Source organism: Mesorhizobium sp. W050 (genome assembly GCF_054719535.1).
The window spans coordinates 2536417-2648783 of record NZ_JBTTIH010000001.1; the positions used below are offsets into that span (position 1 = coordinate 2536417).

A 112367-nucleotide genomic window follows, 5' to 3' on the forward strand; every position below is an offset into this window, starting at 1 on the left:
GAAACCGGCGGCAGTTCGCGCGGATAGAAATAGCGCCCGCTCCAGACGCCCGTCAGATTCTGGCTAACCCCTTCAGCCCTTCCGGCCATATGCTTGCTCGCAAGTCCTTGCTGGCTTGCCCCGGCGGCGGCAACCACCCGGGCAATCCCTGTCAGTCCTTCGGGGATCTTGCACACTCGCAGATGACAGTGAAGGCGGTATCGACATCGGCCGCGGTTGTCTCGAACTGGCCTGCCTGGAAGCGGATGGCGACCCGCCCATCGACACGCGTCTGCGTCAGGTAGATACGGCCGTCATTGTTGATGGCGTCGACCAGACGCAGATTGTGCTCGTCGCAGTCAGCGCCGGATGCGGCGCGATGCCGGAACGAGAACAGCGACAGCATCGGCTGGCTGGCGAGCTCGAAATCCTCCTCCTCGGCCAGGCGCGCTGCTATGCCTTCGCTCCAGGCGACGTGATTGCGGATCATGGTGCGCAGCGCCTCGAGGCCATGGGCGCGCAGCAGGAACCACAGCTTCAGCGCCCGGAAGCGACGGCCGAGAGGCACCGACCATTCGGAGTAGTTGATGATGCCGTCATGGCCGCGAGTTTTCAGATAGTCCGGCTTGATCGCCAGCGTGCGCACGAGATCCTCCGGCTGGCGGACGAACTGGATCGAGCAGTCGAATTGCGCGCCCAGCCATTTGTGCGGGTTGAAGACGATCGAGTCCGCGCCCTCGACACCGGTCCAGAAATGCCGGTATTCCGGACAGATCATCGCCGATCCGGCCCAGGCGGCGTCGATATGCAGATAGAGCCCCTGGCGTTTGGCCACCGCGGCCACTTCAGCGATGTCGTCGGTGCCGCCGGTGCTGGTGCCGCCGACGCACGCGATGATGCCGGCCGGCAATAGGCCGGCCGCGCGGTCGGCAACAATCGCCGCTTCCAAAGCCGCGGTATCCATGGCGCGGTAGGTGCCGGCGACGGGAATGCGGACGAGGTTTTCCTCGCCAATGCCGGCGACCCAGATGGCGCGGTCGATCGAGGTGTGCACCTGGTCGGAGGAATAGACGCGCAGCCTGCCCTGCGCGGAAAGACCCTTCTTGTTGCCCTGCCAGTCGAGCGTGCGCTCGCGCATGGTCAGTACGGCGGCCAGCGTCGCCGATGATGCGGAGTCCTGGATGACGCCGGAAAAGCCTTCGGGCAGGCCGAGCGCCTGGCGCATCCAGTCGACGATGCGCGTCTCAAGCTCTGTCGCCGCCGGCGAAGTCTGCCACAGCATGCACTGCGCGGCCATCGCAGAGACCAGATATTCGGCAACCACGGAGACGGGTGCTGCATTGGCCGGGAAATAAGCAAAGAAACGCGGATGCTGCCAATGCGTCATTCCGGGCACGATCTTGGCTTCGAAATCGGCGAAGATCGTCTCCATCGATTCCGCCGCCTCCGGCGGAGAAGTTTCGATGCTCCTGAAGATCTCGCCCGGCGCTATGGCAGGTCGCACCGGCCGATCGCGAAGGCCGGCGCGGTAATCAGCGCCCCAGTCGGCGGCGCGCCTCGACCAGTCGCGGAATTGCTCGTTGTCCATGGATCCTCCCGACGCGCCGATCTGCCCAGCGGTTTGAATTTTGATTAACATGTTAAATAGAGACAGGCAACCGCGACGAAGGTCCCTGCGCTACCCCGGAAAATCAGGCAGGCTGGCAAAGGCTGTCTTCAACGCGTTCGACCAGCCTTCGGAAATAGCACGATAATATCGATCATCCTGGCCGATGCGCTTTTTCAAACCCACCTTGAACGTGTCCTCCTCCAGGAACAGCAGGTCGAGAGGCAGGCCGACGGACAGGTTCGATTTCAGCGTCGAATCGAACGACACCAGCAAGAGCTTGACCGTTTCAGCCAGGCTCATCGTCCTTTCATAGGCACGGATGATGATCGGCTTGCCGTATTTGGTCTCGCCGATCTGGAAGAACGGCGTGTCGTCGGTGGATTCGATGAAATTGCCCTCGGGATAGATCATGAACAGCCGTGGCGGGCTGCCCTTGATCTGGCCGCCGAGGATGAAGGAGGCGTTGAAATAGGAATCCGCCTTTTCGCCGGCAGGCGACGAGCTGGCGATGACTTCCTTGACGGTGTCGCCGACCAGCCGCACCGTCTGGTACATGGATGGGGTTTCGAGCAGCGTCGCGTGGCGTTCGGCCACCGCCTTGGTGCGCTCGTCGAGCAGGCTGACCACGGCCTGCGTCGTCGCCAGATTGCCGGCCGACATCAGCACGATGACGCGCTCGCCTGGCTCTTCCCAGACATGCATCTTCTTGAAAGTGGAGATCGAATCCATCCCGGCATTGGTGCGCGTGTCCGACATGAACACGAGCCCACGATCGATCTTGAGGCCGACGCAATAAGTCATGGAATCTCTTCAGGCAGCAATCTTGGCGGAGACTACTGCTCTACCGTGACGGTGACTGCAAGCTGTTCCTCCGCCTGTCCCAGTCGAATTCCCGATACCGGCGAGGCGTCGCGATAATCACGGCCAGTGGCTACCCTGACATAGCGTTCATCGGGGGAAATGCCGTTGGCGGCGTCGAAGGCGACCCAGCCGAGACCCTGAACATGGGCTTCGGCCCAGGCATGGCTCGCCGCCTGCTCGATGGCCGCATCCATCATCAGATAGCCACTGACATAGCGAGCCGGAAAACCCATGACGCGGGCTGCGGTGACAAAGATGTGGCTGTGATCCTGGCAAACGCCGGTCTTCAGCGCCAATGCCTCTTCCGCCGGGGTCGTCACGCTGGTGGTGCCCGGCGTGTAAGCGACGCGCTCGACGATCAGCGCCATCAGCCGATGCAGCCTTTCGATGTCGGTACCTTTGCCGACGGCCGCGGCAAGCTCGCTTATGCCCTCGCCGGGGATGGTCAAAGCTGTCTCCTGGCTGAACAGCCACAGCGGCGCAAAGCCGTGATGCGGACCCGAGACGCCTGCTGTGTCGCGCGTGACAACCTCGCCGGAGGCCTCGACGGTGATGAAGTCACGCTCGCCATCGACGCTCAACAACCTGTTATCGTTGCCGAAATGGTCGTTGAAGCGGACTTCCTCGCGCGCGCCCTCGATCTTCAGCGCCCAGGACAGCACGGTCTGCGTCGGGCCACTGACCGGTAACAGGCGTAGCCGCTGCAACAGATAGTGCACCGGCGCGTCGTAGCGGTATTCGGTCCGATGGGTGATTTTCAATCGCATGTCAATTGAACCGGTAATCTTGTGCAATCTCTTCGCCAAGCTTGGTATTGTCCTGAATGAACCTGGCAAGGAATTCGTGCAGGCCGGCGTCGAATATGTCCTTGATCGACCCTGCCTGCAGCATCGCCTGTGTCCTGTCGACGGTGGCGTGGCAGGCATGACGGTCGCCATAGTCGTCGCCGAGGAACTTCAGATGCTCGGCGAGAAAACGATAGCAGAAGGTCAGCGAACGCGGCATGCGCACATTGAGGATCAGATAGTCGGCAATGTTGGTGGGTTTGTAGTCGGCCTCATAGACCCAGCGATAGGAACGGTGCGCCGACACCGAGCGCAGGATCGATTCCCATTGGTAGTTGTCGAGGCTCGAGCCGACCCAGGAGATCGACGGCAGCAGCACGTAGTATTTCACGTCGAGGATGCGTGCCGTGTTGTCGGCCCGCTCGACATAGGTGCCGAGCTGCGAGAAGTCGAAGATCTCGTTGCGCAGCATGGTGCCGTAAAACGAGCCCCGGATCAGCGCCGTCTCGCGCTTGATGGCGTCGAGCACACTCGGCAGGTCGCGCTCGTCGATCGGCTTTGCCAGCATGCGCTTCAGCGCCATCCAGGCTTCGTTGATGCTCTCCCAGGTCTCGCGCGTCAGCGCGGTGCGCACCATGCGGGCATTGTTGCGAGCGGTCTCGATCGCCGACATCGTGCTCGACGGGTTCGAGGTATCGCGCAGCAGGAAGTCGGCGACGTTGGCGGCGGTGTAGTCCTTGTATTTCTGCGTGAAGGTGACGTCGGAGCCGGCGCTGAGAAGCACCGAATTCCACTCTTCCGACGCGCTCTGGGTGCGGGTCAGCGCCATGCGAAGGCCGGCATCGACCAGACGCGCCATGTTTTCCGCCCGCTCGATATAGCGGTTCATCCAGTAGAGCCCGTTGGCGGTGCGGCCGAGAAGCATGGCAAGACCCTTCGGGCTAGTGAGTAGGGAATAGTGAGTAGGGATTAGTAAGCATTTGAATCTCTGTGGAATATGACATTTCTTGTCCCTCTACTGCCTACTGCCTACTGCCTACTGCCTACCTAATCGTCCAACACCCACGTATCCTTCGTCCCGCCGCCTTGCGAGGAATTCACGACCAACGACCCCTCCTTCAGCGCCACCCGCGTCAAGCCGCCGGGCACGATCTGGATTCGGTCGGAGACCAGAACATAGGGTCGCAAGTCGACATGGCGCGGCGACAGGCCTTTTTCTGTCAGGATCGGGCAGGTCGACAGCGCCAGCGTCGGCTGGGCGATGTAGTTGGAAGGCTTCGCCTGCAGCTTCTTGGCGAAATCCTGGCATTCCTTCTTGGTCGCAGCCGGCCCCACCAGCATGCCGTAGCCGCCGGAGCCGTGCACTTCCTTGATGACCAACTCATGGATGTGTTCGAGCACGTATTTCAGGCTGTCGGGCTCCGAGCAGCGCCAGGTCGGGATGTTGCCGAGGATGGCCTTGCGGCCGGTGTAGAACTCGACGATGTCGGGCATGTAGGAATAAATCGCCTTGTCGTCGGCGATGCCGGTTCCCGGCGCGTTGGCGATGGTGATGTTGCCGGCGCGGTAGACGTCCATGATGCCGGGCACGCCAAGGGCCGAGTCCGGCCGGAAGGTCAGCGGATCGAGGAAGGCATCGTCGACGCGCCGGTAAAGCACGTCGATCTGCTTGTAGCCTTCGGTCGTGCGCATGGCGACGTGGCCGTCTACAACGCGCAGATCCTGGCCTTCGACCAGTTGCACGCCCATTTGGTCGGCGAGGAAGGCATGTTCGAAATAGGCGGAGTTGAAGCTGCCCGGCGTCAGCACGGCAATGGTCGGTGCGCCCTTGGTGCTTTGCGGCCGCACTGCCGCCAGCGACTGGCGCAGCAATTGCGGATAATTCTCCACCGGCCGCACCTTGATCTGCTGGAACAGCTCGGGAAAGAGCTGCATCATCGTCTCGCGGTTCTCCAGCATGTAGGAGACCCCCGACGGCGTGCGCGCATTGTCCTCCAGCACGTAGAACTCGTTCTCCGAGATGCGGACGATATCGACGCCGATAATGTGGGTGTAGACGCCGGCCGGTGGCCGCACTCCGATCATTTCCGGCAGGAACGCCTCGTTCCTGGCGATCAGCTCCCTCGGCACGCGGCCGGCGCGCAGGATTTCCTGGCGGTGGTAAATGTCGTCGAGGAAAGCGTTCAGCGCCTGCACGCGCTGCTCGATGCCTTGCGTCAGCCTTCGCCATTCATTGCCGGAGATGATGCGCGGCACGATGTCGAAGGGGATCAGCCGCTCGGAGGCTTCCTGCTCGCCATAGACGGCGAAGGTAATGCCGGTCTTGCGGAAGACGCGCTCGGCGTCCTGCATCTTTTCGGTAAGCCTGGCCGGGTCCTGCTCCTTCAGCCAGCGGTCGTAAGCCGTATACGGTTGTCTAAGCCCGGAAACTTCCGGAAGCATTTCATCGAACGCTGCCAATCGCATACTCCCCTGTGACGCCATTTCACTGGCGTCGCGGGAGAAAATCAAGCGCAATCGGTGATTTGGAGGATATCGGCGATCAGTATGTTCCGACTGCCCAAAATTCGGGCAGTCGGAACAGGACCTTAATCAGGCTCTGCCTTGTCGCCGGGCAAGTGCCTGATGCGGCTCTAGCAGTTCACCGGGCAAGTGCCTGATGCGGCCATGGCAGTTCACCGTTTCATGGAAACGGCGACCTGCCATGGCTTTTTGCTTCGACGCAATTCCGGACGGAAAACCGCTTCACACTTTTCCTGGAATTGCTTTAGAAAGCGCGGAAAGTGACGACCGTGAAGGTGTCCTTGATTCCGGGAATAATCTGCACCTTCTCGTTGACGAAGTGGCCGACATCTTCCTCGTCGTCGACATAGAATTTGGCAAGCAGGTCGTAATCGCCGGCGGTCGAGTAGATTTCCGAGGCGATTTCGGCATCGGCGAGCGCGCTGGCGACCTCGTAGGACTTGCCCAGATCGCACTTTATCTGCATGAAAAACGTCTTCATTGCCGGTCCCGATCAAGCTTCAGCACTCAAGCGGCCCTTGTGGCAGACTGCCGCCCGGCTTTCAAGCATCAGGCGGAGCGGGCCTTGGCGACGGCTTGTCTCAGTTCGGACACGGGCATGCCGCGCCGGTACAGGTTGCCGCCGATGACCAGGGCTGGCGTGCCGCGCAGCTTGAAAGCCGTCGCCTGGGCTTCGGTGCGGACAAGGGCAGCGTCGATGTCGGGTTCACGGATGGCGAGGTCGGCACGCACCATCGCCACATCGACACCGACGGAAGAAAGGATGTCGTTGGTGCGGCGTTCCGAAAGGCCGCGCTGGTTGGTCATCAGCGCATCGACCGCCGCGCCATAGTGTTCGCCGCTCAGCAGCGTCACCCGCGCCGCGTCGCGCGACACGTCGCCGAAGATCGGCCAGTCCTTCATCACAAGCCGGACGCCGTTGTCCTCTTCCATCAACTTCTTCAGTTCGACGAAGACGAGCTTGCAGATCGGGCATTGATAGTCGACGAATTCGGCGATGGTGACGTCGCCATCGGGGTTGCCGAGCGCTGGAATGGCGGGATCGAAGGCGACTTCCGTGACAGTCGGCCCGGTGCTTGCCCAGGCGGGCAAGGGAGCCAAAACTGCGAGGCTTGCCGCGCCCTTCAGCAAAAGGCGCCGGTCGATCGGCTGCTTGAACATGGTCGTCCCCTGGTTGCGCGAACGGGTCCCCACCCGTCCCTACGATGCGCGCCCCGCGTTAAAGGAGGCTTAAGCATGATCATGTGGCACTTGCGTGGCGAATATTGCGGTTGCTGAAACCGTGAGGCTCCGCAAACCGTATGGTATGATGCGTCCCGGGACAGGTTTTGTTGGGGGACAATGGAGACAGGCCATGCGCCGCATCGCATTCGCAGTCGTTTCATTGCTGTTCGCGTTGTTCGTCTCGGCAGCCCTTGCCGGTGATGCGGAAGTCAAGGCCGGCCAGGCCGTCATCGATGGTCAGTTGAAGGCACTCATCGCCAATGATGGCGCCAAGGCGTACAGTTTCGCCGCTCCGAATGTGAAGCGCATCTTTCCGACCGTCGACACCTTCATGAACATGGTGACCAACGGCTATCCGCCGGTGCGCCAGCCGCAGAGCTATTCCTTCGGCAAGGTCGAGCAGATGGGGCCAACTTCGCTAATCCAGCAAGTGCTGATCGTCGGACCCGACGGCAAGGACTATGAGGCGGTCTACACGCTGGAACAGCAGCCCGACGGCAGCTTTCAGATCACCGGCTGCAGCTTGCGCGCAGCGAATTCGCTCAGTACCTGAGGCCCGGCTACAGCACCGGACTATCACCCCTCGCCCATGCCTCGGAAATCTCAGCCGTGCGCGCCTCAAAGGCCCGGGCCTCGATCGCGGCGCGAATGTCCTGCATCAGCTTCTGATAGTAGGACAGGTTGTTCCAGGTCAGAAGCATCGCCCCCAGCGCCTCTTGCGAGCGCACGAGATGGTGCAGATAGGCGCGTGAGTAGTCGCGCGCGGCCGGGCAGTCGCTCTCCTCATCCAGCGGCCGCGGATCGTCCGCGTGGCGGGCATTCCTGAGATTGACCTTGCCGCGCCTGGTATAGGCCAGGCCATGGCGGCCGGCGCGGGTCGGCATCACGCAGTCGAACATGTCGATGCCGCGCGCCACCGATTTCACGATGTCGTCCGGCGTGCCGACGCCCATGAGATATCGAGGCTTGTTGTCAGGCAATTCCGGACAGGTGATCTCCAGCATATCCAGCATCACCGCTTGCGGTTCGCCGACGGCCAGGCCGCCGACCGCATAGCCCTTCAGCTCCATCGCGCTCAGCGCCTGCGCCGAACGCACCCTGAGAGCTGCGTTGTCGCCACCCTGGACGATGCCGAACATCGCCTTGCCGGGCTGATCGCCGAACGCTGTCTTGCAGCGCTCGGCCCAGCGCAGCGACAGCTCCATCGCGCGCTCGATCTGCTTGAGGTCGGCCGGCAGCGCTGTGCATTCGTCGAGCTGCATCTGGATGTCGGAATCGAGCAGGCCCTGGATCTCGATCGAGCGCTCCGGCGACATCTCGTAGGCAGCGCCGTCAATGTGCGAGCGAAAGGTGACGCCCTTCTCGGTCAATTTTCTGAGCTTCGACAGCGACATGACCTGAAAACCGCCACTGTCGGTCAGGATCGGCTGCGGCCAGCGGGCGAATTCATGCAACCCACCAAGCCGCGCCACGCGCTCGGCGCCGGGGCGCAGCATCAGATGATAGGTATTGCCCAGGATGATGTCGGCGCCGACGCCGCGCACCTGGTCCATATACATGGCCTTGACCGTGCCGCCGGTGCCGACCGGCATGAAGGCCGGCGTGCGGATTTCGCCGCGCGGCATGGTGATGGAACCGCGCCGCGCCTTGCCGTCGGTGGCGAGGATCTTGAAGGTGAATGTCTCAGCCATTGAATTCCTTGTCATGGACAGGCGCGCCTGGCGCCTGCCTGTCGAGCGACTGGCGGTATTGGATGCAGCCGCGCATGAATTTCGGCCATGGCGGCACGGCAATCGATGGATCGGTCTTTTCCGGCAGCAGGTCCCACAGGTTGGGATGATGCCAGCATAAATCATGGCCGGTAGAATCTCGATGCTGGCGTATGCCGGCACGGAGTTTCTTCACTTCGGCGATCAGGCTCTCGCGATCAAAGGCTTGCAGATCATCGTCCATCGCTCATCTCCGCTCGATAAAGCAGGCTTGCATCTCCGTAGGAATAGAACCTGTAATTGTTCCCGATGGCATGAGCATAGGCCGCACGCATCGTATCTAGGCCGCTGAAGGCCGAAACCAGCATGAACAGCGTCGAACGCGGCAGATGGAAATTGGTCATCAGCAGATCGGCGGTGCGGAAGCGATAGCCCGGCGTGATGAAGATGTCGGTCGGGCCGGACCAGGCGGTCAGCGAGCCATCAGGCCGTGCCGCGCTCTCCAGCAGGCGCAGCGAGGTCGTGCCGACAGCGATGATGCGCCCGCCCCGCGCCTTGGCGCCATTCAGAGCGTCGGCTGTTGCTTCGCTGACCGAGCCGGTCTCGGCATGCATCTTGTGGTCAGCGGTGTCGTCCGCCTTGACCGGCAGGAAGGTGCCGGCGCCGACATGCAAGGTGACGAAGCGGCGTTCGATGCCTTTTGCATCCAGCGCGGCAAACAGCTCCGGCGTAAAATGCAGGCCTGCGGTGGGGGCAGCGACTGCGCCCTCCTCCTTGGCATAGATTGTCTGGTAATCCGTCAGGTCGCGTGCGTCGTCGTCGCGCTTGGAGGCGATATAGGGGGGCAGCGGGATGTGGCCGACGGCGCGCAGCGCTTCGTCGAGAAATGGGCCGGAGAGGTCGAAGCCGAGCAACGCCTCGCCGGCGTCGCCCTTCTCGATGACCGTGGCGTCGAGTTGGCCGAGAAAACAGGAATTGCCGTCATGGCCGAAATGGATGCGGTCGCCGGCGGCGATGCGCTTGCCCGGCCGCATGAAGGCCAGCCAGCGGTCCGGCGCCATGCGCATATGCAGCGTGGCGTCGACCTGCGCCTGCGCTTCGCCGCGCCGCCTGATGCCTCTCAACTGGGCAGGAATGACCTTGGTGTCGTTGAAGACCAGCACGTCGCCCGTTCTGAGCAAGGACGGAAGGTCGCGCACCGCGCGGTCCGCAAAGTCTTCGCCTGGCCTGACCACCAGCATTCTGGCGCTGTCGCGCGGCTCGGCCGGGCGCAGCGCGATGCGCTCCTCCGGCAGGTCGAAGTCGAAGAGATCGACGCGCATCAGTAGAGCCGGACGAGCAGCGCTCCGGCCAACAGCAGCACCGCGCCGGCGATGCGGCCGAGCGAAATCTCGCGCACCGCCACGCCGAGAAAGCCGACGCGATCGATCAGCATGCCGGCCAGCAACTGGCCGGCAACCAGGAACGCCATCAACGCGGCTGCACCAATGCGCGGCGTAAGAATGGTTGACAGGGTAACATAGAAACCGCCGAGCATGCCGCCGGCGATGAACAGCCAAGGCGCCGGCGCCTTCCAGTCGAGCGAGATGTCCTGCAGCCGCACAACGGCAATGGAGATGATACCAAGCACGATCGCGCCCGACAGGAACGAAAACGCAGCAGCCGCGACCGGGAGCCCCAGGCCGCGCGCCAGCTGCGAGTTGATCGGCGCCTGGACGGCGATGAAGGCGCCTGACAGGATGCCGAGCAGCGACCAGACCAAGCCCATCATCTTCGTTTGTCCTTACCTGACGTCGGCCGCGACCTTCAGCGACACGATCTTGTCGGGATCGACCACCGGCTCGCCGCGCTTGATCTTGTCGACATTGTCCATGCCTTCGATGACCTGGCCCCAGACCGTGTACTGGCGGTTGAGGAAAGCGGCATCGTCGAAGCAGATGAAGAACTGCGAATTGGCCGAGTTCGGGTTCTGCGAACGGGCCATCGAGCAGGTGCCGCGACCATGGTTGGCGTTGGAGAACTCAGCCTTCAGGTCCGGCTTTTCCGAGCCGCCCATGCCCGCGCGGGAGGGGGCAAAAGTGGGCTTGGTCGAATTGCCGAACTTGACGTCACCGGTCTGCGCCATGAAGCCTTCGATGACGCGGTGGAAAACCACGCCGTCATAGGCGCCTTCGCGGGCCAGTTCCTTGATCCGGGCGACGTGGCCCGGGGCCAGGTCGGGGAACAGTTCAATGACGACCTTGCCCTTGGTCGTTTCCAGGATGAGCGCGTTTTCGCGGTCCTTGATCTCAGCCATGTCGGATATCCTTTATCTCAGAAAACAGAATGATTTGATAGGTTTACTTGTCGGCGGCGATGCGTACCTTGATCATGCGGTCGGGCTCACTGACCGTGCCGTTGTCCGCCTCGTTGCCCTTCTTGATGTTGTCCACCAGCTCTATGCCGCTGACGACATTGCCGACGATGGTGTACTGGCCATCGAGGTTCGGCGCCGGCGCGAACATGATGAAGAACTGCGAATTGGCGGAGTTCGGGTCCTGCGAACGGGCCATACCGAGCGTGCCGCGCTTAAAATGTTCGCTCTGCGAGAATTCCGCCGGCAGGTCGGGCAGGTCTGAACCGCCGGTGCCGACGGCCTCGGGGCTGAACCCCTTCTTCATGTTGCCGAACTTGACGTCGCCGGTCTGCGCCATAAAGCCGTTGATGACGCGGTGGAATGCGACATCGTTATAAGCGCCTTCGCGCACCAGCTTCTTGATCTGGGCGACATGCTTGGGTGCCAGGTCGGGGCGTAGCGCGACGGTGACGTCGCCGTTCTTCAAGGTGATGACCATGGTGTTTTCCGGTTCGGCGGCGAAGGCCGAAACGGATGCGGTCACGAGACCGGCAAGCACGACGAGGAACGAGGCGAGCTTTTTCAGCTGCATAAGGGATCTCCGAAGGTCTTTGTTAGGGTGCATGTCGTTGCCCCAAAACCGGCATCCACTTTTGGGCGACATGCACTATTTCGCGAATTTGGCGGTGAGCGCGCCGGCAACGGCGGCCGGTACGAAGGGACGGATGTCTCCGCCCATCGAGGCTATCTGGCGCACAAGTGTGGCGGTAATGGTGCGTACCGATGGACTGGCGGGCAGAAAAACCGTCTGCAGTTCCGGCGCCATGGTCTCGTTCATGCCGGCCATCTGCATCTCGTAATCGAGATCGGTGCCGTCGCGCAGGCCGCGGATCATGATCGAGGCGCCATGCTTGCGGGCCGCGTCGATGACCAGCCCGTCAAAGGCGACGACCTTGATCCGGGCTCCGTCGCGGCCGAATTCGGCGTTCGTCGCGGCCTCGATCAGCTTCACCCGTTCGTCGAAGGAAAACAGCGGCGTCTTGCCGGGATGGGTGCCGATCGCCGCATATACCGTGTCGGCGACAGCCAGCGATGCCTTCAGCACATCGAGATGGCCGTTGGTCAGCGGGTCGAAGGAGCCGGCATAAAGGGCGATGCGATCGGTCATGGGAGGTGCTTCTAGCGGGGCATTGGGCGGAAGGCAAATGCGATTGGGAACATCTGCGTGAACCTTTTCGCAGACATGAACGACAGATGAATGCCTTGATCACGAAGACTTCACGCCGCGTTCGCTAGTTTGCACTTCGGAAGATGAAACCAAAACCCGATCTAACCGTTGGATAGGCGCAGGAGAACACGCACATGCTGATCTACATGCTCGCCACCGCAATGACCGTCGCCATGCTGATCGCCACCGCATTCGGATTGCATAGCGAGGCAGAGCGCGTCCGTGTCCGCACAAAGCGGTTCGAAGGTTTCGGCGCTCGCTGGCCCCACCATCGCCCCTGATTTATTGCTAGTTTCTTGTTTGCGCCGGCCCATCGGGCCGGCGTTGTTGCTCAAACCTATTCGGTGCTGTCCGGTACGGCATCTCCGGCGCCGGCCTCAATGACACCCTCTTCGACATCCTCGTCGGCCTGCGGCTCCGAAATCCGTTCGACCGAAACCACCTTCTCGCCTTCGGCGGTGTTGAAGATGGTCACGCCCTTGGTCGCGCGGCTGGCGAAACGGATACCGTTGACCGGCACCCGGATGACCGTGCCGCCATCCGAAACCAGCATGATCTGGTCGTCATTGCCGACCGGGAAAGTCGCCACCAGCTGGCCGATCTCGGCCACCTTCGACACGTCGGTGGCGCGGATGCCTTTGCCGCCGCGTCCGGTCAGGCGGAAATCGTAGGATGACGAGCGCTTGCCGTAGCCATATTCGGTCACCGTCAGCACATACTGCTCATGCGCCTTGAGCTCTTCGTAACGGCTGTCGGAAAGCTCAGTCTCCTCGCCAATCTCCTCATTGGTGAGTGCAATCTCTTCTTCCTCGCCGGTCACCTCGGCGGCAAGCCGCCGCTCCAGTGCTGCCCGCTTGAGGTAGGCGGAGCGTTCCGCCGGTGAAGCATCGACATGCTCGATGACCGACATGGAGATGATGCGGTCGGTCTCGGCCATGCTTATGCCGCGCACGCCGACCGAATTGCGGCTCTGGAAGACGCGCACATCGCCAACGCGGAAGCGGATGCACTGGCCGGAGCTGGCGGTCAAAAGCACATCGTCATTGTCTGTGCAGGTCTCGACGCCGAGAATCTCGTCGCCCTCCTCCTCCAGCTTCATGGCGATCTTGCCATTGCGGTTGACCTGGACGAATTCGGACAGCTTGTTGCGGCGCACGGTGCCGCGCGTGGTGGCGAACATGACGTCGAGTTCGCCCCAGCTGGTCTCGTCCTCGGGCAGCGGCATGATGGTGGTGATGCGCTCGCCCTGCTCCAGCGGCAGCATGTTGATCAGCGCCTTGCCGCGCGACTGCGGATTGCCGATTGGCAGCCGCCAGACCTTTTCCTTGTAGACGATGCCGCGCGAGGAGAAGAACAGCACCGGCGTATGCGTGTTGGCCACAAACAGCCGGGTGACGAAATCCTCTTCCTTGGTCGACATACCGGAGCGGCCCTTGCCGCCGCGGCGTTGCGCCCGGTAGAGCGACAGCGGCACGCGCTTGATGTAGCCGGAATGGCTGACGGTGACGACCATGTCCTCGCGCTGGATCAGGTCCTCGTCTTCCATGTCGGCGCCGCCGTCGGTGAGCTCGGTGCGGCGCGGCGTGCCGAACTCGTCGCGCACGGCGGCAAGCTCGTCCTTGACGATCTGCTGGATGCGGGCGCGGGACGACAGAATGTCGAGGTAATCCTTGATCTCGTCGCCGATCGTGTTCAGCTCGTCGGCGATTTCGTCACGGCCGAGCGCGGTCAGGCGCTGCAGGCGCAGTTCGAGGATTGCGCGCGCCTGTTCCTCGGAGAGGTTGTAGGTGCCATCCTCATTGATGCGATGGCGCGGATCGTCGATAAGCAGAATCAATGACTCCACGTCCCCGGAGGGCCAGCGCCGCTCCATCAACTGCTCGCGCGCCGTCTGCGGATCGGGCGCGGTGCGGATCAGCTTGATCACTTCGTCGATGTTGGCGACGGCGATGGCGAGGCCGACCAGCACGTGGGCGCGGTCGCGCGCCTTGCGCAGCAGGAATTTCGTGCGCCGGCTAATCACCTCTTCGCGGAAGCTGACAAACGCCTTCAGCATGTCGGTCAGGTTCATCACTTCCGGCTTGCCGCCGTTCAGCGCCACCATATTGGCGCCGAAGGAGGTTTGCAGCGGCGTGAAGCGGTAAAGCTGGTTGAGAATGACGTCGGCGACAGCGTCGCGCTTCAGCTCGATGACGACGCGGTAGCCCTGGCGGTCGCTTTCGTCGCGAATGTCGGAAATGCCTTCGATGCGCTTGTCGCGCACCAGCTCGGCCATTTTCTCGATCATCGAGGCCTTGTTCACCTGGTACGGGACTTCCGTGATGATGATCGATTCACGGTCGTTGCCGCGCTGCTCGACATTGACCTTGCCGCGCATGACGATGGAGCCACGACCCGTCGCATAGGCGCTGTAGATGCCGGAACGGCCGAGCACGATGCCGCCGGTCGGGAAATCGGGACCCGGAATGATCTCCATCAGCGCCGGCAAATCGATCGCCGGATTGTCGATGATGGCGATGGCGCCGTTGCAGATCTCGGCCAGATTATGCGGCGGAATATTGGTGGCCATGCCGACGGCAATGCCGCCGGAACCGTTGACCAGAAGGTTGGGGAAGCGAGCCGGCAGCACCTTCGGCTCGGTGTCGGAGGCGTCATAAGTCTCCTGGAAATCGACGGTTTCCTTGTCGATGTCCTCCAGCAGCTCATGTGCGACCTTGGTCAGCCGCGATTCGGTGTAGCGCATCGCCGCCGGCGGATCGCCGTCGATGGAGCCGAAATTACCCTGCCCGTCGATCAGCGGAACGCGCAGCGACCAGTCCTGCGCCATGCGCACTAAGGCGTCGTAGATCGAGGCGTCGCCATGCGGATGGTATTTACCCATCACGTCGGCGACCGGGCGGGCCGACTTCACATATTTGCGGTTCCAGTGATAGCCGCTCTCATGCGCCGCATAGAGAATGCGGCGGTGCACCGGCTTCAGGCCGTCGCGCACATCGGGCAGCGCACGGCTGACGATCACGCTCATGGCATAAGAGAGGTAGGAGCTCTGCATCTCCTCGATGATGGAGATGGGCTCGATGCCGGTGGGGCCGCCGTCGGCGCCGCGCGGGGGTTTTTGGTCGGTCAAATCGGATCACAATCTAATCAGGAATCATTGACCGCTTATATAGGAAGCACGGCCGAAACTCCAATATTCGTGGTGCTTTTCCAATGACGATTTCAGCGGTAAATTCAAATGGATACCTCTGATTGCGACGATTTGGCCATAACGCATTCGCCGCCGCCAGGGGCAAAAGCCTGCGAAGGACAGTTTTCCAAGCCAGAACGTATCAGGAGGCAGGCGGACGCATTAGCGGGTAGCCATCCGCCGGGCGCGATAGTCGCCGGGCGTTTCGCCCATGACGCGCCGGAAACGGCGGTTGAACGTCGACAAATCGTTGAAACCGGCCTCGAAGGCGATTGCCGAGATGGCATCGCCTGACATGCGCAGCCGCACCGCCGCGCGGTGCAGCCGGGTTCTCAGCAGAAACTGATAGGGCGTCATGCCGGCGACCTGCCGGAAGGTGCGCAGGAAATGATACGGGCTGGTCGCCGTCGCGCAGGCAAGCTCGGAAAGCGAGACCGGCCTGTCGGCATTGAGCTCGATCTGCCGCACCGCCTCGGCAACCCGTTTCTGGTCGCGGCGGCTCGGCGGTCGAACGCCAGGCACCGCATCGCTGGCGACGGGCAGTGCTGCGCCGGCAACTGCCAGTGCTGCACCGGCAATTCGCAGGCCAAGCTCTTCAAAGGCGTCGATGTCGACCATCTCGCGCGCCGCTTCCGCCTCGGCCAGCAGCGATGCGAGCGCCGGCAAAGGCGGCATATGCGGCACGCCGAAGGCGAGCTTGCTCGCGCCGGGCACGTCGCTGGCGATGCGGTCGAGATAGGCCGGAGCGAAGTGGAAGGACAGGCAACGGTCGCCGGCGCCATGCTCATGCCCGCATTCATAGCAGGCGCCGACATTGCCTAGCAGGATTGCGCCCGGCGCCAGCATGGCGGCGCCTTGCCTGGTGCGGTAGCGGAAGGTGCCGCTGGTGACAGCGGCAACGCAGAAGGTGTCGTGCGCCTCCTCGAACGGGCGGTCGCCGGCGCCGGCCGTGCACAGCACGTCGGACACATGCCAGCCCTGCCCCGATGCCAGGTTTTGTTCGCTCGTCGTCATGGCTTGAAAGATAGCAATTTTTCCCAAGCGCGACACCCTGCCGGGGCCTATCGCTTGCAGCCTCCTGACACAACGAAGGCAGCAAGTATGATCGGTACATCCTCCTTTGCCGAAGCGCTCCACAGCGACGGCCCCAACCCCGGTCTGGCTGACAAGCTTGATCTCTACGGCCGCTTCGTCGGCGCCTGGACATTCGATGCCACGCGCCATCTCGAGGACGGCACGGTTCTCACCGGACGCGGCGAGGTGCATTTCGGCTGGGTCCTGGAAGGCAGGGCGATCCAGGATGTATGGATCCTGCCCGCGCGGGATGCCGGCCCCTCGCCTTCTCTCGGCAAATGGACTTTCTATGGCACAACGCTGCGGGCCTATGATCCCGGCTCGGATGCCTGGCACATCTTCTGGAGCGACCCGCGCAACCAATACTACAGCCGCCAGCTTGGTCGCGCCGAAGGCGACACGATTGTGCAGGTCGGCGCCGACGGCACTGGTTCCTCGGTCCGCTGGAGCTTTTCGCGCATCACGAAAGACAGCTTCCGCTGGCTCGGCGAGCGTTCGCACGACGATGGCAAGACATGGCGTCTCGAAGTCGAGTTCCTGGCGCGCCGCGTCGCCCACGACTGATGACGCAACATATTGCAAAAAGGTGACCAAAAGCATGCTTGACCATGTCTCGATCGGCGTCCGCGACACCAACGTTTCGAAGCCCTTCTACGATGCCGCGCTAAAGCCGCTCGGTTATTCCTGCCTCAGCCAGTCGCCAGGCTCACTGGGTTATGGTGCGCAAGCCGTCGCGCTGTGGGTGAACGACGCGGAGCGGCCAGTGCCATCGGACGAGAAGTCCGGTCTGCATTTCTGCTTTGCCGCGCCGACGAGGCAGAGTGTCGTCGCCTTCCATGCCGCCGCCTTGCGTGCAGGCGGCAGCGACAATGGCGCGCCGGGCCTGCGCGCCGAATATGGCGAGAACTATTACGCTGCCTTCGTCGTCGATCCCGACGGCTATCGCCGGGAGGCCTATTGCAACGCTGCCGCCTAACACTGATGCCGTCTCCGGTATCGCCATGTCAGACGGTTCCCACCGGTCGGGCTTTGCTCTACCACTATGGTGGCGCAGGGGTCCGGCCCGGCGGGAGGGGTCAGCGATGCCGAGTTTCGACAGCCTGTTCAACGCCTTCGTCACCATTCTGGTGACCATCGACCCGCCAGGTCTCGCGCCGCTCTTCCTCGCGGTGACACGCGGCATGAACCGCGAGGAACGTCAGCAGGTTTCGGTGCGCGCCTCGATCATCGGCTTCCTCGTGATGGCGTTGTTTGCGGTGGCCGGGGCGTCCATCCTGTCGGTGTTCGGCATCACGCTGCCGGCTTTCCGTGTCGCCGGCGGGTTTTTGCTGTTCTTCATCGCTTTCGAAATGGTGTTTGAGCGCCGCCAGGACCGCAAGGAGAAGATCGGCGACGTCGCCATCACCAAGGACATGATCCACAACATCGCGGCCTTCCCGCTGGCGATCCCGCTGATCGCCGGCCCCGGTGCGATTTCGGCGACTGTGCTACTGTCGGGCTCGTTTCAGGGTTTTGCAGCACAAGCGGCGCTGGTCGGCATCATCTTCGTCTGCCTTGCCATCACCTATCTGGTGTTCGTGCTGTCGGAGCGCATCGACCGCATCCTCGGCCAGACCGGCCGCTCGATCCTCACCCGCCTGCTCGGCGTCATCCTGGCCGCGCTTGCGGTTCAGTTCGTCGCGGATGGCATCAAGGCGCTGATGGCGGGGTAAGCGGCAGCCCCTACTCCACCGCCGTATCGACGACCTCGAAATCGTGAGTGATGACAGCCGTCTTGGCCAGCATGGCCGAGGCCGAGCAGTATTTCTCGATCGACAGGTTGATGGCGCGCTGGACCTTGTCGCGCGACAGCGCGTGGCCCGTGACGATGAAATGCATATGGATGCGGGTGAAGACTTTGGGGTCGGTTTCGGCCCGGTCGGCGTCGAGTTCTACAACACAGTCCTCGATCGCCTCGCGGCCTTTTTCGAGGATGTGGACGACATCATAGGCCGAGCAGCCGCCGGTGCCGATCAGCACCAGCTCCATCGGGCTCGGACCTGGCGTCTTGCCTTCCGGCCCGGGGGCGGTCCCCAGCACCAGTTTGTGGCCGCTGCCGGACTCGCCGACGAAGGTGCGCTCCTCGACCCATTTAATCCGTGCTTTCACGGCAATCTTCCTTTCAGAAAGCGTCACTGGCCGAAGACGACCGTGTGCATGATCCGCCCCGGCAGCAGCGTGAACACGCCGGCGCCGATCAGGGCGAAAACATACAGCGATATCATCACCCTGCGATGTTTGGCGACCCGATGCATATGCGCGTGCCAGACCGCAAGCGGCACGGCGATCAACACTAAAATCGACAAGAGATGGATCGGGCTGAACGGACCGACGAGGCGTATCTGCTGGATCCAGAAACTGGAGATGGCGACGACCATCATCAGCGCCGCCCAGGCATAGCCGACGACACGATGACGCGTCGTGCCTTTCGGCAGCGCCAGTTGCGTAGCGCCAACGGCCAGCGCGGCAAGGGCCGCGAAGGCGTGCCATGGAATGGGAGGGCGCGCCGATAGAAGCGGTCCGAGCGACATCGCACCCTCTCCTCAGATATCGCTGACTATCGTCAGCTCAGAACGGGATTTCGTCGTCCAGTTCGCGCGACGAGCCGCCGCCACCGCCGCCCTTGGAACCGCCGCCACCGCTATTGCCGCCGCGGTTGAAGCTCTCATTGGGGCCAGACTGGCCGAAATCCGAGCCACGGCTCGCGCCGCCGCCGGCATAGTTGCCGACCTGACCGCCGCCCTCGCCGCGAGAATCGAGCATCTGCAGCTCGCCGCGGAATTTCTGCAGCACGACCTCGGTCGTGTACTTGTCGGCGCCGGTCTGGTCTTGCCATTTGCGTGTCTGCAGCTGGCCTTCGACGTAAACCTTCATGCCCTTCTTCAGGTACTGCTCGGCGACCTTGGCGATCTGGTCATTGAAAATGACCACGTTGTGCCATTCGGTCTTTTCCTTGCGCTCGCCGGAGTTCTTGTCGCGCCAGCTTTCCGACGTGGCGATGCGGATGTTGACGACCGGATCACCGGAATTCAGGCGGCGGATTTCAGGGTCCGCGCCGAGGTTACCGACCAGAATGACCTTGTTGACGCTACCCGCCATGACACTTCTCCGTGCTCATCCGAAACAAATTTCAAGTCGTTCACCTTACAGGCCGCGCACAATCCTGGCTTGCCGCGGCTGGCTTTTCCCACAAGGTTTTTGTTCCCTTTTCGTTCCTATACTGTTAACCACGGATTGTCAAGGAATGGCAGCAATCGCCGACGCGGGCGCGTGGATTTAGCTGACACGCAGGGGCGAGAAGCGGTGTCGTCAGCGCCGTTTTTTAGCTGGTGGCAACGGACCGGAAAAGCCGCTCCACTCCATGCCCATGCATGGGCGCGCTGTGCGATCACGGTTGGCGCCGACATCAGCCCGACTGCAGGTTCAGATTTCAGAGCCGGGTCATTCAGCAATTTCCCGATCGCGCGCCCGTGCCACCACACCTGAGCGACGAGCGCCGCTACCACCGCGATCAGGCCCCAGGTCCCCAATCCTTCGCCGAAGATGTAAATCCCGTATGGCGGGGATAGCGCCGTACCCAGCTTGGCCAACAAGATCACGGCCACGAAACCGATGACGGCGATCGCTCCTATACCGAGTACGAGGCGGCGATAGAGCCTCAGAGCCTCGTTGAGGTTCTCGGCGGACGAAAGATCGACGTTGGAATTCATAAATACTACTCCTGCCTCGCGATGATCGGCCCATCTTGTTCCCCACGGCTTAGAGGCCCGGCAGGATCCAATCAATACGCGGCATTCAAAACACCCCTTGCCAAATCGATAAGTATCGACTTATGCTTTTGCCATGATCGAAGCAGAGATTTTTCGCGCCCTGGCCGACCCGACGCGACGCGCCGTCTACGAGCGGCTGACTTCCGGCGAGATGAGCGTGTCGGAGTTGCGCACCGGCATGAGCGTGTCGCAGCCGGCGGTGTCGCAGCACCTTGCCGTGCTGCGCGGCGCAGGCCTGGTCAGCGAAAGACGCGCCGGCCGCAACGCCTACTATCGCGCCGATCCGCAAGGGCTCGAGCCGCTGCTCGGCTGGATCGAACGCTACCGCGCATTCTGGCCGGAGCGCATCGAAAGACTGAAGGCCGTTTTGAAGGACATGGACCAATGACCGACGAAAAGCAGACGCAGACCGCCAAGGATGCCCTCGCCTTCGAATGCGATCTGCCGGACGCACCGGAAAAAGTGTGGCGGGCACTGACCGTGCCGGACCTCTTGGCGGAATGGATGATGCCGAACGACATCAATCCGGAAACCGGCAGCCGCTTTGCCTTTGCCGGGCCTGAGAAGCCGATCGAGTGCGAAGTGCTCGATGCCGAACCGGGGCGCCTGCTGCGCTATTCCTGGCGCGAGCGTTCCGGCGACGCCAACCGCGAGGAGCTGGAGAGCATCGTCACCTTCACACTCGCCCGCACCGTTTCCGGCGGCACGCATCTGCGCATCGTCCATGACGGGTTTGTCCTGACGCCTGCGGTTGCGATGGCCGGCGCCGGCTGCCGGCTCTCGCTGCGCGCATACAAGCCCAAACCGCCTGTCGCCGCCAACGCGCCACGCCTGTTGCTGTGCGCTGCCTGAACCGGAAAAATCAAAACGGAGACAATGAGATGAGCGGCTTTGCCAATCTGGTGCCGATGGTGATCGAGCAATCGAGCCGCGGCGAACGCGCCTTCGACATTTTCTCGCGGCTGCTGCGCGAGCGCATCATCTTCGTCAATGGCGAGATCAATGACGGCATGTCGGCGCTGGTCTGCGCCCAGCTCCTGTCGCTGGAATCCGAAAACCCCGACAAGGAGATCTCGCTTTACATCAACTCGCCGGGCGGCGTGGTGACCAGCGGCTTCGCCATCTACGACACGATGCAATTTGTCAGTTGCCCGGTATCGACGGTGTGCATGGGCTTTGCCGCCTCGATGGCCTCGTTCCTGCTGATGGCGGGAACGCCGGGCCGGCGCATCGCGCTCCCCAACGCCAGCATCGTGCTGCACCAGCCTCTGGGCGGCTTCCAGGGCCAGGCCTCCGACATCCAGCGCCATGCCGAAGGCATTTTGCGCACCAAACGGCACATGACGGAACTGTATGCGCAGCATTGCGGCCGCACCTATGAAGAGGTCGAACGCACGCTCGACCGCGATTTCTTCATGACCGCCAAGGAGGCCAAGGAGTGGGGCCTCGTCGACCATGTGTTCGACACCCGCAAAAAGGCGGCGGCCTGATCGGCGGATTGAATGCAGGCCGGTGTTCCCTCAATTTCAACGCCGCTGGTCTGGCCTCGCCTTGAGCGCGGCACTATAGTCTTGCCATGCGCTACCACCTGAACAGACTGACCATAGCCATTGCCATCACGGCGGCGACGTCGAGCATGGCCTTTGCCGGGGGCAGCACCAGCACGTCGCGGAAAGGCGCCCTGCCCGGCGTGACCGGCGACTACCGCATCGCCAAGCCCGCGCCGCAGCCGGAGCCGGACGACGCGCTGCCTGCCGGCGAGAACGGCACGTTCAAGATCGGCGACACCGATGTCAGGATTTCCGGCAGCATCACTGTCGATGTCGGCACGGGTGGGATCAAGCCGCCGCGCCGGTAGCCCCTTTTCCAATTACTATACGGGAGAGAAAGCCTGCGCCGACGACTTCCTCACAAAAGAACAGCCCCGCCGTTGCTTCCGCTAACGGTCGGGGCTTTTTTTGGATTCCAAATCCAAACTGCCGGTAGTGTTATACCGACTTTGATTTCGGATGCTTCGCGGCATTCAGCCGACGATCCGACTAGCCGTCTCTGATTTTTGTGGGATTCGGCAGGTCACGGTTTGTCTGGTGGTTTGTTGGACTGACGCGATGCGTTCGTTTGGACGCATACACTCCAATGCCTTGAAACTACCTGGCACTTATGCCCGCCGCGGCTCCACTAGCAGGTGGAGCCTCAAGGGACTATCCGGTGGCGTCATGCTCCGCTCCTATGTCCGTTGCGACTGGTGTCAATCCGAAGCACAAATCGCAAAAACCTGCGGCGTCTCGCAGGCCGCTATGGGCGGCGAGGCCATCAAAGACGGCCGGCTCCGTTGACTCCGGCAGAGTGCGCCCCTGATTTGACGGCGTCAACCTTGAATAGCCGGTTACGGAAAATGTGATCGTCGGGAGCTTACGTCAGGGTCAGTTTCTGAAACACCCTTGTCAGTTTCTGCACAGCTTTGTCAGGAGCGTGTTCGGTCTTTGTTCTTTCCGCTTGCCCGTTCGCGCGAAAGACGGTTAAACGGCTTTGGTCGAGAAGTGTGGCGTCTCTCGACGTGGCGGCAAAAATACCTACATAGGGAATGGCCGGGAAAACCCGCCGATCCCACTGACACCAGACCTGAGGCGGCGACCGGCGATGGCCGACCATAAATACCTTTCCATTCGCGGGGCACGCGAACACAACCTAAAGAATGTCGATCTCGACCTGCCGCGTGACAGCCTGATCGTCATGACCGGCCTGTCGGGCTCCGGCAAATCGTCGCTTGCTTTCGACACCATCTATGCCGAGGGCCAGCGCCGTTACGTCGAGAGCCTGTCGGCTTATGCGCGCCAGTTCCTCGAAATGATGCAGAAGCCGGATGTCGACCAGATCGACGGCCTGTCGCCGGCCATCTCGATCGAGCAGAAGACCACGTCGAAGAACCCGCGTTCGACGGTCGGCACCGTCACTGAGATCTACGACTACATGCGCTTGCTGTTCGCGCGCGTCGGCATCCCCTATTCGCCGGCGACCGGCCTGCCGATCGAGAGCCAGACGGTTTCACAGATGGTCGACCGGGTGCTGGCGGTCGAGGAAGGCACGCGCCTTTTCCTGCTGGCGCCGATCGTGCGCGGCCGCAAGGGTGAGTATCGCAAGGAACTGCTGGAGCTGCAGAAGAAGGGCTTTCAGCGCGTCAAGGTCGACGGCGTCTTCTATGAGATCGCCGATGTGCCGGCGTTGGACAAGAAGTACAAGCACGACATCGATGTCGTCGTCGACCGCATCGTCGTGCGCGGCGACCTGGCGACACGGCTTGCCGATTCCATCGAAACGGCGCTCAAGCTGGCGGAAGGGCTGGCGGTGGCCGAGTTCGCCGACCGGCCGCTCGACGCCAGCCAGACCGGCGAGGACTCGGTCAACAAATCGAAGAACGAGACGCATGAGCGCATCCTGTTCTCGGAAAAATTCGCCTGCCCGGTTTCCGGCTTCACCATTCCGGAGATCGAGCCCAGGCTGTTCTCGTTCAACAACCCGTTCGGCGCCTGCCCGACCTGCGACGGCCTCGGCAACCAGCGCGCCATCGACGCCAGCCTGATCGTGCCGGACGAAAACGTCTCGCTGCGCGACGGCGCCGTCAGCCCGTGGGCGAAGTCGACCTCACCCTATTACGCCCAGACGCTGGAAGCGCTGGGCAAAGCCTATGGCTTCAAGCTCGGCGACAAGTTCAAAGACCTGACCGAAGAGGCAAAGGATGCCGTCCTGCGTGGCACCGGCGAGCGCGAGGTCACCTTCCAATATGATGACGGCCTGCGCTCCTACAAGACCACCAAGACGTTCGAGGGCGTCATTCCCAATCTCGAACGGCGGTGGAAGGAAACCGAATCCGCCTGGATGCGCGAGGAGATCGAGCGCTTCATGTCGGCGACGCCCTGCCCGGTCTGCAAGGGATACCGGCTGAAGCCGGAAGCGCTGGCGGTGAAGATCGCCGGCAAGCATATCGGCGAAGTCACAGAGCTGTCGATCCGCAAGGCCGACCAGTGGTTCACCGAACTGCCGCCACATCTCAACGACCAGCAGAACGAGATCGCGGTGCGCGTTCTCAAGGAAATCCGTGACCGCCTGCGCTTCCTCAACGATGTCGGCCTCGACTATCTGACGCTGTCGCGCAATTCCGGCACGCTGTCGGGCGGCGAGAGCCAGCGCATTCGTCTGGCGTCGCAGATCGGCTCCGGCCTCACTGGCGTGCTCTATGTGCTGGATGAGCCGTCGATCGGCCTGCACCAGCGCGATAATGCCCGCCTGCTCGACACGCTCAAGCATCTGCGCGACATCGGCAACACGGTGATCGTCGTCGAGCATGACGAGGACGCCATCCTGCATGCCGATTATGTCGTCGACATGGGTCCGGCCGCCGGCATTCATGGCGGCGAGATCATCGCCCAGGGCACGCCGCAGCAGGTGATGGCCAATCCCAACTCGATCACCGGTAAATATCTGTCGGGCGCGCTCGAAGTCGCCACGCCCGGTGTCAGGCGCGAGGCCAAGAAAAACCGCCGGCTGAAGATCGTCGGCGCGCGCGGCAACAATCTCAAGAACGTCACTGCCGAAATCCCGCTCGGCACCTTCACCGCCGTCACCGGCGTGTCTGGCGGCGGCAAATCGACCTTCCTGATCGAGACGCTGTTCAAGGCGGCGTCGCGCCGCATCATGGGCTCGCGCGAGCATCCGGCCGATCACGACCGCATCGAGGGCCTCGAATTCCTCGACAAGGTCATCGACATCGACCAGTCGCCGATCGGCCGCACACCGCGTTCGAACCCGGCCACCTACACCGGCGCCTTCACACCGATCCGCGACTGGTTTGCCGGGTTGCCCGAGGCCAAGGCCCGCGGCTATCAGCCGGGCCGCTTCTCCTTCAACGTGAAGGGCGGCCGCTGCGAGGCCTGCCAGGGCGACGGCGTCATCAAGATCGAGATGCACTTCCTGCCCGACGTCTACGTCACGTGCGACGTCTGCCACGGCAAGCGCTACAACCGCGAGACGCTCGACGTCCTGTTCAAGGGCAAGTCGATCGCCGACGTCCTGGACATGACGGTCGAGGAAGGCGTCGATTTCTTTGCCGCCGTGCCCGGGGTGCGCGACAAGTTGGAGACGCTGAAGCAGGTCGGCCTCGGCTACATCCATATCGGCCAGCAGGCGACGACGCTGTCGGGCGGCGAGGCGCAGCGCATCAAGCTCGCCAAGGAATTGTCGCGCAAGGCGACCGGCAAGACGCTCTACATCCTCGACGAGCCGACCACCGGCCTGCACTTTCACGACGTCGCCAAATTGCTGGAAGTGCTGCACGAGCTGGTCGACCAGGGCAACACGGTGGTGGTCATCGAGCATAATCTCGAAGTCATCAAGACCGCCGACTGGGTGCTCGACCTCGGCCCCGAAGGCGGCGATGGCGGCGGCGAACTGGTTGCACAGGGCACACCGGAAGCCATCGTGCGCGAAAAGCGCAGCTACACCGGCCACTTCCTGAAGGAGCTTTTGGAGCGGCGGCCCGGAGGCAAGCGCGAAGCGGCGGAGTGACTGGCAGACCGGCCGGGCGCCTGGAGAGCTTTGAATGACAGTCCGACAGGCGCTTGCCGGTGATCTCGACGGAGTCGTTTCGCTGACGGAAGCCGCCTATGGGCATTACACCGCCTTGTTCGGCGCGCCGCCGATCCCAGTCACCGAGGGCTATGCGCCACGCATCGAGCGAGGCGAGGTCTGGCTGCTGGAGAGCGACGCTGAGCTCGCCGGGCTGATCGTTATTGAGCGCCACCCCGATCATGCGATGATCTTCAGCGTCGCGGTCTCCCCCGCTTTTCAGGGGAGGAAACTCGGTACCGCGCTGCTCGACTTCGCCCAGGAACAGGCGCGGCTATGGGGTGTGCCGGAGGTGCGGCTCTACACCAATTCGCGCATGGAGCGGAACATCGAGATCTATACGGCCTATGGCTTCCACGAAACGGGCCGCCGAGCCAATCCCCACCGTCCCGGATGGACCGTGGTCGACATGATCAAACCGGTTGGAAAAATAGCCTGACCGCATTTTTAGAACTGGGAGGAAGACGATGATCAGCCAAGGAACAATCCGCGCCGGGATGGGCGGCTGGACTTTCGAACCCTGGGATACGTCTTTCTACCCGGACAAGCTTTCCAAGGCCAAGCAGCTGAGTTACGCCACCCGCCAGGTACCGAGCATCGAGGTCAACGGCACCTACTATTCCAGCTTCAAGGAGCCGACCTTCGTCAAATGGGCGAGCGAGGCGCCGGACGGTTTCGTCTATTCGCTGAAGGGCAATCGCTTCGTCACCAACCGGCGCGTGCTTGGCGAAGCCGGCGAGTCCATGACGCGCTTCCTCGGCTCCGGCATTGCCGCGCTGGGCGACAAGCTGGGCCCGATCCTGTGGCAGTTCGCGCCGACGAAAAAGTTCGACGCCAATGATTTCGAGGCCTTCCTGAAGCTGCTGCCGGAAAAGCAGGATGGCGTGGCGCTGCGCCATGCGCTGGAAGTGCGCAACGACAGTTTCAGCGTGCCGGAATTTGTGAGCCTGGCGCGCAAATACAAGGCGGCGATCGTCTATGCCGACCATGCCAAATATCCTGGTATCGCCGACATCACCGGCGATTTTATCTATGCGCGGCTGCAGACCGGCAGCGACGACAATCCGGATTGCTATACGCCGAAGGGCCTGAACGAATGGGCAGCGCGGGTGAAGACCTGGGCGCAAGGCAAGCGGCCGGCCGATCTGCGGCGCGCCGATCCGACTTTCGACGCGCCGGTGAAACCGCGCGATGTGTTCGTCTACTTCATCACCGAGGGCAAGGTGCGCGCGCCGTTCGGCGCCATGGCGCTGATGAAGAGGGTGAGCTGATCGGTTAAAGCGCGTCGCGCTGAAACGGATTCATACGACGCGATTTAAGTCTTTGTCTTGATGCATGCCGTTGTCCCAGAACCGCGGCACACTTCTGGGCGACATGCATTAGGAGCAATTCCAGGAAAAGTGTGGACCGGTTTTCCCGGAAAAGCGGTCAGCGCTTTCCCTTGAAAAGGGTTTCAACCCAGAATTGCTACGATCAACCGAAGCGTGATAGCTTATGCGCTCGTAACCTTATCGATACCTCCTTCCTGCATAAATCCGGTGCGGGTCTTTCTAGAGGCCGGCCGCCGCGCGCAAGGACGAGGGCATGTCGCTCGACTACAGTTCTCTTCTGTTGGCTGTCGGGTTTTCCGCCGCTTGCCTCGGCCTGACGCTGTTCGGCATCTGGCTTACCGCGCGTTCGGAAAAATTCCTGCTGACATGGGCGGTCAGCGTGCTTCTGATCGTTGCCGACGTCTTCGCCTACCAAGCCTATATCGACGCGCCCGGACGCCTGCTCGGCCTGGCCAGCTTCACGTTCCTGCTGCTCGGCTTCGCGACCATGCTGGGCGCTGCCTATCAGTTCACGACAGGGAGGTCACCGCTGCCCCGCATTGCTGTCGGCGCCGGCGTCTCGCTGGCAGTCGCCTTGCCGCCGATGGCGCTTGGCTGTGACGGGCTGGGCTTCATGCTGGAGAATGCCTTCGCCGCGCTGCTTTTGTTTGCGACGGCCTATGAATACTGGAAGGGCCGCACCGAATTCCCTGCCCCGATCCTCGGCATTGCCGGGCTCTACACAGCCACCGGAATTTCCTTCGTGCTGTGCTCCGGTGCACTTGTCTGGGATGGCAGGCTGGTGCTTGGCCATGCGCCGAGCAACTGGGCCGAGGATTTCAGCCTCATCGTCGTCATCGCCTGCATGACCGGCATCGGCGCGCTCTCGCTGGCGCTCAACCAGGGACGCCTGGCGCAGCATCATCGCCGCGAAGCGCTGACCGATCCGCTGACCGGACTGCTCAACCGGCGCGCTTTGTTCGACCTGCACGGCAAAACACCGGTCCGGTCCTTCACCGCCGTGATCGTGTTCGATCTCGACGGCTTCAAGGCCATAAATGACGAGTTCGGCCATGCCACCGGCGACGAGGTGCTGAAACTATTCGCCAAGGATTTGACCGCCAATCTCCAGCCAGGCGATGTCGCCGCGCGCATGGGCGGAGAGGAATTTGCATTGGTGCTCGATCGCACCTTGCCTGAAAAGGTGGAATTCATAGCCGAGCGCATCCGGGCCAGTTTTGCCATGCGCCGGATCGATACCGAGACCCGCCTGCTCTCCTGCACGGTCAGCGCCGGCTACGCCTTCGGCAGCGAGGGCGGCACCAAATTCGACAAGGTGCTCAGCGCCGCCGACAAGGCGCTTTACGGCGCCAAGCGGGGCGGCCGCAATCGTGTGCTCGCCTTCCGGCGCGCCGGGTAGGCTGGCTGATATTCAGCGGGCCTGAACCTCACCACACGTAAAACAACAACCTAAAGCGCGTCGCATGAGGCCGTTCAGGCGCGAGGCGTTTTTAGGCCGCTATGACGATCTCGTTGTAAGTGTCGAGGTCGACGTAGAAAACCTTGGTGATTTCGCCGATCAGCTCATCCTGCTGGTAGCCTTGCGAGCGCAGAATGTTGATGGCGGTAATGATGTCGACACGCTCTGTCAGCCGTCGTTTCTGGTGGTCCTCGACGAACCGTTCCATAGCCCTATTCTCCTGGCAAGATTATCTGAACGCATTGACCGACAATCAGAACTGCGAGGGAAGCTAGGGTGGCTTGCTTGCGTGGAACTTGCAGGCTGAGCCAGCATATTCCCTCGATCTGCTACAGAACCAGACTGATACGGAAGCGGCCGACTCACCGAGGCCTAGGAAAGACTAGCATGCAGTATTCGGCGTGCCAGAGTGTGGCGGCCTCGGACGAAAGTCCGACGCAACGGGTGCGGACCTTCACGACTTCATCATCCTTGGGCGTAGCGACGCGAAGCGGAGCGAAGACCCAGGGATCCATGCCGGGATGAAGAAGCGTCATTAACGGTGCAGAATGTGGAATGCCAATGTGCCGCAGAAGCGATCTTGTTCTGCATCGCGGCACTCTTTGGCTGATGTCGCGGCATGGATTCTAGGGTCTGCGCGCGTCGCTCCGCTCCTTGCTCCGCCCTAGAATGACGAAGTGATTGTGGGCATTTCAGCCAATCTTCGACGTGTACGATCCGTGCAGCCGTCGACCTGCGTTAAACCGTCAGAAACTTCCTGACGTCCGCCCGGTCGAGATCTTCGACCGGGCCGGTGTGGACGATCTGGCCGCGGTCCATGATGTTGACCTCGTCGGCGAGCTCGCGGCAGAAATCGAGATATTGCTCGACCAGAAGCACCGCAATGCCGGCCTGATCGCGCAAATAGTGGATGGCGCGGCCGATGTCCTTGATGATCGAGGGCTGGATGCCTTCGGTCGGCTCGTCGAGCACCAGCAGTTTCGGCCGCATGACGAGCGCCCGGCCGATGGCGAGCTGCTGCTGCTGGCCGCCTGAGAGATCGCCGCCGCGCCGCCCCAGCATCTGCTTCAGCACCGGAAACAGTTCGAAGACATGCGCCGGCACGTTGCGGTCGGCGCGCTTCAACGGCGCAAAGCCGGACTCCAGGTTTTCGCGCACCGTCAGCAGCGGAAAGATCTCCCTGCCCTGCGGTACGAATGCGATGCCCGACCGGGCGCGATCATACGCCGCGCTCCGGTCGAGCGCCTTCCCCTCGAAGGCAACGCTTCCGCTCGTCAGCCGGTGGTGGCCGACGATCGATCTCATCAAACTGGTCTTGCCGACGCCGTTGCGGCCGAGCACGCAGGTGATCTTGCCGGCACCCGCCGTCAGCGACACACCGCGCAGCGCCTGAGCAGCGCCGTAATGGAGCGTGGCGTTGGAAACTTCGAGCATGTCAGCGCCTTCTCCAGAAGCGGAGGAACGAAAAGTCGAAGCGATGGAATTGCACCCGCCAGACCATGCTCATCTCCCGAGATAAACTTCGACGACCCGCTCGTCGGCCGAGACGAAATCGAGCGAGCCTTCCGACAGCACCGAGCCCTCATGCAGGCAGGTGACCTTGACGCCGAGTTCGCGCACGAAATGCATGTCGTGCTCGACGACGATGACCGAATGCTCGCGCGCTATGTCCTTGAGCAGCCGCGCGGTTTCCTCGGTCTCGGCATCGGTCATCCCTGCGACCGGCTCGTCAACCAAAAGCAGCTTCGGGTCCTGCGCCAGCAGCATGCCGATCTCCAGCCACTGTTTCTGGCCATGGCTGAGATTGGCTGCCAGATCGTGGCGCTTGTCGCCCAGCCGGATGATGCCGAGGATGTCGTCGATCTGTCTGGCTTCGGCGGCCGAGCGGCGATGGAACAGCGCCGGAAAGATCGAGCGCGGGCCCTTCAGCGCCAGCATCAGATTGTCTTCGACGCTATGGCTTTCGAAGACGGTCGGCTTCTGGAATTTGCGGCCGATGCCCATCATGGCGATCTCCGCCTCGTCGTGCCGGGTCAGATCGACCTGGCCGTCGAAGAACACTTCGCCCTCGTCGGGCCGGGTCTTGCCGGTGACGATGTCCATCATCGTCGTCTTGCCGGCGCCGTTGGGACCGATGATGGCGCGCATCTCGCCCTTGTCGAGCACCAGCGACAGATTGTTGATGGCGCGGAAACCGTCGAAGGAGACCGAGACGCCGTCGAGATAGAGGATGGTGTTGGACTTCGACATCGCTCTATTCCGCCGGCTGCGGTTCAGGCCCGGACGCGGACCAGGCACCGGGCGTTGTTGCTGCGCTGCGCACGATCTTCGATGGCGGCGGGGCATCAGGGTCTGTGCCCGCTTCCTCTGCAATCGCTGCAGCCCGCATCGCCCGAGCGTTACCGCGCCAGGAATCCCACATGCCGACGATGCCCTTGGGCAGGAACAGGGTTACGGCGACGAAGAGGCCGCCGAGCGCAAACAGCCAGAACTCCGGCAGCAGGCCGGTGAACCAGGATTTGCCGGCATTGACCAGCAGCGCGCCGACGATCGGGCCGACAATGGTGCCGCGCCCACCGACGGCTGCCCAGATCACGACTTCGATGGAATTGGACGGCTCGAATTCGCCGGGATTGATGATGCCGACCTGCGGCACATAGAGCGCGCCGGCGATGCCGGCCATCACCGCCGAGACGGTGAAGGCAAACAGCTTCACGTTCTCCGCCCGCCAGCCGAGAAAGCGGGTGCGGCTCTCGGCATCGCGCACGGCCATCAGCAGCTTGCCGTATTTGGAGCCGACGATTGCCCAGGTGATGAATACGGCCAGCGCGAGTATGATGGCGCTGGCGGCAAACAGGGCCGAGCGGGTGGCGTCGGCCTGCACGTTGAAGCCCAGAATATCCTTGAAATCGGTCAAGCCGTTGTTGCCGCCGAAACCCATGTCGTTGCGGAAGAAGGCAAGCAGCAGCGCGTAGGTCATCGCCTGGGTGATGATGGAGAGATAGACGCCGGTGACGCGGCTGCGGAAGGCGAACCAGCCGAAGACGAAGGCAAGCAGGCCGGGCACCGCCAGCACCATGATGGCGGCGAACCAGAAATGGTCGAAACCGGTCCAGAACCAGGGCAATTCCTTGTAGTTCAGGAACACCATGAAATCGGGCAGGATCGGATTGCCATAGACGCCGCGCGAGCCGATCTGGCGCATGAGGTACATGCCCATCGCATAGCCGCCGATGGCAAAGAAGGCGCCATGGCCGAGCGAGAGGATGCCGCAATAACCCCAGACGAGATCGAGCGCCAAGGCAAGCAACGCATAGCAGAGGTACTTGCCCGTCAACGCGACGATGTAGGACGGAATATAGAATGCGCTTTGCGGCGACACTGCGAGGTTGAGCAGCGGCACGATAAGGGCGGCCGCCAGCAGGATGAAAATGGTGATGGCGATGCGACGGTCGGCACCCGCGGCGAAGAAGCGTCCGGTGATCATGTTTCCACCGCCCTGCCCTTGAGCGCGAACAGGCCGCGCGGGCGCTTCTGGATGAACAGGATGATCAGCACCAGCACGACGATCTTGCCGAGCACGGCGCCGGCATAGGGTTCGAGAACCTTGTTGACGATGCCGAGCGAGAAGGCGCCGACCAGCGTGCCCCAGAGATTGCCGACGCCGCCGAAGACCACGACCATGAAACTGTCGATGATGTAGCCGCGGCCGAGATTGGGCGAGACATTGTCGATCTGGCTGAGCGCGACGCCGGCAATGCCGGCAATGCCGGAGCCGAGCGCAAAGGTCAGCGCATCGACCCAAGGCGTCCTGATGCCCATCGAGGCGGCCATGCGGCGGTTGGCGGTGACGGCGCGCATCTGCAGGCCCCAGGGCGTGCGCTTCATAACAAAGAGCAGCACGCCGAAGACGGTGAGCGCGAAGACCAGGATCCAGAGGCGGTTCCAGGTGACGGCGAGTTGGCCGACATCGAACGATCCCGACATCCAGGAGGGGTTGCCGACCTCCTGGTTGGTCGGTCCGAAGATCGAGCGCACCGCCTGCTGCAGGACAAGCGAGACGCCCCAGGTTGCGAGCAGCGTTTCCAGCGGCCGGCCGTAGAGGAAACGGATGACGCCGCGCTCGATGATCAGGCCGACGGAAGCGGCAACCAGGAAGGCGAACGGCAGCGCGATCACCAGCGACCAGTCGAACAGGCCGGGGAATGAGGTTCGGATCACCTGCTGGACGACGAAGGTGGTGTAGGCGCCGAGCATCACCATCTCGCCATGCGCCATGTTGATGACGCCCATGACGCCGAAGGTGATGGCGAGGCCGATGGCGGCCAGCAGCAGCACCGAGCCAAGCGAGATGCCGTACCATATGTTCTGGCCGGCATCCCACAGCGCCAGGCTCGAATTGATGCTGGCGATTGCCGCCGTCGCGGCATCCTTGACCGCGCCTTGCGCATTGGCCTCGACCGCGGTGAGCAGCGAGACCGCGTCGCGGTCGCCGCGCGCGCCGATCAGGGCAATGGCGGCAAGCTTGTCGGCCTCCGGCTTATCGGAGACCAGCACCGATGCCGCGCGCGCCTGTTCGAACAATGCCTTGACCTTGGCGTCGGTCTCGGCGGCGATGGCTGCATCGAGCGGCTCGATATTGGCGGCATCGGGGGTCTTGAACATGGTGTCGGCGGCGGCGATGCGGACAGAAGGATCTTTCGCGCGCAACGTCAGCGTTCCCAGCGCATCGCGGATGACGCGGCGCAGCGTGTTGTTGACCTTGATCTTCGTGATGTCGGCCTTGGCGGCGTCGCCGGCTTTCCCGCCACTCAGCGGGTCGAGCAGCGTGACGCTGTCGGCGGCCTCACTGCCGACGAAGACGGCTGAATCGGCTTTACGGATGTAAAGGTTGCCTTCGGCGAGCGCTGCAAGCGGGCGCTCGACCAGCGGATCGCCGGTGGCGGCAAGCTCGCGCACGACGGCCTCCGTGGCGGAAAAGCCGGTGCCCGTGGCGAATTTGGCGACGATGGCGCGCAGATCGGCTTCGGCTGCGTTCGACGGCAACAGGCTTGCCACCAGGAACACCAGCATGAGGCCGAGAGTGCGCAACAGGATCATCCGTTCAGATACTCTTCTGTGGGGAAATTCCGCGTCCGGGCGGGCTGAAGCGCCCGGACGCTTGGCGGTACCGATCGTGGACGCGTCCACGATCGGTCAGTCCCGGGAGGGATCAGTTCGTGCCCTTGCCGCCGCATTTGCCGGTGGCAACGTTGAAGTTGCCGCAGGACAGAGGCGCGCGCCAATCCGAAATCAGGTCCTTGGAATCGGGCAGATAGTCGGACCATTCGTCGCCCATCACGAGGCCGGGCGTCTGCGACACGGTCTCGAACTGGCCGTCGGCCTGGATCTCGCCGATCAGCACCGGCTTGGTGATGTGATGGTTCGGCATCATGGTCGAATAGCCGCCGGTGAGGTTCGGCACGGACACGCCGACCATGGCGTCGATGACCTTGTCGGGATCGGTGGTGCCAGCCTTTTCGACCGCCTTCACCCACATGTTGAAGCCGATATAGTGAGCTTCCATCGGGTCGTTGGTGGTGCGCTTGTCATTCTTGATGAACTTGTGCCAGTCGGCGATGAACTTCTTGTTTTCGGGTGTGTCGACGCTCTCGAAATAGTTCCAGGCAGCGAGATGGCCGACCAGCGGCGCGGTATCGAGACCGGCCAGTTCTTCCTCACCGACCGAAAAGGCCATGACCGGGATGTCCTCGGCCTTGATGCCCTGGTTGCCGAGTTCCTTGTAGAACGGAACGTTGGCGTCGCCATTGACGGTCGAGACGACGGCGGTCTTCTTGCCGGCCGAGCCGAATTTCTTGATTGCGGAGACTTCGGTCTGCCAGTCGGAGAAGCCGAACGGCGTGTAGTTGACCATGATGTCTTCGGCGGCGACGCCCTTGGCCTTCAGATAGGCCTCGAGGATTTTGTTGGTGGTTCGGGGATAGACGTAGTCGGTGCCTTCCAGCACCCAGCGCTTCACCGAGCCACCGTCCTCGCTCATGAGATAATCGACGGCAGGAATCGCCTGCTGGTTCGGGGCGGCGCCGGTGTAGAACACGTTGCGCTCGCTTTCCTCGCCCTCATACTGGACGGGGTAGAACAGGATGTTGTCGAGTTCCGAGAACACCGGCAACACCGATTTGCGCGACACCGAGGTCCAGCAGCCGAACACGGCGGCGACCTTGTCCTTCGAGATCAGCTCGCGCGCCTTTTCGGCAAAGAGCGGCCAGTTGGAGGCCGGATCGACAACGACCGCCTCGAGCTTCTTGCCGAGCAGACCGCCCTTGGCATTCTGCTCTTCGATGAGCATCAGCATGGCGTCTTTCAGCGTCGTCTCCGAAATCGCCATGGTCCCCGATAGCGAATGCAGAATGCCGACCTTGATCGTGTCTTCGGCGGCCTTGGCCGGAGACGACATCGACAGGCCGGCGGCGATCACGCCCGCCGAAAACATTTTTGTTATTGTGGAGAAATTACCCCTCATACCGAAGACTCCCAAGCTGTTTGATTGCACCGCGACAATGCAAAGCAACTGCCGTGCCAAACGCGAAGGCGCCGCTCACAAAGATGGAATAGCCGAGCGTTATCAGCCGGTTGGTATATTAGCCTGGAGAAACAAAAAGGCAGCCGGTAAAAATTGATTGAGGCAAATTTGCGCAGCGCACACCACTTTTGCCTAATTTTCGCCCAATTGAGACAAATGCCTAGTTTTTGATCTCCGGCCGTGGGTTCCGGGCGAACAATGTTGCGGCACCGCGCAAAAATAGGGCAAGCTCGCCCTTCAAAAGAGAGACGTCATGACATCTCGCATCTCACGCATTTCCTGCATCCTGCTGCTGATGGCAACGAGCGGCGCCGCGCGCGCCGATTTCAGCGAGGGCAAACTTCCTGACGGCACCTATCATTGCGAGGTCTATTTGCTCGGCGCCTTCCTCAACCTCGGCGACATCACTATCAAGGGCAATGTCTATACCGGCCCGGTGACGTTCGGAACGGCGCTGCAAGGCTACAACTATCAGATGAACGCCAATGGCGAGATCACCTGGCTCGGGCCGCTGGGCGGCTATACCACCGGTGGCAACTCCGTCTCCATGACACAGGCAACACTGGACGGCGAGACCGCCCCGTCATTCGACATCATTCTGAAGCAGCCCGACGGCGCCTTCACCGCCTCGACCTGCACCAAGGGCTGAGCGATGCGTAGTGCCGCGCCCAGTTGCGGCAAAACCTTCCTCTTATGTCATGTGAATGTTGCCTAAGCAGACTAGGGGCAACGGTGCGCCGTAACATCCACCCTGAGAGGCAGACACCATGGCCAATACACCGTCTTCATCCTCCCCCGTCATCCGCGAAATCATTGCCGAGCGCGTCTCGCGCCGGTCTCTTTTGAAAGGCAGCCTCGCCTCCGGCGCGCTGATTGCCGGCGGCAGCTTTGTCGGCTCCTTGTTTGCCGGCGAAACGCATGCCGCCGCAACGCAGTCGACGCTCGGCTTTCCCGAGCTGAAGCGGGTCTACGACAAGACCCATGCCGCCGCCGAAGGCTATGAGACGACCATCGTCGCGCGCTGGGGCGATCCGCTTGCAGCTGGCCTCGCCGAATTCGACGGCAACAAGGTCGCGGCGGAGGAACAGGAAAAGCGCTTCGGCTACAATTGCGACTACATCGCCTTCATGCCGCTGCCGAAGGGCACGGTGAATTCTGATCATGGCCTGCTCTGCGTCAACAACGAATACATCTCGCCCAATGTGATGTTTCCGGGGATGACCGAGGGCGATGCCGGCAAGACGATGACCAGGGAACAGGTCGATCTCGGCATGGCCGCGATGGGCCATTCGATCGTCGAGGTGCAATTGAAGGACGGCAAGTGGGAAACCGTAGCCGACAGTCCGCTGAACCGCCGCATCACCGCCAACACCGAAATGACCGTTTCCGGACCGGTTGCCGGCCATGCGCTGATGAAGACCTCGGCCGACGCGACTGGCACCAAAGTGCTCGGCACCAGCTACAACTGCAGCGGCGGTTTCACCCCCTGGGGTACGGTGCTGACCTGCGAGGAAGGCGTGTCCGACATTTTCGGCGGCGACCCGAAAAGGGCGCCGACCGCCGACCTGCTTGACCGTTACGGCTTCGACGGCTCCGATATCTATGGCCGCGGCCGCTTCCATGACCGCTTCAACCTCGACAAGGAACCGAACGAGGCCAACCGCTTCGACTGGGTGGTCGAGATCGACCCTTACGATCCTCAGTCCAGGCCGGTGAAGCGCACGGCACTTGGCCGCATGTCGCATGAGGCCTCGACCGTGGTCCTCAACAAGGACGGCCGCGTTGTCGTCTATATGGGTGATGACGACTATTTCGAATACATGTACCGCTTCGTCTCGGCCAAGGCCTATGATAGGGCCAATCCGGCCTCCGGCGCCGATCTGCTCGACGATGGCGTGCTGTCGGTCGCCCGCTTCGATGCCGATGGCTCGATGACGTGGCTGCCGCTGGTGCACGGCCAGGGCAAGCTTACCGCCGAGAACGGTTTTGCCGACCAGGCCGAGGTGCTGTTGAAGACGCGGTTTGCGGCAGATGCGCTCGGCGCCACGCCGATGGACCGGCCAGAGGACATCGAGACCAATCCGGTGACCGGCCGCGTCTATGCGGTGATGACCAAGAACAAGAAGCGCGACCAGTCGAAGGTCAATCCGGCCAACACGCGGCCGGAAAATCTCTGGGGCCATATTGTCGAACTGATCCCGCCTGGCGGCCGCGGCGCGGACGCCGACCACAGGGCCGAAAACTATGCCTGGGACCTGTTCGTGCTCTGCGGCAACCCGAAAGATGCCAAGGTCGGCGCCACTTTTCATCCGGATACGTCGGACAATGGCTGGTTCGTCTGCCCCGACAACATCACCTTCGACCCGGCGGGGCGGCTGTGGGTGGCGACGGACGGCGCCAATGATTTCGACCTGCCGGACGGCGTCTATGGCGTCGACACCGAAGGTGCGGCGCGCGGCCTGCCGAAGCTGCTGTTCACCTGCCCGCATGGCGCCGAAGCGACCGGCCCATGCTTCACGCCGGACGGCACGACTTTGTTCCTGTCGGTGCAGCACCCTGCGGAAGATGCAGAGACGCTCGACAAGGCGCAGACGCTGTGGCCCGACTTCAGGGATGGCCAGCTGCCGCGACCGTCCGTCGTCGCCATCCGCCGCAAGGACGGACAGCCGGTCGGCGCATAGTGAGTCCTAGGAAAAAAGGGCGGAACGCGCCATGCGCGTTCCGCGTAGCGATCCCGGAGGACGGCTCAGATCGTCTTGGCCGACATTTGCGAAGCGATGTATTCGGCCTGGCGGATAGCCAGCGACACGATCGTCAGCGTCGGATTTTCAGCCGCACCGGTGGTGAACTGGCTGCCGTCCGACACGAACAGGTTTTTGATGTCGTGCGCTTGGCCGTGCTTGTTGACGACGCCGTCTTCCGCCTTTTCGCTCATCCGGTTTGTGCCGAGATTGTGGGTTGAGGGATAGGGCGGCGTCGGGAAGGAGCGCGTCGCGCCGACCGCATCGTAAAGCGCTGTGGCCTGCTTGTAGGCATGGTTGCGCATCGCCGTGTCGTTGGGATGATCATCGAAATGCACGTCCGCGATCGGCATACCGTGCGCGTCCTTCTCGTCCTTGTGCAGCGTGACGCGGTTTTCCGCGCGCGGCATGTCCTCGCCGACGATCCACAGGCCAGCCATGTGATCATAGTGGTCGAGCGCGGTGGTGAATGAACGGCCCCAGCTGCCGGGATTGAGGAAGGCGGCCATGAAGGGCAAGCCGAGCGACAGCGTCTCGAATTCATAGCCGCCGACAAAGCCGCGTGAGGGATCGTGCCGCGCCTCGTCGCGGATAATGCCGGCCATGGTGGTGCCGCGATACATATGCACCGGTTGGTCGAAAATGGCGTAGAACGAACCGGTGGTGTGGCGCATGTAGTTCTTGCCGACCTGCCCCGACGAATTGGCAAGCCCTTGCGGAAACTTCGCTGACTCGGAGTTTAGCAGCAGGCGCGGGCTTTCGATCGAGTTGCCGGCGACGGCGACAATGCGGGCCTTCTGTTCCTGCAGCTTGCCGTCCTTGTCGGCATAGACGACGCCGGTCACCTTGCCTGAGGCGTCGTGGTTGATCTTGATCGCCATGGCATTCGGCCGGACTTCGAGATGGCCGGTGGCCTCGCCCTTGGGGATCTCGGTATAGAGCGTCGACCATTTGGCGCCCCATTTGCAGCCCTGGAAGCAGAAGCCGGTCTGTTGGCAGGAGTTGCGGTCGTCCCGCTCGACCGAATTGATTGCCATGTTGCCGGTATGACATTCCTTATAGCCGAGCTTGTCGGCGCCGGCCTTGAGCACCTTGAAATTGTTGTTGCCGGGCAGGCGCGGCCAGCCATTGGTGCCGGTGACGCCCATCTTGGCTTCCGCCTTGGCGTAGTACGGCTCCATCTCGGCCAATGTGACCGGCCAGTCCAGCAGGTTGGCGCCTTCCAGCTTGCCGTAGGTCGAGAGCGTCCTGAACTCATGCTCCTGGAAGCGCAGCGAGGCGCCGGCCCAGTGCGTGGTCGAGCCGCCGACCGATTTGACGATCCAGGCCGGCAAACTGGGGAAATCCTTCGACACCCGCCAGTCGCCTGAGGTTGTGCGCTTGTCCGTCCAGGCGAGCTGGCTGAAGGAACCCCACTCGTCGTTGATGAAATCCTCGTATTCGTGGCGCGCGCCGGCCTCGAGGATGACGACATCGACGCCTTTCTGGGCGAGTTCGTTGCCGAGCGTGCCGCCGCCGGCGCCGGAGCCGATGATCACGACCACGCCGTCGTTGTTGAGATCAAATGAAGCTGCCATGGTTTCCTCCCATGAATTCCTGTTTGCGGGGTTTCAGAACGACGGAAGGGCTCAGAGCCACTCTATGTCGTCGAAACCGCGCGCGATGTAGCCGCCCTTGGAGTAGGATTCGCCCTCGTAGCCGAAAATCGGCCACACCTCCTGCTGGTTGTAGAGGCTGACGACGAGGCCGCCGCGGATGGACTGGAAGAACGGCGTCGCCTCGATCTGCTGCAGCACGGCAACGCGCTGCTCCTCCCAGCCGAGGCCGCGATAGCCGCCCTCGCCCGACTTCTTGTCGAGGTTGGCGATGCCGTCTTCGATCATCGTCTTGTAGGCAGCGTCCTTGCCGGCCTGCTCATCATGCCCTTTTACGGCGATGGCGTAGTATTTGTCGGGCACCTGATCGTGCGGATAGATGTCGCGCGCCATCTGGATCAGCGTTGCCATGGTTTCGGGCTTGAGCGCCGATGTCTCGAGCCCCCAGGCATTTTCAGGGCTGATGACGGCGCTGCCGGAAATGACGAGCAACGCGCCGATGCCGCCGCGTTTGAGAAGTTCACGACGTGAGAGCCTCGCGTCATAGATCGTGACCATTTGTTCCTCCCTGCTTGCTGTTTGCGCCCTTGAACAGCGCCGCGCGGCTGAATGCGGCTGATAATCCCCTACTGGAAGCGCCCTCCACGCTGCAGAACCTCGATCTTGTAGCCGTCGGGGTCCTCGATGAAGAAAAAGCGGGCGATCAGCGATCCGTCGCGGTTGAATTCGACGATCTTCTTGGGGTTGAGGCCGAGCGCGCCGATCCGGTCGTGTTCGCTGTCGAGATCGGACACCGAGACCGCCAGATGGCCGTAACCGTCGCCAAGCCCATAAGGCTCGGTGCGGCCCTTGTTCACGGTGAGTTCGAGCTCGAACCCCGTTTCGGCGTTGGCAAGGTAAATCAGCGTGAATGTCTCGAAATCCAGCCTGTCGGCGACATCGAGCCCGAAAGCGTTTCTGTAGAAATCGACGGATCTGGCCTCTTGGAGAACCCGGATCATGGAATGGATTGCCTTCGCCAAATCAGTCTCCGCCGCTGCATGTTGGAGGCGATTATGGGCGGCACGCGCGAAAGGTGGTGGCAGCCGGTTACCACGGCTAAATTTGCAATCGCTGCTATGCCTGCGCCTAAAGACGAAAGTCCGATTGCCGATTCGGCCCACAAGGCCGAACATGCAGGGACAACCACAACTTGAAGGCGCGACACGCTGCGCCCAAAACCAACAATATCGGGAGGTAAGGATGTGCAGGGTTTTTGCCGGGCAGGATCCGGAAGGCTATCGACAGATCAACCGGTCGATCCGCATCGATGGTCACTCTACGAGTATCCAGCTTGAAGGAACGTTCTGGGCGCTGATTGACGAAATTGCCGACAGCCAGGGCCTGACGACGCCGAAGTTCATCTCAAAACTCTATGACGAGGCGATCGAGATCAACGGCGCCATTCCCAACTTCGCGTCGATGCTGCGTACCACCTGCGCGCTCTATCTGCGCGGTCACCGGCCAGACATGGATGAGCTGACGCCGAAGCGCGAAGCGGCCTGAGGAAGCTAGCCTTCCGCCGCAACGTCGAGCCCGAGCCGCGCCATATCGGTGAACAGCGCCTGACGTTCGGAATAGGCAGTCTGTTCGCCGGTCACGATGTTGTCGACGACGGTCAGCAGCGACAGCGCGCGGGCGCCGAAATGCGCCGCGATTCGGTAGAGTGCGCTGGTTTCCATATCGACAGCGAGAGCGCCAAGCGCCTGCGCTTCGGCAAAGCGGTCGCGCCCTTCAGGGTGGTAGAAGACATCGCTGCAGATGGTCAGCCCGGCCTGGTGGTCGATGCCGAGCTGGGCGGCGCAGGCCAAAGCGTGGGCGAACAGGCCGGGATCGGGCCCGGCAGCATCGTAGAGGCCGAAGACCTGGCCGCTTTGGTCGCTTTCGGCGCGCACCGACTGCGAGATCACCAAGGAGCGCAGCGGCACGCGGGGTGTCAGGCCGCCGCAGGTACCTGTGCGGATCAGCGTTTTGACGCCGTGAACATCCAGGAGTTCATGCACATAGACCAGGAAGGACGGGCCACCGATGCCGGTGGCCTGGATGCTGATGGGACGGCCGCGATAGAGACCAGTGAAGCCGAGTGCGCCCCGGCGGCGGTTGACGCAGCGCGGTGCCTCAAGAAATGTCTTTGCCATCCACTCGGCGCGTTGCGGATCGCCCGGTAACAGCACCGTTGCGGCATAGTCGCCCCTGGCAGCCTCGTTGTGCGGCGTCACGACATGCTCCCCAATACCCGCCGCCCGTTTCGCCTGCAATCATGGCAGCGTCACGTCATTGCGCAAGCTTTGAATTAGGGCGCCCTAAGACTCCAACACATCCTTGACCACGGTGGCCAGCTGCTTGAGGGAGAACGGCTTCGGCAGGAAGCCGAATTGCGCGTCCGGCGGCAGGTTTCTGGCGAAAGCGTCTTCCGCATAGCCGGACACGAAGACGAACTTGATGTCGGGCTGGCGCTTGCGCAGTTCGCCGAGCAGCGTCGGTCCGTCCATTTCCGGCATCACCACGTCGGACACGACGATATCGACTTTGCCGCCGAGCGCCTCGAAGACTTCCAGCGCCTCGACGCCCGAGGAGGCCTCATGGACGGTATAGCCGCGCGAGGTCAGCGCCCGCGAGCCGCCCATGCGCACGGCGTCTTCGTCCTCGACGAGGAGCACAGTGGCCGAGCCCGACAGGTCCTTGGCGCTGTCGGCGGCTTTCACCGGCGCAGCCGGCGCCTCGCTGACGTAGCCGGGCTTCTTCGCCTCCACGATATGGCGCGGCAGGAAGATGCGGAAGGTCGAACCCTTGCCGACTTCGGAATCGCAGAAGATGAAACCGCCGGTCTGCTTGATGATGCCATAGACCATCGACAGGCCAAGGCCGGTGCCTTTGCCGACTTCCTTGGTGGTGAAGAACGGCTCAAAGATCTTCTTCAGCACGTCCGGGGCAATGCCCGAGCCGCTATCCTCGACCTCGACCACGACATAGTCGGCAGGCGTGAGCTCGCGGTAGGAGAAGCTCTTGCATTGTTCGGCGGTGACGTTGCGGGTGCGCACGGTGAGGTCGCCGCCGGCCGGCATCGCGTCGCGCGCGTTGACGGCCAGGTTGACCACCACCTGCTCGAACTGGCCGATATCGACCTTGACCGGCCACAAATCGCGGCCGTGGTCGACCTTCAGCTTGATCTCGTTGCCAACGAGGCGGGCAAGCAGCATCCGGAGATCGGCAAGCACGTCGGTCAGGTTCAGCACTTCCGGCCGCAATGTCTGCTTGCGCGAGAAGGCGAGCAACTGCCGCACCAGCGAGGCCGCCCGGTTGGCATTCTGCTTGATGTTCATGATGTCGGGGAAGGATGGGTCCGACGGCCGGTGATTGGTCAGCAAAAGATCCGACGCCATGATGATGGCGGTCAGCACATTGTTGAAGTCGTGGGCGATGCCGCCGGCGAGCTGTCCGACCGCCTGCATCTTCTGGCTCTGCGCCATCTGGCCCTCGAGCGCCTTCTGCTCGGTGGTCTCGACGGCATAGACGATGGCCGATTCCTCGGCGCCCTCGCCGGTGCCGTCGGCGACGGCGTTGACGTAGAAGCGGATGTGACGCTCCTCATTGCCGGGCAGCAGCGTGTCGATCGGCTCGATGTCGGCCTGCCTCAGCCGCGCCTTTTCGAACGCGGCGGCAAAGGCCGGCCGGTCGCGCTCGTGGATCACGGTGTCCAGCCGCACGCGGCGGTCGACCGCGTCGCCGTCGACGACGGAGGAAAACAGCGACAGGAACGGCGCATTGGTGCGCAGGATGCGGCCGCCATTGTCGACGGCGGCAATGGCCATCGGCGTCGAATTGAAGAAGCGAGTGAAGCGTACCTCCGAAGCCCGAAGATCGGCCGATGCGTCCTCGCCCTGGGTGCGGTTGAGCACGATGGTGCGGGTGGGACCGTTGGTCCCCTCGCGGCTGGCCGAGACCCGATGCATGAAGCGCACCGGCAGCGCCTCGCCGGTCGTCGTCGTAAGATCGAGATCGATGACGGCGTTGCGGGTGGTGCCGGGATCGGCCTTGACCGAGCGCACCAGCGCCATGCCGTCGCCGGCGACGATTTCCGGGAGTGTCACGGCGCCAGGGGTGAAGCTCGCCAGATCGATGCCCAGCCATTCGGCGAGCGTGGCGTTGATGTAGGTGACACGGCCTTCCTGGTCGGCCGAGAAGAAACCGGCCGGCGCATGGTCGAGATGGTCGATGGCCTTCTGCAAGTCGAGGAAGAAACGCTCCTGCTCGGCCCGTTCCTGCGAGATGTCGGCGAGTTGCCAGGCAAGCATCGGCAGGCGCTGACCGGGAACGCTGAAAGTACGGGCTCGCGCCCGGTACCAGCGCGCGCCGGGTTCGGCGCCCGGCCGGATCGACTGTGCCAGCCGGAACTCACCGTCGCCGGCCTGGCCATCGCGCAAGCCCGAGGCCAGCCGGTATATGGTCACCGAAGCTTCGGGGACATCGGAAAGCAGGCCTTCGACCGTCTTCAGATCGGCGGCCGACGCAGCCCCGGTCATCTCGGCATAGGCCCGGTTGGCGTAGACCACGCGGCCCTTCGTGTCGGTGACGATCAGGCCCTGCGACATGGAATCGACGAAGGCCTTCGACAGTTCATCCCCGGTCGAACGCGGCGCGATCTGCACGAAGCCGATGGCCGTGGCGAACAGGAAGCCGACGCCGATCATGGCAAGCACGCCCAGCATGCCGAGCAGGAACGGATCGCCAAGACGCTCGCGGAAAATGCCGAAAACGATCGCGGCCCCGGTCAGGACGATGATGAACACGATGAGCCGGGTAACCGCGCCTGGCCGCGTGTTCTGATCGACGATCGGTACCGGATAGAAATCGCCGCGCGTTTCCCTGGCCATATGCCCCCTGCTCGTGAGTTGTCCGACACCGCCCCCGGCCGGTTGAATCACATTCTCCTAATCCGGAAAAGGCCCTGGCGGCAAATGTCGGATAAAAATGACGCGTCGGTGTTTTCAAGCTGTTCACGAAGCGTGAAGGCAACTTGCGGTGGCTGGCCGCAACGGTCTAGTGTCCCTCCACTTCAAAAGCCGATTGGGGGCACCGATGCAGTGGCTGGATAATGTGGCGGGTCCCGGATATGCCGCAGCGCTGCTGTGGACGTTTGCTGCCCTTGTCCTGCTGGTCATCGTGCTCATCATCATCAGGCTGGTCCGCAACCTGACCTTCGGCACCTTCGTTGCCGGCGGCAGGAACCGCAAGACACGGCTGGCGGTCATGGACGCGACGGCGGTCGACAGCCACCGCCGGCTGGTGCTCATCCGTCGCGACGACATCGAACACCTGCTTTTGATCGGCGGCCCGACCGACGTTGTCGTCGAGCGCGATATCAGACTTGCAGCGCCACGCCGTCCGGCATTGACCGGCGATGGCGGTGTTGGCCAGCAGCAACAGGCGCCGCGGCCGCGCGCAGCACAACCCGCTCCCACCGCGCCCGCAAGGCAGGCGCCACCGCCGCAACCGGTAAGGGCTGCTCCAGCCGCCGTTCCGCCGCGCCAGGCCGCGCCGGCGCCGAAACCGGCTCAAATCTACCAGGCGAGCAATGTGACACCGCTGCCGGCCTATGGCTCCGCCGCCAATACTGCCCGGCAGGCCCCGCCACCGAAGCATGAGTCCATCGACGATACCCTGATGCGGGAGCTCGAGGTCTCGCTCGACGATTCGCACCCCAAACCGGCAAGCAAGCCGGCTGCGAAGGCACCGCAGTCTCTCGACGACGAGATGACCAAGCTGCTCGGCGAACTCGCCAGCCAGAAACGGTAAAGCCCGGCGAACCGTCACATCTTGCCGATTCCCGATCGAACGCCGCTTAAGCGTGTCGTCCGTTTCAGCGCGACGCGCTTTAACTTGGGGGCGGACTAAACCCTTCGGCCAAAAACAGAAATGGCCGGGAAACCCGGCCATTTCTGATGAAACAGTCCTGCCTGACGGCAGCGGCTCAATCGTCGCGATAGACCTTCTCGCGGCGTTCGTGGCGCTCCTGCGCTTCGATCGACAAGGTCGCGATCGGACGCGCATCCAGCCGCTTCAGCGCGATCGGCTCGCCGGTTTCCTCGCAATAGCCGTATGTGCCTTCATCGATGCGCTGCAGCGCCGAATCGATCTTTGAAATGAGCTTGCGCTGGCGGTCGCGGGCCCGAAGCTCGATGGCGCGGTCGGTTTCCGAGGAAGCGCGATCGGCGAGATCGGGATGGTTGGCGTTTTCCTGCTGCAGGATTTCGAGGGTTTCGCGCGCTTCGCGCAGTATGTCGGTCTTCCAGGTGACGAGCTTCAGGCGAAAGTAGGATTTCTGCCGTTCGTTCATGAACGGCTCGTCTTCGGAGGGTACGTAATTGGCTGTAACGATATCGTTCATTCGACTCACCCAACAACCCCAAATTTGGCGCCTATATATTCGCGCAGAGAAGGCTGCACAAGCGTAATCCGCGCGCGTTTCACGCAATTGTTAATGCCCGCGCGGGCGATCCGTAGCAAAGCCTTCCATAGCAAGGGCGCGGGCGAATTCGCACATGATTCGTTGCGCTTGGGCGGCGCGGCCCATTGTGCCTCAGGCCTTTCTCGTGGCTAATCCAGTTGTGTCATTGGTGGGCAGCACACCATTGGGGGTCCGGTGAGCAGACTGTATCTGTTGAGGCATGCGAAGGCTGGCTGGGCCCTGCCCGGCGTGCGCGACTTCGATCGCCCGCTCGACGCATCCGGCATTGCCGATGCCGAAATGATGGGGACGGCGATGCGTGCCCGCAACTACATCCCCGATATCACGCTATGCTCCAACGCCAAGCGGGCGCGCCAGACGCTGGAAGGCATCGCCGCCCACACCGATACCGGCCGGGTGCTGTTCTTCGACACGCTCTACACCGAGGATGCCGCCGGCTACCTCGCCATCATCCGCAGCAATGGCGGGCCGGGCTCGCTGCTCGTCATCGGCCACAATCCGATGACGGAAGACCTTGCCATGGCGGTCTCGGGCGACGGCGACGAGGCTGCTCGGGCCATCATGAACCATGGTTTCCCGACCTCCGGCCTTGCGGTCGTGCGCTTCAGCGGCAACCTTGCGGAAGCCTCGCAAGGCGCCGGCTACCTCGAAGCCTTCCTGACGCCCGTCGATCTCTGAGCCGAGCCGGCCGAGACCGGGCGCCATTTCAAACTTGAACCGCAAAGCCTATATCGGGCGCAGGAGCACGCCTGAGAGAACAGATTTTGGCATCATCGCTGACCACTTTCACCGACGAAGCGAGAATTGCCCTGGATACGCTGTCGGGGCGTGCGAGCGGGCTTTTTTCGCCGTCGCTTCGGCTGGGCGTCACCGGCCTGTCCCGGGCCGGCAAGACGGTGTTCATCTCGGCTCTCGTCCACAATCTCATCCATGGCGGGCGCCTGCCGCTGTTCGAGGCGCAGAAGTCGGGACGGATCGCTCGCGCCTTCCTCGAGGAACAGCCGGACGATGCCGTGCCGCGTTTTCAGTACGAGGACCATATCTCCGCCCTGGTCAACGACCGCATCTGGCCGGACTCGACGCGCGCCATTTCGGAACTCAGGCTCACCATCGAATATGAGTTTGCCTCCGGTTGGAACCGGATGTTTTCCAGCGGCCGATTGTCGGTCGACATCGTCGACTACCCCGGCGAATGGCTGCTCGACCTGCCGCTGCTCGGCAAATCCTTCGCCGATTTTTCGCGCGAGGCGTTCGAGATGGCGATGCTGCCGGTGCGGGCCGACGTGTCGCAGGACTGGCGGACGCTGTCGGCGACCATCGACCCCAATGCCGATGCCGACGAGATGACGGCGCGACGCCTCGCCGAGAGCTTTGCCGCCTACCTCAAGGCCTGCAAGCTCGACCAGCGGGCGCTTTCGACCTTGCCGCCCGGCCGTTTCCTGATGCCTGGCGACCTCGAGGGATCGCCGGCGCTGACCTTCGCGCCCTTGCTGCTCAAGGGTGAGAAACGGCCGCGCTCCGGCTCGCTGCAAGCGATGATGGAGCGCCGCTACGAGGCCTACAAGACGCATGTGGTGAAACCGTTCTTCCGCGAACACATCACCCGCCTCGACCGCCAGATCGTGGTGATCGACGCCATGCAGGCGCTGAACGCCGGCCCTGGCGCGATGGCCGACCTGGAACGCGCGGTGACCGAAATCCTCTCCTGTTTCCGTCCTGGCCGAGGCAATTTCCTCACCGACCTGTTTTCACGCCGCATCGACCGCATCCTGGTTGCCGCGACCAAGGCCGACCATTTGCATCACGAAAGCCATGACCGGCTGCAGGCAATCGTGCGGCGGCTTGCCGACCGCGCCGTGGCGCGGGCAAATTTCACCGGTGCCGATGTCGACGTGGTCGCCATGGCGGCGGTGCGCGCGACGCGCGAAGGCACGGTCAAGCAAGGCCGCGACACCCTGCCGGTGATCATCGGCACGCCGCTGAAAGGCGAGAAGATCAACGACGAAACCTTCGATGGCAAAACCGAAACCGCGATATTTCCGGGGGACTTGCCGGAAAAAATTGATGAGGTTTTCGACGTTTCCGAATCTGACCATCGGCAGAGCAGCGACGATCCGGCGATCCGTTTCGTGCGCTTTCGCCCGCCAAAGCTCGAACGCACCGCCGAAGGCGTCACGCTGTCGCTGCCGCATATCAGGCTCGACCGCGCCTTGCAGTTCCTGATCGGAGACCATCTGGCATGACCGCGCCCCGCAGACCGGCAGCTTTCCGCATCGAGCCGGAGGCCGGACCGAAGCAGGAAACGCGCCGCCCCCATGCCGAGCCGCCGCGCAAGCCGCGCGCCGTCGTCGTGCCGGCCGAGATCGATGTCTTCGACGAACCCGACATTGTCGCCGCCGAACCGCCGCCGGCGACCGCACCGCGCAGGCGCTCGCTGTTTTCCAGCCTGTTTTTCGGCGCGGCCGGCGTGCTGGTTTCGCTCGCCGTCGGCCTGTGGACCGACCAGCTCATCCGCGACCTGTTCGAGCGCGCAGAGTGGCTGGGTTGGCTGGCAGCGGCAATGGCCGCAATTGTCGTGTTGGCGCTCGCGGTCGTGCTGGTGCGGGAATTCCTGGCTATTGCCCGGCTGGCCGAGGTCGAAAAACTGCAAAAGCGGGCGCTCGATGCCGTGGCGCGCGACGATCCGAAGGCTGCAAGGGCCGTCGTCGAAGAGCTTTCGGCCTTTGTCGCTGCGAAACCCGAAACCGCGGCCGGCAGGCGCTCCCTGGCCGAATTGCGCGGCGAGATCATCGACGGCGGCAATCTGGTGCGACTGGCCGAGGCCGAGATTCTCGGGCCGCTCGATGCGAGAGCCAAGGTGATGATCCTCGAAGCAGCCAAACGCGTGTCGCTGGTCACCGCCGTCAGCCCCCGCGCACTCGTAGACGTTGCCTATGTCGTGTTCGAGGCCGGGCGCCTGATCCGCCGCTTGTCCGAACTCTACGGCGGCAGGCCGGGCACGCTGGGCTTTTTCCGGCTGGCGCGCAGCGTTCTTGCCCATCTGGCGGTGACCGGCTCGATCGCCGTCGGCGACAGCTTCGTCCAGCAGATCGTCGGCCATGGGCTTGCCGCCCGACTGTCGGCGAAACTCGGCGAAGGCGTGGTAAACGGCATGATGACGGCGCGTATTGGCATTGCTGCCATGGAGACGGCGCGGCCCCTGCCCTTCATTGCCGGCAGGCGGCCGGGTATGGGCGATTTCCTGTCGGCGCTGACCTCGTTTGCGGCCAAAAAAGAGAATGAAGCACCCGCCTCAAGCAAGTGAACGCCCTCTCGCGGTCACCAAGCATTAACCAATCTTGTTCATGGTCGTCCAACAACAGCCTCCTTGTTGCCGGGTGTCGTCTATGAAAAGCGTAATCTTGTCCTGCGTCCTGCCCCTGGTCGCGCTTGCAGCACCTCTGGGCCCGACCGGGAAAGCCTTTGCAGCCGAGCCCGACAAGCAGTTCTTCCGCACCGTTGAAGGCAAATGGGTCGGCCCGGGCGAAATCATCGCCGGCAAATACAAGGGCACGAAGTTCACCTGCAGCTTCGACGGCTCGACGCCGGACAACAAGACCGGCATGACGCTCGATGGCGACTGCCGCGTCGGTGTCTTCACCCAGAAAATGTCGGCGACCGTCGAGCGCAAGGGCCGCGACTACAAGGGCAATTTCATGGGCGGCGCCGCGGGGTCGGGCCTGGACATCATCGGCGGCAATGTGGTCGATGCCCGCAAAGTCGTCTTCACCATCAACCGCAACCAATTGCGCGGCGTCATGCAGGCCCGCATTCCCGACGACAATTCGATGACGGTGACTATCGCCGTGCGCGTCGACCAGCAGCTGGTGCCGGTCATCGGTATGAGCCTCAAGCGCGTCGATGCCGTCGAAGTTGGCTCCATCGCCAAAAACTGACTCTCAAGCGGTTCCCCCAAAATGCGCGGAACGGGGTTGCACTGCGCGATAGCTGTTCCGCTCAGCTCGATGTCGGGAAATGACAGGCCACCTTGCGGCCAGGTTGGCGCTCCTCAAGCACGGGCCGCTCGGTGCGGCACCTTTCTGCCGCGATCGGACATGTGGCGCGCAACCGACGATGTCAGCGTCTCCGACGGCCCAAGCCACAGCAAGGCCAACGTGTCAGGGTCCTGTGCGTGCCGGCCGTCCTTCGTGTCAGCGCGATGCGCTTTAAGAACGCCAGCAAAAAAGGCGGCGGCTACTCGAGCCACCGCCTTTCTCAATTTCCGAACGAAGAATCAGCCCTTGATGGCGGCCGTCAGCTCGTCATAGGCCTTGCAGGCGTCGGCCGGCGTGGTGGCGCCCTGATATTTGGTCGTCACAGCCTGCACCTTGGCGGTTAGGTCGGCGGCCTTGGACGGATCCTTGGTGATCGCCTCCTGCAGCGCGGCGGTCATCTCCTGCGCCTTCTTGGCGGCAATCTCCTGCGTGCATTCAGGCGCCTTCGAACAGGCCGATGCGGCAAGCATGGCGACACCCACGCCGACGAGCAAAAACTTCTTCATGTCAGTCATTCTCCTCACGAAGGCAGAACTTGATCGTCGCTGCCTTCCAACGGCCGAAGCCTGGCGTCCCATAGCCGCCGATTGCGGCAAAACGCAACGTGTGCGGCGCATAAACCTGTGCAGCGCTGCTGCAACGGCGCGGACGGCCTGATTGAGGCCGCCCGTGTCAGACGAAGCAAGGTTTCAGCCACGAGGCTGCAGCAGCGCCAGTGCGGCCGTCGCCGCGGCAAGGACGGCGGTAAGGGTCAAAGGCCCCGTAGCGCCATAGGTGTCCACGACATAACCGCCGACAACCGCACCGACGGTGATGGCAACCTGGAAGGAAGTGACCATCAGGCTGCCTGCTGCTTCCAGCGCATCAGGCGCCGCGCGGGACATATTGGTTGGCAGCACCACCGGCGCCATGCCGAAGGCGAAGCCCCACAGCGTAACAAAGCCGAAGGCAACGCCGGTTTGCGCGCCCCAAAGCACCAAAGCGAGTGCCGCAAACGCCATCAACGCGGCGGTTACTGCGAGAGCCATGTGGATGTTGGTGTCGGCCAGGCGACCACCGGCAATATTGCCGATCACAGCGGCGATGCCGAACCCGAGCAGCGCCAGGGCAATCGGTCCGGTTGTGAGGAGCGTCACCTGTTCGAGGAAGGGGCGCACATAGACCGAGCCGGCAAAATGCCCGGTCATCAGCAGAACAATGGCTAGCATGCCGAGTTGGATGCCACGCCGCCGCGTCAGCCGAAAGACGTCCGCAAGGCTGTTGCTTGCCGTTGCAGGCAAGGTCGGCAGGCTGAGAAACTGCAGCAGCATGGCAAGCGCGGCCAGCCCCGCCGTCATGGCCATCGCGCTGCGCCATCCCAGCCAGTCGCTGATCAACGCACCCATCGACGGCGCGGCAATGGTGGCGAGCGAGACGCCGAGGGTGACGATCGCCATGCCTCGACCTGTCGCATTGGCGCCGACCAGCCTCGACACGACGGCAACCGAAAGTGCCCAGAAAGCGCTGAGAGCGATCCCCAACCCGGCCCGGCCCAGCAACAGCAGCCAGAAATTGGGCGCCAGCGCCGCAAGAATATTGGAACCGACCGCCAGGGCCATGAGGCCAACCAGCACCGCCTTGCGGTTCAATCGGCCGATGAGAACATTGCTCAACATGGCCGTCACGGCGCCAACGGAAGCGGTGGCGGTGACGACCTGTCCGGCAGTTCCCTCGCTGATGCCGAGATCGCGCGCCATCGGCGTCAACAGACCTGCCGGCAAGAACTCGGCTGACACCAGGGCAAAGCTGGTGGCCGCCAATGATAGGACCGCAAACCATGTGGCCGCGCTCCACGCGGCTGGTGCATCGGCATCAAGGCCGATTGCGGCGTCTTCAAGCTGTAATGTTGTGTCAGTCACGGAAAGATCTCCACAGTTGGAGATCTTAGATAGGCGAGTCCGCCCGGATGTTATGTACCTTAAAATCCGAAATTCATATCCATTCGTCCGGGAATTGTGCGACGCACAACGCCTGGCGAGACATTGGTGATGCGCTTGAACGCGCGGGCGAAGGACGCCTCGGAATCATAGCCCAAACGGGTAGCGACTTCGGCAACCGACAAGCCGTTTTGGCCCAGCAATTCGCGGGCAAGCTGCATTCGCAGGCGGGCGAGATAATGTGCGGCACCCTCCCCCAATACCGCGCTGAAGCGCTCGGCGAAAATCGAACGCGATTGGCCTGCCACGCCGGCGAGGCTTCCCAGCGTCCAGTTGTGGCCGGGGTCGCGGTGCATGGCCGCCAGAGCGCGGCCTATATGGGGGTCGCGGATGGCTGCGAGCCAACCGGTGGTCGATGCGCCGTTGCAATTGACCCAGCACCGGATGAGCCTGGCTGTCAGCAAATCCGCCATACGCGACAGGATGGTGGCGCTGCCCATCTGCGGTTGCGCGGCCTCCACCGTCATGGCCGCCAGCAAAGGGCCGACCATCGGGTCATTGCCGGCCACGTCGCAACCCTTGATGAGAGGCGGCATCAACGTGATCAACGGATTGAGCGCATAGGAGCCGAGAGACATGGAGCCGCAGAAAAGGGTGCTTGTCGCGCCCGTTCCCTGCCGTATCACTTCGCAAACGTTGCCGCCCAACTTGATCACCTGGCAGCCCTCGAGCGAGTCGCCCACCACGTCCGGCGCACTCGCCAGCCGATGGGCGATGCCTTGCGGCAGCAGCACCAGATCGCCATCGCGCAACTCCTGCCAGCCTTGCGCTTCGGTGTGAATCCAGCATGGACCCTGGCCGACAAAGTGAAAACGAAGCAGTTGTTGTTGCGGAAAGTCTATGCTCCATGGGTGCCGGAGTTCGCAGCGGCCATAGTTGACGCCACTCAAGCGAAAGTCTTGCAGAACTTCGCTGAGCGCATCCATTGGGATATGTGGCAGCGGCGACGGCCGGGACGAATAATCAGGCATTTGCCAGATATAGATACCCGCCGTCCGACAGGCAAGCGCAGACTGTTGTTCCACCGGGGAATCGCTGCCGCGGCACCCTACCCATCCTGGCAGGCTTCCCGCCCTTGCCTCCCGCTCCCAGTGCATGCAAGGAGTGCTGTCGGACACAGGGACAAGAGGCATGGCAGCGGAAGCATCGGGCAGCGATCTCATTCAGGTGGTGGCGCTGCTTGCCGCAGGCGTCGTCGCCGTTCCGATCTTCAAACGCATGGGGCTGGGCTCGATCCTCGGCTATCTCGCCGCGGGCGTGGTCATCGGCCCGTTCGGTATTGGCATTTTTTCCGAATCGGAAGCCATCCTGCATGTCGCCGAACTCGGCGTGGTCATGTTCCTGTTCATCATCGGGCTGGAGATGCAGCCGTCGCGGCTATGGGGCCTGCGCCGCGAGATTTTCGGCCTCGGCGCGCTGCAGGTCGGCGTCTGCGCCTTGCTGCTCACCGGTGTTGGTCTCGCCGGCGGCTTTCCGATCGCGCAATCCTTTGTTGCCGGCGCCGGCTTTGTCCTGACCTCGACGGCGATCGTCATGCAGCTTCTGGAAGAGCGTGGCGAGATGGCCAGCCCCAAGGGCCAGCGCATCGTGTCCATCCTGCTGCTCGAGGATCTGGCAATCGTGCCGCTTCTGGCGCTGGTCGCCTTCCTGGCGCCCGGCGGCAGCGAGATGACCCTGCAGCAAAGGCTGACCGAAATCGGCATCGGTCTTGGCGCCATCGTCGGGCTGGTGGTGGCCGGCCGCTATCTGCTCAACCCGTTCTTCCGCATCCTGGCCGACGCCAAGGCGCGCGAAGTCATGACGGCGGCAGCCCTTCTGGTCGTGCTGGGGTCGGCGCTGGTTATGCAGCTTTCCGGCCTCTCGATGGCGATGGGCGCCTTCCTCGCCGGCGTGCTGTTGTCGGAATCGACCTTCCGCCACCAGCTGGAGGCCGACGTCGAGCCATTCCGCGGCATCCTGCTTGGCCTTTTCTTCCTCGCCGTCGGCATGTCGCTCGACCTGCATGTGGTGGCCGACAACTGGCGGCTGATCGCCGTCTATGTCGTCGCCTACATGGCGATGAATGCGCTCGGCATCTACCTCGTCGCCCGCTTGCTGAAGAGCGGTCATCGTGAAGCGCTGGAACGCGCCGTGATCATGGCGCAAGGCGGCGAATTCGCCTTCGTCCTCTATTCGGCCGCAGCGGCGGTTGGCATCATCGACAGCCGGGCCAACGCAACGCTGACCGCGATCATCATCATCTCCATGGTGCTGACGCCGCTGGCCATCATTGCGCTCAAATATGTGACGCCGCGCGACGAGCAGTCGCTTGAAGGCGTCGACATCGCCGACGGCCTTACCGGCAGTGTGCTGGTCATCGGCTTCGGCCGTTTCGGCCAGATCGCCAGCCAGCCGCTTTTGTTGCGCGGCATCGATGTGTCGATCATCGACAATGATGTCGAAATGATCCAGGCGGCCGCCGATTTCGGCTTCAAGGTCTATTATGGCGACGGCACGCGGCTCGACATTCTGCGCGCCGCAGGTGCAGGCCGCGCGCGCGCCGTGCTGATCTGCGTCGACAAGCCGGACGCCGCCGTGCGCATGGCGGAACTGATCAAGGCGGAGTTCCCGCTGCTGACCGTCCTGGCACGCGCGTACGATCGCGGCACCGCGCTCTCGCTCATCCGCGCCGGCGTCGACTTCCAACTGCGCGAGACCTTCGAATCGGCCCTCGTCTTCAGCGGTTCCGCGCTCGAGGTTTTGGGCGTCGAGCCGGAAGATGTCGCCGATGTCATCGAGGATGTGCGACGGCGCGACAATGCCCGACTGGAGACGCAGCTGGCCGAAGGCGTCCGCGCCGGGCAACGTTTCCTCAGGGGCAATACCGGCACGCCGATCCCGACGCCGCTGACGCAACCGCGCCGGCCCGGCCAGGCGCTGAACGAAGAGACGGCCGGCGTGCTGCACAAGCCGGAGCCCGCCGATCAGGGGGAAAGCTGATGACCGCATTGGATGAGCGCGCGCTCGCCGTCACAAAATTCTGGCGCGAGGCCGGCGAAGACGCGTGGTTCGAGAAGAACGACGCCTTCGACGCGAATTTCCGCAGCAGGTTTCTCGACCTGCACTTTGCCGCCGCCCGGCGCGAGTGCGACGCATGGTCGGAGCATGCCGAGGGTTCGCTGGCGCTGATGATCCTGCTCGACCAGTTTCCGCGCAACTGCTTTCGCGGCTCAGGCCATATGTACGCCACCGATCCGCTGGCGCGGTATTTTGCCGCCAAGGCGATCGCTGCCGGCCACGACCTTGCGCTGGAAGAAAACCTGCGCGTCTTCCTGTACCTGCCCTACGAACATTCGGAACTGCCCGCCGACCAGGACAGATCGGTCGAGCTCACCACCGCCAGGGCGCCGGAGTATGTGAAATACGCCATCGAGCATCGCGACATCATCGAGCGTTTCGGCCGCTTTCCGCACAGGAACAAGATGCTTGGCCGCGAGACGACGGCGGACGAACAGGCATTTCTCGATGGCGGCGGCTTCTCCGGTTAACCCAGCCACCAATCACGGCCGGATGCCAGTCGCTCTATGCCTGATGTATCGACGGCGCTGAGCCGCGCGCTCACGCTCCTGCCGCCCACCGCCAGATCCGGCGCGATCTCGGCCAGGGGCGCCAGCACGAAGGCGCGCTCCAGCATCCTGGGATGCGGCACTTCCAACCCGGTTTCGTGGATTGTGCGGTCGCCGAACACCAATATGTCGATGTCGATCAGGCGCGGACCCCAGCGCTCCTCGCGCACCCGCTTCAGCTTGCGCTCGGCCTCGAGGCAGAGGTCGAGCAGCGCCCTTGGCGCCAGCGAGGTCGAGATTTCGGCAGCGGCGTTGAGGAAATCCGGCTGGTCGAGCTTGCCCCAGGGCGGCGTGCGATAGAGCGAGGAGACGGCGATTACACGCGTGTTCTCGTCGGCGTCCAGCAGGCGCAGCGCCGTGGCCATCGAGGCCGAGGGATCGCCGAGATTGCCGCCAAGGCTGAGATAGACCGTGTTATTGCTACTCTGGCCAGACAACGGTCACCTCGACGTAATCGAGCACGCCGGGCACCGGTGCGTTGGGCTTGCGCACGGTGATCTCGGCCTTCCTGATCTGCGGAAACCGTGAAGTCAGCGCCTTCGCTACTTCGAGCGCCAGCGCCTCGATCAGGAAACGGCGATGTCCAGTGACGATCTTTTCAATCACCGTGAAGGCGATGCCGTAATTGACGGTATCCTCGATGGAATCATCCTCCAGCGGGCGGCTGGGCTCGACCGTCAACTCGGCATCGACATAAAAACGCTGGCCAAGCGCCTCTTCCTCATCCAGCACGCCGTGCCGGGCAAAGAAGGCGCAGTTCTTCATGCGGATGACGTACATTTCTTAGTGTCCTGGGCTCAGCGTCCTGGCTTTTCGCGCGCCAGCATAGCATCGGCGACGGCCAGTGCGTCCATGTTGATTGCGACATCGTGAACGCGAAACAGATCGGCGCCCTTCAGCCTCAGGATGACACTGGTGGCTGCCGTCCCGGCGGCGCGCGCGCCGGCTTCGCGGCCGGTGACGGTGCCGATGAAGCGTTTTCTGGAGGTGCCGGCCATCAAGGGAAAACCGAGCTCCTTAAGCTCGAAAAACCGCGCCATCAGGTCGAGGTTTTCCTCAGCCGTCTCCTTGGCGAAGCCGAAGCCGGCATCGAGTACGATATGATCGTCCGCAACGCCGCTGCGCCTGGCGATTTCCAGCGAAGCCTTGAGGAACAAAAACTGGTCGGCGATGACGTCGGGCAGTTTTTGCCGCTCGCGCCCGGTATGCATGATGACCAGTCCGGCGCCGGTCTCGGCGGCGACGCGGGCGATGCCGGGTTCACGCTGCAAGCCCCAGACATCGTTGACGATATGCGCGCCGGCGGCGACGGCGAGGCGCGCGGTTTCCTCGCGATAGGTGTCGACCGAAATCAGGGCTTCGCCTGAACCGGCGAGTGCTGCGATCACCGGCAGGATGCGGGTCTGCTCTTCTTCAGGCGTCACGGGCGAGGCGCCGGGGCGCGTCGATTCCCCGCCGATATCGACGACGGCGGCGCCTTCTTCCACCATGCGGTGCGCCTGCGCCACCGCCTGGTCAGGCGTGATGAACAGTCCGCCATCCGAAAAACTGTCCGGCGTGACGTTGAGAATGCCGACCACAATGGCTTTCTCGCCAAGGTCGAGATGGCACTTATGCGCCAGTTGCCATCGCCTTGTCGTCATTGTCCTTCAACCATGTGTCTCATTGGCATGTGGCTCATTGGCATGTGGCTCATCGAGCGCTTGCAATCCATCAACGATGCGTGATCGGTGGAAGATCAATTCCGTTGCGCCGGCAACGGCCGTAAAGCAAGGTGAGTGAAGAGGCAACATGATGAAACGACCCCTGCTCTGCGCCCTGATGCTGGCTTTGACCGTCCTGCCGGCGAATGCTGCCAATCTGGTGAAGACTTACAGCTATTTTGCCATCGGCGGCAGCACGCTCGATGACATCGAGACGCAATTGTCGAAGCATGGACCCGAGGTGAAAAGCACCGGGATGCGGCATCCAGGCGCCACCCAGATGGCGTTCACCACCCGCATCAGCTACGCGCAAACCGCTGACACCTGCCGCATCGCCAAGGCCGCCGTTACCGTCAAGGTCAAGGTCATCCTTCCGGAGTGGCGCGGGCCGCGCAAGGCCGATCCCGATGTCAGGCTGTTCTGGGACACGCTGTCGGCCGACATCAAGCGCCATGAGGAGCGTCATGTCGAGATCGCCAAGAACCACGGCCGTCTGCTCGAAGACGCGCTGAACGCGAGCTTTGCGCAAAAGACCTGCGCCGGGGCAAAGGCGAAGGCGGCGCAGATCACCGCGGCCGAACTCGCCAGGCATGACCAGGACCAATTGCGCTTCGACCGCGTGGAAGGCGTGAATTTCGAAAGCCGCATCCTACGGCTGCTGCGCTACCGCATGCAGCGCGTCGAGAACGGCCAGCTTCCGCCCGGCTGAAACACGGACTGATACCAAGCCAATTCTGCCGAAACATGAGGCCAGCCCCAGAAAATTTTCGGGCATAGGTCGAAATCGGCCTATACGGGACGACATATGTCAGGCTCGCAAGATATGTCAGGCTGGCAAGGCGCGACCTTCGAAACACCAGATCAAGACCAATTGAGGCGGCGCGTAGCGGAGCGGCCATTTGGCGCCGCGCAATCGCTCTCAAACTTTATGGATGAACTGACATGGACCAAGCTGTCGACAAGCCGGCTAGGCTGCCTCCCGCCGCGCCGCTGACGGAAAGCGAGAAGAACGTCATCATCGCCGGCATCCTTTTGTCGATGCTGCTGGCGGCGCTCGACCAGTCAATCGTCGCGCCGGCCATGCCGACCATCGGCCGTTCGCTCGGCCATGCCGACTACCTGCCGTGGATCGTGACCGGCTATCTCCTGACGGCGACCGCCATGGCGCCGCTCTACGGCAAGATTTCCGACGTCTATGGCCGCCGGCCGACCGTCTATGCGGCGATCCTGATCTTCCTTCTGGGATCGCTGGTCAGCGCCATGGCCCCCAACATGTTCGTGTTGGTTGTCGGCCGGGCGATCCAGGGTGCGGGCGGCGGCGGCCTGTTCGCCCTGGCGCAGATCGTCATCGGCGACCTCGTGCCGCCGCGTGAACGCGCGCGTTATGCCGCCTGGATTTCGGGCACCTGGGCTGTCGCCAGCATCGCCGGGCCTTTGCTCGGCGGCGGATTTGCCGAACATCTGCATTGGTCGCTGATCTTCTGGATCAATATCCCGCTCGGCATCTTGGCCATGGCCATCATCAACAAGCCGCTGCGCAAACTGCCGGTCGCCGCAAAGCGGCATCGCATCGACGCGCCGGGCGCGCTGCTTCTGGTGGTGGCGACGGCATTGCTGCTTTTGGCCCTCAACTGGGGCGGCAGCGCCTATCCATGGGTCTCCCGCGAGATCGTCGGCCTGCTCGCCTGTTCGGCGGTCTTCTGGGGTGCGTTCGCGCTCAGGCTGATGCGTGCGGCCGAGCCGCTGATTTCGCTTGAAGTGCTGAGCAATCCGATCGTGCTTGCCGGCACGGCGTCGATGTTCCTGCTGCAGGCCGCCAATATCGGCCTGTCGGTGTACCTGCCGGTCTATCTGCAGTCGATCATCGGCCTGTCGGTCAGCCAGTCGGGCCTTGCCATGCTCGGCCTGCTGCTCGGAACGGTCGCCGGCGCGACCTTCAGCGGCCGCACGATACCGCGCTTCTTCCACTACAAGCGTATCGCCATGGTCGGCGTTCTCTTCGCCATTATCTGTCTTGGCGTGCTCAGCCTGGTCGCCGGCCGCGCCTCGCTGCTGGTGGTCGAGCTCTTGACCATCTGCATCGGCCTTGGAAGCGGCACCACCTTCCCGGTCGCCACCGTATCGGTGCAGAACGCCGTCGACCGCGCGCATCTCGGCGTTGCCACCGGCGTGCTGACCTTCCTGCGTTCGCTGGGCAGCGCGCTCGGCGTCGCCATGCTCGGCGCGGTCGCGCTCGGCTATGGCCTGCCGCTTGCCGGCGAAGGCGCGCCGGCTGCCGGACAGATCGTCTCGGCGACGCCCTTCATGATGATCTTCCTTGCCGCGGCCGTCACGCTCGTGCTGGCGCTGATGACGCTGGCGCTGATGCCGGAGAAGTCACTGCGCGGCCGCGACGACGCCGAGGCGCCAGTCGTTCTGGTGGAGTGATTCGGAAAGCCCTGTAGGACCTACTCCACGACGCCGAGCTTCTTCTGCAGGCTGGTCGACGACGTCGTGTACTGGAAGACGATGCGCTCACCGGGGCTGATGATGCGCTTGGCGGCCTGCGCCATCAGCGCCACCTCGTGAAAACCCGACAGGATCAGCTTCAGCTTGCCTGGGTACCAGTTGATGTCGCCGACGGCAAAGATGCCTGGCACCGAAGTCTGGAATTTCTCGGTATCGACCGGGATGAGGTTCTCATGAAGGTTGAGCCCCCATTCGGCGATCGGGCCGAGCTTCATGGTCAGGCCGAAGAACGGCAGCATGCGCGTGCACGGCACCTCGATGTCGCCGTCAGGCCCGCCCTTGATGGTAGCAGAGGCCAGCTCGCCGTCGGCGCCGGTCAGGCCGCTCACCTGGCCGACCCGGAACTCCAGCTGCTTCATCTCCTGCATGGCATACATCTTGTTGACGCTGTCGGGCGCCGCCCTGAATTCCGCGCGCCGGTGGACCAGTGTCACGCTTTTTGCCACCGGCTGCAGGTTCAGCGTCCAGTCGAGTGCGGAATCGCCGCCGCCGACGATGACGAGGTCGTGGCCGCGGAATTCCTCCATACGGCGCACCGAATAGAAGACGCTCCTGCCCTCATAGGCCTCGATGCCGGGAATGGGCGGCCGTTTGGGCTGGAACGAGCCGCCACCGGCGGCGATCACCACCACCTTGGCTTCGAACACCTCGTTCTCGTCGGTGGTGACCCGAAATGAGCCGTCGTCCAGCTTTTCCAGGCTGGAGACCATGCGGTTGAAGGTAAAATCCGGCTTGAACGGGTGAATCTGCTCCAGCAGTCTGTCGACCAGCCCTTGCGCCGAGATCGAGGGCCAGCCTGGAATGTCGTAGATCGGCTTTTCCGGATAGAGTTCGGCGCATTGGCCGCCGGGCCGGTCGAGGATATCGATCAGATGGCACTTCATGTCGAAGAGGCCGAGTTCGAACACGGCGAACAGGCCGACCGGCCCCGCCCCGACAATGAGTGCGTCCGTCTTGATTACATCGGTCATGCCAGGCGAGCCTCATTGTCAAACTGGGGCGAAACTGGCGCGAGACTGCATGAGCATTGGCCCGCTGCCAAGCGGCGGCGGGAAAAATCAGATGGTACGGGAGATCAACCCTGGCGAGCCGGCACGCGCACGACGAGGCCGTCAAGCGCGTCGCGCACCTTGATCTGGCAGGACAGGCGCGAGTTCGGCTGGACGTCATAGGCAAAGTCCAGCATGTCCTCTTCCATCGCCTCCGGCTCGCCGACCTCGGCCGTCCAGGCTTCGTCGACATAGACATGGCAGGTCGCGCAGGCGCAGGCGCCGCCGCATTCTGCCTCGATGCCCGGCACCGCGCTACGGATCGCATTCTCCATGACGGTCGAGCCGTTTTCGGCCTCGACATCGAAAGGAGTGCCGTCATGGGCAATGAAGGTCAGCTTGGTCATTTGTCACCTGAAGGGAGTCCCAGCCGAGATAATCACTCCACCGGACAAGTCAACTGCGGCGCGAAAGCGCCGCTTTGTGACGTTTTTTCGGAAAGCTGGCCAAAGCACGCCCTGGCCCCGTCAATTCATCCCGGTGGCCGCTGCCGAGCGGCAGCCATTACCGGCTGATGGCGGCGATGAAATCGCGCACTTCCTCGATCAGGGTGCCGAGGCGCTTGAGGATGCGCGCATCTTCCGGCTGCTGTTCGATCGAGGTGGCGCAGTCGGCGATGGCAAAGGCGCCGACCCCGCGCGCCGAACCTTTCAGCCCATGCGCCAGAAGCAGTCGCTCCCTGACATCGGCATCGACTATTCTGTCGCGGACGGAAAGCGCCTGCTGTACGAACAGCGCCAATACCTCCTGTTCGAGGGCGCGATCCCCCATAGTCTGACGGGCCAGGTGGGCCAGATCCACTGGGCGCGAACGGGCCGGTCCCGACGCATCGCCGCCCGGCATTGAGAAGGCAATGCCGCTTTCACCGCGTACCAATTTGAAACTCCTTGTGCCGATCGCCGAAAAAACTAGGCGATTTCCGTCGCCAACGCGTTAATGAATGGGCTGGAAAATTGTTGCCGTTGAGGCGGTTAGATCACGTTGTCGTTAACCTTATATTTAAAGTTTTACGTATCTCGCGGAATGCATGTTTTCTTTACCCCTGTGTGTCATTACGATACGAAGGTCCATTTTCAGCCTCCTGCGTGGGATAAGACGAGCCAGAATCAGGCAAAAATAAGAAGTCCCTCGGCAGCTAGTACAGGGTAGCGAAGGCATGGCGAAGAAACCAACGACGACCAGAACTCTCGACAGCGACGTAGCCAGGGAACTCGAAAAGGCACTAGACCTCGATCTCAGCGGAGACGGCAGCGGCGATCTCGATATCGCGGCGTCGATGGAAGATCTGGAAGCGCAGATATCGCAGGCCGCCGACGAACTGGCGCGCGAAGGCCGCCCCCAGAAGCCCGCCCCCGCTCAAAACGCGCCCGTCCAACAAAACCAGAGTGCGAAGCCGGCAGCCAAGCCCGCCGAGTTGCGCCCGGTCGAATCGCGCAACAGCGCGCAGCCAGCCGGCTTCAAGCCGGCAAACGATGACCGCCAGAAAGATTACAAGACGCTGCTACACAGCCTCAACCGGCGCGCGTCTAGCACGATCTATTGGGTCGTGGCGTTCGTGTCGCTGGCCTGGATCGCCGGCGCCGGCGGCCTCGCCAATCTGCTGTTTGGCCCCAGCATCTGGAAAATTCGTACGTTCGATCAAATCCTGGCCCGCCCTGAACTGATCGGCCTAGCGATCGCGGCAATCATACCGGTCGTCCTGTTTTGGGCCTTCGCGGCGATGATCCGCCGCGCGCAGGAAATGCGCATTGCCGCGCAATCGATGACGGAGGTGGCTTTCCGCTTGGCGGAGCCGGAAAACCTCGCCCAAGACCGCGTGATGATGATCGGCCAGGCCGTTCGCCGTGAAGTGGCGGCGATGGGCGAAGGCATTGAGCGCACGCTGGCGCGCGCCGTCGAGCTCGAAACTCTGGTCCACAGCGAGGTCAACCAGATCGAACGCTCCTATTCGGAGAATGAATCGCGCATCCGGTCGCTGGTCGACGGGCTGGGCAGCGAGCGCGAAGCCGTCGTCACTCATGCCGAGCGCGTGCGCGCCTCGATCACCGGCGCGCATGAAACGCTGAAGGACGAGATCGGCGCCGCCTCCGACATTATTCGCGACTCTATCCTCAACGCGTCGACCAAGCTGTCGATGACGATCACGAATTCCGGCGACACACTGATCGACCGCATCAATGAAAGCTCGATGTCGATCTTCGATTCCGTCGAAACCCGGCTGGATTCAATCACCGACAGGCTGTCGACGTCGGGCGAAGCCTTTGCTTCGCTGCTCGACACCCGCATCGCCAAGCTGACGGACACCACAGACGGCCTGACCCGGTCGCTGACCGACCTGCTCGACGACCGCACCACCGGTATGGTGTCGCTGCTCGGCGGCGCCGCCCGCACCCTGAGCTCGGAATTCGAGTCCAGCCTGAACGGCATCGAGCGGACGCTGGCCGAGCGCGGCCAGGCGCTGATCAGCGAATTTCAGACCCGCGCCGAAGCACTCGATACCGGCACGCAGAAGCTCAACGCCGCGCTCGAGGCGCGCGCCCGCCAGATCAACGAAACGCTGGTCGAGCGCGCCCGCGAGATCGCCCACACCTTTGCCGAGAGCAAGGATCATTTGTCGGCCATGATCGATCAGGGCAAGACCCAGATCGGCGCCGACATGGCCGACATCGTCTCGTCGACCTCGTCGATGCTCGAAGCCCGCGCCAGCGATTTCGCCGGCCGGATGGAAGCCGCCCGCCATGTCGTGTCGCGCTCATTCGACACCGACATCCAGCGTCTTGCCGATGCCCGTGTCGGCATCGAGGACGCCGTCGAAAACCACAGCCGCAAGCTGTCCGAAAGCCGCGAACGCATGGCGGCTGCCATGCAGGCGGACCTGGCGAAGTTCGCCGAGGGCCGCGCCGGCATCGATGCGGCCGTAACGAACCAGGTGCAGAAGCTGGCCGAAGGCCGCAACCTGATCTCGCGCGCCCTGGAAGAGGATCTGCGCAAGGTCAACGAGTCGCGCGCCGCCATCGACGCGTCGCTGGGCAGCCATCTCGAGCGGCTTGAAGAAGGCCGCAACCGGCTCAACCAGGCTTTGCATGAAGACTCCGGAAAACTTGTGCAAGCCCGTACGATCATTGACGAAATGGTCGCCGGGCATGTCGGTAAGCTGGCCGAAGGCCGCAACATTCTGTCGCGCGCCCTGGAAGCCGATCTCGGCAAGCTCGCCGACAGCCGCGCCTCGATTGACGGGCTGGTCGCCGGCCAGGTTGAAAAGATCGCCGAAGGCCGCGCCATCCTGACCAAGGCGCTCGAAAACGACATTATCGGCATCAAGGGCGTGATCGAGAACCACTCGGCGAAACTGGCCGAGGACCGAACCGAACTCAGCAAGGCGCTGGAGAACGACCTGTCCGGCATCAGAGGCCTGCTCTCCGACCATTCGAGCCGGCTTGCCGACGATCGTGGCCTGTTGTCACAGACGCTCGAGGCCGACCTCGCCAAGCTCGCCGAGAGCCGGTCGAGCATCGACGGGCTGGTCGCCGGCCAGGTCGAGAAGCTGGCCGAGGGGCGCGATATCCTCAAGCGCGCGCTCGAAGCCGACCTCAACACCATCAAGGGTGCCATCGCGGGTCATTCCGACAAGGTGGCGGAAGAGCGCGGTCAGCTTTCCAGGGCACTGGAGGCCGACCTGCAGAATGTGAACAGCCTGATCGCCGACCACTCGAACCGGCTTGTCCAGGATCGTTCGACGCTATCCCAGGCGCTTAAGGATGACCTTCAGAATGTTAACAGCCTGATCACCGACCACTCGAGCCGGCTTGTCCAGGATCGTTCGACGCTATCCCAGGCGCTTCAGGACGATTTGCACAATGTCAGCGGCATCATGGCCGATCATCAAAACAGGCTCGTCCAGGACCGTTCGGCGCTCTCAAAGGCATTGGAAGACGACATCGCCAAGCTGGCGGAGAGCCGCTCCAACATCGATGGGCTGGTCGCCGGGCAGGTCGAGAAGCTTGCCGAGGGCCGCGACATCCTCACACGGGCGCTCGAAGCCGATCTCAATGCGATCAGGAGCGCCATTGCCGACCAGTCGCAGAAGCTGAGCGAAAACCGTGGCGAGTTCGCACGGGTGCTGGAAGCGGATTTGGAAAATGTCAACAGCCTGATCGAGGGTCACAGCGACAAGCTCGTCAGGGATCGCGCGACGCTGTCGAAGGCTCTCGAGGACGACCTCGCCAAGCTGGCCGAGAGCCGGTCGAGCATCGACGGACTGGTCGCGGGCCAGGTCGAGAAGCTGGCCGAGGGCCGAGACATCTTGAAGCGTGCGCTGGAAGCCGACCTGCAGAAGCTGTCGGCAAGCCGCGGTGAGGTTGACGACATCATCGCCGGCCATGTCGGCAAGCTGGCCGAAGGCCGCAACATGTTGACCCAGGCGCTGGAAGACGATCTGGCAAAGCTCGCCGACATACGCAAGGATGTCGACCGCTCGCTGTCGGGCCATATCGACCAGATTGCCGGCAGAAGCACCGATATCTCAGCGGCAATCGCTGCCGATGTCGAGAAGATCGAGCAGGCCTTCAGCAAGCAGACCGGCATCATCGAAGAGCGCGCCGGAACCATGGAGCGCGCGTTGTCGGTGGGTGTCGACAATGTCCGCAGCGTGCTTGAAAAGAGCGCCGTCTTCGTTGCCGGCGCGCTCCGTGAGAAGGTGATGGAAGTCACCAGCGCGCTGCACGAACAGGCCGGTGCTGCCTTCAGTGATGCCGACCGCAAGATCGCCGAGCGTGCCGAGCAGACCTCGGCCGCCCTTTTGGCCCGGGCCGAGGACATCGCCCGGACCTTCGAGGACGCGGATCGCCGTCTGCACGCCCGTGCCGAGGACACATCGAGCGCCCTGCTTGCTCGCGCCGAGGATACGACGAATGCCTTGCTTGCTCGCGCCGAAGACACGACGAGCGTGCTGCTTGCCCGGCATGACGAGACGTCGAACTCGCTGCTCGCCCGCGCCGAAGAAACGGCCGGACGGCTGGCTGCCCGCGCCGGCGAGATCGCCGGCACGTTCGACGCCGCCGACCAGAAGCTGGTCGCCCGCGCGGTCGAGACGGCGCAGTCGCTGGCCGACCGCGCCGGCGACATCCTGCGTAACTTCGAGGGTGCCGACCAGCGGCTGAGCATGCGCATCGGCGAATCCGCCGAAGCGCTGGCCGCCCGCGCCTCGGACCTTGGCCGCATCTTCGACGCCGCCGACCAACAGCTGATCTCGCGCATCGCCGAGGGTTCGGACGCGCTGTCAGCCCGCGCCACCGAGATCAGCCGCATCTTCGACGAGGCCGATCACCGCCTGGTGTCGCGCATCGCCGACTCCACTTCGACGATCGGCGAGCATGCCGACAACATCGTCGGCGCCTTCGCCAGCACCGAGCAGCGTGTTGCCGAACGTGCACGCCAGACCGGCCAGGAACTTGCCGTCCACGCCCGCGAGATGGAGCAGGCTCTTGCCGGCGCCGATGAGCGGCTGGCCGCGAGCGTTGCGTCCGCAGCTTCGCGCGTCGAGGAACAGGTCGCCAACGTCGAGAACCGCCTTCTTTATACGACGGAGACGATGGGCCAGAAGCTCAACGAGCAGGTTTCCAGCGCAGAAGCTCAGCTGATCTCGCGCGCCAACACGATTGCGGAGACTTTTACCGCGGTCGGCCAGCACATCGGCCAAAGCACCAACGACGCTGCCAAGACAATCGGCACCAATACCCGCGAGCTCAACACGATGCTGGCGGCGCGTTCGGCCGAGATGGCGAAGATCCTGGACGAAACCGCGCGGCCGCTGGTCGAGCGCTTCGCCCAGGGCGGCTCGGAACTGCAAAAGAGCATGGAAGAGGTCACCGAACGCGCGACCGAGAAGCTGCGCAGCGAAAATGCCGCCCTCGTCAACGCGCTCGCCAGCCGCACCGCCGAAACGCTGTCGGCCGTCGAAGGCGCGCGCTCGTCGCTCGCCGATAGCGTCGCCGACCTCATCGGCCGCATGAGCGTCTCCAGCTCGCAGCTTGGTGAGCTGATCGAACAGGCGGCGATCAACCTCGGCCAGGTTGACGAACGTCTGAGCGGCAGCACGCAAAGCTTCGCGGCAACCACCGAAAAGGCCGCGCAGACCTTCGCCAGCTCGGCACGCCTGGTCGATTCGAACACGACGCGGCTTACCGAACTGTCGTCGTCGACCCTGCGCGAAGTGGCCTCGATCGCCACCAAGTTCGACGAGCACAGCCGCTTGCTGTCCTCGGCTTCGGATCTGTTGAGCTCGGCGCAGAGCAATCTGGAGCACACGCTTGAGCGGCAATCGTCGCTCGAAGATCTCGCCGTCGGCCTGGTCAAGAAGTCGGAAGACCTCGAGAAGGTGATGCGTTCGTTCGAAAACCTTGTCGGCCAGACGATGCAGAATGCCGAAGGCAAGACGCTGGCATCAGCCGACAAGATCCGCATCGCCATAACGGAAGTGGTCGATTCGGCAACCAGCCGGTTCGCCGATGCGACCGAGGAGATGCGGCGCACCGCAAGCTCGATCAAGAGCGAGCTCGACCTCACCCGCGCCGAGCTCAAGAAGGGCGTCATCGAGATGCCGGAAGAGGCCAAGGAATTGACCTCGGCGATCCGCCGTGCCGTTGCCGAGCAGATCAACGCGCTCAAGGAACTTTCGGACATCGTTGCGAAATCGGGACGCGGCGGCGACAATGCCGAACCGCGCGCCCTGCGCCCGGCGCCGCAGGCGCCAGTGCAGCGCCCGGCCGAGCCGGTACGCCGCCCGCCGCCGGCGCCACAGCCGGAGCGCCCTGCTCCGCAGGCGCCGCTCGGCGGCCTGCGTGGCACGCTCGATATCGAACGCCCTGCCGAAGCACCGCGCCAGCGCGACGCCAACGCCCGCACGCCGCAAGGCGGGTGGGTGCGCGATCTCCTGACCGGGGCATCGCGCGAGGAGGAAGTCGCCAGGCCGGCAGCGCCCGCGGAAGCACCGCGCGCAACTCCCGCCCAGCGCTCGCCGCTGCATGTCATGGAGTCGCTCAACTCGCTCTCGGTCGATATCGCCCGGGCGATCGACCACGACGCCTCGATCGAGCTGTGGAACCGCTACCGGCGCGGCGAGCGTGACGTGTTCACGCGCCGCCTCTACACGCTCAAGGGCCAGCAGACCTTTGACGAAATCCGCCGCAAATATCAGGCAGAGGCGGAGTTCCGCGCCGCTGTCGACCGCTACTGCGACGATTTCGAGAAGCTGCTCAAGGACGTCTCGCGCAACGACCGCGACAACATCATGGCGCAGACCTACCTGACGTCGGACACCGGCAAGGTCTACACCATGCTGGCCCATGCGAGCGGCCGTTTGCACTGATTGAGGCGACACCACAGACACAGAAAAGGCGGGAAGTTCCCGCCTTTTCTGTGTGCAAAATGTCGGTCTGCGCTGCCCTTTATCCGCCTGCGGCACCTTCTCCCGTATAGCGACGGGGTGAAGGGAGATGGCATCAGCCTCGCCGCCCATACTGCGACGGTGACAATTGGCGAAATCATTGGCGATGGCGTTCTTTCTCTTCGTCACTATACGGGGAGAAATGCCCGGCAGCGCAATGAGGGTCAGCGCGAACCTGCGATATTTGGTCGAGTGATGGCTTAACGCGACGAACGATCGTTCGAAGCCTCGACCGGCTCAGATCACCGAATCCGTCCAGCCCACAATATCCTTCGCCGCCTCGCCGAAGGCGCTGTCGAGCGCGTTGACATAGGCCGGATTGCCGCTGCCGGAGACGGGAGCGGATGCGGTAAAGCTCTTCGAGGCGCGCACCTCGCCGTTGCGGTCGTTCAGGATGCGTACGAAGAGATTGACCTCGGCATGCTCGCCGCCATTGACGCGGACTTCGAAGGAGCGGATCTCGACGATCACCTGGTAGTCGATCGCCAGCCCCTCGCCCGGCTTGCCGACGCCGGCAAAGCTTCCGGAGCGCTGGAAGGTTTCGGCGAGCCTCGCCTGCACGATCAGCGGCAGCCGGTCGGCCCATTGCGCGCCCTTGAGATACTGGATCGAGCGATCTGACGGCTTGATGACGATGTTCTGGCTGTCCAGCGCCTTGAGCGCGGAGGGCTGGGCGATCAGGATCTGGCGGCGGCTGTGGCCATGGGCGTCGATCGACGGGGCGGACAGCTCGAACGTATCGAGCGGCGCCGGCTTGCCTCCCAATGCCGCGCAACCAGCCAGCGTCAAGCCAAGCAAAACGACTGCCGATCTATACCCACCCAACCCGAACGTCACGCGTGATCCCCACTGTCCCCGGATCGTATGATGAATCCGCATCCGCGGTCCATGTAATTGCTGCGGGCGGGCACGGAAGTCAACGCCGTGCCCTGCCATCGAACTGCCGGACCTCGCCGTCGCCGCCCGACAGGATGCGCTGCGGGTTGCGACTGAGATCGGTCACCGCCTCTTCGATGCGGCTGATCGAACGCCGGCTGTCCTGGACCAGCGCCTCGACATTCGACAGGCCCTGGCCCGAGAAGCGCGCAATATTGTCGGTGATCGTGCCAAGCCGGGCGTTCAGCGTGTCGGCGACCTGCTTGAACGACTTCAGCGTGTCCCTGGCATCGGCCATGACGCCGTCGGCCTGGCCCGAACCGAGCAGCGTATCGACCCTTTTCAGGATGCCGTCGACGCGCACCGAGGCATCGTTGAGGCGCGACGCAAGCTGTTTGGCGTCCTTGATCGTCTCGTCGATGTCGTCGGCCCGGTCGGCGAACTTGTCGGTCACCTTGGCGATGTCGGCGGCGGCCTTGTTGGCGTTTTCGCTGGCCTTCTGAATGTTGGCGAGCGCCACGCGCACTTGTGCCGGATCGATGCCGTCGAGCACATTGTCGACCTTTGCCAGCGTGCCTTGCGTGCGCTTGGCGAAATCGTTGACCGAGCCGACCGCGGTATCGACGTTCTTGATCACGCCGTCGAGCTGTCCGCTGGTCTCCTTCAGATTGGCGGTGACGGCGTCCACATTGGCGACGATGCTCTTGATCTTGTCCTTGTCGACGGCATTGAGCAGGCCTTCGGCAGCCTTCAGTGTGCCGTCGAGCTTGCCGGAAACACCCTTCAACTCGTCCGACAGCGCGCTGACGGCGGTCAGGAACTTGTCGATGCCGTCGGCATTCCTGGCCAGCGCATCGGAAAATGTCTGGGCGTTCTTGACGGTCTGGGTCAGCGGCCCGCGCACATCCCTGGTGAACCCTTCTAGGTCGGAAAGCACCTTGTCGGCGCGGGTGAAGATGTTCTGCGCCGTCTGCAGCAGGTTGGTGACCGCTGACGGATTGGCGATGATCTCGGCCGTCCTGCCTTCCTTTGCCGCCTCTTCCAGCAGGTTCGGTTCCTTGGGATCGGCGCCCTTCAATTCGATGTTGACCTGGCCGGCAAGGCTGGCGATGCCGATATCGGCCTGCGTCGATTTGGTGAGCGGCGTTGTCTGGTCGATCTCGGTCGTAGCAATGGCGGCATTGGGGTCATTGCGGTCGAAATAGACGCGCTTGACCACCCCGACCTTGACGCCGTTGAACAGCACCAGACTGCCGGGGCCGAGGCCGGAGGCCGAACCCTGAATGCGCACGCGCAGTTCCGCCGTCTCGCCGCGATCACCGATCTGGGCGGTCCAATAGACGAACCCGAACGCCGCCAGGATCGCAGCCAGGGTGAAAATGCCGACAATTACGTAGTTGGCTCTGGTTTCCATTGCCCCACTTATGTCTATGCGCGCGCGGCAAGATCAAGTTGCCGAGCGCGTTTTCCGCGGAAATAGGATTTGACCCACGGTTCTTCGCTTTTCAGCATGTCGTCGATCGTGCCTTCGACCAGGATTTTCTTGTTGCCGAGCACCGCCACGCGGTCGCAAGCGGTAAACAGCGTGTCGAGATCGTGCGTCACCATATAGACCGTCAGATCCATCGTATCGCGCAACTTCACCACCAATTCGTCGAATTCGGACGCGCTGATCGGGTCGAGGCCGGAAGTCGGCTCGTCGAGGAAGACGATATCGGGGTCGAGCGCCAGCGCCCGTGCCAGGGCGGCGCGCTTGATCATGCCGCCCGAAAGCTCCGAGGGAAATTTCTGCGCGGCGTCCGGCGGCAGGCCGACCAGTTCGATCTTGAGCAAGGCCAGCTCGTCCATCAGTTTCTTCGGCAGATCGAGATATTCGCGCATCGGCACCTGCACGTTTTCCTGCACGGTCAATGCCGAAAACAGGGCACCGTGCTGGAAAAGCACGCCAAGCCGCATGTCGATGCGCAACCGCTCGATGTCGCTGGCCTTTTCGAGGTCGAGACCAAACAGCTTGATCGTGCCGGACTGCTTGTGCAGCAGGCCGAGAATCGTGCGCAGCAGCACCGATTTGCCGGCGCCCGAGGCGCCGACGAAACCGAGGATTTCGCCGCGCTTGATGTCGAGCGCCAGTTTGTCGAGGATCAGCTTGTCGTCCAGGGCAACGGTGATGTCGCGCACCGACAGCACGATATCGCTTTCGCCCGTTCCCTGCATAGCCTTGGTCGCCTTTGAGTTTCTGCGCATCATGTCAGAACTCGATCGATGCGTAGAAGATGGCGAAAAGGCCATCGAGGATGATGACGACGAAGATCGACTTCACCACCGAGGCGGTGACGTGCAGACCCAGCGATTCGGCGCTGCCGCCGACCTTCATGCCTTCAACGGAAGCAATGGTGCCGATGATCATGGCCATGAACGGCGCCTTGATCAGCCCGGCGAAGATGGTGCTGATATCGATCGCGCCGCGCAGCCGGTCGATGAAGGCCGTCGGCGCAATACCGGAATAAAGCCAGGCGGCTAGGATGCCGCCGCCAAGAGCGGCAAAATTGGCGACGATGGTGAGACAGGGCAGCGCGATCACCAGCGCCACCAGGCGCGGAAACACCAGCACGCCGATCGGGTTGAGGCCGATGACCTTCAGCGCGTCGACCTCCTCGCGCATCTTCATCGAGCCGATCTCGGCGGTGATGGCGCTGCCGGAGCGGCCGGCGATCATGATGGCGGTCATCAGCACGCCGAGTTCGCGCAGGATCAGCACGCCGACCAGATCGACAACGAAAATGTTGGCGCCGAAATAATTGAGCTGGTAGGCGCCCTGCTGGGCGACGATGGCGCCGACGATCGCCGACATCAGCACCACCACGGGGATGGCGCCGACCCCCATGCGATCGATCTGGTTGAAGATCGCCGCCGGATTGATGGCATGGCCGCGCCCGAGCTTCATCTGGGCGCCGCCGATGGTGGCGCCGAGGATGTTCATCGAGGCGAGGAAATCGTCGCGCATCTCATAGATGCGGCGGCCGACCGCCTCCAGCCCGCGGAGGATGATGTTGGGGCGCCGGACGCCGCGCGATTCGGGCTCGCGCCGGACAGCTTCGCCAACGGCGCCGAGCAGGATCGAGGCGACATCGCTTTGCCCCTGCATCTTGATCTCGACACCCTTCTTTTCGAAGACACTGACCAGGCGATCGATCAGCCAGGCGCCGGCGGTGTCCATCTTCTCGATGTGGGAAAGATCCAAAGCGAGCGTCTGGAAGCCTTTGCGCTGCTCGATCTTGCGCATCTCGGCGTCGATCAGCGCCACTGTCGTCGTCGTCCAGATGCCGGAGAAAGCGCAGCCGAGGACGCCGCCCTCCTCGCCGACCGCAACGCGGGGCTGGTGGTCGGCCTCCTTGGCGGCGTTGCCGCTTGCGTCGCGTTTGCCGATGGTCAACATGGCGTCCTGTTTAGCCTGACGGGTCGTACCTGTCGATTTGCCGACGACGCGTTGTCGCATAGCCGGAGCAGAAAATTATGGCGCGTGTCATTTCGGTTGAGGCCGAGCGTTTTCCCATTGCCGGCACCTTCACCATCTCGCGCGGGTCGAAGACCGAAGCCGAAGTCATTACCTGCACGATCAGTGATGGGGACAATCGCGGATGGGGCGAATGCGTCCCCTACAAGCGCTATGGCGAGACTATGGAGGGGGTGCGCGACGCCATCGAGGCCATGCGCCGGCAGATAGAAGGCGGCATCAGCCACAAGGACCTGCTCGATGCGATGCCGGCGGGTGCTGCCCGCAACGCCATCGATTGCGCCTTGTGGGACCTGGAGGCCAAGATCAGCGGCGTTGCGGTCGCGGACGCCATCCACGTTGTGCCCTTGTCGGCGCTGGAGACGGCCTACACGCTGTCGCTGGGCGAGCCGGAGGCAATGGCGGCGCAAGCCCGCGCCAATGCCGGGCGGCCGCTGCTCAAGGTCAAGATTGGCGGCGACAACGACATGGCCCGCATCCGCGCCGTGACCGAAGCGGCGCCCGACAGCCGCATCATCCTCGACGCCAATGAAGGCTGGATCGATGCCAACATCATCGAGAATCTCGCTTTCGCCGCCGAACATGGCATAGCCCTGATCGAACAGCCGCTTCCCGCCGGCCATGATGCCATCCTGCGCCACATCGCGCATCCGGTGCCGATCTGCGCAGACGAAAGCGTCCACGAGGCGAAGGACCTCGAAACGCTTGTCGGCCTCTATGACGCCGTCAACATCAAGCTCGACAAATCCGGCGGCCTGACCGCCGCCCTTACCCTTCGCAACCGCGCCCGGGAGCTGGGATTCGGCGTGATGGTCGGCTGCATGGTCGGCACGTCGCTGGCGATGGCGCCGGCAGTGCTTTTGGCGCAAGGCGCCGACTTCGTCGACCTCGACGGTCCGCTGCTGCTTGCCCGCGACCGCCAGCCCGGCCTCGTGTACCAGGGGTCGCTGGTGTCACCGCCTGACAGGATGCTGTGGGGCTGAACGCGCGGCGAGCCCGATCAGCGCCAGGCCGACGATGGCGATCGGGATCATCGCCAGGAAGCCGTCGACGCCGTAGCGCTCGTAAAGCGGGCCGGACGCCAGCGTCACCGCCGCCATGAAGAAGCCGTTGAAGAAATAGGCAATGCCTTGCGCCGCACCCGTGCGTTCTTCCGAAACCGTTTCGCCGATCATCTTCTGCAGGCCGATCAACACCATCGCCACCGACACCGAATGCAGGGTCTGGACGCCGAAGAAACCGGCAACGCCAAGCCCGAGTGGCCAGATCAACGGAAAGGCGATCCAGCGCACGATGGAGCCGACGCCGGCGATCAGCATCACCTTGACGACTGAGACGGAGGCAAAAATACGGTTGAAAAACACGAACATGCAGACCTCGGCCACCACGCCCCAGGCCCACAGCAGGCCAACGACGGAATCGCTGATGCCGACCGATTTCCAGTAGATTGAGACAAAGCCGTAGAGGAAGGCATGGCTGGCGGTGATGATGCCGACGCCGAGGGTGAAATACAGGAAATACGGATTGAGAAGGCTCGGCGCCTGATGCTGGATGTCGGCGGCCGAAAGCGGCGAAGCCCGGCGCGGGCGGCCAAGCCGCGGCGCCAGCAATCCGGCGACGAGCGCGGCAGACAATGCCGCAAAGATGATTACCGGCACGGCCTGCGGGCTCGTCCAGGCCAGGATAAAGCCGCCTGCGACGTTGGCGCAGAGATAGGAGATCGAGCCCCATTTGCGCATCGCGGTGTAGTTCGAGCCGAAGCGGCGCACGCCCGACAGCGCGAGCGAATCGGCGATCGGCGAATGCGGCGTCCACACCACCGTCAGCGCCAGCGATACGGCAAGCACCGCCGCATAGGTGGGAGTGAGGAAATAGCCGGCGGAAAGCACCATCGTCGCGGCCACCAGCGCAATATAGACATCGGCCCTGTCCTTCGCCCGGTCCGCCAGCGCGGTCAGCAGCGGCGTCGTCACCACGCGCAGGAACATCGGCGCCGCCAGGATGATGGCGATCTGCTCGGCGTGGAAACCCTGGGCATGCAGCCACAGCGGGAAATAAGGCACATGCGTTCCCAGCGACACGAATAATGTCGCGAAGATCAGACTCATGCGCAGTTCGAAATGGCGCGGCTTGACGAGTTGTTCGGGCGAGAGCGGCGGCAGCGACATGAATCGATCCAATTACGCTGCACAAAGGGCTGCAACGCAGATCGATCCCTTAACATGCGCGAAAGCGGTCCGAAACTGCCTGGGCCAGTCGATTAACAGGAGGGTTATGCCGCTTCGACGACCCTGTCTTCGATCAGCAAGGGGATGAGCGGCTCGTCCGGTGCTTCGGGCAGCACCAGCGCCCAGTGGATGATCTCCATCTTGCCGTCGAAATGTTCGACCACCGCCGTGCAGCTCTCCACCCAGTCGCCAGTGTTGATGTACTGCACATCCTCATAAGTCTCGATCGCGGCGTGATGGATGTGGCCGCAGATGACGCCGTCGACATGCGAGCGGCGGGCCTCCTCGGTCAGCACCGTCTGGAACGAGCCGATGAAGTTCACCGCCTTCTTGACCTTGACCTTGGCCCAGGACGAGAACGACCAGTAGGGAAGGCCGAGCATATGGCGGAGCCTCGTCACCACGCGGTTGACCACCATCGCGGCGTCATAGGCGTAGTCGCCGAGGTAGGCCAGCCAGCGTGCATTGTGGACGACGGTATCGAACTGGTCGCCGTGGATGACCAGCAGGCGCCTGCCATCGGCGGTTTCGTGGATGGCGCGGTCGGCAACGACGATGCCGCCGAAATGCACGCCTTGGAACTGGCGCGCGAATTCGTCGTGATTGCCGGCGATATAGGTGATCGAGGTGCCCTTGCGCGCCTTGCGCAGCAGTTTCTGGACGACGTCATTGTGGCTCTGCGGCCAATGCCAGCTGCGCCGCAGACGCCAGCCGTCGACGATGTCTCCGACGAGATAGATGATATCGGCGTCGTGATACCGCAGGAAATCGATCAGGAACTCGGCCTTGGCCGCCTTCGATCCGAGATGCAGGTCGGATATGAACATGCTGCGGAAAGTGCGGGTTTCTGTACCGGACATCAGATCGTCACCGTTGCTTTCGCGCAGGCTATGCCCCGATTCATGCAACAACCGTATGACGGTTGCGATTGGGCCAGCCAAAGGGCTAGCGTGCCGCGCCATTCACAGGAGAAAATCGTCATGGATCTTGGCATCAAGGGCAAGAAGGCCATCGTCTGCGCATCGAGCAAAGGGCTTGGCCGCGGCTGCGCCACGGCGCTGGCCGAGGCCGGCTGCGATCTCGTTGTCAACGGCCGCAATGCCGAGCTGCTGGCAAAAACCGCAGCCGAACTGCGCGAACGCTACGGCGTGAAGGTGACCGAGATCGTCGGCGACGTCTCGACGCCCGAGGTGCAGAAGGCGATCCTAGCCGCCTGCCCCGACCCGGATATCCTGGTCAACAACAATGGCGGCCCGCCCTTGCGCGATTTCCGCGAACTCGACCGCGCAAAGATCCTCGAAGGCGTGACGCAGAACATGGTGACGCCGATCGAACTGGTGCAGGCCGTCATCGACGGCATGGCCATGCGCGGCTTCGGCCGCATCGTCAACATCACCTCGCTGTCGGTCTACGTCCCGATTCCCGGCCTCGATCTGTCGTCCGGCGCGCGAGCCGGGCTGACTTCGTTCCTGGCCGGCGTGGCGCGCACGGTGATCGACCGCAACGTCACCATCAACAGCCTGCTGCCGGGCAAGCTCGACACCGACCGGCTGCGCGGCCCGCATGAGGCCGGCACGATGGAAGACCCGGCAGCGGCCGCAGCGCGCAAGACCCGCATCAGCGCCGACGTTCCGGCCAAGCGGCTCGGCACGCCGGAAGAGTTCGGCCAGATCTGCGCCTTTCTGTGCTCGGTCCATGCCGGTTATCTCACCGGCCAGAACATCCCGGTCGATGGCGGCCTCTATGTCAGCGCGTTCTGAAGGGCTCAGTGCATCCTCAGCAGGATTTCCGCGCAACCGTTTGAAACAATTCGGTCTTTTCGGCCCCGGTTCTTTTAGCCGCCCTTGCGTCATTTGGCGTCGCGAAAAACCATTTTTGCGTGCTAAAAGGCTGCAAAGCAGGTTTGAGGGAGCGGCCGCATGGAAGGCGAGAACAAGAAAACGGCACGTTCGGACCTCGACGAAGCCGCCCTCTACTTCCATAAGCATCCAAGGCCGGGAAAGCTCGAGATCCAGGCGACCAAGCCACTCGGCAACCAGCGCGATCTGGCGCTGGCCTATTCGCCTGGTGTTGCCGCCCCCTGCCTCGAAATCCGCGACAATCCGGCGACGGCCGCCGACTACACGGCGCGCGCCAATCTGGTCGGCGTCGTCTCCAACGGCTCGGCCGTTCTCGGCCTCGGCAATATCGGCCCGCTCGCCTCCAAGCCGGTGATGGAAGGCAAGGCGGTGCTGTTCAAGAAATTCGCCGGCATCGACGTCTTCGACATCGAGATCGACGCGCCGGGCATAGAGCGCATGGTCGAGACGATCTCGGCGCTGGAACCGACATTCGGCGGCATCAATCTCGAGGACATCAAGGCGCCCGAATGCTTCGAGGTCGAGGCGCAGTTGAAGGCCCGCATGAGCATTCCCGTCTTCCATGACGACCAGCATGGCACCGCCATCATCGTCGCCGCCGCGGTGCTCAACGGGCTGGAATTCGCCGGCAAGACCATTTCCGACATCAAGATCGTCACCTCAGGCGCCGGTGCGGCAGCGCTCGCCTGCCTCAACCTGTTGGTCTCGCTTGGCGCCAAGGTAGAGAATATCTGGGTCACCGACCGCTTCGGCGTCGCCTACAAGGGCCGCACCGACGAGATGGATCGCTGGAAAGACCCCTATGTGAAGGACACCGAGGCGCGCACGCTGGCCGATGTGATCCCTGGCGCCGACGTTTTTCTCGGCCTGTCGGCCGCCGGCGTGCTGAAGCCGGAATTGCTTGATCATATGGCGCCTAAGCCGTTGATCCTGGCGCTGGCCAACCCCAATCCCGAGATCATGCCGGAGGTCGCGCGCGCCGCTCGTCCCGACGCGATGATCTGCACCGGCCGTTCCGATTTCCCCAATCAGGTCAACAACGTGCTTTGTTTTCCTTACATCTTCCGCGGTGCGCTGGATTGCGGCGCCAGCGCCATCAACGAGGAGATGAAGATGGCCGCGGTCCGGGCGATCGCCGCGCTTGCCCGCGAAGAACCATCCGACGTCGCCGCCCGCGCCTATTCCGGCGAGACGCCGATCTTCGGACCCGACTTCCTTATCCCCTCGCCCTTCGATCCCCGCCTGATCCTGCGCATCGCGCCGGCGGTGGCCAAGGCTGCCTGCGACACCGGCGTCGCGACCCGGCCGATCACCGACTTCGCCGCCTATATCGACCAGCTCAACCGCTTCGTCTTCCGCTCCGGCCTGGTGATGAAGCCGGTGTTTTCGTCGGCCAAGGCGTCGACCGCCAAGCGCGTCATCTATGCCGACGGCGAGGACGAGCGCGTGCTGCGCGCAGCCCAGGTGGTGCTGGAGGAAGGCATTGCCGAGCCGATCCTGATCGGCCGCCCGCATGTCATCGAGGTCAGGCTGAAGCGCTACGGCCTGCGTATCAAGCCGGGCGTTGATTTCGGCCTGATCAACCCGGAAGACGATCCGCGCTACCGCCATTATGTCGACCTGTTGATCGAGCTTGCCGGCCGGCGCGGCGTGACGACGGAGGCCGCGCGCACCATGGTGCGCACCGACAATACGGTGATTGCCGCGCTGGCGCTGAAGCGCGGCGATGCCGACGCCATGATCTGCGGCCTCGAGGGCCGTTTCGAGCGGCATCTGCGCAATGTGACGCTGGTCATCGGACCACGCGCAGGCGTCAAGGACCGCGACCTGTCGACGCTGTCGATGCTGATCTCGCAACGCGGCATCATCTTCCTCACCGACACCCATGTCTCGGTCGACCCGACCGCCGAGGAGATCGCCGAAATGACCATTCTGGCGGCGGAGGAAATCCAGCGGTTCGGCATCGAGCCGAAGGCAGCGCTGCTGTCGCATTCGGATTTCGGCTCGCGCGATTCCCCCAGCGCGCTGAAGATGCGGCAGGCGGCGGCGATCCTGGCGCGAGTTGCGCCCGACCTGCAATGCGACGGCGAGATGCATGCCGATGCAGCCCTGTCGGAGCATCTGCGCCAGCGCGTCTATCCGCATTCGCGGCTGAAGGGCGAAGCCAATCTCCTGGTGTTCCCCAACCTCGACTCCGCCAACATCACGCTGACCGCGCTGCGCACGATGATGGATGCGCTGCATGTCGGGCCGATCCTGCTTGGCACCGACAAGCCGGCGCATATTTTGACGCCGTCGGTGACCTCGCGCGGCGTCGTCAACATGACGGCGCTTGCGGTGGTCGAGGCGGCGCACAAGGCACAGGCGGTGGTTCATTTCAACTGACGCCGTCAGGCAGGCACGAAACGGTAATGCCCGGTCTGCGTGAAGGCAAACAGCGTGTCCTCCTCGCGGGCGCCCGCCCCGATATTGTGGATGACCAGCGCTCGTTCCGGCACGTCCGCCGAGCGTTCGGATGAGACGATGACGATGTGCGGCAGGTTGCCGGGCAGCATCTGGGTGACGATATCGCCCGGCTGAAAGTCGGGAGGATACTCGCTGGCGGGCAAGGAAACTCCGTTGCGTCCGAAAAAAGCGGCAAGATTGCCGACCCGTCGGTGGTCGATGTTGCGGTCGGTCGATTTCAGGCCCCAGGTCTTGGGATAGGCGGCGAAATTGGCGGCCATATCCTCATGCACCAGTTTCTGCAGGTCGAGATTGAAGGCGCGGCGATAGGCGCGCACGATGACATCCGTGCACACGCCCCTATCCGGCGCGACGTCGCCGCCGGGATAGCCGAGGCGGACATAGGCCGGGTCGTAGAAGGTGGTGACGCCGATCTGCTCACGCGCGGCTTCGACCAATTTGCTGCGCCAGTCCGGAGCGGCTGGATTTTCCTGCGCCAAGGGTGCGGGCGCCGCCAGGCACAACAGACCGAACTGCAGCGCGGTTCGACGGGTAAGCGTGGTCATGCCCGGTCCCCGGGTTTTGCTGGATCGAGGGATAATTCCGGGGCGATTGCGCCTTTTTCATGCAGCGGTGAGATCGCACAGTTGCCGCTCTATCCAAACGCCTCCTTCAACGCGTCTATGGGCTAAGACCATCTTTGGTTGTAGATTGAGGGAACGATTAACCGCGAATCCGGTAGCATCGCGACAGGCAGGCAAGCGGGGTTTCGGGCAATGACGGGCGGACGATGGAGGCTGAAGCATCTGGCTGCGCTGCTCGGCGCGCTTGTGCTTTCGGCCGTCGCCACCACTGAACCGCAGGCCGCCTCCCGCGTTTGCCGTCAACTGGAAGCCGAGCTTGCTTCTTCATCGAATGGCGGCGGCAATTCCAGCATGGTGCGGAAGTATGACAAGGCCATCTCCCGCCAGTTCGAACAGCTATCAAAGGTGCGCGGTCGTGCGAGCGATGCGAATTGCGGGTTTTCGCTGTTTTCGCGCAATGTCAGCCAATGCGCTGCGCTGAACAGCAGCATCGATCGCATGAACGCCAATCTCGACGCGCTGCAAGCCAAGCGCGCCCAGCTTGCCGGCGGCGGCTCGCGGCGCGACCACGGCCGCATCCTGGCCGCGCTCGACGCCAATGGCTGCCGCGACGAGCCCGCGCCGCGCCTGCGGGAGCCGCTGCAAGAAGCCAGCCGCGAACCGGATGACGGCAATTTGTTCGACCAGCTTTTCGGCGGCAGCCGGCAGATTGACACGCTCGACCAGCCCGACGATCCCGGCGAGGAGCGCAATGTGCGCCGGGTGCTCAATCAGCCCGGCGTGCCGGATTTCCCGACGGTCGGCGGCGAGTTCCATACGAGCTGCGTGCGCACCTGCGACGGCTATTTCTTCCCGATGTCGAACTCGGCTTCGCTCGGCGATTTCGAGCGCGACCAGAAGAATTGCGAATCGAGCTGCCCCGGCACCGAAATGCAGGTGTTCTATTCGCGCGGCATGGAAGACGATTCGGCCAACATGACGTCGTCGGTGACCGGCAGGCCCTACAGCGAGTTGCCGACCGCCTATCTCTACAAACAGCCCAACATGTCGCGGCCGCTGGCTTGTGGCTGCAATGCGCAGGCCGGAAATTTCGAGATCATCGGCGGCAACCCGCCACCGCCCGACCAATCGCAGCCTGATACCGAGACAACGCCATTCATTCCGGTGCCGGCGGCCAAACCCGATCCGGGCGCGGATCCGGAGACGCTGGCCAATATGCAGGGCGGGCTCGACCGCGCTGCCATCAAGCGCCTTGCCGTCAAGCCGGTGGTGTCGCCGGTGTCGCTGATCCCGCCGGACCAGCGCAAGGTCAGGGTCGTCGGGCCAGCGTTCCTTCCCGACCCAGCAGCGGCAATAGATCTGCAAGCTCCGGCCCGGAAGCAAGTCCGGTAAGCGCCAGTCTCAGCGGCATGAACAGCGCCTTGCCCTTGCGGCCGCTGGCTTCCCTGATCCTGGCCGTCCAGTCCTTCCACACCGTTCCGGTCCACGGCTCTTCCGGCAACAGGTCGAAGGCCTGCTGCAGGAAGTCGCGATCCTCGTCGGAAAATTCCGGCGCGGGCTGCGGGCCGTCGGCAAGGATGCGCCACCAGCCGACCGCGTCGCTCAGCCGGTCGAGATTGCCGCGCACCGCCAGCCAGAACGGCTCGGCCTTGTCGCCGGAGATGCCGAGCACGATCAGCCGATCCCGCGCCTCGGAAAACGGCATGTGGTGCATGAGCGCACGATTGAGCACGAACAGCTCGTCCGGGTCGAATTTGGCCGCCGATTTCGACGTGGCGGCGGGATCGAAGCGCGCGGCCAGTGCCGGCATGTCATGCACCGCTGCGACATTTTCCGAGGTGCCGACAAGGACGGCCAGCGAAGCCACAGCCATCGGTTCGATGCCCTCCTCGCGCAGGCTTTCGATCGACAGCGCACCGCTGCGCTTCGACAGGCCCTCGCCCGAGGCCGTGGTCAAGAGATTGTGGTGGCCGAAGACAGGCGGCTCGGCGCCCAATGCCTTGAACAGCGCGATCTGCACGCCGGTGTTGGTGACGTGGTCGTCGCCGCGGATGACATGACTGACCCCCATCTCGATGTCGTCGACGACCGAAGGCAGCGTGTAGAGATAAGTGCCGTCCTCGCGCCGCAGCACCGGATCGGACAGTGAGGCCAGATCGACGGTTTCCTCGCCGCGCACCAGATCGTTCCAGTGCACTTCGGTGCGTTCGGGCTGCAGCGGATCGCTGGTGAAATTCGGCAGCAGAAAGCGCCAGTGCGGCCGGCGGCCATCGGAGCGGTATTCGGCGATCTGCTGCTGCGAAAGCGCCAGCGCCTCGCGGCCATAGACCGGCGGCAGGCCGCGCGTGCGGCGCACCTTGCGGCGCAGGTCGAGTTCTTCGGGGGTCTCGTAGCAGGGATAGACAACGCCGGCTCTCTGCAGCCGCTCCACCGCCGCGTCGTAAGTTTCGAAGCGCCGCGACTGGTATTCGGTGGCGTCGGGAAAAATCCCCAGCCAGTGCAGGTCGTAGAGGATGGCGTCGGAAAATTCCTGCCTCGAGCGGGCAATGTCTGTGTCGTCGAAGCGCTGAATGAAACGGCCCTTGTTGTTCATGGCAAACAGCCAGTTGAACAAGGCGGTGCGGGCATTGCCGATATGAATGCGGCCGGTTGGTGAGGGGGCAAAACGGACGGTAACTGTCATGGGCGGGGCGTAACGGATGCTCTTGGAATTGACAAGACGCGCCCCCGCGCGACGCCAAAGACATAATGCACGCCAGCTAAAATGAAAAGGCTGTGAGCCAGAATCCGGCCGGGCCTGTCTCGGGTGAACCGCTCACCAGCGGTCCACGCCGGCAGAATCGGGCTTTCCTCAGCGGCTTTTTGTCCCCGTTATCCACATATGTGACACACAAGATGTTGGGGTCACAAAAGCTACGCAAACGAATCCTTGACGACGCAAACCGAGTCGCCTTTTATGTGCCATGTGCTCTTGTTGAGGGCGCGACCGGAGAGTTTCGAGCCCGGTCATTTTCCCGGATTTTGTGCGTTTTGGCCATGATTTCCGCCTGTTTACGAGGCTGGCGGAAGCGTTGGATCGTGGGGGCTTCGGGAGCGAAAAGGGAGATTTGTCGGACTGGAATAAATTGTCTGTTAACACTATATTTAGTGTTTGCAGGCAGGTTCGACGCTAGATAGTGTGAATTTCCCTCGGTCGAGGGAATCGAGGAAAAATTCAGTTTTGAGGGACCCGCAGGGTTCGGCGCAGAGTTGGAACAGCGGCTTCGTAAGAAGCTCGACCAGCAAGGCGACGAAGACTGCCACAAGGAGAGCCGGTGTTTTCGAACGCCGGCAGACGGCGGACATGCGCGTTTCGCATTGGGGGCAGAAATCCCCGGGGAAAAGCGCTATATATAGACAAAAGGGACCGGACCAATGCGCATCGAGCGTCGTTTCACCAAGCCAGGCCAATCAGCTTACGCGGAGATCGAATTCCGCAAGGCGCTTTCGGAGATCAAGAATCCGGACGGCTCGGTGGTGTTCCGCTTGGACAATATCGATGTGCCGGCGCAGTTCTCGCAGGTTGCCGCCGACATCCTGGCGCAGAAGTATTTCCGCAAGGCCGGCGTGCCCGCGCGCCTGAAGAAGGTCGAGGAGAACGACGTCCCCTCCTTCCTGTGGCGCTCCGTCGCCGACGAGGCCGAGCTTGCCAAGCTGCCGGAAGCCGAGCGCTACGGTTCCGAAATCGACGCCCGCCAGGTCTTCGACCGGCTGGCCGGCACCTGGACCTATTGGGGCTACAAGGGCGGCTACTTCAAGTCGGAAGAAGACGCGAGCGCCTTCCGCGACGAACTCGCCTATATGCTCGCCACCCAGCGCGTTGCGCCGAACTCGCCGCAATGGTTCAACACCGGTCTGCACTGGGCCTACGGCATCGATGGTCCGAGCCAGGGCCACTATTATGTCGACCCGTTTACCGGCAAGCTGACCAAGTCGAAGTCCTCCTACGAGCATCCGCAGCCGCATGCCTGTTTCATCCAGGGCGTGCAGGACGATCTCGTCAACGAAGGCGGCATCATGGACCTGTGGGTGCGCGAAGCGCGCCTGTTCAAATACGGCTCGGGCACCGGCTCCAATTTCTCCATGCTGCGCGGCGAAGGCGAAAAGCTGTCGGGCGGCGGCCGTTCGTCCGGCCTGATGAGCTTCCTCAAGATCGGCGACCGCGCGGCGGGCGCAATCAAGTCGGGCGGCACCACGCGTCGTGCGGCCAAGATGGTCATTGTCGACGCCGACCATCCCGATATCGAGGAATTCATCGACTGGAAGGTCAATGAAGAGCAGAAGGTGGCGTCGCTGGTCACCGGCTCCAAGATCGTGAAAAAACATCTCGAAGCGATCATGAAGGCCTGCATCAATTGCGAAGGCCATGATGACGATTGCTTCGACCCGTCGATCAACACCGCGCTGAAGCGCGAGATCAAGGCGGCCAAGAAGTCGGCCGTGCCGGAGAACTACATCTACCGCGTCATCCAGTTCGCCAAGCAGGGCTACACCGCGATGTCGTTCAAGACCTACGACACCGACTGGGATTCCGACGCCTACCTCACCGTTTCCGGCCAGAACTCCAACAATTCGGTGTCGCTGAAGGACAACTTCCTGCGCGCCGTCGAGGAGGATGCCGACTGGCATCTGACCGCCCGCAAGGACGGCAAGGTGCTGAAGACGCTGAAGGCACGCGACCTCTGGGAAAAGATCGGCTACGCCGCCTGGGCTTCGGCCGATCCGGGCCTGCATTTCAACACGACGATGAACGACTGGCACACCTGCGCTTCGGCCGGTGCGATCCGGGCGTCGAACCCGTGCTCGGAATACATGTTCCTCGACGACACGGCCTGCAACCTGGCCTCGATCAACCTGCTGCCTTACCGCAATGCCGACGGCACGATCGACATCGCCGCCTATGAGCACACGGTGCGGCTGTGGACCGTCGTCCTCGAAATCTCGGTGATGATGGCGCAATTCCCGTCGAAGGAGATCGCCAAGCAGTCCTACGAATACCGCACGCTCGGCCTCGGCTATGCCAACATTGGCGGCCTGCTGATGACGTCCGGCATTCCCTATGATTCCGACGATGGCCGCGCCATCTGCGCCGCACTCACCGCCATCATGACCGGCATTGCCTATGCCACCTCGGCCGAGATGGCCGGCGAGCTCGGCGCCTTCGCCGATTACGACCGCAATGCGCAGAACATGCTGCGCGTCATGCGCAACCATCGCCGTGCCGCCTATGGCGAGAAACAGGGCTACGAGAAGCTCGCCGTCAATCCGGTGCCGCTGGTCGCGTCCGACCTGAAGCAGCAGGAATTGGCCACGCACGCCAAGGCTGCCTGGGACCGCGCCATCGAACTCGGCGAAGAGCATGGCTACCGCAATGCGCAGGCGACCGTGATTGCGCCGACCGGCACGATCGGCCTGGTTATGGATTGCGATACCACCGGCATCGAGCCCGACTTCGCGCTGGTGAAGTTCAAGAAGCTTGCCGGCGGCGGCTATTTCAAGATCATCAACCGCGCCGTGCCGGAAGCGCTGCGCACACTGGGTTACTCAGAAAGCCAGATCGCCGAGATCGAGGCCTATGCGGTCGGTCACGGCAACATGAACCAGGCGCCGGCGGTCAACCCCGGCTCGCTCAAGGCGAAGGGCTTCACCGACGACAAGATCGCGGCGCTCAATGCAGCACTGAAGTCGGCCTTCGACATCAAGTTCGTCTTCAACCAGTGGACGCTCGGCGCCGACTGGGTGAAGGAGACGTTCGGCTTCACCGATGAGCAGCTCAACGACTTCTCGTTCGAGATGCTGCCGGCGCTCGGCTTCTCCAGGAGGGACATCGAAGCCGCCAACATCCATGTCTGCGGTGCGATGACGCTGGAAGGCGCGCCCTTCCTCAAGGCCGAGCATCTCGCGGTGTTCGACTGCGCCAGCCCGTGCGGCAAGATCGGCAAGCGCTCGCTGTCCATCAACAGCCACATCCAGATGATGGCTGCGGCACAGCCTTTCATCTCCGGCGCCATCTCCAAGACCATCAACATGCCCAACGATGCGACGGTGGAAGACGCCAAGGGCGCCTACATGCTGTCGTGGAAGCTGGCGCTGAAGGCCAACGCGCTCTATCGCGACGGCTCGAAGCTGTCGCAGCCGCTCAATTCGTCGCTGCTCGCCGACAGCGAGGACGACGAGGACGATGCGGTCGAGCAGTTGATCGCGGCGCCCGCTTCACAGCGTGCCGTGCAGGTCACCGAGAAGATCGTCGAGCGCGTCATCGAACGCCTCTACCGCGATCGTGAAAAACTGCCGAATCGCCGCAAGGGCTACACCCAGAAGGCAGTCGTCGGCGGCCACAAGGTCTACCTGCGCACGGGCGAATTCGACGACGGCCGCATCGGCGAGATCTTCATCGACATGCACAAGGAAGGCGCCGCTTTCCGAGCGATGATGAACAACTTCGCCATCGCCATCTCGCTTGGCTTGCAATATGGCGTGCCGCTCGAGGAATTTGTCGAGGCCTTCACCTTCACCAAATTCGAGCCGGCCGGCATGGTGCAGGGCAACGACGCGATCAAGAATGCGACGTCGATCCTCGACTACGTGTTCCGCGAACTCGCCGTGTCCTACCTCGGCCGCCACGACCTCGCCCATGTCGACCAGTCGGATTTCGACAAGACGGCGCTCGGACGCGGCATCAACGAAGGCAAGGCGACGCCGTTCTCGAAGGGCCTTACCCGCGGCGCCTCGCCGGTCAAGTTGGTGTCTGGCCTAGGTGGCGAACCCAAGGGTTTTGCCGGATCACCTGCCGCGGCCCCTGCCCGGGTCACCCCAACTGCGTTCTCAGGCTCCAACGTGTTGGCGCTTAAACCAGCAAGCGACGAAGCCATCGCCTACAAGCGCGACTATGAGGAGCGAGCCAAGGAATTGGTCGAAGATATTGTTTCCGAGGAGGCTGCCGACCCCACCGGGTTGTTCACCGACGAAGCAGCGAAAGAAGCGGCCGAGGCAAAGGCGCTTGCCTCCACACGGCGGCAGCAATCCTTGATGCAAGGCTACACCGGCAACGAATGCTCGGAATGCCACAACTTCACAATGGTGCGGAACGGGACCTGCGAGAAGTGCGATACTTGTGGATCGACGAGCGGGTGCAGCTGAGAACTCATGCCGCCTCGGCTTACAGTCCGCGAAGTCATTCGCCTGCTGGAGACCGACGGTTGGTATCTGGTTGCAACCAAGGGCAGCCATCGCCAATATAAGCACAAAACCAAAGCCGGCCGCGTCACCGTGGCCGGCAAACCGTCTGAAGAGGTTGCGCCAGGAACACTGAACAGCATCCTCAAGCAGTCTGGTTTGAAGGAGTGACTATATGCGTTACGCGGTGGTGATTGAAAAAGCAGGCAACAATTTCTCTGCCTATGTGCCGGACCTACCCGGCTGCATCGCAACTGGTGCTACCGTGCCAGAAGTAGAAATCGAAATTCGCGACGCTATACGCTTTCACATCGAGGGCTTGCGTGCCGATGGGCTGGAGGTGCCCAAAGGAATCAGTCTTGCGGAATACGTAGAGGCATAAGCGGTAGCCTTCAGGACAACATCCTATCCCGGCACCCGCAGCGTCTGATCGTCGAACAGCGGCTCGTCCTGCCCCGCCCGAACGAACAGCACCCTCCGCCCCTCACCCGCCGGCGCCTCGAAATACTGAATACCATCCGGCATTTCGCCCCAGTCGCCGCAGGGCGGTTCGGGGACCTCATCATTGGCGAGCGCTTTCAGTTCTTTTGCATAGTCGGCATCGGGGCTGAATGTGTAGCGTTTGACGCCGGTGGGCACGGTGCCCTCGGTGTAGGGCGTCAGCACGCAGCGGGCGCTGACTGATTTGTCGGTCTTTTCCAGCAACAGTCGCAGCACTGCGGCCTCTGCGGTTTCGCCGGATTGAATGTCGAACACCTCGACCAGCGGATCGGGCGTGCCGCCATCGCTGTATTTGATGGCGAGCGCATTGCCGGCGAACTCGAAATGGATCTGGCGGAAGCCGAAATCGCAGCGCTGCGCCCAACCGGCCAGCCCAACCGTCTTGTCGGCCAGTTTTTCCCAGACGCATTTGTCGATCGGCGGGCGCGACGGCGACGGCTCGTCCGCATATGCAGCGGCTGATATCGCCGCGGCGGCAAACAGCACGCAAATCCAGACAATTGATCTCATGGCGCTATTCATCGCTGCATCCTGTCAATGTGAAGGCGTCCCACGCCGAGCCGTCCGGATTGGCATTGGCGAAATCGGCAAATTCGGTGAAGCCCGCGCCGAAATCGGGCAGCAACAGCCCTTTCGGCGCCGGTGTCGCTTCGCGCGAATTCAGCTGCTCGGCGCCGCCTCCGGTCAAGGCATAGACCTGGCCCATCCAGATCCGGCACATCCCGCTGCCGTCCTCCAGCCCCGCTTCGCGGTCGTCGTCGGTGCAGGCATGGCGGATGGTGCCGAGCGGAAACGAATTTTTGCCATTGGTCCAGGTGATGTCGGCCGGCAAGCGCGTGTCGGTGTTGGGGACGGTCACCGAAAACACTTCGGCCGTCAGTGCCGCCGGTTCATTGTCGAGCGGCCGGAATTGCAACACCGCGCCCGAACGCGGCTCGCGATAGGTGGCGTGGCTTAGCAGACACTCTCTTGCGCTCGCTGCCTGCACGGCGCCGAGCAGAGCCAGGCAAACGACGGCCAGCCTGCGAACGATCATTGGATGTCTCGTCATGAAAGTGGCGCCTCAGATAAAACCGACCAGCCAAGCCGCGCCGCCCAAAAACGCGGCCGAACAGACCCACAGCAGCCAAAGCCCGCGCACCCTGCATTCGAGCACTGCCGAGGCGGGGTTGGCTGGGTCGTAATGCACGTCGACCTTGCCGCCCTCGGCATAGCTGCGCGCCTGGCCGCTGACGAGGCCGGGCATTGAAGCGGTGACCGTGGCGCCGAAGGTGACGCGGTCTGAGGTGTAGTGCTGGCCTGCGACGCCGTAGCTGTACACGATGCGGGATTTGAAGACGGTGCTCCAGCGTCGATGGCTGCTGTAGTTTCGCAGCGTCTGCAGGCCCGAGGAGTCAATGCGGCCGGGGGCGACCGGCCATTTTGCCGCCTGCTCGGCAAGCGACTTCTGGACGAAGGCCATGCGCAGGATCATCAGGCCCATGAACAGCAGCAGCGCTCCGGCGCCGAGGTTCTGCGGCTTGGGCAGGTGCGGCCGGATCGCCTCCAGCACGCCACCGAGCGAAAACACCAGCACCACCGTGCCGATCACCAGCCCGGCCGAGAGCTTGACCATGAACTTGAAGGCGCCGTCCGGCAGGGTGCGTTCGATCACGGCCTTGCCCGGATCGGCCGGATTGTAGAAGACGGTCACTTCAGCGCCGGTGGGAAACTGCGCCAAGGTTTCGGTGACTTCGAAATTCCCCAGATTCTCCTTCACGCTGTAGCGCGAGCTTTGAAATTTCTTTTTACCGACCTTGTATTCGAAGGTGACCGCCGGAAAATTGCGCATCTCGGTGGTGTCGCTGCTGTCCGAGCCGACGCCCGACCTTCTGACTTCGCGCGCCTCGACGCGCGACGAGATGATCTTGCCCGGCGCCGGCAGCCAGTGGCTCATCGCCTGCACCTCGCGCCATTTGACGAAGGTGATGAACGACAGACCGCCCGCGATCGCGCAGGCAAATCCGACAATCAGAAATTTGAGCTCTACGTCCACCGCGTCCCCCAGGAGTGCCGGAAGCTGCAAATAGATAGCACGGCGAAGGCAATGTCTTGATTATTCGCAAAGGACGAACCGCCCTTCCTCGGGTATCGAAGCCCCCTCAACTTTGTTAAGAGTCGCCCAAACTGTTAGGAGCCATGAGACCAGGATGACAGCACTGCGCGTTCTCTCGGATGCCTTCATTCCGGAACTCCCGAACCACTACAAAGGCAAGGTCCGCGAGAATTACGATCTGCCGGATGGCCGCCGCATCATCATCGCCACCGACCGGCTGAGCGCCTTCGATGTGATCCTGACCGCAATACCGCTCAAGGGAGAGCTGCTGACGCAGACGGCGCGCTACTGGTTCGAGGAAACGGCGGACATCTGCCCCAACCATGTGCTCGATTATCCCGACCCCAATGTCGTCGTCGGCACCAGGCTCGACATTCTGCCGGTGGAAATCGTCGTTCGCGACTATCTCGCCGGCACCACCAGCACTTCGGTGCTGACGAAATACAAGAACGGCGAACGCGATATGTACGGCATCCGCCTGCCGGACGGACTGCGCGACAATGAGAAGCTGCCGCAGGCCATCATCACGCCGACCAGCAAGGCGCTCGATGGCGGTCATGACGAGCCCTTGACGCGCGACGAGATCCTGACGCGCGGCCTGTTATCGGAAGAGCAATGGGACACAGTCTCGCGCTATGCGCTGGCGCTGTTTGCGCGCGGCAAAGCGTTGGCCGCCAAGCGCGGCCTGATCCTGGTCGACACCAAATACGAGTTCGGCACGGACAAGGATGGCGCCATCATCCTTGCCGATGAAATCCATACGCCCGACTCAAGCCGCTACTGGCTTGCGGCAAGCTATGAAGAGCGTTTCAAGGCGGGCGAGCGGCCGCAAAGTTTCGACAAGGACTTTATTCGCGCCTGGGTGACCGCGCGCTGCGATCCCTACAAGGATCGTATTCCGAAAATCCCCGCCGAGCTCATCGAGCAGACATCGCGGGTTTACACGCAGGCCTTTGAGACCATCACCGGCAAGACCTTCACCGCCGATATCTCGGGAAAGACGGTGCTGGACCGCATTCGCGAGAACCTGCGACCTTATTTCTGACGGCGGCTGGCGGCCGCCGGTCAACTTGCCGAGGTCGCGGACGCGGACGGTTCTGGCGGAGCGCGCCACGTGCCGAGATATGATCCGCACAGGATGAGCGCGAAGGCCGCGACAATGCCGATATCGAGCGGCTCCGAAAGGACGAGCACGCCGGCTGCCACGGAGACGGCGGGCGCCACATAGGTGATGACGACCGCCCGTTCGGGGCCGATCTCCCGCACCAGCAGGAAGTAGGTGGCGAAGGCAATCGCCGTGCAAAACACGCCAAGACCGAGGATTGCGCCAACCACCGTTGTCGACGGCATGGCCGCCGGCCAGGCCAACGCCGCCGGCACAGCGTAGATCAGCGCGGCCCCTGCCAGACAGACTGCCGTCAGCGAGGTTGCCGGCACATCGTTCAGCCAGCGCGACGCGATGATCGAACCCGAGGCATAGCAGGCCGCGGCCATGAGAATCTCGACGACCGCGAGAAATCCGCCACCCAAGGTCGGCAGCGCCAGCACGAAAACACCGGCAAAACCGAGGAAAAGGCCGGTCCAGCGGCGTATCCCCAGCCGCTCATCCGAGCCCATCAGCTTGGAGAGCGCGACGGTTACGGCCGGCGTCATGGCAATCAGCAGTCCGGCGGTGGAACTGTCGATGCTGACTTCGCCATGGGTGATCAGCCCCCATGGCAGGATCATCTCGACCAGACAGAATGCGGCGACCGCCCGCCAATGTGTCTTCAGCCATCCGAAACTGCGCTGGACAAGGACGAAGGGCAGCAGCGCCAGGGCGCCGACGGCTGTTCGGGCAAAGACCAGGAAGGGCACCGACACCTCGGCAACCGCCAGCTTGATCAACAAATAGGGAATGCCCCACAGGAGGCTGAGCAGCACGAACAAAAACAGTCCGCGGCGCGTCATGACGGCCTCACAGCCAGAAAGGTGGTCCACTCTTCGCGATCGCGGCCGACGTTGAATTCGTCTCCGACAAGAACCAGCCCGGCGTTTTCGAGGCGGGCCGCGAAGTCGTCCCTGCGCCAGTAGACCGTATGATATTCGCCGCTCTTCTCGCCGTCGCCAATGCGCATCGAGACGAGGAAGGCGCCGCCCGGCCGCAGCGACCCGGCAATCTTGGCAAGCACCTGGTCGGCCTGCTCGCGCGGCACGTGGATCAGGACGCACAATGCGAGCACCGCGTCGTAGGGGCCGCCGAGATCGTCGGTGATGAGATCGAGAAACTCACCATGCTTGCCGCGTGCGGCCTGCAACTCGAGAAACCGCTTCGTTGCGTCTGTGCGCCGAACCTGGACACCGAGCCCTTCGACGAAGTCCGCATCGTATCCGGGTCCCGAACCGACTTCAAGAATCCGGCCACCTTTGCCGGCGATCTTCACCAGGCGCTTCAGCCATTTCTGTTCTCTTTGGTTCGGAACGTGCCGCACCAGAGCGTCGTAGCGTTCGGCATAGTCCTCATAGGCGTTGATCGTTTGTCGGCTCTTCGCCAGATCCTCGGATAACACAGTCATCTTTCCCTCCCCTGGTCAAAGAGCTTGCTTAGCCAATGGTGCCGGGAGGCACGCGTCCGTCAAGCATGCCGATATCCCTGAGGAAATGATCCGACAGCGAGCGGCGGTCGAGCAGGCCGTGCTTGCGAGGTCTGAACGGCGCGGTGAAGAGGTCGAGCATCGGCCGGCGAAGCGTGTTGTAGAGAGCGATGGTGGTGGTCATTGCCGTATCCTCCAGGGTTTGATCCGATGAATGCAGCATGCCGTTTTCCGGGCTTGGTTTCCAATCGAACGTCGCGTAGTATGCATCAGCAGGATTGATGCGTCATGAGCTGGGAACTGCCACCATTAGGAGCCATCAGGGTCTTTGAAGCCGCGGCCCGGCTGGGCAGTTTCACCAAGGCAGCCGAAGAACTCGGCATGACCCAATCAGCTGCCAGCTATCAGATAAAGGTGCTGGAAGAACGTGCCGGAACGCCGCTTTTCGTAAGAAAAACAAGGGAGATCGCGCTGACCGAGGCCGGACAGCAGCTGGCGCCGCACGCAACAGGCGCGTTCTCGACCCTGGCCGACGCATGGGTCGCCACCAAGGGTGGAGCGACCGGCGTGCTGTCGGTGACGACGATGGAAACCTTCGCATCGAACTGGCTGGCCGTATGGCTTGGAACATTCCAGCTGATGCATCCCGACCTTGCCGTGAAGGTGAATACATCGCACGGGCTGGTCGATTTCACGCGCGGCGACATGGATGTCGGCATTCGCACCGGCAGTGGAAATTGGCCGGGACTGACGGCTCACTATCTGTTCAAGGCGGACTATACGCCGATGCTCAGCCCGAGACTCGCCGAAAGCGTCGGCGGCATCCACCGCCCCGAGGATCTCTACCAACTGCCGCTATGCTGTGCCGACGATCCCTGGTGGGAAATCTGGTTCAAGGCTGCCGGCGTGCCGTTCGAGCCCGATCGCGTCATCGCTGGCCCGAAACTGGGTACGCAGGCCTATGATGCGATGGCGGCGCTGACCGACAAGGGCGCCGCGATCCTGACCAAAAACCTTTACAGCGCCCTGTTGGAAAAGGGCCAGTTGATACAGCCATTCGGCGTGCTTGGATCGGACGGCGACGGCTATTGGCTGGTGCATCTGGAGAGCCGCCGCAACGCGCCCAAAATCAAGGTGTTTCGCGACTGGGTGCTGGCGCAGACGGCAGAGATACGCGAACGCGAAAAGCGCGACAGCCCTCTAGGCCCGCGATAAAACTCGCCCGCGCCTCAACCCTCAGTCCTTGAAGGTCAACCCGTACTTTACAACCTGCTCCTTCGGCATATCCGCAAGCGCCTGGCGCGTGGTGTAGCCGCCGTAGATCACCTTGCCGTTCTTGATCATCCAGTCCTCGACGTCGGCCTCGGTTACCGTCATCCTGTCGCCCATCTTGTACTTGTTGCCATTGACCGGCACGTCAGCAAGCAGGCCGATATAGGAGCCTTCGCTGTAGCCCACCAGCTGCAGCCAGATATGCTCGGTGGCGCCGTTCTGGGTCAGCGGGAATTTTACCGTGTAGGTGCCCGGCGTGCCGGCGTCCATCAGTTCGTGGAAGCGCTTGAGGGTCGAGCGGCCGCTGTCCTTGGCGGCCTGCATCGCCTTGTCCTCGGTGGAATAGGACACGACGTTCTGCTTCGACTCCGCCAGCGAAGCGCCACTTCCGCCCGGCATGTGGCCGAGCGAACTGAAAAACCCGTAGCCGACGGCGGCGGCAAGTGCGACAGCCACAACTGGATTGCGCATGGATCCCTCCGAAAACCCGATCACGGGCACGTTACCGGAAGGCTGTTGCGATACCGCTAAAGGACACAGTGAGCGGATCGTTAGCGAGACGCTGAAAATTCAACCCAAGGCGCAGCGGCAGGCAGCGCAGGCGCACCGGCACCGGGCCTGACGTTCAATCGGCGTCGGCGACGGTCGTCTGCCCGCCTGCCCATGCCCGCCAGGCGCGCTCGTCGCCATGGAAGACGTTGAGGTCGATGCGGCCGGTCACGCCGTGCGACAGGCCGGAGCCGGAGTACTGCCAGAATAGCCATTTGCGGCCGGGATAGACTTTTGAGGGATGCCGCGCCACGGCGCGCAGCCAGAACGGATAATCGAGAAACGCACCCTTGAGATTGTCGCGATAGAAATCCGGTGCGGTGTAGATGATGGGCCGCTGGCCGTAATGGCGCTCCAGCTTGTCCATGAACACCTTTATCTTTTCCAGCACGGTGGCCCGCGACGGCCGCCGCTTGCAGGAAGATTCGCCGTTCCACTCGACATCGATTACCGGTGGCAGCGCGCCTTCGACCCTCGGCACATTGCGGATGAACCAGTCGGCCTGCTCGCCCGCAGTGCGGCACCAGTAGAAGAAATGATAGGCGCCGCGCTTCAGCCCGGCGGCGTCGGCATTGCGCCAGTTCTTCATGAACATCGGGTCGAGATGGTCGCCGCCATCGGTCGCCTTGATATAGGCGAAGTTGGCGCCCTGGGTACGCAGCTTGCCCCAGTTGACATTGCCCTGCCAGCGCGAGACGTCGACGCCGTGGACGGCAAGGTAGCGTGGCGAAGCCTTGCCGAAATTGATCGGCTTGGCGTCGCGGAAACCGTAGCGGGTGACCGGCGAGGCCAGCATGGCCGGCGCCGCGCGCGTCAACCGCTTCGGCGCAGACATCAGAGCGGCGGGCTCGAGCTGTGGTCTGGTGCTCCCCTGCGGCGTGCCCGCGACGATGGCCTCTTCTTCCTCGACCATGGAAAAGGGCGGCGCATTGTCGGCCACAGCGTTGTCGGCCACCATGTCGGACCGCATCGGCGCGAGGTCGGCGGTCTCCGCCGGAGCCGCTGCGACCGGCGCGCTCGGACGCACGACCGAACTGGTCGTCTCGTTCGACGGTTGCAAGCCATCGACGCCCGCTGTGGACGAACAGCCGGCAAGCCACAGCGATGCCAACATGAAACTGACGACGGCTGAAATCCGCATCTGGACCTGTACGCAAAACACAACAGACCGAAGGCAAACAGACGCCGCCGGACAAACCGGCCTCGATTACTAACGAGAAATTACCAACAAAGTTTGAATCAAGTTGTTAGGAATTGGCCCTCTTGTCTTCTCCCCCTGTGGGAGAAGGTGGATCGGCGCGTAGCGCCGAGACGGATGAGGGGTGTTCCAGCGGAGTGAGGCGTTGGCGTTCCCTGGAACACCCCTCATCCGACCGAGCTTCGCTCGGCCACCTTCTCCCACAAGGGGAGAAGGGGAAGCCCTTACCTTCCCAGCCATTGCTGCATGCAGCTTTTCGCCACCACATGCGCCGGTGGCACGGCGTCGGCCGCCGGGCGGCGGGCACGTTCGAGCAGCAGGCGAACCTGTTCGGGGCGCACGCGGTCACGCTCCATGACGAGGAGGACCATCGGATCGCTCAAAAGCTCGTCCAGGGTGCTGATTCTGTCGCTCATCGGTCGTCTCCTCGATACCGGCCCGCAGACGATAGATAGGCAGCCAATCATGGCCCGCCAATGACGCTTTGCCGGCTATGTCGTGGTTTCGGGATTAATTTCCGGTAAGGCCGGCGTCAGTTCGGAGGCGGCGCGCCTTCATGGTGCGGCAGGCCGTCATCGAGCTGCAGCCAGGGCTGCTTCGAGGCGGTCCACATATGCATCTCCGGCTTGAACAGCGAGGGATCGTCGAGCGAGCCGGTGGTGATGCCGACGATGCCGGCGGAGTCGCGTCGGGAAAACAGCGTGGTGCCGCAAGCGGCGCAAAAGCCGCGCTTGAGGTCCGGAGAGGTGTTGACCGTCGCCACCTCTCCCTCGACGGTGACATCGTCGATGCGAAACAAAAGGCGGGCGTTGAAGGCCGCGCCGATCACCTTCTGGCAGCGCCGGCAATGGCAGACGCGCTGATTGAGCGGCGCCGCCTCGGTGCCGTAGCGCACTGCCCCGCAATGGCATCCGCCCTGGTATTTCGTCATCATTCGAACCCATCACACTGAAGGTCTCTTGATGATATCGACAGGTACCTTTCGGTCAATTGAAAAGCCCTGATGGCGCCATCGATTGCGCCGATAGGATCAATGGCTGCGCCAAGGCTCCGTAGCTCCGCAGGCACAAAAAAGCCGACCGCCTCTTCGAGACGGCCGGCATGTATTTTCAGGCAAGCTATTTCGTTTCGCTGAGGACTTCGTCCCAGGTCTTCACCTTGGTTTCGCCATTGAGGAAGGGCAGTGCCGCGGCCGTCAGCTCCGGTGCGAAGAATACGTCGTAGTGGGTGCGATTGGGAATGATGGCCAGCCGGTTCTGCGACAGGTTCTCACGCATCCAGCCGGCATCCTTCAGCCCGCCGCCGAGCATCTGGTAGAACTTGATCTCGTGCTCGGGCTTGTACATGTCGCTGTCGCCATAGGCCAGCATGACCGGCATCTTCAGCTTCGCCACATCGGCGGAATAGTCGTAATCCTTGCGCATGAAATTGCCCAGCGCGTCGAGCAGTTTGGGGAAATCGTCGGGACGTGGGGCGACGGCGACGTAGGATTTGTACATCGGCGTGTCCTTCATGAAATCGGCGGCGGCCGCGCTCACCTGCGCCTGCTGGCCGCGCATCTCGTCATAGAAGCCATTGGCGGCGAAGCCGGTCGAGACCAGGACCAGACGTCTCACCGTCTCGGGATGCTGAACGGCCATACGGAAGGCGACGCCGCCGCCCAGCGAATAGCCAAGCACGTCGACCTTGTCATAGCCGAGCGCCTTGACGATACCAGCCATGTCGTCGCCCATCCCCTCCAGGCTGAAGGGTCGCTCGCCGAGCGCGGTGCGGCCATGGCCCTGCAGGTCAACGGCAATGATGGTGCGGTTTTCCGCCAGCTTCGGCAGCAGCGGCGCGAACATGTCCGACGTGCCAAGGCCGCCATGCAGCAGAAGCAGCGGTTCGCCCTTGCCGTAGACGGCATAGTAGTAATTCAGGCCGTCGATCGGCAGCAGGCCGGACTTTTCCGGCTTCGGCATGGCTGTTGCTTCGGTGGTCATGGCGGGCTTGGTCTCCTCTGCATTGGCTGGGCCGGGCGCTACGAACAAGGCAGCGACCGAGGCAAGAATGGCGAAATAGATTGGTCTGGACATGTCGGTCTCCTCGGGTTCCGCCCTAAGGACGAGCAAGCACGCCGCGTACCGACATGCCCTGCGAAAAAATCCGCGGAGGAATGACCGGTTTGGCTGTTTGTCGATCGGGTCGCGCGCCTCAGTGGCGCTTGGCCTGCACCAGATAGGCGTCGATCTCGGTCTCGCCGAGCCATTTGGCGGCTTCCAGCCGGTGCAGGCCCTCGACCAGGATGTGGCGCTTGCCGTCATGGCGAACCTGGATCGGCGTCTTCATGCCGTTTTCCAGTATGTCTTCGGCCAGGTGCCGGACCGTTTCGGGATGAAGCGTCTTCTTGCGCGCCGTCGGCACGTAGATGTCATCGACCTTGACCTTCTGCACTCTCAGCATACCGGCTCCCGAGGCGGAAAATGCCGCCTCGCCTGAGATAGTCGGTTTGCCAGGTGCGGCCAAGAGCGGCCAAGCAATTGTGTCGTATGCAATTGCTGGCCCGATCGTTTCCATTTGACGCTTGGCCGGCAGATGGCCGAAATGGCGGCCTGTCACTTTTCCGGTGTTCATGACCCAACTGCCGACCGAATTTCCCGATTTCGGACTGACGCCCGAGCAGCGCCGCGAGGCAGTGCGCGGCCATTACTATGAATGGCCGGGAATGGACGGCGAGCGCGGCGAGATCTGGTGTTATTCCAACCGCTTTTCCTACCGCGCCGGCGAGACCGTGACGCTGCATGTCAGCTCGACGGCGCCGCGCTTCAGCATTGTCATTGTCCGCGACGGCGGCAGCGAGACAAAGGTCTTCGAGCAGACGGGGCTTTCGGCGCGCTGGCAGGATACGCCCGACCAGTGCTCGGTCGAAGGCTGCGGCTGGAAGGCGTCTTTCGAATTTCGCATCAGCGACGATTGGCCATCCGGCGCCTATCGGCTGACGCTGACGGCGGACGGGCGCGAGCCCATCCATTGCCATCACCTCATCATCGTCGCGCCCCTGCCCGGCAGAAAACCCGGTCGCGTGCTGCAGGTGGCGGCGACCGGCACCTGGCTGTCCTACAACACATGGGGCGGCTCCAACGCCTATCAAGGCATCACCGGCCCGGGCCGCGACCAATATGCGCGCATGGTGTCGACCCAGCGGCCCTGGTGCCGCGGCTTCGTGGTGCTGCCCAAGGATGCGCCGCGCGTGCCGCTGGAGGTTGCGGTGCCGCCGAAAACAGTGCCGCGCTATCCGCACATGGAATGGGCGTACGCCACCGGACATTCGAAGAAATACACCTCCTCCGGCTGGGCGAGCTATGACAGCCACTTCTTCCGCTTTGCCGAGCGCGCCGGCTATGGCGTCGATCTCGCCAGCCAGCACGATTTGCACTTCTCGCCCGAAATCCTCGATGGTTATGACTGTGTGGTCTTCGTCGGCCATGACGAGTACTGGACCTGGGAGATGCGGGACGCCGTCGACAGCTACGTCGAGCGCGGCGGCCATGCGGCGCGCTTTGCCGGCAATTTCATGTGGCAGACAAGGCTCGAGGACGAAGGCCGCCGGCAGGTCTGTTACAAATACCGCGCGCGGGCCGAGGACCCCGCCTATAGCAGCGACGTCACCCGCGCCACCAATTCCTGGGAAGCGCCGGAGATCGGCCGTCCCGGCGCTATGACCTTCGGCCTCAACGCGACCCGCGGCGTCTATGCCGGCTGGGGCGGATGCGCACCGCGCGGCGTGCGCGGCTTTCCGGTCTATCGGCCCGAGCACTGGGCCTTCGCCGGCACCGGCATCTATTATGGCGACCTGCTCGGCGCCGACAGCCATGTCTATGGCTATGAGGTCGACGGGCTCGATTTCGAGATCCGCGGCGGCCTGCCCTATCCGACACCGGACAGCGGTGCGCCTGACGGGCTGCAGGTGCTGGCCGTCGGCATGGCGAGCCAGGTCGAGGAAAGCGCCGACATCCCGATCGAGGACCAGTTTCTCACCGACGAGGATGGCCGCTTTACGGCCGAAACGCTGTTTGGCGAGGCGACCGACGTCAATCTGGAAAAGGTCAAACGCGGCAACGGCATGATCGTCAATTTCCCGCGCGGCAAGGGCGAGGTTTTCCACGCCGGAAGCTGCGAATGGGTCGCCGGCCTGCTCAGGCAGGACCCGATGGTCGAGCGCGTGACCAGGAATGTAATCGACCGCTATCTCGGAAAGACCTGACATGCAGAAGCCCTCCTCCGCCGGTTCAGAAACGCGCGCGCCATCGCACCTGTTCTACCTCTCCAGCCTGCGCCGGCCGCTGATCGACCGCGCCGAAGGCATCTATATGTGGACGCAGGACGGCCGCCGCTTCATCGACGGATCGAGCGGGCCGATGGTCGCCAATATCGGTCACTCCAACCGCAACGTGCTCGACGCCATGAAGCGGCAGATGGACCGCGCCACCTTCGCCTACCGGCTGCATTTCGAGAACGAACCGGCGGAAGAACTGGCGCGGGAACTCGCCGGCAAACTGCCGGAGGGCATGGACCGAATCTTCTTCGTCTCGGGCGGTTCGGAAGCGACGGAATCCTGCATCAAGCTGGCGCGGCAATGGGCGGTCGCGGCCAGCCAGCCGAAGCGCTGGAAGGTTATCACGCGTTTTCCCTCCTATCATGGCGGCACGCTGGGTTCGCTTTCGATAACCGGCGACGATGCGCTGGCCGAAACGTTCACACCGATGATGCGGGTGATGCCGACCGTGCCGGCGCCGACGGCATGGCGCGACCGCGACAATCTTTCGATGGAGCAGCGCGGCGTCCGCTATGCCGACATGCTGGAGGAGAAGATCCAGGCCGAGGGCCCGGACAGCGTGCTCGCCTTCATCATGGAGCCGATCGGCGGTGCGGCGACTTCGGCCCTCGTCGCACCGGACAGCTATTATCCGCGTATCCGCGAGATCTGCGACCGCTACGGCATCCTGCTCATCCATGATGAAGTGATGAGCGGCGCCGGCCGCACCGGAAAATTCCTTGGCGGCGACCATTGGAACTGCAAGCCCGACATCGTCGCGCTGTCGAAGGGGCTTGGCTCCGGCTATGCGCCGCTCGGCGCGCTGGCCGCCCCGATGCGGCTGGTCGAGCCGCTGCTGGCGTCGGGCGGCTTCCAGCATGGCCACACCTATGCCGGCAATCCGCTCGCCTGCGCGGCCGGGCTCGCCGTGCTCGGCGAGATGGACCGCCTCGACCTGATCGCCAATGCCGCCGCGATGGGCGACGTGCTGATGGACGGGCTGAAAGGGCTGGCGAAGCGTTTTCCGTTCATCGCCGATGTCCGAGGCAAAGGCCTGCTCACCGGCGCCGAGATGGTTGCCGATCCCGACACGCTGCGGCCGATCGAACAGGGCAAGAAAGCCACGCAGCGCCTGCTCGACCTCGCCTACGAGCGCGGGCTGATCATCTACGGCCGCAGGGTCAAGGGCGGTGTCGACGGCGACAATTTCATGGTGGCGCCGCCGATGATCGTCACGGCTGAAGAGGTCGGCGAGATCATTTCCATCATCGGCGATTCGCTGGAAGTTCTGGCCGCCGAACTCGACCTGCCGGTCGAAGGCTGAGGGCTAAAGAATGGCGCCGAGGAAAGTCATCATCACCTGCGCGGTCACTGGCTCGGTGCACACCCCGTCCATGTCGCCCTATCTGCCGGTTACGCCGGACCAGATCGCGACCGACGCCATCGCGGCGGCCGAGGCTGGCGCCTCAATCCTGCATCTCCACGCCCGCGATCCCAAAGACGGCCGGCCGACCGCCGATCCTGAGGTGTTCATGCAGTTCCTGCCGCGCATCAAGCAAGCGACCGATGCGGTGATCAACATCACCACCGGCGGTTCGTCGCTGATGACGCTCGACCAGCGGCTGGCGGCACCACTGCGGGCCGAGCCGGAAATGTGCTCGCTCAACATGGGCTCGATGAATTTCGCGCTGTTCCCGATGCTCGACAAGCCAAGGGAGTGGCAGCACGAGTGGGAACCAAAGCTGCTCGAAGCCACGCGCGACACCATCTTCAAGAACACCTTTGCCGATATGGAAGGCGTGCTCGAAAAGCTCGGCAAGGGCTGCGGCACGCGCTTTGAGTTCGAATGCTACGATGTCGGCCATCTCTATTCGCTGGCGCATTTTCGCGACCGCGGGCTGGTGTCGGGGCCGCTGTTCATCCAGTTCGTGATCGGCATTCTCGGCGGCATCGGCGCCGATCCCGACAATCTCATCCATATGAAGCGCATCGCCGACAAGCTGTTCGGCGACAGCTACCAGTTCTCGGTCCTGGCAGCAGGCCGCAACCAGATGCCATTGATCTCGATCGCGGCGGCGATGGGCGGCAATGTCCGCGTCGGGCTGGAGGACAGTCTCTATGATGGCCGCCAGCTGGCGAAATCCAATGCCGATCAGGTGCGCAGGATACGTGGCATTCTCGATGGCCTGTCGCTGGAGGTGGCCACACCGGCGGAGGCGCGGGAGATGCTGGCGCTGAAGGGTGGGGACCGGGTGGCGTTTTGAGATGATTGAGATGGCGGCGCCCAGTCGCACCCCCCTCTGTCCTGCCGGACATCTCCCCCTCAAGGGGGGAGATTGGATGTCGCCACGGCCTTCGCAAACTTCCAAAGTTGCAGGATGGACGGCAGCGCAGAAACTGCTGATCTCCCCCCTTGAGGGGGAGATGGCCGGCAGGCCGGAGGGGGGTGCCTTGGCATCATACCTCCAGTGACTGCCTCGCCTAAAGTCACCCTCCGCTCCGGCACCATCGACGACGTCGACACCATCCACGCCGCGCTGCTCAAGCTTGGCACCCAAATCGGCGCGCATCAGGAGATCACGTCCACCGCAGGCGATCTCCGCCGCTACGGCTTTGGCGACAAACCCGCCTTCTCCACCCTGATCGCCGAGATCGGCGGCGATTTTGCGGGGCTCTGCCTGCATTTCCCGATCTTCTCGACATGGATGGGGCGGCCCGGCGTCTATATCCAGGACCTCTATGTCGAGGACCGGTTTCGCGGCCGCAAGATCGGCGAAAGACTGCTGCGCCGGGTCGCGCGCGACTGCCGCCGGGATGGCGGCGCCTATCTCAGGCTGTCCGTCGACACCGACAATGACGGCGCCAAGGCTTTTTATGAGCGGCTGGGCATCGCCTGGTCGAGCTACGAGCAGACGCAGAAGATCGTCGGTGATGCCTTTTTCGCCTTTGCCGATGCAGCGCAGAATGGGGACGCGGAATGAAAGCCTTCTTTGCCGAGGAGCAGAAACGCCACGACCCGAAGGCCTTTCTGTCCAGCGGTGCGCCGCAGCCCAATCCCGAACAGCCGGAGCGGGTAGAGCGATTGTTAGCCGGCGCAAAATCCGCCGGATTGATGATCGAGCGGCCCAGGGAACATGGCCTAGGCCCGGTGGCGGCCGTGCATACGCCGGAGTATCTCGCCTTCCTCGAACACATTTTTGCGCGCTGGCAGCGCATCGAGGGCGCATCCGCGGAAGTCATGCCCAACATCCATCCACTGGCCCGCACAGGGTCCTATCCGGCCTCGGCGGTCGGCCAGGCCGGCTACCACATGGCCGACACCGCTTGCCCGATCTCCGCCGAAACCTGGCAAAGCGCGCTGTGGAGCGCCTGGAGTGCAGTCGAGGCAGCCGAAGCGGTGATATCGGGCGCGCCTGCCGCTTATGCGCTCTGCCGGCCGCCCGGCCACCACGCCTTTGCCGATGTCGCCGGTGGCTTCTGCTTCATCAACAATTCGGCGGTCGCAGCCCAGGTGTTGCGCAAGCAGGCGGCGCGGGTGGCGATCCTCGATGTCGACCTGCATCACGGCAACGGCACGCAAGGCATCTTTTATACGCGTTCCGACGTCCTGACGGTGTCGCTGCACGCCGATCCGGTGCGCTTCTATCCGTTCTTCTGGGGCCATGCCGATGAGCGCGGCGAAGGTCCGGGCCTCGGCTATAATTTCAACCTGCCATTGCCGCGCAAATCAGCCGACGCGGCGTTTCTGGAGGCCCTCGAAGTGGCGTTCCAGCGTATCCGCGCCTTTTCGCCGGACGCGCTGGTCGTGGCGCTCGGTCTCGATCCGTTCGAGGGCGATCCGTTCGGCGGGCTTTCGGTGACCACGCCCGGTTTCTCGCGGATCGGCGAGGCAATTGCCAAGCTCGGCCTGCCGACGGTTATCGTCCAGGAAGGCGGCTATCTCTGCGACGCGCTCGGCGACAATCTCACGGCGTTCCTCACCGGTTTCGGCGGCAAACAGCGATAGCTGACTAGCGCTGCTGCATCAGCATGGCGATCACCCGGTGCACGCTTTCCAACGTCTCGTCGATCTCTGCCGCCGTGTTGTAGTGCGCAATACCGATGCGCACGACGCCCTGCTCGGCCGGAATGCCGAGATGGTGGACGATCTCCCAGGCGTAGTTGTGACCCGACCATAGAAAAATGTTCTCGGCATTCATCTGCCGCACGATCGTCTCTGGCACGATGCCGTCGACGGTGAAGGACACGGTCGGCACGCGCTCAATGACACGCTTCTGATCGGTGATGCCGCGGATGGTCAGGCCCTCAATGGCGGACAGCCCATCGATCAGCCTCAGCGCCAGCGGGTTTTCGTAGGCGATCGACACTTCGTATGCCTTTGCGATCTTTTGCCTTCGCGAACCGCCCTCGCCGGCCGCAGCACCGAGTTCGGCGAAGTAATCGACCGCTGCGGTAAGCCCGGCCATCAGTTCGATCTGCGGCGTGCCGAGTTCGAAGCGCTCCGGCAGGCCATTGGAAGAGCAACGGCATTTGTAGGGTTGCAGCGCATCGATGATGTCGCGGCGTCCCCACAATATGCCCATATGCGGGCCGAAAAATTTGTAGGCCGAGCAGATCAGGAAGTCGCAGCCGAGATCCTGCACGTCGACCAGCCCGTGCGGCGCGAACTGGACGGCATCGACATAGACCAGCGCCCCGGCCTGTTTGGCAATTCGCGTCAGCGCCTTGACCCGGTTGATCGAGCCGGTGAGGTTCGAGGCATAGTTCAGCGCCACGAGCCGAGTCTTGTCGGTGAGCAGAGCGCTGAGCGCCGCCTCCTCGACCTGCCAGCTCTTTTCGTCGAAGGGCAGGAAGCGCACGACGAGGCCAAGATCTTCGGCCAGCTGCAGCCAGGGCGAGACGTTGCCCTCATGATCCATGCGGGTGACGATGATCTCGTCGCCCGGCTTGAAGCCGCGGCCGAGCGTGCGCGACATGTGATAGGTCAGCGTCGTCATGTTGGCGCCGATGATTATTTCTTCAGCGCTTGCCGCACCCAGGAAATCGGCCATCGCCGCATGGGCGTCGTCGAACACCTTTTGCGCGGCAAGCGTGGTTTCGAAATAGCCGCCGAGATTGGCGTTGGTGGTGAGGAGGCAGCGCGCCACCGCGTCGGCAACCGCTTGCGGCACCTGCGTGCCGGCCGGATTGTCGAGATAGATGCGCCGGCGGCCCTTGTCGGTCAGGTCCAGCGCCGGAAATTTTCCCCTGACGGTCTCGATCGGAAAATCCATGGCTGTCCCTTCCCCTTGTCTTTGCTCGGCAATTCCGGCCAAATGGTCTGCTTATGGGCACGGATTGCCGACGCGCTGGTGGATCGCATCCACGCCCTTCTGCATCTCGTCGGTCCAGGTCACGTCGGCTGACGACAGCGCCATCTCAAGCTGGGCAATCGTCGTCGCGCCGATGATGCTGGAAGTGACGAAAGGCCGGCTGGCGACATAGGCGTTGGCAAACAGCGCCGGTTCAAGGCCGAAGGAGCGCGCCAGTTTATTGTATGCGAGCTGCGCCTCCGCCGCATTTGGCGTCTCGTAGCGCTGGCCGCGGTTGAACAGCTGCGAGCGCGAACCCTGCGGCCGTGCGCCATGGTCGTATTTGCCGGTGAGATAGCCCTGCGCCAGCGGCGAATAGGCGAGAAAGCCGACATCCTCGCGTTCGCAGGCCTCGGCGAGGTTCACCTCGAACGTGCGGTTGACCAGATTGTAGGCGTTCTGCAGCGAAACGACGCGCGGGCCGACGCCCTTGTCGGCCTCGGCGATGAAGCGCATGACGCCCCAGGAGCTTTCGTTCGACAGGCCGAGATGGCGGATCTTTCCCGCCTTCACGAGTTCCTCGAAGACGGCGAGTGTCTCGGCGATCGGCGTCTCGCCGGCCGGCGCGCCAACGGCGTCGGCACGGCGCGGCACAGCACCCACGCGGGTCGGATTGGCGCCCCAGGGAATGTCACGTTCCGGCCAATGGATCTGATAGAGATCAAGATAGTCGGTGCCGAGCTTGGCCAGCGATTTGTCGATGGCGTCAAAGATGTCGGCGCGCACCAGCTTCGACGGACGGCCGCCGCGGAACCAGCTGTTGGCGGTGCGGCCGACCACTTTCGAGGCCAGGATGACCTTGTCGCGGTTGCCGTTGGCCTTCATCCAGCTGCCGATGAACTTCTCCGTCCGTCCTTGAGTCTCCTCTTTGGGCGGGATCGGGTAGAGCTCGGCGGTGTCGATGAAATTCACACCGCGCTCAAAGGCCAGATCCATCTGCGCATGGCCTTCGGCCTCGGTGTTCTGCTCGCCCCAGGTCATCGACCCCAGGCAGATCTGGGTAACAAGAAGATCGGTCCGACCGAGACGGCGTTTGTGCATGGGGTTTCTCCGCCGGGAGGTTTGCGCGGACAGCGCGGGAAGGAAGCCGCATGTATAGGGAAAGCGGCGCCGCTCTCCAACCCTCAGGGAACCCGACTTTTGCGTGAACCCTGGAAAAGTCAGCGCCGGACGCCGGCCAGCGCGCGCCGCTTGGCCTCATCGATCAGCATATTGGCCACCTGCATGCGGATCATGGCGCGCTGGCGCAGATGCGGCGCGACGCGGTCGGGGTGGTTGGCGAAGGCGAAGCTGCGGCGCATGCGGCCGAGATCGGCGTTCTTGACGGGATGATCGAGGCCGAGCTCGACGGCGATCGCGTCAGGGTCGATCGGCGGCAGCTTTTCCTCGGGCTTTGCCTCCTCGCCGGCCAGCGCCAGCTTGGCCTGGTCGAGAAGGGCTGCGAATTCGGCGGCAAGATCGGACCCCGCTTCGCGATACTCGGCCGTGAAGGTTTCGCCGGAGACCTTGATGCGGCCGGAATGAAGCTCGTCGGCCACGGAGAGATAGTCGAACGGGATCGACGGCCGCGCGCCTGTCTCCCCGCCAGCCTCGTCCTTGTCGGAGGCGACGAACAGATCGTCGAGCAAGGAAGCGAAATCCCGCTTGGCGCCGATGTCAGCCTCCCCCTCGTTTTGCGCATGCGAACAGAGCCGGTCGCACCATAGAACCGGCTCGTTAAAAATGAATGCCGATGATCTTAACCAGTTTAGGCGTTCGCCGGGCTTGCGCGACCGGTTGATGGTGCAGCTCAACAAAAAGCCGGACTGCATTTGCATGCAGTCCGGAAATTCGCCAGGAGTGGCGAGGAAAAGCCGGCCATGTGCCAGCGTCTATGCATACGGTGGGGATGCGCCACAAGTTTCAGCGCACGCGGCAATTGTGCCGAAAAAAATTCGCTTGGAATGGCTGCCATGCAAATGCTGCACTGCACAATCTTCACAATTTTCCTATACTCGGCGCCGTGGAGGATCAACAAGGGGCCGAATCATGGGGTTCTTCACTGAAATGTTTGCCCGTCCGCGTCCGCAGGAGCATCTGCGTTATCGTTCCGCACTGGCACTGCTGCATTCGATGAGCAATGCCGACCGCGCCGACATCGGCATCAAGCCGGCCGACTTCCCGCGCATAGCCCGCGAAATGTCACTGCGTTGAGTAAGCCTTGGCGCTGAACCAGCGTCATACGAAGTTTCCCGGTAGCGGCCGGGAAACCTCGCAACGCGCAATTCGTCAACGATTACCGAGATAGGCGCCCTTGGTCAGCGGCACGCCATTGTGGCGCAGGATGTCGTAGGCGGTGGTCACGTGGAAATAGAAGTTGGGCATGGCGACATGCAGCAGATACTGCATGCCGGGCATCGAGGCTTCGCGCTGGCCAAACTTCAGTTCGACCACCCTTTCATCCGAACCATCGAATTCGGCGGCCGAGAATGACGCCAGCAGATCGAGCGTCTTGGTCAGGCGCGCCTGAAGCTCGGCGAAGGTCGCTTCATTGTCTTCGTATTTCGGCACCTCGCGACGGGCCAGCCGTGATGGCGCGCCCTTGGCGTGGTCGGTGGCGACCTGCACCTGCCTGGCCAGCGCGTACATGTCGGGCGCCAACCTCGCGGTCAAAAACACCTGCGGGTCGATCTTGCGCTCGGTTGCATTCTGTTCGGCCGCCGACAGCACGCCGGACAGCGCCTTCAGCCTGGCCGAAAACACTGGCACCGAGGCTTCATACATCGATAGTGTCACGTTCAAATCTCCATTGCGGCTGAAGCGCCGACGGCGGGACGTAGCGCCTTCCTGGAGGATTTTTCAAGCGTCACCACGTCGCCGCAATCGATGTGATAGAATCCTGTCGTGGTGGAGATCCCCGATGAGACTTGTCTTTCTGGCAGCGACCGCTTTTTTCTCCCTTGCTGTATCCAGCCAAGCTTTGTTGGCCGATGATGACCCGGCGACCGATGACCAGGCACCTTATGTCGACGACAGGTCGGATGCCGCAGCCGTCATTCGCTCGCTCTACAGCGCCATCAACCGGCACGAATTCGCCCGCGCCTGGGCTTACTACGGCGATACCAAGCCGGCAAAGGATTTTGATACCTTCGTCAAGGGCTATGACGGCACCTACAAGGTCGACGTCGAAACCGGCGCCATTTCCGATGAAGGTGCGGCCGGCAGCATCTATTACAGCGTTCCTGTCGCCATCCGCGCCACCGACAAGGACGGCAATGAAGCGGTCTTCGCCGGCTGCTACACGCTGCGCCAGGTCAGCGCTCAGATCCAGGCCCCGCCGTTCCGACCGATCTTTATCGACAAGGGCGCGCTGAAGCCGTCCAAGGCCGATTTCGAGGAGGCGCTGCCGCCAAGCTGTGGTGACGGGCCGCCGCCGCCGAAGAAGGACACCGCACTCGAGCACGTGAAGAAACTGTTCGCCGCCGATTATGGCGATCAGTGTGACAAGCAGTTTCTCGGCGAGGAGCCGAACATCTTTTCGATCAAATACAAGGCAAAGGACGCGGCTGCCAGCGATCCCGACAAGGAAACGCGGCTTTTCGAGTTCTACTGCCAAGCGGCAGCCTATAACGCAAGTTCGGTCTACTACATGACCGACGAAGTATCGGGCGTGCGGCAGTTGCAGTTCACCGAGCCCGAAATGGATATCCGTTACGAGAACAATGACAGCGACGGCAAACTGCTGGGCATGGATATCATCGGCTTCCGCACATCCGGCTGGGCGGCCAATTCCGAATATGACGAAGACGCCAAGACGCTGACCACGTTCAACAAATGGCGCGGCATCGGCGACGCCTCGGACAAGGGGATATACCTGTTCCGTAACGGCGATTTTTCCCTCGTCCAATATGATGTGGACGCGTCTTACGATGGCGAGGAGAACCCGCAGACGGTGGTCGACTACAACACCGCGCCGTAGGGGTCTTAGCAGGAACCGCCGCGCTCAAGCAGTCCTTCACATTCGCCTTCTCGTTTCAGGCCGCGAACGCATCGGCCGGAAGAAGGCGCGAATGTCCTCGACCAGAAGACTCGGTTCCTCCAGCGCAGCGAAATGGCCGCCTCGCGGCATCGATGTCCATCGCTGAACGTCAAAGACCCGCGCCACCCAGGATCGAGGCGGCATCGGCAACTCGCGAGGGAAAAGCGCTACCCCAAATGGCGGCGAAACGCGTTCCAGCGTCTCGAACGCAAGAGGGAACAGTCGATTCTCCTTGTAGAGCCGCAAGGACGAGGTGAGCGCGTTGCTGAACCAATAGAGAGAAACATCCGCAAGGAGCGTGTCCATGCCGAAGGTGCGCTCCACGTCACCGTCGCAATCGCTCCAGCTATGGAACTTCTCGATCATCCAGGCTGCGAGACCGATCGGCGAGTCTGTCAGCGCATAAGCAAGCGTCTGAGGCTTCGTGCCCTGCAGATGGGCATAGGCGCCCTCCGTTGCCGTCCAGGCCGCGGCCTTGTCCAGAAAGGCCTGCTCCTCAACGGTGACTGGTGGCAGACCTGCACCCAAGGGTGGCCGATAGCTCCCGGGAATGTAATTGACGTGGACGCCAAGCACGCTTTCGGAATGGAGCCGTGCCATCCAGGCGGAAACGCCCGCGCCGATGTCGCCTCCTTGGGAAGCGAAGCGGTCGTAGCCGAGCCCGCGCATCAACTGTACCCATAATTCTGCGATGCGGCCGGAATGGAAGCCTGTTTCCGTCGGCGCCTGGGAAAAGCCGTATCCGGGCAAAGAGGGAACTACCACGTGGAAAGCGTCGGCCGGGTCACCACCATGGGCAGCTGGGTCTGCCAGCAATGGAATGACGTGTTCCATTTCGATGAACGAGCCGGGCCAGCCATGCGTTATGATCAGCGGCAGCGGCGCCGGTCCGTTGCCTGGCTGGTGGACAAAGTGGACATCTAGGTTGTTCAGCCTCGTCAGATATTGCGGCAGCCGGTTCAGCCGCGCCTCTTGCACTCTCCAGTCGAAGCGGTCTCGCCAGTAATCCGCAAGACGCTTGATGAACGGCAGGTCGGCCCCATCGCTCCAGCCCGCTTCGCTTAGCGGAATTGGCCATCGTGTTGCGCTAAGCCGGCGCTGGAGATCTTCAAGTTGTTCGTTCGGAATTTGGATCTTGAAGGGGTGAGCGTCCATCGCTGTGCTTCCGATCTGTTGGATCATATCAGCCTACACCAGTAAGGATATCGGCCGAACCATGATCGCCAAAACCAACGGGCACCTCTGGGCGATATGCCTCAGGGCGCTTTCGACAGCATCCAGTTCAGCGTTTGGCGCCAGTCGACCATGCGGATCGGCGTGCCATGGGTGCCGGTCTCGAACCGGACGAACCGGGTCGGATAGGCTTTCGAGTTCGCAATGATGGAGCGGAAGAAGGCTTCCTGCTTCTCCACGGGAAAGACCGGGTCCTTGCTGCCCTGGCCGAAGAACACCGGCACATGGCGCCTGTAGGCGGGGCTCGACAGGAAACTGTCATCCCATAGCGAGCCGAGCAGCAGCAGCCCGTTTATGCGCCGTCCCGTATCGTTGCGGCCGGCCAGCTTCCAGCACAGCATGCCGCCCATCGAGCCGCAGGCGACGAAGATTTTCGCGTCCGGCGAAGCCTCGGCATAGTGGCCGATCAGCGCCGCGACCTGGGCCGCGCCCTTGTCGCCGAAATCGGTGAAATCCGGTGAGAGGTAGAGGCCGCCATTGCCGGCCATCAGGTTCTTGATGCGGTTGAAATTGCCGCCGAAGGTGAAGTCATCGACGCCTTGCTTGCGGCTGCCGCCCTGCCCGTGCAGGTAAAGCACGATGATGCCCGCGCCCTCGGTCTTGCCGACAGCGACGTGCCTGACATCGCCGGCATCGGTTTTCAGCATCAAATCCCGCTGCACCTTGCGCACGCCGGTGTCGGTATACTTAGCCTGCACGCGCTTTTCCGGCACCTCGTCGCGGTCGTTGATGTCGCGCATCTCGCGATAGTCGATGACGGTGTAGGCGCCTTTGTCCGTGGACGAGAGCGTCGCCGGATAGGCGAAGAGGTCATCCTTGTAGGGTTTTAGTTCGAGCGCGTCGGCGTGGGCGGCGGAGAACAAGAAAAGAAGTGAAACCAGAAGGGTATGGAACGCGGCTACCCCCCTCTGGCCTGTCGGCCTGGCCGGCAGGCCAGAGGGGGGTAGAAGCGCTGAGGCAAGTAAAGAGAGAGCCATGCTAAAGGCATGCGTTTTTCGGCTTCGCTTTGTCAATCCTGCAGCACGCCGCCGGCGTCTTCCAGCGCCTCGCGGGTGTCGACATCGACCGACGCGCCGTCGCCGATCTCGACGTCGATGACATCCAGTCCCTCGGCCTCGACCAGATGGCGGGCGCCGGTGTCGCCCTCGAGGTGGGCGATGCCTCCAAACAGCGCGCGTGGCAACAGCACCGGATTGCCGCGGCGGCCGTCATGGGCGGCACGCACCACTGAGCGGCCGCCGTCCCTACGGAAGGCCTCGATCAGCCGGTCGAGATCGGTCGAGGAAATGCCCGGCATGTCGCCGAGGACGATCATGGCGCCGGCCGCCTCTGCTCCAACGCGGGCAATGCCGGCTTTTAGAGACGAGGACAGGCCGTCGGCAAAATCCGGGTTGTCGGCAAAGATCACGTCGAGGCCCGAGAGCGCGGCGTGCACCCGCTCGCGCTGATGGCCGGTGACGACAACGGTGGCAGAAGCCTTGGAATCGAGCGCCCGTTCAGCGGTGCGGCGCACCAGCGGCTTGCCGTCGAACAGCGCCAGAAGCTTGTTCGGCCCGCCCATGCGGCTGGAGCGACCGGCGGCCAGAAGCACGATCTCGACCTTCAGCCCGGCTCTCGCCGGCAGCGGCTCGCGCGGCTGCGGCCTGGTCGGGATTTCCATCAAGAGGCCGCCAACGCCCATGCCGGCAATGTCCTTGGCTGTGACGTCGAGGCCGGCGATCAGCCTGTCGAGCACCCAATCGAAACCGTTCTCCTTGGGGCTGCGGGCGCAACCGGGCGCGCCGATGACGCGCTTGCCGTCGAGCGTGCCCAGCACCAGCAGATTGCCGGGATCGACGGGCATGCCCGCGCGGATCACCGTGCCACCTGCTGCCTCGATCGCCGCCGGAACGACATCGTTGAAATCGCTCATCGCCGAGGCGCCGAAGATCACCACCATGTCGTTGTCGCGCGCCAGCGCGGCCGCTGCCTCGGCTACAGGCGCGATCTCGTGCGGCGTGCGGCGCTCCGTCGTCAGCCGGCCGCCGGAGCGTGCCAGCCGGGCCTCGGTGACGCGCAACGTTTTGTCAAGCACGCTGGCC

111 protein-coding genes (2 of these 111 only partly in view) are annotated in these 112367 nt (G+C 62.9%); 42 read left to right on the forward strand and 69 right to left on the reverse strand.

Going from position 1 to position 112367, the window contains the following annotated elements; all coding sequences use genetic code 11:
- From ACYG9Y_RS12300 to ACYG9Y_RS12335, 8 genes are all read right to left on the reverse strand, one after another.
- A protein-coding gene (locus tag ACYG9Y_RS12300) for a hypothetical protein (protein ID WP_023754895.1) crosses the window boundary here: on the reverse strand, positions 1–137 show its beginning. Its footprint begins 310 nt before the window's first position; the window shows 137 of its 447 coding nt (coding positions 1–137); it begins with the start codon at positions 135–137; the stop codon falls past the left edge of the window.
- Between the two features lie 14 nt (positions 138–151).
- On the reverse strand, positions 152–1567 hold the full coding sequence (locus ACYG9Y_RS12305; RefSeq protein ID WP_023739976.1) for a pyridoxal phosphate-dependent decarboxylase family protein: 1416 nt from the start codon (positions 1565–1567) through the stop codon (positions 152–154).
- Positions 1568–1657: 90 nt separating this feature from the next.
- Positions 1658–2389, reverse strand: coding sequence for a peptidase (locus ACYG9Y_RS12310; RefSeq protein ID WP_023739977.1), 732 nt, complete (start codon positions 2387–2389; stop codon positions 1658–1660).
- 32 nt (positions 2390–2421) lie between these two features.
- Entirely contained in the window at positions 2422–3216 is a 795-nt protein-coding gene (locus tag ACYG9Y_RS12315) for a transglutaminase family protein (RefSeq protein WP_023739978.1), read from the reverse strand.
- Between the two features lies 1 nt (position 3217).
- Positions 3218–4159 carry an alpha-E domain-containing protein gene (locus ACYG9Y_RS12320; protein ID WP_023693403.1) on the reverse strand — a complete coding sequence of 314 codons (942 nt, stop codon included), beginning with the start codon at positions 4157–4159 and terminating at the stop codon, positions 3218–3220.
- A 122-nt stretch (positions 4160–4281) separates the two neighbouring features.
- On the reverse strand, positions 4282–5694 hold the full coding sequence (locus tag ACYG9Y_RS12325) for a circularly permuted type 2 ATP-grasp protein (RefSeq protein WP_023739979.1): 1413 nt from the start codon (positions 5692–5694) through the stop codon (positions 4282–4284).
- Between the two features lie 307 nt (positions 5695–6001).
- Positions 6002–6238: an Lrp/AsnC family transcriptional regulator gene (locus ACYG9Y_RS12330; protein WP_023739980.1), complete on the reverse strand. Its 237-nt coding sequence runs from the start codon at positions 6236–6238 to the stop codon at positions 6002–6004.
- A gap of 68 nt (positions 6239–6306) precedes the next feature.
- Complete coding sequence (locus ACYG9Y_RS12335) at positions 6307–6918, reverse strand: DsbA family protein (RefSeq protein WP_023693402.1); 612 nt, start codon at positions 6916–6918, stop codon at positions 6307–6309.
- 193 nt (positions 6919–7111) lie between these two features.
- Between ACYG9Y_RS12335 and ACYG9Y_RS12340 the strand changes: the two genes are divergently transcribed.
- Complete coding sequence (locus tag ACYG9Y_RS12340; protein WP_023670961.1) at positions 7112–7534, forward strand: DUF4864 domain-containing protein; 423 nt, start codon at positions 7112–7114, stop codon at positions 7532–7534.
- Positions 7535–7541: 7 nt separating this feature from the next.
- Here the strand turns inward: ACYG9Y_RS12340 and tgt are convergent, their stop codons facing one another.
- The 7 genes from tgt to coaD all read right to left on the reverse strand — a co-directional run bounded on the left by tgt (position 7542) and on the right by coaD (position 12193).
- Positions 7542–8672, reverse strand: a complete 1131-nt coding sequence (tgt, locus tag ACYG9Y_RS12345) for a tRNA guanosine(34) transglycosylase Tgt (RefSeq protein WP_023712378.1) — start codon at positions 8670–8672, stop codon at positions 7542–7544.
- Positions 8665–8934, reverse strand: coding sequence for a hypothetical protein (locus tag ACYG9Y_RS12350; RefSeq protein WP_023684641.1), 270 nt, complete (start codon positions 8932–8934; stop codon positions 8665–8667). The genes tgt and ACYG9Y_RS12350 overlap by 8 nt, the downstream gene beginning before the upstream one ends.
- Complete coding sequence (gene queA / locus ACYG9Y_RS12355) at positions 8924–10012, reverse strand: tRNA preQ1(34) S-adenosylmethionine ribosyltransferase-isomerase QueA (protein ID WP_023712379.1); 1089 nt, start codon at positions 10010–10012, stop codon at positions 8924–8926. The genes ACYG9Y_RS12350 and queA overlap by 11 nt, the downstream gene beginning before the upstream one ends.
- The gene (locus tag ACYG9Y_RS12360) at positions 10012–10461 is read right to left on the reverse strand and encodes a DMT family transporter (RefSeq protein ID WP_023684639.1); all 450 of its coding nucleotides are present in this window, start codon (positions 10459–10461) and stop codon (positions 10012–10014) included. Before ACYG9Y_RS12360 ends, queA begins: the two co-directional genes overlap by 1 nt.
- A 12-nt stretch (positions 10462–10473) precedes the next feature.
- Positions 10474–10986 carry a peptidylprolyl isomerase gene (locus ACYG9Y_RS12365; RefSeq protein WP_023670956.1) on the reverse strand — a complete coding sequence of 171 codons (513 nt, stop codon included), beginning with the start codon at positions 10984–10986 and terminating at the stop codon, positions 10474–10476.
- Positions 10987–11029: 43 nt separating this feature from the next.
- Positions 11030–11524 (reverse strand): peptidylprolyl isomerase, encoded by a 495-nt coding sequence (locus ACYG9Y_RS12370; RefSeq protein ID WP_245260490.1) that lies wholly within the window; start codon positions 11522–11524, stop codon positions 11030–11032.
- A 168-nt stretch (positions 11525–11692) separates the two neighbouring features.
- Positions 11693–12193, reverse strand: a complete 501-nt coding sequence (gene coaD / locus ACYG9Y_RS12375; RefSeq protein WP_023696507.1) for a pantetheine-phosphate adenylyltransferase — start codon at positions 12191–12193, stop codon at positions 11693–11695.
- A gap of 194 nt (positions 12194–12387) precedes the next feature.
- Between coaD and ACYG9Y_RS12380 the strand changes: the two genes are divergently transcribed.
- Entirely contained in the window at positions 12388–12534 is a 147-nt protein-coding gene (locus tag ACYG9Y_RS12380; protein WP_023712381.1) for a hypothetical protein, read from the forward strand.
- Between the two features lie 56 nt (positions 12535–12590).
- On the opposite strand, the gene gyrA is transcribed toward ACYG9Y_RS12380, so the two are convergent.
- Both gyrA and ACYG9Y_RS12390 read right to left on the reverse strand, forming a co-directional pair.
- Entirely contained in the window at positions 12591–15380 is a 2790-nt protein-coding gene (gene gyrA / locus ACYG9Y_RS12385; protein ID WP_023696506.1) for a DNA gyrase subunit A, read from the reverse strand.
- Positions 15381–15602: 222 nt separating this feature from the next.
- On the reverse strand, positions 15603–16454 hold the full coding sequence (locus ACYG9Y_RS12390) for a helix-turn-helix transcriptional regulator (RefSeq protein WP_023739981.1): 852 nt from the start codon (positions 16452–16454) through the stop codon (positions 15603–15605).
- Between the two features lie 87 nt (positions 16455–16541).
- On the opposite strand from ACYG9Y_RS12390, the gene ACYG9Y_RS12395 reads away from it, so the two are divergent.
- The 3 genes from ACYG9Y_RS12395 to ACYG9Y_RS12405 all read left to right on the forward strand — a co-directional run bounded on the left by ACYG9Y_RS12395 (position 16542) and on the right by ACYG9Y_RS12405 (position 18226).
- On the forward strand, positions 16542–17078 hold the full coding sequence (locus ACYG9Y_RS12395) for a hypothetical protein (protein ID WP_023706193.1): 537 nt from the start codon (positions 16542–16544) through the stop codon (positions 17076–17078).
- 34 nt (positions 17079–17112) lie between these two features.
- Entirely contained in the window at positions 17113–17490 is a 378-nt protein-coding gene (locus tag ACYG9Y_RS12400) for a VOC family protein (protein WP_023715840.1), read from the forward strand.
- Between the two features lie 106 nt (positions 17491–17596).
- Positions 17597–18226, forward strand: a complete 630-nt coding sequence (locus tag ACYG9Y_RS12405; RefSeq protein WP_023670949.1) for a MarC family protein — start codon at positions 17597–17599, stop codon at positions 18224–18226.
- A gap of 10 nt (positions 18227–18236) precedes the next feature.
- On the opposite strand, the gene ACYG9Y_RS12410 is transcribed toward ACYG9Y_RS12405, so the two are convergent.
- The 4 genes from ACYG9Y_RS12410 to ACYG9Y_RS12425 all read right to left on the reverse strand — a co-directional run bounded on the left by ACYG9Y_RS12410 (position 18237) and on the right by ACYG9Y_RS12425 (position 20263).
- Positions 18237–18662, reverse strand: a complete 426-nt coding sequence (locus tag ACYG9Y_RS12410; RefSeq protein ID WP_023706191.1) for an OsmC family protein — start codon at positions 18660–18662, stop codon at positions 18237–18239.
- A gap of 23 nt (positions 18663–18685) precedes the next feature.
- Positions 18686–19084, reverse strand: a complete 399-nt coding sequence (locus ACYG9Y_RS12415) for a DUF2306 domain-containing protein (protein ID WP_023726685.1) — start codon at positions 19082–19084, stop codon at positions 18686–18688.
- A 37-nt stretch (positions 19085–19121) separates the two neighbouring features.
- Complete coding sequence (ssb, locus tag ACYG9Y_RS12420) at positions 19122–19652, reverse strand: single-stranded DNA-binding protein (protein ID WP_023715842.1); 531 nt, start codon at positions 19650–19652, stop codon at positions 19122–19124.
- 116 nt (positions 19653–19768) lie between these two features.
- Positions 19769–20263, reverse strand: coding sequence for a hypothetical protein (locus ACYG9Y_RS12425; protein ID WP_023715843.1), 495 nt, complete (start codon positions 20261–20263; stop codon positions 19769–19771).
- A gap of 133 nt (positions 20264–20396) precedes the next feature.
- Between ACYG9Y_RS12425 and ACYG9Y_RS12430 the strand changes: the two genes are divergently transcribed.
- The 8 genes from ACYG9Y_RS12430 to ACYG9Y_RS12465 all read left to right on the forward strand — a co-directional run bounded on the left by ACYG9Y_RS12430 (position 20397) and on the right by ACYG9Y_RS12465 (position 28675).
- Positions 20397–20711, forward strand: a complete 315-nt coding sequence (locus tag ACYG9Y_RS12430) for an ArsR/SmtB family transcription factor (RefSeq protein ID WP_023670944.1) — start codon at positions 20397–20399, stop codon at positions 20709–20711.
- Entirely contained in the window at positions 20708–21175 is a 468-nt protein-coding gene (locus tag ACYG9Y_RS12435; RefSeq protein WP_023739982.1) for an SRPBCC family protein, read from the forward strand. Before ACYG9Y_RS12430 ends, ACYG9Y_RS12435 begins: the two co-directional genes overlap by 4 nt.
- Positions 21176–21204: 29 nt before the next feature.
- Positions 21205–21813 (forward strand): ATP-dependent Clp protease proteolytic subunit, encoded by a 609-nt coding sequence (locus tag ACYG9Y_RS12440; RefSeq protein WP_023734315.1) that lies wholly within the window; start codon positions 21205–21207, stop codon positions 21811–21813.
- Positions 21814–21959: 146 nt separating this feature from the next.
- Complete coding sequence (locus tag ACYG9Y_RS12445; protein ID WP_032891865.1) at positions 21960–22181, forward strand: hypothetical protein; 222 nt, start codon at positions 21960–21962, stop codon at positions 22179–22181.
- A gap of 782 nt (positions 22182–22963) precedes the next feature.
- Positions 22964–25885 (forward strand): excinuclease ABC subunit UvrA, encoded by a 2922-nt coding sequence (gene uvrA, locus ACYG9Y_RS12450; RefSeq protein ID WP_023739983.1) that lies wholly within the window; start codon positions 22964–22966, stop codon positions 25883–25885.
- A gap of 34 nt (positions 25886–25919) precedes the next feature.
- Entirely contained in the window at positions 25920–26384 is a 465-nt protein-coding gene (locus tag ACYG9Y_RS12455) for a GNAT family N-acetyltransferase (protein ID WP_023726687.1), read from the forward strand.
- A 28-nt stretch (positions 26385–26412) separates the two neighbouring features.
- Positions 26413–27216, forward strand: coding sequence for a DUF72 domain-containing protein (locus ACYG9Y_RS12460; protein ID WP_023739984.1), 804 nt, complete (start codon positions 26413–26415; stop codon positions 27214–27216).
- A gap of 313 nt (positions 27217–27529) precedes the next feature.
- Positions 27530–28675, forward strand: a complete 1146-nt coding sequence (locus ACYG9Y_RS12465; protein ID WP_023739985.1) for a GGDEF domain-containing protein — start codon at positions 27530–27532, stop codon at positions 28673–28675.
- 91 nt (positions 28676–28766) lie between these two features.
- Here ACYG9Y_RS12465 and ACYG9Y_RS12470 read toward each other — a convergent pair whose 3' ends face one another.
- From ACYG9Y_RS12470 to urtA, 6 genes are all read right to left on the reverse strand, one after another.
- Positions 28767–28943: a hypothetical protein gene (locus tag ACYG9Y_RS12470; RefSeq protein ID WP_023670936.1), complete on the reverse strand. Its 177-nt coding sequence runs from the start codon at positions 28941–28943 to the stop codon at positions 28767–28769.
- Between the two features lie 530 nt (positions 28944–29473).
- A complete protein-coding gene (urtE, locus tag ACYG9Y_RS12475; RefSeq protein WP_023739986.1) occupies positions 29474–30169 on the reverse strand; it encodes an urea ABC transporter ATP-binding subunit UrtE in 696 nt (231 codons plus the stop codon).
- Between the two features lie 69 nt (positions 30170–30238).
- Positions 30239–30985, reverse strand: a complete 747-nt coding sequence (urtD, locus tag ACYG9Y_RS12480) for an urea ABC transporter ATP-binding protein UrtD (RefSeq protein ID WP_023670934.1) — start codon at positions 30983–30985, stop codon at positions 30239–30241.
- A 4-nt stretch (positions 30986–30989) separates the two neighbouring features.
- On the reverse strand, positions 30990–32222 hold the full coding sequence (urtC, locus tag ACYG9Y_RS12485) for an urea ABC transporter permease subunit UrtC (protein ID WP_023739987.1): 1233 nt from the start codon (positions 32220–32222) through the stop codon (positions 30990–30992).
- Positions 32219–33835, reverse strand: coding sequence for an urea ABC transporter permease subunit UrtB (urtB, locus tag ACYG9Y_RS12490; RefSeq protein ID WP_023739988.1), 1617 nt, complete (start codon positions 33833–33835; stop codon positions 32219–32221). The genes urtC and urtB overlap by 4 nt, the downstream gene beginning before the upstream one ends.
- A gap of 112 nt (positions 33836–33947) precedes the next feature.
- Complete coding sequence (urtA, locus tag ACYG9Y_RS12495) at positions 33948–35258, reverse strand: urea ABC transporter substrate-binding protein (protein WP_023684621.1); 1311 nt, start codon at positions 35256–35258, stop codon at positions 33948–33950.
- A 313-nt stretch (positions 35259–35571) separates the two neighbouring features.
- Between urtA and ACYG9Y_RS12500 the strand changes: the two genes are divergently transcribed.
- Positions 35572–35967, forward strand: a complete 396-nt coding sequence (locus tag ACYG9Y_RS12500) for a hypothetical protein (RefSeq protein WP_023684620.1) — start codon at positions 35572–35574, stop codon at positions 35965–35967.
- 118 nt (positions 35968–36085) lie between these two features.
- Positions 36086–37999 carry a PhoX family protein gene (locus ACYG9Y_RS12505; protein ID WP_031253372.1) on the forward strand — a complete coding sequence of 638 codons (1914 nt, stop codon included), beginning with the start codon at positions 36086–36088 and terminating at the stop codon, positions 37997–37999.
- A gap of 65 nt (positions 38000–38064) precedes the next feature.
- Here ACYG9Y_RS12505 and ACYG9Y_RS12510 read toward each other — a convergent pair whose 3' ends face one another.
- From ACYG9Y_RS12510 to ACYG9Y_RS12520, 3 genes are all read right to left on the reverse strand, one after another.
- On the reverse strand, positions 38065–39636 hold the full coding sequence (locus ACYG9Y_RS12510; RefSeq protein ID WP_023739990.1) for a GMC family oxidoreductase: 1572 nt from the start codon (positions 39634–39636) through the stop codon (positions 38065–38067).
- 51 nt (positions 39637–39687) lie between these two features.
- Positions 39688–40212, reverse strand: coding sequence for a twin-arginine translocation pathway signal (locus tag ACYG9Y_RS12515; protein ID WP_023684617.1), 525 nt, complete (start codon positions 40210–40212; stop codon positions 39688–39690).
- 68 nt (positions 40213–40280) lie between these two features.
- Positions 40281–40676, reverse strand: coding sequence for a VOC family protein (locus ACYG9Y_RS12520; protein ID WP_023684616.1), 396 nt, complete (start codon positions 40674–40676; stop codon positions 40281–40283).
- A 220-nt stretch (positions 40677–40896) separates the two neighbouring features.
- Between ACYG9Y_RS12520 and ACYG9Y_RS12525 the strand changes: the two genes are divergently transcribed.
- Entirely contained in the window at positions 40897–41199 is a 303-nt protein-coding gene (locus ACYG9Y_RS12525) for a ribbon-helix-helix domain-containing protein (RefSeq protein WP_023739991.1), read from the forward strand.
- Between the two features lie 5 nt (positions 41200–41204).
- Here ACYG9Y_RS12525 and ACYG9Y_RS12530 read toward each other — a convergent pair whose 3' ends face one another.
- Positions 41205–41912, reverse strand: coding sequence for a purine-nucleoside phosphorylase (locus tag ACYG9Y_RS12530; RefSeq protein ID WP_023739992.1), 708 nt, complete (start codon positions 41910–41912; stop codon positions 41205–41207).
- Positions 41913–41996: 84 nt separating this feature from the next.
- Positions 41997–44567, reverse strand: coding sequence for a cell cycle histidine kinase CckA (gene cckA / locus ACYG9Y_RS12535; protein ID WP_023739993.1), 2571 nt, complete (start codon positions 44565–44567; stop codon positions 41997–41999).
- A gap of 205 nt (positions 44568–44772) precedes the next feature.
- Here cckA and ACYG9Y_RS12540 point away from each other — a divergent pair, with 205 nt between their 5' ends.
- On the forward strand, positions 44773–45489 hold the full coding sequence (locus ACYG9Y_RS12540; RefSeq protein WP_023693371.1) for a flagellar biosynthetic protein FliO: 717 nt from the start codon (positions 44773–44775) through the stop codon (positions 45487–45489).
- A 175-nt stretch (positions 45490–45664) separates the two neighbouring features.
- On the opposite strand, the gene dksA is transcribed toward ACYG9Y_RS12540, so the two are convergent.
- A complete protein-coding gene (gene dksA, locus ACYG9Y_RS12545; protein ID WP_023673491.1) occupies positions 45665–46081 on the reverse strand; it encodes an RNA polymerase-binding protein DksA in 417 nt (138 codons plus the stop codon).
- A gap of 255 nt (positions 46082–46336) precedes the next feature.
- On the opposite strand from dksA, the gene ACYG9Y_RS12550 reads away from it, so the two are divergent.
- From ACYG9Y_RS12550 to ACYG9Y_RS12565, 4 genes are all read left to right on the forward strand, one after another.
- The gene (locus ACYG9Y_RS12550) at positions 46337–46840 is read left to right on the forward strand and encodes a SixA phosphatase family protein (RefSeq protein ID WP_023739994.1); all 504 of its coding nucleotides are present in this window, start codon (positions 46337–46339) and stop codon (positions 46838–46840) included.
- 86 nt (positions 46841–46926) lie between these two features.
- A complete protein-coding gene (locus tag ACYG9Y_RS12555) occupies positions 46927–48405 on the forward strand; it encodes a YcjX family GTP-binding protein (RefSeq protein WP_460223125.1) in 1479 nt (492 codons plus the stop codon).
- Positions 48402–49466 carry a YcjF family protein gene (locus ACYG9Y_RS12560; RefSeq protein ID WP_023685990.1) on the forward strand — a complete coding sequence of 355 codons (1065 nt, stop codon included), beginning with the start codon at positions 48402–48404 and terminating at the stop codon, positions 49464–49466. The genes ACYG9Y_RS12555 and ACYG9Y_RS12560 overlap by 4 nt, the downstream gene beginning before the upstream one ends.
- 82 nt (positions 49467–49548) lie before the next feature.
- Positions 49549–50097 (forward strand): hypothetical protein, encoded by a 549-nt coding sequence (locus ACYG9Y_RS12565; protein ID WP_023673495.1) that lies wholly within the window; start codon positions 49549–49551, stop codon positions 50095–50097.
- A gap of 338 nt (positions 50098–50435) precedes the next feature.
- Here ACYG9Y_RS12565 and ACYG9Y_RS12570 read toward each other — a convergent pair whose 3' ends face one another.
- From ACYG9Y_RS12570 to ACYG9Y_RS12580, 3 genes are all read right to left on the reverse strand, one after another.
- On the reverse strand, positions 50436–50702 hold the full coding sequence (locus ACYG9Y_RS12570; RefSeq protein ID WP_023688654.1) for a hypothetical protein: 267 nt from the start codon (positions 50700–50702) through the stop codon (positions 50436–50438).
- A gap of 183 nt (positions 50703–50885) precedes the next feature.
- Entirely contained in the window at positions 50886–52094 is a 1209-nt protein-coding gene (locus ACYG9Y_RS12575) for an MFS transporter (RefSeq protein WP_023739996.1), read from the reverse strand.
- A 59-nt stretch (positions 52095–52153) separates the two neighbouring features.
- Positions 52154–53143, reverse strand: coding sequence for an AraC family transcriptional regulator (locus ACYG9Y_RS12580; RefSeq protein WP_023673498.1), 990 nt, complete (start codon positions 53141–53143; stop codon positions 52154–52156).
- A gap of 160 nt (positions 53144–53303) precedes the next feature.
- Between ACYG9Y_RS12580 and ACYG9Y_RS12585 the strand changes: the two genes are divergently transcribed.
- Positions 53304–55151: a monovalent cation:proton antiporter-2 (CPA2) family protein gene (locus ACYG9Y_RS12585; RefSeq protein ID WP_023739997.1), complete on the forward strand. Its 1848-nt coding sequence runs from the start codon at positions 53304–53306 to the stop codon at positions 55149–55151.
- Complete coding sequence (locus tag ACYG9Y_RS12590; protein WP_031204189.1) at positions 55151–55699, forward strand: DUF924 family protein; 549 nt, start codon at positions 55151–55153, stop codon at positions 55697–55699. Before ACYG9Y_RS12585 ends, ACYG9Y_RS12590 begins: the two co-directional genes overlap by 1 nt.
- Here the strand turns inward: ACYG9Y_RS12590 and folK are convergent.
- From folK to folP, 3 genes are read right to left on the reverse strand one after another with little or no spacing between them, the layout of a single operon-like run.
- Positions 55696–56214 (reverse strand): 2-amino-4-hydroxy-6-hydroxymethyldihydropteridine diphosphokinase, encoded by a 519-nt coding sequence (gene folK / locus ACYG9Y_RS12595; RefSeq protein WP_023739998.1) that lies wholly within the window; start codon positions 56212–56214, stop codon positions 55696–55698. The two genes, ACYG9Y_RS12590 and folK, sit on opposite strands and share 4 nt — an antisense overlap.
- On the reverse strand, positions 56198–56557 hold the full coding sequence (gene folB, locus ACYG9Y_RS12600; RefSeq protein ID WP_023673502.1) for a dihydroneopterin aldolase: 360 nt from the start codon (positions 56555–56557) through the stop codon (positions 56198–56200). The genes folK and folB overlap by 17 nt, the downstream gene beginning before the upstream one ends.
- A 17-nt stretch (positions 56558–56574) precedes the next feature.
- The gene (gene folP, locus ACYG9Y_RS12605) at positions 56575–57420 is read right to left on the reverse strand and encodes a dihydropteroate synthase (RefSeq protein WP_023739999.1); all 846 of its coding nucleotides are present in this window, start codon (positions 57418–57420) and stop codon (positions 56575–56577) included.
- A gap of 148 nt (positions 57421–57568) precedes the next feature.
- Here folP and ACYG9Y_RS12610 point away from each other — a divergent pair, with 148 nt between their 5' ends.
- A complete protein-coding gene (locus ACYG9Y_RS12610; protein ID WP_031253371.1) occupies positions 57569–58189 on the forward strand; it encodes a DUF922 domain-containing Zn-dependent protease in 621 nt (206 codons plus the stop codon).
- 233 nt (positions 58190–58422) lie between these two features.
- A complete protein-coding gene (locus tag ACYG9Y_RS12615) occupies positions 58423–59907 on the forward strand; it encodes an MDR family MFS transporter (protein ID WP_023740001.1) in 1485 nt (494 codons plus the stop codon).
- A 20-nt stretch (positions 59908–59927) separates the two neighbouring features.
- On the opposite strand, the gene ACYG9Y_RS12620 is transcribed toward ACYG9Y_RS12615, so the two are convergent.
- From ACYG9Y_RS12620 to ACYG9Y_RS12630, 3 genes are all read right to left on the reverse strand, one after another.
- Positions 59928–60959 carry an NAD(P)/FAD-dependent oxidoreductase gene (locus ACYG9Y_RS12620; protein WP_023673506.1) on the reverse strand — a complete coding sequence of 344 codons (1032 nt, stop codon included), beginning with the start codon at positions 60957–60959 and terminating at the stop codon, positions 59928–59930.
- A gap of 104 nt (positions 60960–61063) precedes the next feature.
- Entirely contained in the window at positions 61064–61384 is a 321-nt protein-coding gene (locus ACYG9Y_RS12625) for a 2Fe-2S iron-sulfur cluster-binding protein (RefSeq protein ID WP_023673507.1), read from the reverse strand.
- 157 nt (positions 61385–61541) lie between these two features.
- On the reverse strand, positions 61542–61880 hold the full coding sequence (locus ACYG9Y_RS12630; protein WP_023688665.1) for an Hpt domain-containing protein: 339 nt from the start codon (positions 61878–61880) through the stop codon (positions 61542–61544).
- Positions 61881–62193: 313 nt separating this feature from the next.
- Here ACYG9Y_RS12630 and ACYG9Y_RS12635 point away from each other — a divergent pair, with 313 nt between their 5' ends.
- On the forward strand, positions 62194–68403 hold the full coding sequence (locus ACYG9Y_RS12635) for a kinesin (protein ID WP_460223126.1): 6210 nt from the start codon (positions 62194–62196) through the stop codon (positions 68401–68403).
- Between the two features lie 315 nt (positions 68404–68718).
- Here ACYG9Y_RS12635 and ACYG9Y_RS12640 read toward each other — a convergent pair whose 3' ends face one another.
- From ACYG9Y_RS12640 to ACYG9Y_RS12655, 4 genes are read right to left on the reverse strand one after another with little or no spacing between them, the layout of a single operon-like run.
- Positions 68719–69360: an ABC-type transport auxiliary lipoprotein family protein gene (locus ACYG9Y_RS12640; RefSeq protein WP_444849047.1), complete on the reverse strand. Its 642-nt coding sequence runs from the start codon at positions 69358–69360 to the stop codon at positions 68719–68721.
- A 37-nt stretch (positions 69361–69397) separates the two neighbouring features.
- The gene (locus ACYG9Y_RS12645; RefSeq protein ID WP_023715969.1) at positions 69398–70771 is read right to left on the reverse strand and encodes an MlaD family protein; all 1374 of its coding nucleotides are present in this window, start codon (positions 70769–70771) and stop codon (positions 69398–69400) included.
- 14 nt (positions 70772–70785) lie between these two features.
- The gene (locus ACYG9Y_RS12650) at positions 70786–71604 is read right to left on the reverse strand and encodes an ABC transporter ATP-binding protein (RefSeq protein WP_023694175.1); all 819 of its coding nucleotides are present in this window, start codon (positions 71602–71604) and stop codon (positions 70786–70788) included.
- Between the two features lies 1 nt (position 71605).
- Positions 71606–72793: an MlaE family ABC transporter permease gene (locus ACYG9Y_RS12655; RefSeq protein WP_023708615.1), complete on the reverse strand. Its 1188-nt coding sequence runs from the start codon at positions 72791–72793 to the stop codon at positions 71606–71608.
- Positions 72794–72870: 77 nt separating this feature from the next.
- Here ACYG9Y_RS12655 and dgcA point away from each other — a divergent pair, with 77 nt between their 5' ends.
- A complete protein-coding gene (gene dgcA, locus ACYG9Y_RS12660; RefSeq protein WP_023734570.1) occupies positions 72871–73854 on the forward strand; it encodes an N-acetyl-D-Glu racemase DgcA in 984 nt (327 codons plus the stop codon).
- On the opposite strand, the gene ACYG9Y_RS12665 is transcribed toward dgcA, so the two are convergent.
- The gene (locus tag ACYG9Y_RS12665; protein ID WP_023726894.1) at positions 73825–75039 is read right to left on the reverse strand and encodes an MFS transporter; all 1215 of its coding nucleotides are present in this window, start codon (positions 75037–75039) and stop codon (positions 73825–73827) included. The two genes, dgcA and ACYG9Y_RS12665, sit on opposite strands and share 30 nt — an antisense overlap.
- 104 nt (positions 75040–75143) lie before the next feature.
- Entirely contained in the window at positions 75144–75959 is an 816-nt protein-coding gene (locus ACYG9Y_RS12670) for a UDP-2,3-diacylglucosamine diphosphatase (protein ID WP_023739351.1), read from the reverse strand.
- A gap of 120 nt (positions 75960–76079) precedes the next feature.
- On the opposite strand from ACYG9Y_RS12670, the gene ACYG9Y_RS12675 reads away from it, so the two are divergent.
- A complete protein-coding gene (locus ACYG9Y_RS12675) occupies positions 76080–76859 on the forward strand; it encodes an SDR family oxidoreductase (RefSeq protein ID WP_023739352.1) in 780 nt (259 codons plus the stop codon).
- A gap of 159 nt (positions 76860–77018) precedes the next feature.
- Positions 77019–79343, forward strand: coding sequence for an NADP-dependent malic enzyme (locus tag ACYG9Y_RS12680; protein ID WP_023739353.1), 2325 nt, complete (start codon positions 77019–77021; stop codon positions 79341–79343).
- Between the two features lie 5 nt (positions 79344–79348).
- Here ACYG9Y_RS12680 and ACYG9Y_RS12685 read toward each other — a convergent pair whose 3' ends face one another.
- Positions 79349–79969, reverse strand: coding sequence for a DUF1287 domain-containing protein (locus ACYG9Y_RS12685; protein ID WP_050593145.1), 621 nt, complete (start codon positions 79967–79969; stop codon positions 79349–79351).
- Positions 79970–80179: 210 nt separating this feature from the next.
- On the opposite strand from ACYG9Y_RS12685, the gene ACYG9Y_RS12690 reads away from it, so the two are divergent.
- Positions 80180–81379 carry a DUF2865 domain-containing protein gene (locus tag ACYG9Y_RS12690; protein ID WP_023739355.1) on the forward strand — a complete coding sequence of 400 codons (1200 nt, stop codon included), beginning with the start codon at positions 80180–80182 and terminating at the stop codon, positions 81377–81379.
- Here ACYG9Y_RS12690 and gltX read toward each other — a convergent pair.
- A complete protein-coding gene (gene gltX, locus ACYG9Y_RS12695; RefSeq protein ID WP_023684934.1) occupies positions 81297–82670 on the reverse strand; it encodes a glutamate--tRNA ligase in 1374 nt (457 codons plus the stop codon). The two genes, ACYG9Y_RS12690 and gltX, sit on opposite strands and share 83 nt — an antisense overlap.
- Before the next feature lie 731 nt (positions 82671–83401).
- On the opposite strand from gltX, the gene ACYG9Y_RS12700 reads away from it, so the two are divergent.
- The 3 genes from ACYG9Y_RS12700 to ACYG9Y_RS12710 are packed head-to-tail and all read left to right on the forward strand — an operon-like array spanning position 83402 to position 87584.
- Positions 83402–87166 carry a vitamin B12-dependent ribonucleotide reductase gene (locus tag ACYG9Y_RS12700; protein ID WP_023739356.1) on the forward strand — a complete coding sequence of 1255 codons (3765 nt, stop codon included), beginning with the start codon at positions 83402–83404 and terminating at the stop codon, positions 87164–87166.
- A 6-nt stretch (positions 87167–87172) separates the two neighbouring features.
- Positions 87173–87373 carry a type II toxin-antitoxin system HicA family toxin gene (locus ACYG9Y_RS12705; protein ID WP_023669047.1) on the forward strand — a complete coding sequence of 67 codons (201 nt, stop codon included), beginning with the start codon at positions 87173–87175 and terminating at the stop codon, positions 87371–87373.
- A 4-nt stretch (positions 87374–87377) separates the two neighbouring features.
- A complete protein-coding gene (locus tag ACYG9Y_RS12710) occupies positions 87378–87584 on the forward strand; it encodes a type II toxin-antitoxin system HicB family antitoxin (RefSeq protein ID WP_023669048.1) in 207 nt (68 codons plus the stop codon).
- Between the two features lie 23 nt (positions 87585–87607).
- On the opposite strand, the gene ACYG9Y_RS12715 is transcribed toward ACYG9Y_RS12710, so the two are convergent.
- The 3 genes from ACYG9Y_RS12715 to ACYG9Y_RS12725 are packed head-to-tail and all read right to left on the reverse strand — an operon-like array spanning position 87608 to position 89738.
- Positions 87608–88213, reverse strand: a complete 606-nt coding sequence (locus ACYG9Y_RS12715) for a hypothetical protein (protein WP_245260453.1) — start codon at positions 88211–88213, stop codon at positions 87608–87610.
- 4 nt (positions 88214–88217) lie between these two features.
- Positions 88218–88739: a hypothetical protein gene (locus tag ACYG9Y_RS12720; RefSeq protein ID WP_023739358.1), complete on the reverse strand. Its 522-nt coding sequence runs from the start codon at positions 88737–88739 to the stop codon at positions 88218–88220.
- Between the two features lie 27 nt (positions 88740–88766).
- On the reverse strand, positions 88767–89738 hold the full coding sequence (locus tag ACYG9Y_RS12725) for a DUF3592 domain-containing protein (RefSeq protein ID WP_023700825.1): 972 nt from the start codon (positions 89736–89738) through the stop codon (positions 88767–88769).
- Between the two features lie 163 nt (positions 89739–89901).
- Between ACYG9Y_RS12725 and ACYG9Y_RS12730 the strand changes: the two genes are divergently transcribed.
- The gene (locus ACYG9Y_RS12730) at positions 89902–90843 is read left to right on the forward strand and encodes a phosphoribosylaminoimidazolesuccinocarboxamide synthase (protein ID WP_023739359.1); all 942 of its coding nucleotides are present in this window, start codon (positions 89902–89904) and stop codon (positions 90841–90843) included.
- A gap of 20 nt (positions 90844–90863) precedes the next feature.
- Here the strand turns inward: ACYG9Y_RS12730 and ACYG9Y_RS12735 are convergent, their stop codons facing one another.
- From ACYG9Y_RS12735 to ACYG9Y_RS12745, 3 genes are read right to left on the reverse strand one after another with little or no spacing between them, the layout of a single operon-like run.
- The gene (locus ACYG9Y_RS12735; protein ID WP_023739360.1) at positions 90864–91748 is read right to left on the reverse strand and encodes a DMT family transporter; all 885 of its coding nucleotides are present in this window, start codon (positions 91746–91748) and stop codon (positions 90864–90866) included.
- Positions 91745–92353 carry a class I SAM-dependent DNA methyltransferase gene (locus tag ACYG9Y_RS12740; protein WP_023694158.1) on the reverse strand — a complete coding sequence of 203 codons (609 nt, stop codon included), beginning with the start codon at positions 92351–92353 and terminating at the stop codon, positions 91745–91747. The genes ACYG9Y_RS12735 and ACYG9Y_RS12740 overlap by 4 nt, the downstream gene beginning before the upstream one ends.
- Before the next feature lie 28 nt (positions 92354–92381).
- Positions 92382–92594: a hypothetical protein gene (locus tag ACYG9Y_RS12745; protein WP_023731195.1), complete on the reverse strand. Its 213-nt coding sequence runs from the start codon at positions 92592–92594 to the stop codon at positions 92382–92384.
- Between the two features lie 65 nt (positions 92595–92659).
- Between ACYG9Y_RS12745 and ACYG9Y_RS12750 the strand changes: the two genes are divergently transcribed.
- Complete coding sequence (locus ACYG9Y_RS12750; RefSeq protein WP_023739361.1) at positions 92660–93586, forward strand: LysR family transcriptional regulator; 927 nt, start codon at positions 92660–92662, stop codon at positions 93584–93586.
- Between the two features lie 21 nt (positions 93587–93607).
- Here ACYG9Y_RS12750 and ACYG9Y_RS12755 read toward each other — a convergent pair whose 3' ends face one another.
- The 6 genes from ACYG9Y_RS12755 to ACYG9Y_RS12780 form a co-directional block, all read right to left on the reverse strand.
- On the reverse strand, positions 93608–94114 hold the full coding sequence (locus ACYG9Y_RS12755) for a DUF2314 domain-containing protein (RefSeq protein ID WP_023739362.1): 507 nt from the start codon (positions 94112–94114) through the stop codon (positions 93608–93610).
- Between the two features lie 154 nt (positions 94115–94268).
- The gene (locus ACYG9Y_RS12760) at positions 94269–95333 is read right to left on the reverse strand and encodes a glycoside hydrolase family 25 protein (RefSeq protein ID WP_023739363.1); all 1065 of its coding nucleotides are present in this window, start codon (positions 95331–95333) and stop codon (positions 94269–94271) included.
- 281 nt (positions 95334–95614) lie between these two features.
- A complete protein-coding gene (locus ACYG9Y_RS12765) occupies positions 95615–95806 on the reverse strand; it encodes a hypothetical protein (RefSeq protein ID WP_023669058.1) in 192 nt (63 codons plus the stop codon).
- A 116-nt stretch (positions 95807–95922) separates the two neighbouring features.
- Positions 95923–96321 (reverse strand): GFA family protein, encoded by a 399-nt coding sequence (locus tag ACYG9Y_RS12770; RefSeq protein ID WP_023684918.1) that lies wholly within the window; start codon positions 96319–96321, stop codon positions 95923–95925.
- A gap of 187 nt (positions 96322–96508) precedes the next feature.
- Positions 96509–97465, reverse strand: a complete 957-nt coding sequence (locus ACYG9Y_RS12775; protein ID WP_023739364.1) for an alpha/beta fold hydrolase — start codon at positions 97463–97465, stop codon at positions 96509–96511.
- A 118-nt stretch (positions 97466–97583) separates the two neighbouring features.
- A complete protein-coding gene (locus ACYG9Y_RS12780) occupies positions 97584–97832 on the reverse strand; it encodes a ParB N-terminal domain-containing protein (protein ID WP_008875526.1) in 249 nt (82 codons plus the stop codon).
- Between the two features lie 169 nt (positions 97833–98001).
- On the opposite strand from ACYG9Y_RS12780, the gene ACYG9Y_RS12785 reads away from it, so the two are divergent.
- From ACYG9Y_RS12785 to ACYG9Y_RS12805, 5 genes are all read left to right on the forward strand, one after another.
- On the forward strand, positions 98002–99633 hold the full coding sequence (locus tag ACYG9Y_RS12785) for a N,N-dimethylformamidase beta subunit family domain-containing protein (RefSeq protein ID WP_023739365.1): 1632 nt from the start codon (positions 98002–98004) through the stop codon (positions 99631–99633).
- A 1-nt stretch (position 99634) separates the two neighbouring features.
- Positions 99635–101008 carry an aminotransferase family protein gene (locus ACYG9Y_RS12790; protein ID WP_023739366.1) on the forward strand — a complete coding sequence of 458 codons (1374 nt, stop codon included), beginning with the start codon at positions 99635–99637 and terminating at the stop codon, positions 101006–101008.
- A gap of 10 nt (positions 101009–101018) precedes the next feature.
- Positions 101019–101948, forward strand: a complete 930-nt coding sequence (locus ACYG9Y_RS12795) for a beta-keto acid cleavage family enzyme (RefSeq protein ID WP_023739367.1) — start codon at positions 101019–101021, stop codon at positions 101946–101948.
- Positions 101949–102152: 204 nt separating this feature from the next.
- The gene (locus ACYG9Y_RS12800) at positions 102153–102665 is read left to right on the forward strand and encodes a GNAT family N-acetyltransferase (RefSeq protein WP_023739368.1); all 513 of its coding nucleotides are present in this window, start codon (positions 102153–102155) and stop codon (positions 102663–102665) included.
- Positions 102662–103690, forward strand: a complete 1029-nt coding sequence (locus tag ACYG9Y_RS12805; protein ID WP_023739369.1) for a histone deacetylase family protein — start codon at positions 102662–102664, stop codon at positions 103688–103690. The genes ACYG9Y_RS12800 and ACYG9Y_RS12805 overlap by 4 nt, the downstream gene beginning before the upstream one ends.
- Positions 103691–103694: 4 nt before the next feature.
- Here the strand turns inward: ACYG9Y_RS12805 and ACYG9Y_RS12810 are convergent, their stop codons facing one another.
- The 3 genes from ACYG9Y_RS12810 to ACYG9Y_RS12820 form a co-directional block, all read right to left on the reverse strand.
- Complete coding sequence (locus ACYG9Y_RS12810) at positions 103695–104957, reverse strand: cysteine desulfurase-like protein (RefSeq protein WP_023739370.1); 1263 nt, start codon at positions 104955–104957, stop codon at positions 103695–103697.
- 51 nt (positions 104958–105008) lie between these two features.
- On the reverse strand, positions 105009–106076 hold the full coding sequence (locus ACYG9Y_RS12815; protein ID WP_023739371.1) for an aldo/keto reductase: 1068 nt from the start codon (positions 106074–106076) through the stop codon (positions 105009–105011).
- A 119-nt stretch (positions 106077–106195) separates the two neighbouring features.
- The gene (locus tag ACYG9Y_RS12820) at positions 106196–106663 is read right to left on the reverse strand and encodes a hypothetical protein (RefSeq protein WP_023684909.1); all 468 of its coding nucleotides are present in this window, start codon (positions 106661–106663) and stop codon (positions 106196–106198) included.
- Between the two features lie 94 nt (positions 106664–106757).
- Between ACYG9Y_RS12820 and ACYG9Y_RS12825 the strand changes: the two genes are divergently transcribed.
- Positions 106758–107228: a hypothetical protein gene (locus ACYG9Y_RS12825; RefSeq protein ID WP_198018655.1), complete on the forward strand. Its 471-nt coding sequence runs from the start codon at positions 106758–106760 to the stop codon at positions 107226–107228.
- A 75-nt stretch (positions 107229–107303) separates the two neighbouring features.
- Here the strand turns inward: ACYG9Y_RS12825 and ACYG9Y_RS12830 are convergent, their stop codons facing one another.
- Positions 107304–107810, reverse strand: a complete 507-nt coding sequence (locus tag ACYG9Y_RS12830) for a DUF1993 domain-containing protein (RefSeq protein WP_023739373.1) — start codon at positions 107808–107810, stop codon at positions 107304–107306.
- 124 nt (positions 107811–107934) lie between these two features.
- Here ACYG9Y_RS12830 and ACYG9Y_RS12835 point away from each other — a divergent pair, with 124 nt between their 5' ends.
- On the forward strand, positions 107935–108993 hold the full coding sequence (locus ACYG9Y_RS12835) for a DUF1176 domain-containing protein (protein WP_023739374.1): 1059 nt from the start codon (positions 107935–107937) through the stop codon (positions 108991–108993).
- 36 nt (positions 108994–109029) lie between these two features.
- Here the strand turns inward: ACYG9Y_RS12835 and ACYG9Y_RS12840 are convergent, their stop codons facing one another.
- The 3 genes from ACYG9Y_RS12840 to ACYG9Y_RS12850 all read right to left on the reverse strand — a co-directional run.
- Positions 109030–110235 (reverse strand): epoxide hydrolase family protein, encoded by a 1206-nt coding sequence (locus ACYG9Y_RS12840; RefSeq protein ID WP_245260454.1) that lies wholly within the window; start codon positions 110233–110235, stop codon positions 109030–109032.
- A gap of 74 nt (positions 110236–110309) precedes the next feature.
- Positions 110310–111149, reverse strand: coding sequence for an alpha/beta hydrolase (locus ACYG9Y_RS12845; RefSeq protein WP_023711475.1), 840 nt, complete (start codon positions 111147–111149; stop codon positions 110310–110312).
- Positions 111150–111295: 146 nt separating this feature from the next.
- Positions 111296–112367 carry the 3' portion of an NTP transferase domain-containing protein gene (locus tag ACYG9Y_RS12850; protein WP_023739376.1) on the reverse strand. 539 nt of this gene lie beyond the right edge of the window, so only the last 1072 of its 1611 coding nucleotides appear in the window; its start codon lies beyond the right edge, outside the window — the gene reads right to left on this strand; its stop codon occupies positions 111296–111298.

Bases quoted from the DNA above. Each gene is read 5' to 3' on its own strand.
- ACYG9Y_RS12305 (WP_023739976.1), bottom strand. From the start codon at position 1,567: ATGGACAACGAGCAATTCCGCGACTGGTCGAGGCGCGCCGCCGACTGG.
- ACYG9Y_RS12310 (WP_023739977.1), bottom strand. From the start codon at position 2,389: ATGACTTATTGCGTCGGCCTCAAGATCGATCGTGGGCTCGTGTTCATG.
- ACYG9Y_RS12315 (WP_023739978.1), bottom strand. From the start codon at position 3,216: ATGCGATTGAAAATCACCCATCGGACCGAATACCGCTACGACGCGCCG.
- ACYG9Y_RS12320 (WP_023693403.1), bottom strand. From the start codon at position 4,159: ATGCTTCTCGGCCGCACCGCCAACGGGCTCTACTGGATGAACCGCTAT.
- ACYG9Y_RS12330 (WP_023739980.1), bottom strand. From the start codon at position 6,238: ATGAAGACGTTTTTCATGCAGATAAAGTGCGATCTGGGCAAGTCCTAC.
- ACYG9Y_RS12335 (WP_023693402.1), bottom strand. From the start codon at position 6,918: ATGTTCAAGCAGCCGATCGACCGGCGCCTTTTGCTGAAGGGCGCGGCA.
- ACYG9Y_RS12340 (WP_023670961.1), top strand. From the start codon at position 7,112: ATGCGCCGCATCGCATTCGCAGTCGTTTCATTGCTGTTCGCGTTGTTC.
- tgt (WP_023712378.1), bottom strand. From the start codon at position 8,672: ATGGCTGAGACATTCACCTTCAAGATCCTCGCCACCGACGGCAAGGCG.
- ACYG9Y_RS12350 (WP_023684641.1), bottom strand. From the start codon at position 8,934: ATGGACGATGATCTGCAAGCCTTTGATCGCGAGAGCCTGATCGCCGAA.
- queA (WP_023712379.1), bottom strand. From the start codon at position 10,012: ATGCGCGTCGATCTCTTCGACTTCGACCTGCCGGAGGAGCGCATCGCG.
- ACYG9Y_RS12360 (WP_023684639.1), bottom strand. From the start codon at position 10,461: ATGATGGGCTTGGTCTGGTCGCTGCTCGGCATCCTGTCAGGCGCCTTC.
- ACYG9Y_RS12365 (WP_023670956.1), bottom strand. From the start codon at position 10,986: ATGGCTGAGATCAAGGACCGCGAAAACGCGCTCATCCTGGAAACGACC.
- ACYG9Y_RS12370 (WP_245260490.1), bottom strand. From the start codon at position 11,524: ATGGTCATCACCTTGAAGAACGGCGACGTCACCGTCGCGCTACGCCCC.
- coaD (WP_023696507.1), bottom strand. From the start codon at position 12,193: ATGACCGATCGCATCGCCCTTTATGCCGGCTCCTTCGACCCGCTGACC.
- ACYG9Y_RS12380 (WP_023712381.1), top strand. From the start codon at position 12,388: ATGCTGATCTACATGCTCGCCACCGCAATGACCGTCGCCATGCTGATC.
- ACYG9Y_RS12390 (WP_023739981.1), bottom strand. From the start codon at position 16,454: ATGACGACGAGCGAACAAAACCTGGCATCGGGGCAGGGCTGGCATGTG.
- ACYG9Y_RS12395 (WP_023706193.1), top strand. From the start codon at position 16,542: ATGATCGGTACATCCTCCTTTGCCGAAGCGCTCCACAGCGACGGCCCC.
- ACYG9Y_RS12400 (WP_023715840.1), top strand. From the start codon at position 17,113: ATGCTTGACCATGTCTCGATCGGCGTCCGCGACACCAACGTTTCGAAG.
- ACYG9Y_RS12405 (WP_023670949.1), top strand. From the start codon at position 17,597: ATGCCGAGTTTCGACAGCCTGTTCAACGCCTTCGTCACCATTCTGGTG.
- ACYG9Y_RS12415 (WP_023726685.1), bottom strand. From the start codon at position 19,084: ATGTCGCTCGGACCGCTTCTATCGGCGCGCCCTCCCATTCCATGGCAC.
- ssb (WP_023715842.1), bottom strand. From the start codon at position 19,652: ATGGCGGGTAGCGTCAACAAGGTCATTCTGGTCGGTAACCTCGGCGCG.
- ACYG9Y_RS12425 (WP_023715843.1), bottom strand. From the start codon at position 20,263: ATGAATTCCAACGTCGATCTTTCGTCCGCCGAGAACCTCAACGAGGCT.
- ACYG9Y_RS12430 (WP_023670944.1), top strand. From the start codon at position 20,397: ATGATCGAAGCAGAGATTTTTCGCGCCCTGGCCGACCCGACGCGACGC.
- ACYG9Y_RS12435 (WP_023739982.1), top strand. From the start codon at position 20,708: ATGACCGACGAAAAGCAGACGCAGACCGCCAAGGATGCCCTCGCCTTC.
- ACYG9Y_RS12440 (WP_023734315.1), top strand. From the start codon at position 21,205: ATGAGCGGCTTTGCCAATCTGGTGCCGATGGTGATCGAGCAATCGAGC.
- ACYG9Y_RS12445 (WP_032891865.1), top strand. From the start codon at position 21,960: ATGGCCTTTGCCGGGGGCAGCACCAGCACGTCGCGGAAAGGCGCCCTG.
- uvrA (WP_023739983.1), top strand. From the start codon at position 22,964: ATGGCCGACCATAAATACCTTTCCATTCGCGGGGCACGCGAACACAAC.
- ACYG9Y_RS12455 (WP_023726687.1), top strand. From the start codon at position 25,920: ATGACAGTCCGACAGGCGCTTGCCGGTGATCTCGACGGAGTCGTTTCG.
- ACYG9Y_RS12460 (WP_023739984.1), top strand. From the start codon at position 26,413: ATGATCAGCCAAGGAACAATCCGCGCCGGGATGGGCGGCTGGACTTTC.
- ACYG9Y_RS12465 (WP_023739985.1), top strand. From the start codon at position 27,530: ATGTCGCTCGACTACAGTTCTCTTCTGTTGGCTGTCGGGTTTTCCGCC.
- ACYG9Y_RS12470 (WP_023670936.1), bottom strand. From the start codon at position 28,943: ATGGAACGGTTCGTCGAGGACCACCAGAAACGACGGCTGACAGAGCGT.
- urtE (WP_023739986.1), bottom strand. From the start codon at position 30,169: ATGCTCGAAGTTTCCAACGCCACGCTCCATTACGGCGCTGCTCAGGCG.
- urtD (WP_023670934.1), bottom strand. From the start codon at position 30,985: ATGTCGAAGTCCAACACCATCCTCTATCTCGACGGCGTCTCGGTCTCC.
- urtC (WP_023739987.1), bottom strand. From the start codon at position 32,222: ATGATCACCGGACGCTTCTTCGCCGCGGGTGCCGACCGTCGCATCGCC.
- urtB (WP_023739988.1), bottom strand. From the start codon at position 33,835: ATGATCCTGTTGCGCACTCTCGGCCTCATGCTGGTGTTCCTGGTGGCA.
- urtA (WP_023684621.1), bottom strand. From the start codon at position 35,258: ATGAGGGGTAATTTCTCCACAATAACAAAAATGTTTTCGGCGGGCGTG.
- ACYG9Y_RS12500 (WP_023684620.1), top strand. From the start codon at position 35,572: ATGACATCTCGCATCTCACGCATTTCCTGCATCCTGCTGCTGATGGCA.
- ACYG9Y_RS12505 (WP_031253372.1), top strand. From the start codon at position 36,086: ATGGCCAATACACCGTCTTCATCCTCCCCCGTCATCCGCGAAATCATT.
- ACYG9Y_RS12510 (WP_023739990.1), bottom strand. From the start codon at position 39,636: ATGGCAGCTTCATTTGATCTCAACAACGACGGCGTGGTCGTGATCATC.
- ACYG9Y_RS12515 (WP_023684617.1), bottom strand. From the start codon at position 40,212: ATGGTCACGATCTATGACGCGAGGCTCTCACGTCGTGAACTTCTCAAA.
- ACYG9Y_RS12525 (WP_023739991.1), top strand. From the start codon at position 40,897: ATGTGCAGGGTTTTTGCCGGGCAGGATCCGGAAGGCTATCGACAGATC.
- cckA (WP_023739993.1), bottom strand. From the start codon at position 44,567: ATGGCCAGGGAAACGCGCGGCGATTTCTATCCGGTACCGATCGTCGAT.
- ACYG9Y_RS12540 (WP_023693371.1), top strand. From the start codon at position 44,773: ATGCAGTGGCTGGATAATGTGGCGGGTCCCGGATATGCCGCAGCGCTG.
- dksA (WP_023673491.1), bottom strand. From the start codon at position 46,081: ATGAACGATATCGTTACAGCCAATTACGTACCCTCCGAAGACGAGCCG.
- ACYG9Y_RS12560 (WP_023685990.1), top strand. From the start codon at position 48,402: ATGACCGCGCCCCGCAGACCGGCAGCTTTCCGCATCGAGCCGGAGGCC.
- ACYG9Y_RS12565 (WP_023673495.1), top strand. From the start codon at position 49,549: ATGAAAAGCGTAATCTTGTCCTGCGTCCTGCCCCTGGTCGCGCTTGCA.
- ACYG9Y_RS12570 (WP_023688654.1), bottom strand. From the start codon at position 50,702: ATGAAGAAGTTTTTGCTCGTCGGCGTGGGTGTCGCCATGCTTGCCGCA.
- ACYG9Y_RS12580 (WP_023673498.1), bottom strand. From the start codon at position 53,143: ATGCCTGATTATTCGTCCCGGCCGTCGCCGCTGCCACATATCCCAATG.
- ACYG9Y_RS12585 (WP_023739997.1), top strand. From the start codon at position 53,304: ATGGCAGCGGAAGCATCGGGCAGCGATCTCATTCAGGTGGTGGCGCTG.
- ACYG9Y_RS12590 (WP_031204189.1), top strand. From the start codon at position 55,151: ATGACCGCATTGGATGAGCGCGCGCTCGCCGTCACAAAATTCTGGCGC.
- folB (WP_023673502.1), bottom strand. From the start codon at position 56,557: ATGTACGTCATCCGCATGAAGAACTGCGCCTTCTTTGCCCGGCACGGC.
- folP (WP_023739999.1), bottom strand. From the start codon at position 57,420: ATGACGACAAGGCGATGGCAACTGGCGCATAAGTGCCATCTCGACCTT.
- ACYG9Y_RS12610 (WP_031253371.1), top strand. From the start codon at position 57,569: ATGATGAAACGACCCCTGCTCTGCGCCCTGATGCTGGCTTTGACCGTC.
- ACYG9Y_RS12615 (WP_023740001.1), top strand. From the start codon at position 58,423: ATGGACCAAGCTGTCGACAAGCCGGCTAGGCTGCCTCCCGCCGCGCCG.
- ACYG9Y_RS12620 (WP_023673506.1), bottom strand. From the start codon at position 60,959: ATGACCGATGTAATCAAGACGGACGCACTCATTGTCGGGGCGGGGCCG.
- ACYG9Y_RS12625 (WP_023673507.1), bottom strand. From the start codon at position 61,384: ATGACCAAGCTGACCTTCATTGCCCATGACGGCACTCCTTTCGATGTC.
- ACYG9Y_RS12630 (WP_023688665.1), bottom strand. From the start codon at position 61,880: ATGCCGGGCGGCGATGCGTCGGGACCGGCCCGTTCGCGCCCAGTGGAT.
- ACYG9Y_RS12635 (WP_460223126.1), top strand. From the start codon at position 62,194: ATGGCGAAGAAACCAACGACGACCAGAACTCTCGACAGCGACGTAGCC.
- ACYG9Y_RS12640 (WP_444849047.1), bottom strand. From the start codon at position 69,360: ATGCGGATTCATCATACGATCCGGGGACAGTGGGGATCACGCGTGACG.
- ACYG9Y_RS12645 (WP_023715969.1), bottom strand. From the start codon at position 70,771: ATGGAAACCAGAGCCAACTACGTAATTGTCGGCATTTTCACCCTGGCT.
- ACYG9Y_RS12650 (WP_023694175.1), bottom strand. From the start codon at position 71,604: ATGATGCGCAGAAACTCAAAGGCGACCAAGGCTATGCAGGGAACGGGC.
- ACYG9Y_RS12655 (WP_023708615.1), bottom strand. From the start codon at position 72,793: ATGTTGACCATCGGCAAACGCGACGCAAGCGGCAACGCCGCCAAGGAG.
- dgcA (WP_023734570.1), top strand. From the start codon at position 72,871: ATGGCGCGTGTCATTTCGGTTGAGGCCGAGCGTTTTCCCATTGCCGGC.
- ACYG9Y_RS12665 (WP_023726894.1), bottom strand. From the start codon at position 75,039: ATGTCGCTGCCGCCGCTCTCGCCCGAACAACTCGTCAAGCCGCGCCAT.
- ACYG9Y_RS12670 (WP_023739351.1), bottom strand. From the start codon at position 75,959: ATGTCCGGTACAGAAACCCGCACTTTCCGCAGCATGTTCATATCCGAC.
- ACYG9Y_RS12675 (WP_023739352.1), top strand. From the start codon at position 76,080: ATGGATCTTGGCATCAAGGGCAAGAAGGCCATCGTCTGCGCATCGAGC.
- ACYG9Y_RS12680 (WP_023739353.1), top strand. From the start codon at position 77,019: ATGGAAGGCGAGAACAAGAAAACGGCACGTTCGGACCTCGACGAAGCC.
- ACYG9Y_RS12685 (WP_050593145.1), bottom strand. From the start codon at position 79,969: ATGACCACGCTTACCCGTCGAACCGCGCTGCAGTTCGGTCTGTTGTGC.
- ACYG9Y_RS12690 (WP_023739355.1), top strand. From the start codon at position 80,180: ATGACGGGCGGACGATGGAGGCTGAAGCATCTGGCTGCGCTGCTCGGC.
- gltX (WP_023684934.1), bottom strand. From the start codon at position 82,670: ATGACAGTTACCGTCCGTTTTGCCCCCTCACCAACCGGCCGCATTCAT.
- ACYG9Y_RS12700 (WP_023739356.1), top strand. From the start codon at position 83,402: ATGCGCATCGAGCGTCGTTTCACCAAGCCAGGCCAATCAGCTTACGCG.
- ACYG9Y_RS12705 (WP_023669047.1), top strand. From the start codon at position 87,173: ATGCCGCCTCGGCTTACAGTCCGCGAAGTCATTCGCCTGCTGGAGACC.
- ACYG9Y_RS12710 (WP_023669048.1), top strand. From the start codon at position 87,378: ATGCGTTACGCGGTGGTGATTGAAAAAGCAGGCAACAATTTCTCTGCC.
- ACYG9Y_RS12715 (WP_245260453.1), bottom strand. From the start codon at position 88,213: ATGAGATCAATTGTCTGGATTTGCGTGCTGTTTGCCGCCGCGGCGATA.
- ACYG9Y_RS12720 (WP_023739358.1), bottom strand. From the start codon at position 88,739: ATGATCGTTCGCAGGCTGGCCGTCGTTTGCCTGGCTCTGCTCGGCGCC.
- ACYG9Y_RS12735 (WP_023739360.1), bottom strand. From the start codon at position 91,748: ATGACGCGCCGCGGACTGTTTTTGTTCGTGCTGCTCAGCCTCCTGTGG.
- ACYG9Y_RS12740 (WP_023694158.1), bottom strand. From the start codon at position 92,353: ATGACTGTGTTATCCGAGGATCTGGCGAAGAGCCGACAAACGATCAAC.
- ACYG9Y_RS12745 (WP_023731195.1), bottom strand. From the start codon at position 92,594: ATGCTGCATTCATCGGATCAAACCCTGGAGGATACGGCAATGACCACC.
- ACYG9Y_RS12750 (WP_023739361.1), top strand. From the start codon at position 92,660: ATGAGCTGGGAACTGCCACCATTAGGAGCCATCAGGGTCTTTGAAGCC.
- ACYG9Y_RS12755 (WP_023739362.1), bottom strand. From the start codon at position 94,114: ATGCGCAATCCAGTTGTGGCTGTCGCACTTGCCGCCGCCGTCGGCTAC.
- ACYG9Y_RS12760 (WP_023739363.1), bottom strand. From the start codon at position 95,333: ATGCGGATTTCAGCCGTCGTCAGTTTCATGTTGGCATCGCTGTGGCTT.
- ACYG9Y_RS12765 (WP_023669058.1), bottom strand. From the start codon at position 95,806: ATGAGCGACAGAATCAGCACCCTGGACGAGCTTTTGAGCGATCCGATG.
- ACYG9Y_RS12770 (WP_023684918.1), bottom strand. From the start codon at position 96,321: ATGACGAAATACCAGGGCGGATGCCATTGCGGGGCAGTGCGCTACGGC.
- ACYG9Y_RS12775 (WP_023739364.1), bottom strand. From the start codon at position 97,465: ATGTCCAGACCAATCTATTTCGCCATTCTTGCCTCGGTCGCTGCCTTG.
- ACYG9Y_RS12780 (WP_008875526.1), bottom strand. From the start codon at position 97,832: ATGCTGAGAGTGCAGAAGGTCAAGGTCGATGACATCTACGTGCCGACG.
- ACYG9Y_RS12785 (WP_023739365.1), top strand. From the start codon at position 98,002: ATGACCCAACTGCCGACCGAATTTCCCGATTTCGGACTGACGCCCGAG.
- ACYG9Y_RS12790 (WP_023739366.1), top strand. From the start codon at position 99,635: ATGCAGAAGCCCTCCTCCGCCGGTTCAGAAACGCGCGCGCCATCGCAC.
- ACYG9Y_RS12795 (WP_023739367.1), top strand. From the start codon at position 101,019: ATGGCGCCGAGGAAAGTCATCATCACCTGCGCGGTCACTGGCTCGGTG.
- ACYG9Y_RS12805 (WP_023739369.1), top strand. From the start codon at position 102,662: ATGAAAGCCTTCTTTGCCGAGGAGCAGAAACGCCACGACCCGAAGGCC.
- ACYG9Y_RS12810 (WP_023739370.1), bottom strand. From the start codon at position 104,957: ATGGATTTTCCGATCGAGACCGTCAGGGGAAAATTTCCGGCGCTGGAC.
- ACYG9Y_RS12815 (WP_023739371.1), bottom strand. From the start codon at position 106,076: ATGCACAAACGCCGTCTCGGTCGGACCGATCTTCTTGTTACCCAGATC.
- ACYG9Y_RS12825 (WP_198018655.1), top strand. From the start codon at position 106,758: ATGAATGCCGATGATCTTAACCAGTTTAGGCGTTCGCCGGGCTTGCGC.
- ACYG9Y_RS12835 (WP_023739374.1), top strand. From the start codon at position 107,935: ATGAGACTTGTCTTTCTGGCAGCGACCGCTTTTTTCTCCCTTGCTGTA.
- ACYG9Y_RS12840 (WP_245260454.1), bottom strand. From the start codon at position 110,235: ATGATCCAACAGATCGGAAGCACAGCGATGGACGCTCACCCCTTCAAG.